Source organism: Emticicia sp. CRIBPO, assembly GCF_009905725.1.
Taxonomy (GTDB): domain Bacteria; phylum Bacteroidota; class Bacteroidia; order Cytophagales; family Spirosomataceae; genus Leadbetterella.
This window is the reverse complement of record NZ_JAAAKV010000017.1, coordinates 1-97,325: the sequence shown is the minus strand read 5'-3', so window position 1 is coordinate 97,325 and position 97,325 is coordinate 1. Positions and strand designations below refer to the sequence as shown.

Here is a 97,325-nt window from a genome sequence, read left to right as displayed (position 1 = left end):
TTTGATGTTGCAAAGTTGGCTGTTTTTGTTGTCCGGTTTCAATACTAACTAGTTTGTATTTTCATTTTTCTGTTTTCAAAGCCTTCTGTTTTGATGTTGCAAAGATGGCGGATCAGACGGCCCCGGTTCAATACCAACTAGTTTGTATTTTTGTTTTTATATCTCTATTTTTGAGGAATACTCGGCCAAACCCATGAAAATTAAGCTTTTGATGCTGTTCCTACTGGCAGCTTGTCACCTGACGAGCGGGCAGGATATTCTTCACACAGACAGCCGGGACGAGCAGCCGCTGAGAAAATACATTTATCAGTATGAAGACACGAAAGGAACGCTGGATATCATTCAGGCCATTAAACTGCTGAAAAACGGGAGTTTCAAAAAATCAAAGAGTGCGACTGTCCGCCAGGATTTCGGGTATAATGAGTCTTCGCAGTACTGGTTGTTTTTTGAGCTTCAGTCGGCAGAAAAACGAGAGCTCATGCTTGAGATCGAATATGCCAATATTGACCACCTCGAGCTTTTTGAAGTAAGGGATGAGCATATCCGTTCGATGGGTTTTACAGGCGATATATATCATTACAGCCAGCGACCGCATTATAACAACAATTACACGTTCCTGATCCGGCTCACGCCAGGGCAGAAGACCGGGTACTTTCTGCATGTCAATCAGCCCAACGCCATCCTTTCCTTTGCGATGAGGTTGTGGGACTATAACTATTTCAAGGCCTCGGACAGGAACGAATATGTATTGTGGGGCATTTTTATCGGCATTATCGTCATCCTGATGGTGGTTAACCTGGTGATGCTGATTTCTATCAGGGACTGGATTTATTTCTGGTACATGATTTACCTGCATTGCATTACCATGCACCTTTTTTCGGATGCGGGTTTAGGTTACCAGTATCTGTGGCCCGATCATCCCGAAATCAACGTTTTTGACCCGGTCTATCTTTATGTGTGGGGCGGGATGATTGCCCAGCTGACTTTTATGCAGTATTTTATTCATCAGAACCGGCGTAACAGCAGGGTATTTAAGTGGATCATCGGTTTCAAAATCCTGATCGGGCTGGCCCTGGGAGCTGCGATAGGCATTCATGCCTGGGCTCCGGCGGGTAAAGAGCTTTATATGTACAAATATGTTTCCACGGCCACTTCGCTGTTCGTGCTGGTGATGGTGCTGCTCACCATTGTCAGTTTATATGAAAAGAGGCACGAAAAAGAGAAGCTGGTGAGGTATTATTCCTATGCCCTCACTTTCCAGTTCCTGGCTTATGTAGTGGTTACTTTGCTGAATGTCAGTCAGTCCAGGGGATGGCAGCTGCCGTTTGATGTAGAAACTTACGTGATCCTGGCCTTTGCGGTAGTATTTGATATTATTTTCTTCTCTTACGGGCTCGTTTACCGTTTTGAAAACTACCGGAAAAACAACATCAGCCTGGAGCTGAGCATCCTGAATACCCGTCAGGAAAGCCAGAAGAGGATCATAGACAGCCTCGAAGAAGAACGTAGACGCATCGCCCAGGATTTACATGATGACATCGGGGCTACACTCTCTACGGCCAAAGGCTATCTTTCGGTGCTGGGACGGGATAAGAAGTCGGTCCATTTGCAGAAATCCCAGGGTTTTCTGGACAAGGCCGCTGAAGAACTCAGGGCGATCTCCCATACACTGATGCCTAAAAACTTCAATAAAATAGGCCTTTCAAAGACCATCAGGGAGAGTATCAGGAAAATGGACAATGAGAAAATGAGGATTGACTTTATCAGCCTGGGCAATGAAAGAAAACTTGATGATGAGAGTGAAATGCTGATTTTCAGGATGTTTACGGAACTGATCAGGAATATCGAAAAGCATTCGGGAGCAACAGAAGTGACCATTCAACTGATTTATCATGAAGAATTTCTGAACCTGATAGCTGAAGACAACGGCCGTGGATTTGATCATAACAGCCCGGAAGGAAGAGGTCTGACGAATCTTTATGCCAGGGCCGATTACCTGAAAGGAGAAATCCTGATTGACTCAAGCGAACACGGAACGTCCGTGATCCTGACTGTGCCTACCCAAGACCTCATGAGCGTATGACCCGGAACCTGGTATTTTTGTTGCTTGTGGTGGTGCTCGCTATTTCCGGATTGGCCTGGTATCATTTTGATTCGGTTAAAACGATAAAGTCCCTGCCGTTGAACCTTGAGCATCTCGAAGCCGGGGATTTGCCACCGGAAGTAATTCTGAAAAGCAGCGGTTTTAAAGCAGTGGTCAAACAGCAACTCAATTACGGATACACCGAAAATATCCACTGGTTTAGGTTTGAACTGGAAGCCGGGCTGGTGCCCAGGGAACTGTCTCTTGAAATCACCAATCATGTGATCAACAACCTGGAGCTTTTCGAAATGAAAAGGGATACGATGAGTTCTTTAGGGAAAACCGGCGACTGGTACCCGTTTCGTCACAGGCCTTCGCCGACCAAGAATTTTGTGTATCCCATCTACCTCGATTCTTATGAAAAGGCCGTGTATCTGCTTAAAATTGACAAAAGATATGAAAACCTGACCACGGGAATCAACCTGTGGAACACCAACGATTTTGAAAACAGCGACCAGCGGGCTTATTTGCTCTGGGGTATTTTTATCGGGGTCGTCTTCCTGATTACTGTACTCAATGTGATCTTCGGCTGGATCACCAGTGACAGAATTTACATCTGGTTTACGTTTTACATCATTACGCTTTCGCTGAGGCAGCTGGCTGATTCCGGACTGGCGTTTCAGTACATCTGGCCTGAATGGCCGGCCATGAACCGGCCAAACCAGCTGCTTGAAATGGTGTGGCTGTTCCTGGTGGCCATGCTCAAGTTTCAGCAGTATTTTTTTGATCTGAAAAACAAACATAAAGTCCTTTACTACCTGGCTCAGGGGTTTAAGTATTTCTTCATTACCGGTTTGCTGGCGTTGCTGGTTTTACAGATCAGCGGATTTACTTCCCGCGTTAATATTGAAAGTTATCTGATCAGGATTCATACGGTCGCCTCTACTTTGTGTACTGTTCTTTTCTTCTTTATTGCCGCGGTGGGGCTGAGGTCTGCGGATATATTGCAACGTTTCTTTGCAGTGGCTTTTTTCATTCAGCTGATTGGTTTTGTGTTTGTGATTGTTCAGAATCTGCTGAATTATCAGTCAAAAGGACTGTTTTTTATAGAAGCCCATATTGTTTACCTGCTGATTTTCCTGATTGATATGATCTTTTTTGTCTATATCCTTTCTGTCAGGTACAGGAATTCCCATCAACGCAACCAGCAGCTGCAGATCGGCCTGATCCAGGCCCAGCAGGATGTCAACCAGAGGGTGATAGAATCACTGGGTTCGGAAAGAGGACAGATCAACGAAATGCTGGCGAAAGGGGTGGGGGACCTGCTTCTGGAAGCACAGAATGAACTGAAGGATGTGAGTAAATCAGCGATGCTTACGGATGCCGTCAGGCTGATAGACAAAGCCGGGCAGGACCTGAAACAGATATCACTGAACCTGATTCCCATAGAATTTGCCGAAAAAGGACTGGTAAAGGCTTTGAATGATATGATCACCGGACTGAATAAGACACAAAAGATAAATTTTGCATTTACAGTACTAGGTCAGGAAATCAAACTGACGACAGCCAAGGAAGTACAGGTATTCAGAATAGCCAGTGAAATGATCAACAATATTCTGAAGCATTCTGAAGCCACAAAGGCTGAAATAAAGCTGGATTACAAAGATAAACTACTCGTTTTGTCTGCCTCAGACAACGGGAAAGGGTTTGATTTACAGGAGCTTGAGCATACATCGGGTGGCATAGGCCTGAAGAATTTTTATTCGAGGGCCAGTTATCTCAAAGCCGAAATCAATTTGTCATCCGGTTCAGACGGAACACTGGTAGTACTATCCATACCGGTGTAGAAAAATACAAACTAGTTTGTATTTTTTAAAAATGAGTATGGACATATCTTGCAGAAATTAAGATCAGGATTAATGTTGAGAAAGCTGTTTTTATTCCTCCTGGTGAGTTTTGTTATCGGAGGAATGGCCGGGGCCCGGGCACAGGAGAAAGAATTGATCATCAAGGATAAACAGGATTTAGACCTTTCGGGATACCTGTATCATTTTGAGGATAAGACAGTTAGTGAAAGCATTTCATCGGTGAGGTTCAAAAAGTTCACACCTGTCAAAGATGAAATCCTGAATGCAGGGTATTCTGCTTCTAATCACTGGGTACATTTTTCCGTCAGAAATGAAGAGGGAAAAGACGGCTATTTTTTTGTGGAGGTCACCAATCCCCGCCTCAATTTTGTGAGTTTTTATGAATTCAGAAGAGATTCGCTGATCAACCAGGTCAAGACCGGTGACCACCTGCCTTTCGAAAGCCGTATTTTTCCCAATAAGAATTTTCTTTATCCTTTCCACCTGAAAGTAGGCGAAGAGGCTGATTTTTATATCATGGCTGAGAAGAAATACGAGGTCATGGTTTTTAAAACATACCTCTGGCGGGCACAGGATTTTGAAAAAGAAGACCGGAGCAGTTATACTTTATGGGGTATTCTGGCCGGGATAACCCTCTTTATTTTCCTGGTGACCATGATCCTGGGTTATGCCTCGCGTGACAGTATTTATTTCTGGTACATCCTTTTTCTTGCTACCGTCTTTGTGCATATTGCCACCCAGTCGGGCCTCGCATTCCAGTTTTTTTATCCTGATTTTCCTTATTTGAACCACTTTGACCTGCAGGTGACTTTCACCTGGATGCTGATGGTGACCAACCTGCATTTTATGCAGAAGTTTATCCGGCAAACCAGGTCAAACAGCCGGATTTATGTCTATTTACAAGCATATAAGCTTTTTGTACTCCTGGCTTTTGTTCTGAATATTACTTTTAAGATACTCAATTTCAAGACACTGGAACCGCTTTTCTTTAAGCTTACGTTTAACATGACCCTGCTCTTTACCCTCATAAGTGTGGTTTTTGCTTTTGCAAGCTTGTTTGAAAGGATCCGGAAAAGAGAGAAGGAAGTTTTGTTTTTTACCTTCACTTTTTCGGTACAACTGCTGGGGTATATTACAGTCTTTGCCGTCAACCTTGCCTATACCAAAGCCGGCGACCCGCTGGTGAAAATAGACAGCTACTACATCATGGTGGGCACTTTCCTGATCGACCTGATCTTGTTGAGTCTCGGGCTGGCTTATTTCAGGTATGACGATTACCGGAAACAAAATGAGAGCCTGCTGATTGCATTACATAAAAACATCGAAGAGCAATCTAAAAAGACGATCGAAGCCCTGGAAATTGAAAGAAACAGGATTGCCGAAGATTTGTATGATGATGTGGGAGCGATGCTGTCCACGGCCATTAATTACATAGCCAGTGTCGTCAGGATCGGTGAAATCAGGGAGAAATACCCGGTATTGATGGAAGCCAGGTCATTGCTCAACACCGCCATTGAAAACCTCAGGAAGGTATCCCATAACCTGATGCCGAAGAATTTTGCCCAGCTGGGTCTGGCCAAATCGCTGGAAGAAACGGTGAATAAACTCTCCGGATCAGGCATTCAGTTCAGCTTTATCCAGGCCGGAAAAGAGAAACGGCTGGACGCTTCAACCGAAATCCAGATTTTCAGGATAGCTACAGAGTTGATCAACGATGTGCTGAAACATTCTGAAGCGACAGAGGCCAGTCTTCAGATCAGTTTTTTGCCGGATTCGCTCAATATGATGCTGGAAGACAACGGCTTGGGACAAAACCGGCATGAAATGAATAATCTGACCTCGAAAGTCGCATTTGTCAACGGAAATATCGAAATTGATAAAAATATACACGGTAGTACAGTAATCGTAGAAATTCCTTATGAGCCAGCTTAAAGAAAATGTGAAAGTGCTGATCGCAGATGATCACCAGATGTTTAACGACGGTATGAAAATGATGCTGTCTCCCGAGCCTTCCATCGAAGTGGTGGGACAGGTATTCAGCGGAAAAGACGTCATGGACGCGATTCACAGGTTAAATCCGAAAGTGATCCTGCTGGATATCAATATGCCGCACATGAATGGCCTGGATGCAGCTGCACAGATCGTTAAGGACTACAAGGAAGTGAAGGTGATCATGCTGACAATGTATAACGACAAGAAGTTCATTGAAGATTGTCAGAAAATGGGGGTACATGGCTATGTGCTCAAAAACTCCGGCATTGATGAGGTGATGGAAGCCATTGTGCAGGTAGTGGAAGGTAAAAAATATTATGATCCGAAGCTGACGAAACCGACCCTTGAAAACCGCCATGGCGATGATTTCTTTATGAAGCAATTTCAACTCACCAAACGCGAAATTGAGATCATCGGATTAGTGGGTAAAAGCATGACGAACGAAGAAATCGCAGAAAAGCTGTTTCTGAGCATCGCCACGGTAAAGACCCACAGGAACAACATCAACCTGAAACTCAGCATCAATAAACCCGCAGACCTGGTCAAATTTGCGATCGAGCATGGGCTGTAGCCTTGATTTTGATATTATAAATTTCCGGACAATGCTGATCTGCTTCGAAATGAACTGATAAAAAGCTATATTTAAGGTCAGATACCCAACCTTAAAAAATATCCGGTCATGAAACGTATGTGTAAGTTAGCCAAAGGAGCTTTTCCGATGGTTTTTATCTGTTTTTTGTTTGCTTTTTCACAGGCTGTTGCCCAGAAAAAGAAACCTTCCTTCAAAGTAATTGCTTTTTATACCGCTAAAAATGACAAAGCCCACATCAGTTTTGTAGGAGAGGCTCATAAATGGTTTCCCAAAGCAGCGGCTGAAAACGGTTTTACTTACGATTCAACCAATAACTGGTCAAATCTTAACTCCGGATTTCTCTCACATTATCAGGTGGTCGTTTTCCTGGATACCCGTCCGGAAACCCCGGAACAGCGGGAGTCCTTTGAAAAATACATGAAAAACGGGGGAGCCTGGATGGGATTTCATTTTGCGGGGTTTGCCCTGACACCCTCGCAGTTTCCGCAAAACTGGGACTGGTATCACAATGAATTCCTTGGCTCGGGACAATACAAAAGCAACACCTGGAGACCTACCTCAGCGATTCTGAAAGTGGAGGACAGGAAGCATCCGATCTTTAAAAACATACCTGAAACATTTAAAACCTCACCCAGCGAATGGTACAGATGGGAAAAGGACCTCAGGGTCAATCCTGATATTAAAGTGCTGTTGTCTGTTGACCCATCGAGTTTCCCGCTGGGCACTGGCCCCAAGCTCCATGAAATATGGCACAGCGGCGATTATCCGATTGGCTGGACCAACAAAAAGTACAAAATGGTCTATTTTAATTTCGGCCACAATGATATTGATTATGAGAACAAGACCAACAAAGAGCTCTCCTTTACCTTTGCCAATGAGACTCAGAACGGGTTGATATTGAATAGCTTATTGTGGTTAGGGAAGGGCGGGAAATAACATTTGTCACCGACATTATTCTGCTTCCGGCCGGAGATACATGAGACAGTTCCCGGACGATGTCTTCAGCCACTTCTCTATTTGAAAAGTGCTGTTTGTCGACATAAATAACGAGGATGTCTCTGCTATCCCTCAATTGAAAAACCAAATTTGGAATGTGGTTTTTGGTTATATATCTTTATGGAATATTCATATTTTAATACTTAACCGTGATAATAAAAATTTGTAGACTATGTTTAATTTTACTTGTCTGTCATAATGCCTATGCCCAATCTTCAGCCGGAAATTTTAAGAGTTTTGAAAAAAACGGTTCAACTTTAACCCTTAAAGGAACCGGTGGCGACCTCATCGTGGAGGCCTATGCCCGCAATATTTTCAGGATTCAGCTTTTGCGATCAGGTAGTTTGGTCTGGAATGATTCTTACGCTACCGTTTTAAAGCCTTCGGGTACTATCGGAACAGTAAAAGAAACGGCCTCAGAACTGAGCATCTCGTTTGAGGATTGTGACCTGGTGATCAGTAAAAACCCGCTGAAGGTGACCCTGAGGGCAGGAGGCAAAGTGAAGATCAGTGAATCTGAAGGAATGCGGCAAACCGCAGATTCTGTTCATTTCTCATTTGATATCCGGCCTGACAATGTCTTCCACGGGGCAGGCGGCCGACCTTTTGGTCTCAATCTCAACAGGAAAGTTTTTGATTTTTATAACAGTTATGAAGGTGGTTACTATGAAGAAGCCACCAGGCTGTCACAGTCGGCCAGTTTACCCTTCCTGGTTTGTTCAAATCAATACGGTTTGCTGCTCGACAGCGACATGCCCGGCAACTTAAGGTTTGATGTCGGTGGTTTTGATTCCACAAAATTAAATGCCGATGGTTTAAGCACCGGGAAATGGGCCTATTTTCTGATCAACGGAAAGTCTAACGACGAAATACTGCAGAATTACGGACTATTGACCGGGTATCAGCCCTTACCCCCGAGATGGGCTTTCGGCTATATCCAGTCCAAGGCAGGCTTTAAATCTGAACAGGAAGTTCAGACGCTGGTTAACGAACTCAGAACAAAAGGCTTCCCGCTTGATGCCATCGGCTACGACCATGCCTGGTATAAACTGCAGGGTAGTTTTGACTGGGATAAGTCAAAGTTCCCGAATCCCGAGCAGATGGTTAAAGATTTTGCTGCCAAAGGGATAAAAACCATCCTGGGAATTGATCCCTACGCTTCTACGGCGTCCCCGCTTTATTCCGACCTTCTGACCGGAGGTCTGCTTACGGCTTCTTCGTCAGGGCAGCCCGGTTTACAGATCAACACCCCGGCCGGTCCGGTGGGTTTACTGGACATATTCAATACCAAAACACAGATTTTCCTGGGAAATAAACTCAGAAATTTAAATGAAAGTGGCTTAAAAGGCTGGTATTCAGACAGAAATGAGCCGGAGCTGCATCCTAAAGAAATGGTGCATGTCAATGGTAAGGCCGAAATGGTTAATAATCTGTATTCCCACGTCTGGCTGAAAGCCGTTTATGAAAACTTCAGGAAGGACTTTCCGCAGAAACGTCTTTTTCATTTAACAAGATCCGCTTATGTGGGTTCTCAGCGATATGGGGCACTGACCTGGAGTGCCCACCCTGTGAGGTTCTGGGCAGGGCTGAAACTGCAGATTCCGATCATGATCCATGCAGGAATGAGCGGCCTGGCTTATATGCATTCGAGTGTCGGAGGGTATATAACAGGTGATGGTAAAAAAGAAAAAGATGAAGAGCTGGACCTTCGCTGGCTTCAGTTTTCGTGTTTTACACCCATTGTCAGAACCGACGGCGAAAGAGACATCACCGACCCCTCCGGTCTGACAGAGCCGTTCTTCAGCAACTCGAAAAGTGCCCTTAACCTGAGGTACAAAATGCTGCCCTATATTTATTCGCTAGCGTATCTGAATACCACCTCGGCAAGGCCCATTTGTTTGCCTATGGATTATTTTGAGAGCAATACAGATTTATCCACCCTTGCAGACCAGTATTTTTTTGGTGAAAACCTGCTGGTAGCCCCGGTTTTACTTCACGGGATGCTCACCCGCAAGGTGGTGCTGCCGTCCGGAAAATGGTTTAACTTCTGGACCGGTGCCGAGGCCGGAACCAATACTGCTGTTTTTGAAAAACTGACTTTAGACAATATCCCGGTGTATGCCAAAGCCGGAGCCATCATTCCTCTGGCTAATTCTAATTTCAGATCTACAGATAACTACCTGTCAGACAGTCTGACCATCAGATATTTCCATGATATTTCTGCTCCGGCTTCGTCATTCGCTTTTTATCATGACGACGGAAGCGATCCGGAGGCGTTGACCAGGAAGAATTATGAGTTGCTTGAAATGAAAGGCAATGTGTGGCAGGACAGTGTGCAGTTTAACATCACCCGGGTGCAGACTTTCGCCGGAGCCCCGAAAAGCAGGCAGATAGAGTTGGAAGTCGAAAACCTTCAGTCGATTCCCAAATCTGTAAAACTGGGAAGCAGAAACCTCATCCTGGTTTTTTCGAAAGCTGAATTCAAGACCGAAAGTCAGGCTTTTTACAACACAGATACCCGGCAGCTGACCGTCAGATTTAAATGGGAACCCGGAGTCAATTCCAGGCTGGTGATTTACAGGGAAGGCTTGTCGGTATTGACACCTAATGAACCCCTGGTGGAAAGCGGGCGGATGTCGGTTTATCCTAATCCGATTGCCTCACATCAGGTCATCACCATTGAATCTGATGCTGTGTCCGGCGATTATGAACTGGATATCTTCAATACTGCCGGTACCCGTATTTATCATCATCAGCTGGGCAAATACTCAGGCGGCCAGCGGATAAAACACCAGTGGAATTCAGGAGCCAACAAAGGGGCTTTCATGGTCAGGATATGGAATAAAGAAGGCGATATGGTCACCAAAAAACTGGTTATCGAATGAAAAAGCAAACGAAAATCACCCGGATCATTTCCTTCTTTCTGCTGAGCAGCTTTATGTTTTTTGCCTGTGTGGATACATTCCAGGTGGATATATCCACTTCAAAAGGATACCTGATCGTTGACGGCACCATCACAGACCTGAATGAACCCCAGCTGGTTTACATCGGCCGCATCAAACCGGACGTTGATTTTAAAAGCTCTGATTATACCTCTGTCATCAGAACCAACAGTGAGATTTCCCTGCCGGAGTCGAGGGTGGAGGCCAATGTCATTGTCAACGGCACCAAATCTTACAGACTTACGGAAACCGAACCGGGCTATTACCGTCTCCCACCTGATTTTAAAGCTAAAGCCGGTGATGACTACCAGTTGAAGTTTAAAACCTATGACGGGATCAGCTATGAGTCTACCGCTGAAAAAATGATGCCTGTGCCGGCGATCAAAAACCTGCGGGAGGAGTTTAATCCTGTGGGCATTAAGAAAGTCTCCGCCTATGGAAACAACTTTCCTACCAACGATTTTTATCTTGACTTTGAGGACCCGTCAGGAGATAAGAACTTTTACCGCTGGAAATGGACCAGCTGGGAAGTCCAGAAAATATGTGCCTCATGTCCGAGAGGAAAATACTACCTCTATGAAGGGGAGGAGGGTGTTACAGGCGACTGTTTCAGAGATCTGACGATCAACAGCAACATTACCTATGATTACAACTGCGGCAGCGATTGCTGGGATATTTTCACCGGTTCTGACATCAACATCATGTCCGATATTTATTCAAACGGGCAGGAGCAAAAGAACAAACTGGCCGCCCAGGTGCCTTTATACCAGTATAATCCGGCTTTGGTGAGTGTGCAGCAGACTTCGCTGACGGCTAACGCCTACCGGTATTTTAAGCTGATCCAGGACCAGGCCGTCAATACCGGAACACTCGCAGACACCCCTCCGGCTCCGATTAAAAGTAATGTGACGAATATAGCGAGAGAAAGCGAGCTGGTGCTGGGCTTTTTTTCCGCCTCTTCCGTGTCTGAAGTCAGGGTTATGCTGAGCCGGACCAATACAAAAGGATCGGAATTAAACAGCTTGTTCAGGATTGTGACCAACCGGGACGCCAACATAGAGCAGGTGTCGCAGGAACGCCCTTATATTCCGCTGGCGGTTTGTAAAAACAGTCGCCTTAGAACCCCTTTTGTGCCTGCGGGCTGGAGATATGGACGAGATTAATAACAGTACAAAGAAAACGGATCACCGGAAAATGAAAATAGTCAGATATGTCTTTCTTCTTATATTTTTGGCAAACCTTCTGCCCGCCGGGGCACAGGTGGTCAAGGTATACGGGGTAGTGAAAGATTCATTGACCGGAACCCCGCTGGAAGGAGCCTCGGTGGTCCTTGATTTCAGAAAGACCAATGTCGGGGCCAAATCTGATAAAAACGGCCATTTCGTTGTCGGGGTTTATGGCAAAGACCACATCCTGAACATCAGGTACCTGGGTTATGTGCCTTATTCTTACGTGGTGCCGATGGGCAAGGACAGCCTTTTCCTGGAAGTACTGTTGCCTAAGGTTTCCAATCTGCTGGAACAGGTGGTGGTGACCAGCAAAGGATTTGACAAGACCGTCAGGAAACCAATTCTGGGGGCCAACCAGATCAATATCAAGACATTGCAGAAAATACCCGCCGTATTCGGAGAGGTGGATCTGCTCCGGGGCATTCAGATGCTGCCGGGCGTGTCAAGTGTGGGAGAAGCCTCTAACGGGGTCAACATCAGGGGAGGTACCACAGACCAAAACCTTATTTTATTGGATGATACCCCGATATTTAACCCGACTCACATGTTTGGCTTGTTTTCGGTAGTGCCGCCCGATGCGGTGAGTAACCTGGACCTGTACAAAGGCAATGTGCCCGGAAGATTCGGTGGCCGGGCTGCATCGGTAATGGACATCTCACTTAAAAATCCCAACCTGGAAAAATTCAGGATGAACGGCGGTATAAGCCTGGTTTCTAACCGCCTGATGATGGATGTACCGCTGGTAAAAGAAAAACTGGGCATTTATGTGGCCGGGAGAGGAGCTTTTAACGATTTTTTACTTCCAATTGCTTCTGAACGGCTGGACGGGATCAAAACCAAGTTTGCCGAATTTGTATCCAAAGGTTTCTGGAGAATCAATCAGAAGAATACTTTTACGGCCATGGGCTATCACAGTTATGATTATTTCAGAACAGGGCTTCTGACCAATCTGCCCAATGTAGTAGGTACGTCGACTTTCTTTAAACACCAGACCACCAACCTGATGGGACGCTGGCTGCATGTCATTAACTCAAAAATGGATATCCAGACGACGGTGATGACGGCTCATTACAATCCTACGATCGCCACCGTGGAAGCCGAAACCAACAACAATGTGGAGCTGAAGTCGAACCTGGTACAAAACCAGGTTAAATCCAATCTGAATTATCAGCTGAAAGACCATAAACTCGAATCAGGAATCATCCTGACCCAATATCTGATCAGACCCGGTACGCTCGAGCCTAACAGCAGTCCCAGCGTCAATTATATCACCACGCCCTCCGAAAGAGCCAATGAACTGGCCTGGTATGCTGACGATGAAATCAATATCTCCAAAACCGTGGCTTTGTCGCTTGGGCTGAGATATTCCTATTTTATGTCCCTGGGACCTTCTGATGTCAGGGTGTATGAACCCGGACAGCCGAGGGACGATTTCTCGGTAATGGATACGCTTCACTATAAAAAAGGGGCCGTGACGGGCACTTACGGAGGTCTGGAGCCCAGGATAGGCTTCAGGTATGCCTTTACCCCCGATATTTCGGTCAAATTTGGCTATAACCTGATGCGACAGTACATCCAGGTGGTTTCCAATACCACCACACCCATACCGACATCAAGATGGAAAACAAGCGACAGGCACATAAAACCCCAGATCAGTAACCTCGTGACAGCGGGTTATTATCAGAGCATCAAAGACAATATTTACGAGTTCTCACTTGAAGGTTACTACAGGTTTACCCAAAACATGATGGATTATAAGCCGGGGGCAGATTTCCTGCTGCAGCAATATCCCGAAACCCAGCTGATCCAGGGCATTAGCAAAGCCTACGGCGTGGAGTTTATGGCTTCCAAAAAGAAAGGGACCCTGACCGGCTGGGCCAATTATACTTATTCAAGAACCCTCAACAGGGTGAACGGCGATTTGCCGGCAATAGAACTGGTAAACGGAGGTGATTGGTATTCAGCTAATTATGACAAGCCTCACACGGTTAACGCCTCAATAGACATCAGCGTCGACAAGCATAATTCTTTCGGGTTTAATTTTGTGTACAGCACCGGGCGGCCTTATACCCAGCCTGTGGGTTTTGTCAATTATCAGAACAACGTGTATCCGTTTTATGACAAAAGAAACAATGCTAGAATCCCTGATTATCACAGGCTTGATTTCTCATGGAATATCTTTAATCCCAGAATGAAAGACAAGAGATGGAAAGGCAACTGGGCTTTTACCGTCTATAACGCTTATGCCAGAAAGAACGTGTATTCTGTTTTCTTCAAATCCGAACAGGAATCGACCAAGGCTTACAACCTTAAAATATTTGCCTCTGCCATTGTTACAATAGCCTATAATTTTACCTTTGAGTAAAACGAAAAAGACCGGGTGACCGGTCTTTTCGTGATTCTCATATCCAAATTCAAAAAAAAATTACTTATCTCCCGAAAACTGGTATTTACCTGAACCTACTTTAAACACAGTATATCCTTTTTCTTTACCGGAGGCTTTGACTTCTCCGGTACTTTCTATGACACTTTCCTGCTTTTCTGAGGGGAAGTATATTGTCGCGGTAGTATTGGCCGGAATCTCGACATCCAGTTTAATGGCCTTGCCTTCTGTTTTCCAATGGGCTGAAACAGTTCCGTAATAAGTTTCAAATGAGCCTTTGGCATACGTCAGGCCATCGCCCGGGTGGGGTTTGATGATGATTTCCTTGTATCCGACCGCGTTTTCGTCTGTGTCTATGCCCACCACGTCACGGTAAAGCCAGTCACCCACCGCTCCGTAGGCATAATGGTTAAAGGACGTCATGCTCGGGCTGGCAAAAGAGCTGTCGGGTTTCATCGAATCCCATCTTTCCCAGATCGTTGTCGCCCCCATTTTGACCGGATATAACCATGAAGGATAAGTTTCCTGCAGCAGGAGACGGTAGGCTACATCGTTTTTGCCGAACCTGGTCAGGACAGAGGTCAGAAACGGCGTACCTAAAAATCCCGTGGTCAGGTGATAATTGTAGCTTTTGATGTTGTTTTCCAGTCTTTCAACGGCATACGGACGAACACTCTCCGGCATCATGTCAAAGGAAAGGGCCAGAAGGTAGGCCGTTTGTGTTTCTGAGATCAGCCTTCCGTTGCTGCTCATGTATTCTTTCTGGAATGCCGTCCTGACACGCCCCAGCAAGGCTTCAAAGTCCTTCACATCATCTGTTTTACCCAAAGCCCTGGCGGTCTTGATCATCAGGTCCACGTTATAGGCATAAAAACACTGGGCTACCAGATAGTTATCCGTTACCGCCGATTTCTGACCTATCATCCCCTGTGAATCATCCACACGGTAAGACAACCAGTCGCCAAACTGGAATCCGGTGTTCCAGAGGTCGTTTTTAGCGGCTTTCCTGACATGCTCCAGGTAGGCTTTCATGCTCGGGTACTGGGTTTCTATCAGTCTTTTATCTCCATACACCACATACAGGTTCCAGGGGATAATGATACCGGCATCAGACCATCCGGCTGCACCGCTCGGCATATTGAAAAAGGTTCCTTTCAGCGTATTAGGCACCACAAAGGGAATTGATCCGTTGGCATTTTGTTCGAAAGCCACGTCTTTCAGCCATTTGGCGAAGAAACTGTTGACATTAAAATTATATGCCGCTGTTCTCGAAAATACTTCAGCGTCGCCTGTCCAGCCCAACCGCTCATCTCTTTGCGGGCAATCGGTCGGCACATCCAGGAAGTTGCCTTTTTGTCCCCACTGGATGTTCTTCTGTAATTGATTCACCAGGGCACTGGAGCTTTCGAAACTGCCCAAGGGTTTCATGTCTGAATAAAGGGCTACAGCTTCAAAATCATCGGGATTTAATGCCCCTGATAATCCTTCAACCCTGATATACCTGAAGCCATGAAAGGTGAAATGCGGTTCAAAAGTCTCACCACCGCCGCCTTTCAGGATATAGTGGTCCTGGGCTTTGGCAAGCCTGAGGTTTTCAAAATACAGTTCGCCTTTTTTGTCCATCACTTCCACATGTGAGACCGTTATCTTGTCGCCTGATTTGCCGGATACTTTCAGTTTGACCCAGCCCACCAGATTTTGGCCGAAGTCTAAAACTTTGTCTCCTTTCGGTGTCGTGATGACTTTGACGGGTTTGAAAACCTCGTGTTTTTTAATAGGTTCATTATAATTGGCTGACAGATTACTTTTTGAATGCTCTCTGACGATTACCTTTTGCCAGGCCGCATCATTGTAATCAGGGCTGCTCCAACCGTTTTTAGCGAGACGGGCGTCTATGGTTTCGCCGTTGTATAAGTCTGCATAGGTGATTTCGGCAGTAGAGGCTTTCCATGAGCCGTCAGACACCACAAGCTCAGTGCTTCCGTCCGAATACACGATGTTCATCTGGAACAACAGGGCAATGTCTTTCCCGTAAGTGTTTTTCTTCATTTCCCAGCCCAGATGGCCCCTGTACCAGCCGCTGGCCAACGTTACACCGACAGCATTTTTCCCTTTTCTGACCAAAGCCGTCACATCATAAGTCTGGTATTGCAGGTGTTTGTCATAGACTGTCCAGCCCGGCGATAAATAGGCATCGCCCACCCTTTGTCCGTTTATCTGTGCTTCATATAAGCCATGAGCGGTGATGTAAGCTGTAGCTGAAACGATTTTTTTGGCAGCTGAAAACTGTTTTCTCAGCACAGGGCTCGCGGTGATGTTGGTATCCAATCCGAACTCAGGCTCAATCCACGAAGCTTTCCATTCGCTGATGTCCATCAGGGCTGTCTGAAAAACTGCCGGGGCACTCCACTCACTGGTTTGTCCCTGGTTGTCCCAGACTTTCACCTGCCATTGGTACTTTTGTCCCGATTTCAATGCTTTTCCTGCATAAATTAGGTGAGCAGATTGCTCGGAACTGGTTTTGCCGGTATTCCAGACCACTTCTTTTCCGGCGGTTACCTTAAGCTCATACGCCGTTTGTTTCACATTCCGTTTACCGGATTGCAGAGCCCAGCTGAACCGGGGTTGTCTGATGTCAAGCCCTACGGGATTGACCTGGTTTTCCAGCAGCAGGTTTTTAACCGCCAGCTGGGCCCTGGCTGCCCCAAACGACAGCAACAGGGTGATGAACAGGACTGATTTTTTCATTGATCAAGGTTTTTATGGTTAATTCGGTTTGCCGGAATGTATTTTTCTTTGAAAATATTAAACAATTCTGACAATTTTCCGAAAATAAGCACCTTTGAATCCTTAAACTCTCCTGTACCATCCTATTGTACCAAAAAGAGACAATAAATTTTTATGCAACCGATTTAAGAATGACAGGCAGCCGGGCTTTTCAGGAAAGGCCCGGTTTATCATTCAATGACACCTTTTTTCAGGGTTTAAAATACCGTTAAATTTAAAAATTTGTTAAAGAGGGAAGTTTTTATGATATATTTTATGAGAAACAGTATATTTGGTGAAATATTTCTGACGTTATTCATAGCGTTACGGAAGAGTACATCTTAAAATTTTTATTCTAATTTATCAACACTTAATTAGCATTATGAAAACAAATCAAATGAGAAAGGGTTTAATGTTACTTGTTGCAGGTTTATTTATTTCTGTGGCGGGATTTGCACAACAAAGCCCTAAAGCCGAAGCCAAAGGCAAAATTGGTGGTGCCAATGTGACCATCAAATACAGCAGCCCTTTTGTAAAAGGTCGTAAGATCTGGGGTGAACTGGTGCCTTACGGTAAAGTATGGAGAGCTGGTGCCGACAATGCCACGACTTTTGAAACAGACAAAGCCATTACTGTAGAAGGTAAAACACTGGCTGCCGGAAAATACGGTTTCTTCGTGATCCCGGCTGAAGGTGAGTGGACTGTGATCTTTAACAGTGTACCTGATCAGTGGGGTGCTTTTAAATACGACCAGTCTAAAGACGTTCTGAGGGTTAATGTAAAACCTAAGAAAGCAGCTTCCTCAGCTGAAAGCCTTGCATACCATGTGAGTGATAAAGGATTTGACCTGGCCTGGGAAAATGTAGTTGTTCCTGTATCGGTCAAATAAACTTTGAAAGATATGAAGGCCCGGTTCCTGTTTAAGGAGCCGGGCTTTTTTTATTAATACAAATGACGTACTTCGGCTTACTTCGGTTTGGCTCTTTCGTATTGTGAAGGCCATTGAATGTCTTCTCCGAGTTCACGGGCAGCGTGCATCGGGAAATAAGGGTCCCTGAGCATTTGCCTGGCCATCAGGATAAGGTCGGCTTCTCCGTTGCTCAGAATGTCTTCTGCCTGCTGAGCTGTATTGATCAGACCCACAGCTCCGGTCATGATGCCCGCTTCCTGTTTTATCCTGGCCGCAAAAGGCACCTGGTAGCCGGGCGTCAGGGAGATTTTAACCCCGGTAATATTGCCTCCTGTGGAGGTATCGATGAGGTCAACGCCGTTTTCTCTCAGGTGGGCGGCGAGTTTTACAGATTCCTCAATGTTCCATCCGCCTTCTTTCCAGTCGGTGGCAGAAATCCTGACAAACAAAGGAAGGTCCGGAGGCCACACCTCTTTTACCCCGTCGAGAATCTCTGTTAAAAACCTGATCCGGTTTTCAAAGCTTCCTCCGTATTCATCCGTCCTCTGATTGCTGAAAGGCGACAGAAACTGGTGTACCAGGTATCCGTGGGCCGCATGGATCTCGACTACCTTATACCCGGCTTTTAAAGCACGCAATACCGCAGATTTAAAATCTGAAACCACTCCCTTTATCTCTTCTGTGCTCAGTTCATGGGGCACCGTTTCTCCATCCGTAAAAACGACAGCAGAAGCAGAAACCGTCGGCCAGCTTTGAGGCCCTTCCATGATCTGTGCTCCGCCTTTCCACGGAATCTCATGGCTCGCCTTACGCCCGGCATGGGCCAGCTGAATGCCTGCCACAGACCCGTTCTGATGGATGAAAGCAGTGATTTGCTTTAGTTTTTCGATGTGCTCATCTTTCCAGATGCCCAGATCACCGTAACTGATCCTGCCTTCAGGCGACACAGCCGTAGCTTCCTGGATCACCAGGGCTGCCCCGCCCACCGCACGGCTTCCGAGGTGTACAAGATGCCAGTCGTTGGCAAACCCGTCCTCAGCTGAATACTGACACATAGGAGAGACCACCAGGCGGTTTTTCAGGCTTATAATTTTGATGGTCAGCGGCGAGAATAATCTGCTCATATTAATTCAGCTTCTTTAGGACTTTCAGACATAATTCTTTTGCGATGGTTTTCTCCCCATTTCATCATTTCGTCAATAATGTCCTGCAGGGTTTTGCCGTATTCGGTCAGCTGGTATTCTACCGTGACGGGTTTGGTGTCCAGCACGGTCCTTTTTACCAGGTCATTTATTTCAAGTTCTCTGAGTTCTTTCGACAACATTTTGGCCCCGATGCCTTCCACTTCCCGCTGCAATTCCATGAACCTCCTGGTTCCGAAACCAAGAGAACCGATGATGGCAATTTTCCATTTCCCGCTGAGAATATCCAGTGTGTCATGGATGGCCCTTATTTTTCCTTTACATTCTGTATGTACTTTTTCCATTTTGTTTACCCTGGTTTTAATGGTATCCTAAAGGAAACCACTTTCGATGAGAAAAGTAGTTTCTAAAAGAAACTATTGTTTTCCTGAATTTGTATTCATTAAATAAAATAAACTAAACATGTCTGAAAAAACAAAAAAAGTATTGGCTCTTATTTTCACTATTTTACCTTCTTTGATGGTAGTTATGAGTGGTGTGATGAAACTTTCCGGTAGCGAACAGGTGGTTACAGGACTTTCAAAAATCGGTTTTGGTTCCCTTATCTCTGTTTTAGGGGCCGTTGAGCTGATTTCTGTAGCTTTGTTCCTGTATCCCAAAACCTACAAAATCGGGTTTTACCTGCTTTTATCCTATCTGGGTGGAGCAGCGGCTATTGAAATTTCTACAGGTCAGAATCCGGTTGCTTTGGCCCTGATCGCCTTAGCCTGGATCGGTGTTTTTCTGAAAGGACAGGATAATTTTCTTCCTGCTACTTCTAAATAACACGCCTGACAACGATAAGTTCCGGTTGGAACTTAAACTATACCGGGGCTTATCGTCAACTTTTTAATTCTTTAAATGGATTTTTTCTTCATTTCCGGTGTTTTAACGATATGGAAAATAAATATGTTGTTCCTGCAGAAACCCGCATCGGGCATGTGCATCTGAAAGTTTCCAACCTGGACAGGTCACTTGTTTTTTACCATGACCTGCTGGGTTTTGAAATCATGAGCAGGTATGGTGATTCTGCCGTTTTTATATCGGCCGGAGGTTACCATCACCACATTGCCCTGAACACCTGGCACAGCAAAGATGCACCGCCTGCACCGAGAAACGGGGTAGGCTTGTATCATACGGCCATTGTTTACCCTACCCGTAAAGACCTGGCCGTTATTTATGACCGTCTGATCAAAGCGGGCTTTTACGGTATCAAGGCCATTGACCATGGGGTGTCTGAAGCACTGTACCTCAATGATCCGGATAATAACGGCATTGAGCTCTATTGGGACAAACCGAAAGACTTATGGGAATTTGATGAGGACGGATCGCTGATGATGGTCAGCAGGGCCCTGGACCTGCAGCATTTCCTGGATGAATTGGAAAAATAAACAGTAATCTTAATGGTTGAAAAACCAGAATTTATATATCAATGAACACAAATCAAAGTATGAAAGTAGAAATATGGTCGGACGTTATGTGTCCGTTCTGCTATATCGGGAAAAGAAAGTTTGAAAGTGCCATGAAAGAGTTTTCTGACGCCGGGAACATCGAACTGGAATGGCACAGTTTCCAGCTGGACCCGGAAATCGTTGCGGATCCAGACAAAAATATTTACGAATACCTGTCTGAAAGAAAAGGCATGTCTTATGAACAATCTGTTCAGATGCATGACCACGTGGTCAAAATGGCCGCTGAGTCAGGACTGACCTATAATTTTGATAAGGCAGTGGTAGCCAATTCTTTTGATGCACACCGTCTTATTCAGTTGGCCAAGACCAAAGGCCTGGGTGATGAGATCGAAGAACAATTGTTTAAGGCTTACTTCACAGAAGGTAAAGATTTCGGGAACCATCAGGTATTGGCCCAGCTGGGTAAAGAAATCGGGCTGGATGAAAACGAAGTAAGTGAAGTGCTCGGCAATCGTGATAAATTCGCTGCAGAAGTCAAAAAAGATACCCAGGAAGCTGCCAGAATCGGCGTGAGAGGGGTTCCTTTCTTTGTTTTTGACAGGAAATTTGCCGTTTCAGGAGCACAGCCCTCAGAAGTATTCCTGAATACCCTTCAGAAATCTTTCGGTGAGTGGCGTGAAGCCAACCCGGTATTTAAACTGGAAGTGGCTGATGGCACCGCCTGTACGCCCGACGGAGAATGCAATTAAAAAGAAAAGCCCTTTACTGATCACAGCAAAGGGCTTTTTTTTAATCTTTCCAGATCAGTCCAGACCACCTTTTCTTGTCGGTGATTTTGGAGTCGGCCAGGTACCCGGCTCTCCCTTGGCGTTCAATGGCAACACCACTTTATCCCTTGAGGTTTTATTCGGGTCTTCGCTCGCTTCATACGCAAGAACTGCCGCAATAATCGCGTTGTTTCTCACATCATCAAAAACGATTTTATCATAAGTATCACGGTTGGTATGCCAGGTATAAGTGCCATATGACCAGTTCAGTGAGCTTAATGAAAAAGCAGGAGCTCCTGCTGCCACAAAGGAAGCAAAGTCTGATCCGCCGGTTCCGGGAGTGCCCGGAAATCTTGTTTCTACATGCTGACTTACTTCTTTAGGGACTTTGCTAAGCCATCTGCCCAGGTAGTCATAAGAATTAAGGAAACCCTGTCCGGCAAGGTTGATCACCCTTCCCGTACCGTTATCCTGGTTGAATACCACCTGGATGCCTTTCACGATTTCAGGATGATCTTCCACAAAGGCCCTTGAGCCGTTTAGTCCCTGCTCTTCGCTGCCCCAGTGTCCTACCAGGATGGTTCTTTTCGGATTAGGATACAGTTTTTTAAGGATACGCATGGCTTCCATCATCACGATAGTCCCTGTACCGTTGTCTGTAGCCCCTGTTCCGCCGTCCCATGAGTCGAAGTGGGCAGAAAGGATCACATACTCGTCCGGTTTTTCAGTGCCTTTGATTTCAGCGATGGTATTGAATGCCGGTACCACGCCGTTTTCTTTGGCATCTGTCATGATGCTCAGCTTAGGTTTGATACCCGCTTCGGTCAGTCTGTACAGCGTTCCGTAGTCTTCTACAGAGATGTCAATGGTAGGGATGGTTTTGGCCACCGCTCCGAATATCTTGTTGGCTCCGAATCCTTTTGACCAGTAACACATCACGATACCCGCCGCCCCTGCTTTTTCAAGAGCCACCGGAAGTGTTTTTGTGCCATACCCTGTTTTAGAGATTCTTTTGGTCCAGGCATCGGTTTGAACCGTCCTGTCAGCCTTCATTTTTTCAAATGATTCTTTGGTCGCGAATTCCTGCCAGTTGTAATCCGGTCTTCCGGTCGGCTGGTTCATCGAAATCATCACCAGTTTGCCTTTGACAGAGGGTAGCCAGGCCTGGAAAGCGATAGAGTCCTGCAGATCAGGAATAATGACGGTTTCTGCAATGATGGTTTTGCCTTTTGTGCCCGGGCTCCAGGCCAGCTGCATGCCTTCAAGTGATTTTACCCTCGGATAAACCATGTCGATGTGGGAAACGCCTCTTTCCCATCCTCTCCATTCGCCCCATTTCTCTGTTCTGGCTGCAATTCCCCAGTCTTTGTACTTGTTCACTGCCCAGTCGCCCGCCTGTTTCATTTGCGGCGAGCCCACCAGTCTCGGCCCGATGACATCCATCAGTTCGAAAGCCAGTTTTTCAAGCTGAGAGTTCTCGGTGGCCTCTTTGGTGATTTTTTCGGACATGGTCTGACCGAAAACCATGGTGCCGGAAAGCATCAGGGCAGCAAAAAATGTTGTTGTTGTTTTCTTCATTAAATCATTAAGGTTTGATGATGTTTTAATCGGGGTACAAATTAATAAATTGTAATTAAAATAAAGCTTTTTAGAGCTTAAGTTGATGAGAAACAAGCAGATTAGTCTGGTTTTCAGACCTTCTGATGAGCAAAGATTTTGCTATTGGTACATTACCAAGAATTATTGGTACACAGGCAATGATTTCGTTTTATACCGCATCTTTTATTTTGGTCGTTTGTTATATTAGCATAGGCAGCGAAAAGTATATCCGGTACGTAATTTACTTATTGGCAGCTTGTTTTTTAGAGGGGGCGGAGGTGAAGAAATTTCAGACCGGGGCCCATTTGAAAAGACGCTTAACTTTATCAACTTAGAATGAAAAAGAATTACTTATTTGTTTTTTTACTCTTACTAAATTCTTTTTTAGGCTACCGGTCATATGCTCAGAATACCACGATAGTTAAGGGAAATATCCAGGATAAACTCACCAAAGAACCCGTTCCTTTTGCCTCTGTCATGTTTGTGGGCAGCACCATCGGCACCAACAGCGGATTTGAGGGTGATTATCAGATCAGCTCTGATAATGTTTCATTAAAGCAGCTTAAAATTTCATTTGTAGGATACAAAACCCTCGTGCTGGATATTACCCCGGGCACCACCCAGACCCTTGACGTTCAGCTGGAACAGGAAGCCAAGCAATTGCAGGAAGTGAGTGTCAAAGCGGACCGCCTCAGGTACAGGAACAAGAACAATCCTGCGGTAGACCTGATCAACCTGGTCATTGATAACAAGCCCAAAAATAAATCCGACAACTATGATTTCTACGAACACGAGAAATATGAGAAGATACAGTTTGCCCTGAGTAATGTCAGCGAAAAATTCAAGAACAGGGCGGTGTTTAAAAACTTCAAATTCATATTTGAAGGCATGGATTCGACCAAGCTGGCCGGAGGAAAGCCTGTTTTGCCGATGTATATCAAGGAAACCATCTCGGATGTCTATTTCAGAAAGAACCCGAAAAAAGAGAAGCAGATCATTAAAGGTGATAAAATGATCAGTTTTGAAGGGTATGTGGATGACAACGGCATCGACAATTACCTGAAAAACATGTACCAGCACATCGATATTTATGAAAATGATATCACGATGCTGACCAACCAGTTTCTCAGTCCCATAGCTAAAAGCTCCCCGCTTTTCTATAAGTTTTTTATCCTGGACACCGTGGTGGTAGATCAGCAGAAGCTTATCAACCTGGCTTTTATGCCCAGGAATCCGAATGATTTCCTGTTTCAGGGCAATCTTTACATTACGCTCGACAGTGCGTATGCCGTCAGGAAACTCGACATGTCGGTCAACAGCCGTATTAACCTCAACTGGGTCAAAGAGCTGAAAATAAAGCAGGAATTCGAAAAAGACGATGCCGGATATTACAGCTTGACCAAGGATGATTTTATGGCTGATTTCGGACTGGGGAAAGGCTCTATGGGTATTTTCGGACAAAAGACTGTTTCGTATAAAAACATCAAAATTAACCAGCCCCGTTATCTGACCGACTATGAAGGGGCAGAGGTGGAAGTCAGGGAGAAAGCGACAGAACAGGACGATTCTTTCTGGCAGGAAAACCGGCACGGGGCTTTGTCCGCTTCAGAAGAGGGCATTTATACCAAAATAGACAGTGTCAAGAAAGTGCCGGCCTTTACTCGGAGTATGGACCTGGCAACTTTGCTGCTGATCAGTTTTAAAAGCTTCGGTCCGGTGGAAATGGGCCCTGTCAACACTTTTTACAGCTTTAATCCGGTGGAAGGCTTCAGGCTCAGGTTCGGGGGAAGAACCACCCCTCAGTTTAGCAAAAAGATCGTTCTGGATGCCTACACTGCCTATGGTTTTAAAGACCAGCAATGGAAATATTATGTAGGTGCCACCTATTCATTTACTGATAAGACCATCTATGATTTCCCGGTCAGGTCCCTGAAAATCAGTTATCAGAAAGATACCAAGATTCCGGGTCAGAGCCTCCAGTTTGTACAGGAAGATAATTTCCTCCTGTCGTTTAAAAGAGGGGTGAACGATAAATGGTCTTACAACGATATCGTGCAGGCCGAGTATCTTCATGAGTATAAAAACCATTTTTCTTTCCTGCTGGGCTATAAATACTGGATACAATATCCTGGCGGAAGCCTGAATTTCAATTTTACAGACTATAACGACAATACCAGTGAACCAGGCCACCTGACGACCTCTGAATTCAGCCTTAACCTGCGATGGGCTCCGAAGGAGAAATTCTACCAGAGTAAGCTGTACAGAAGCCCGATTTATAATAAGTATCCCATCTTTAGTCTGAGGTACGCCATTGGTTTGAGAGACGTATTTAACGGCGAATTCAATTACCAGAGTGTTACTTTCAGTGCTTTTAAAAGGGTCTACCTGTCACAGGTGGGCTATACCAATATTTTGCTGGAAGGCGGGCAGCTGATTGGGAAAGTGCCGTTTCCTTTGCTGAATATCCACAGGGCCAACCAGTCCTATGATTTCCAGTTCAGGTCTTACAACCTCATGAATTTCCTGGAGTTTGTCAGCGACAGGTATGCAGGGCTTAATATCGACCATTATTTTAACGGCTTCTTTTTCAACAAAGTACCACTGATGAAAAGGTTGAAATGGAGAGAAGTGGCGACATTTAAACTGCTTTACGGTGACCTGAGAAAGGAAAATAATCCTGCTTACACAGACGATATCCTGAGGTTTCCTGAAGCGGAAGACGGAACACCGATTACCCATACTTTCGCCAATAAACCTTATATGGAAGGCAGTATTGGTGTGGCCAATATTTTTAAGTTCCTGAGAGTAGACCTGGTCAAACGCTTTAATTATCTCAGCAATCCGCATGTATCCGGATTGGGGGTGAGGGCCAGTTTTAAATTTGATTTTTAATTTTTGTACGTCCGTGCCTCGAGGCACGGACCGACGATTACCCGATATACATTTCCATCTGCAACCTGGTCTCCTCCAGGTCCAGTTCCCTTTCTATTTTCCTGAGGATTTCCTCGCTGGCTTTGCCTTTTTTATGAAGTTCTTCGAGCATGGTCCGCTCCACATTGATGAGGTCAATCTGAAGCTGGGAAAACTCGTTAAATACATTGCCCGCCAGGGTTTCTCCGTTGCCGAAGTAGTTGGCCGGAAGATCGGTTTTCTGAAGCCTGTTAAATTTGACTTCGTATTTGCTTTTGATATTGTTAAGCAATTCATCCTGCACCAGGCCGAAATTTTCTTCTATGTGCGTAATCGTATGACTGACCACATGCGACCTGATCTCAAATTCTTCCGAAGCAATGGAATGAGGAGGTAACTTCAGCATCTTAATGACCCACGGCAGGGTAAGCCCGAGTAAAACGAGTGTCGACAAAATGACGCAAAAGGTAATATAGATGATCAGGTTTCTGTGCGGGAAAATGGTTCCGTCAGCCAGGGTCAGCGGAATAGCCAGGGCTGCTGCCATGGATACGACTCCCCGCATACCGGCCCAGCCGAAGACCACCAGGTTTCGCGGATCAAAAGACTCGGTGGTCCTGATTTTACGGCTCAGCATTCTCGGCAGCATGGTAGCTGGAACCACCCAGACAAACCTGACGATGATCACCACCACACTGATCACAACGCCGTACAGAGCCAGCTCACTCATAGAATAGTCCCCGATACCCTGGATAACGCTTCTCAGTTGCAGACCGATCAGGATAAATATGAGGCTGTTCAGGATATATATGACCACATCCCAGACCGCGTAAGTCATGATCCGGCTTTGATGGCTAAATATCTCTCCTGATCGGAAAGACAGGTATAATCCCGTGGAAACCACGGCCAGGACACCCGAAACATGGAAATGTTCTGCCAGCAGATAAGAGGCAAAAGGAGTTAAAAAAGTAAGTGTAACTTCAATGATGGGGTCGCAGATGAATTTCTTGTGAATCAGGTACATGATGTATCCGATGGCCAGCCCGATGGCTATTCCGGCTGCGGAAATCAGGAGGAAGTTGAGGCCCGCCTGCCAGAAGATAAAGTTACCGGCTGCTGCTGCGGCCAGGGCATATTTGTAAGCCACCAGGCCACTGGCGTCGTTTACCAGGCTTTCCCCTTCCAGGATAGTAATAAGCCGCGGCTGGAGTTTCAGTCCCTTGGTCACGGAGGTAGCTGCCACCGCATCAGGCGGGGAAACAATAGCCCCGATCAGAAAAGCAAGCGGCCAGCTCAGATCAGGTATCAGTAAATGAGCCACCACAGCCACCAGCAATGTCGTAAAGAGTACCAGCCCGACCGCCGCGTACGTGATGGGCCTGATGGCTGCCTTGAAATCATGCCAGCTGGTGTTCCATGCCGCACTGTAAAGCAGCGGAGGCAGGAAAATGATGAAAACAATTTCGGGATTAAGTGAAACGATCGGTAGTCCGGGAGCGAGGCTGATGACAACACCGCAAAGTACGAGTGCGATCGGAAAAGGAAATTTATATTTATTGCTCAGCACACCCAGGAAAGTGATACCAAACAACAGCATGATAATGACGGTGATGTTTTCCACAAAAGAATGATTTAAGGGGCTTTTGGTTTACAGGTTAACAGCAAAAATAGGGTTCTGAATTCCCGTATTGATTTTAAAAACAAATAAAATACTTTTTAAGACCAAATCCCAGTACGCATTTGTTGAAAACAAAGAAGACGGCCTGAGAGCCGCCTTCCGTTTTTTTAATCAGCAATGTTCTCCACCACTTTTCCCTTTATGTCGAAAGTTACCTTTCGGTCGTCTTTTTTCTTTTCCAGGTCAACCTGGTATGTGACTACCCCTTTTTGCTCAATTCTGACGGCGTCGCTTGAGGCATAGCCCGGAAATTGCTGTCTGATGCTTTTCCTGACCAGTGCAGGAAGGTCGCTTTTGGCGATGTCCTGTGCATGCATGATCACCTTGCCGGCCTTGTCGATGTGCATTTTATGGTCTTTTGAAGGGATTCCTGTTTCGAATTCCACTTCAAAAATTTCTCCTTTTTTCTCCCATTCCACGTCTGCCGCCTTTGAATATTTCTGCTGAAATGCATTGACCACCACGGCCGGAACCTGGCTTTGAGGAATGTCCTGGGCAAAAGAGAAGGAAGTAACGGCTGATAATAACACTACTAGATTTTTCATCGTATTTATTGATTTTGTTAAGCGAAATAAAGAACAGATTCAGGAAACATTTGGGAAAGGAGTTACTTCTTACGGCCCGGCTCATAAATGAGACGGGTCAGGAAACTCAGGCTCTGGGTTTTCACATTCACCGGAATTCCTGTAGCAAATCCTATAGCAAGGCCTGAGGCTATTTTAACTTTGATTTGCGGATGAATGACCGTTATTTTCTGTTTTCCGGAGGTTTCATGGTTGAGCTCAACCCCTATAAAATTGGAAGAGGGCAGAACATAATGCATGCTCAGGTTGACCTGGTAATTGAATTCGCGTACCTCAGAGTTAAACTGTTGATAATAAGATGGACCTGTATAAAGAAGTGTATTGACAGCTCCCCATTTTTTAGCGACAATCAGGAAAGGATTGAAGGTATTCCCTTTTACCAGCGAGCGGGTTTTTCGAAAAGTGGCATAAGAATGCAGGTTGATTTCATAAATAGAGCCCAAAGCAGCCGAAAGCTGATTTTTCGGGGATACCAGGAAAGTATATTGTGCCGCCATTTTTACACCTTCCACCTTGTCCTTCGGAATGACCTCGTCTGTATGATCCGGTCTTATGGTATGCGAAAACCGGAACGGTACTTCAACTTCAAGACCCAGACGGTTGACGGGGGAAAACTCAAATTCTGCAAACCCGCTCTGAGTAATAAATGTATTCTGGTCTTCCATGATCCAGCCCACGTTGATTTCTTTTTCTCCTTTCCGGGCCCCGAGGTCACGGATCAGGTCGATGTATAAAGGCTCGGCATGACTGATTTTGACAGGTTTGTTGTCGCTTTGTGCGAAAGCACCGGAAGATGCCAGAAAAAGCAGGAAGTAAGTAAGGTATTGTTTCATTGCTGTCGTTTTTTGATACAATGTTAGACAGGCAATTAGGAAACAATTGGGATGATCAGGCCCTCCTGGAAATTATTTACTTCCTGATGATAAAATGATGCAATCCGTCGAACTCGTACTGCACTTTCAGATGGAACAATTCAGAAATGGCCTTCACGATGGCAAGCCCGAGTCCGGTGGACGACTTTTGTTCGTGGGTTTTATAAAACCGCCCGAAAATCTTATCCTTATCCAGACTCCGCTCACTGCCGGTATTTGAAAAACTGATCTGATTTTCAGTGATTTGAATATCAATCCGACCGCCCTTATGATTATGGATAATGGCGTTTTTGAGCAGGTTGGTGACCAGCATATCTGCCAGGTCGCGGTTAAAGTTTTGTGTAAAAATGCCGTTTGAAGTTACGTCCAGTTCGATCGCTTTGTAGTCGAGAAGTTCGGCAAAGTTTTCTTTTTGTTTACTGATGAGTTCATTGAAATTGACCGGATCCTCCTCTGTAAACTGTTTGTTTTCAATTTTAGTCAGCAGCAAAAGTGATTTATTTAACCGCGTCAGCCTTTCCAGGTTTTCGATGACTCCGGCAACTGTACCTGCCTGGTCTTCCTGCAAAGGTTGCTCCAGCATCAGTTCGAGTTTGTTGATGCTGATGGCCAGCGGGGTCTGCAGTTCGTGGGCTGCATTTTCGATAAACTGTTTCTGGCTGTTGTAGGCTTCCAGGTTATTCTGCAGCAAGGCCAGTATCGTTTCGTTGAGGTCTTTGAATTCCGCGACCTTGGTTTCCGGAGCTGTAAAAACCTTTTCGTTTCTTAGTCTGAAGTTCCTGAGCTGGTCGATCAGCAGATAAAAAGGCTGCCAGATTTTCTTAAGGATCACATTGTTAATGAGGATCACCGAGACAATAATGGCAATATACAGCCATACCAAAGCATAAAAAAGGTCTTCGATCAGGTCGTCTTCTTCCACCATCGACGAAATGATTTTAAGTTCGTAGCATCCTTTCCCCTCTAAACAAAATGCGGTGGTTAATAACCTGACAGGTTCGTAATCCTCTTCATTCTGCATGTACATAAGGGTATCCACATAAGTTTCTTTGATATGAGCAGCTTCCTGAGATGGAATAGGCCTGATGGCATAATTGCTTTCGTCAAAAATGTTTTTGTGCAGGATGGTGCTGTCTGTATGGGCTTTCTGGATCACCAGTATTTTATAATTTTCCAGACCGTCATCAATGCTGTCATGCACCTCGTCAAGCATATTGACATAGAATATCCCCGCCCAGATGGTAATGATGACCAGCAGTGAGCCTGAAAGATATAATAAAGTATGATTGAGGAGTTTCATTGTATTAATGGTGAATGAGTGATTTTTGAATGATTGAATGCATGTCCGGCCTGGGCTTTGCCTGGCGGGAGTGCGTAAGAGAAGTAATAGAATGGAAGATTTACAGGATTCATTCCGGTAGAGAAGTTGCTTATAGCGTCTGCTTAGCTGATTGCTAAAGGCTAACCGCTAAAAGCTGATAACCAACAGCTACTGCCGCATCAATCCCCCGTTAACAGTTTATATCCTATCCCGTACACCGCCTGAATCTCAATTTCTGCATTGCTCTCCTTCAGTTTTTTTCTCAGGTTTTTGATTTGTGAATAAATAAAATCCAGGTTGTCGGCCTCGTCGGTCTGGTCGCCCCACACGTGTTCGGCCAGGGCGGTTTTGGTGATCAGCCTGTTTTTGTTGCTGATAAAATAGATCAGCGTGTCATATTCTTTGCGGTTGAGGATTAAAGGAACACCGTCAATTTCAACCGTCCTGTTGTCATAATTGATGTCCAGGTTCTTTAATGAAACCGTGTTTTGTCCGTCAAAAGTCTTTCTCCTGAGCACTGCGTTGATTCTCGCATTCAGTTCAGCCAGGTGAAAAGGCTTCGTAAGGTAATCATCTGCCCCGAAAGTCAGGCCGGTGAGTTTATCGTCCAGCGAGTCTTTGGCCGATATAATGATCACACCATCGGTTTTTTTTAGTTTTTTGATTTCCTGCAGCACGTCCATGCCGCTGCCGCCGGGCAGGTTGATGTCCAGCAAAATGCAGCTGTAATCGTACATCGATATTTTATCCATCGCAGAAAGGAAAGTATCGGCGGTTTCGACCAGGAATTTTTCTTTTTGGAGAGACTGCACCATATTGTCGAGCAAATCCGGTTCGTCTTCGATAATCAGAATTTTCATAGGCTAAATTTACAGCCCAATTTGGGAAAGTTTTAGGAATTTGAAGAATAATACATCCCGGAAGTCACGTATTTGTTGAATTAACGGGCCTGTAAAAGCACTTTAAATAGAAAGAATTGGATCGAAATCAGGGTAAAAAACAGGTCGTAATAATATTCCTGAAATTGTGTTTTCCGGGGAACAAGCGGCCCACGGATAAGTGTTCTAAATATAAGAATTAGACGGTTTTAATGCAGATGCCTTAAATGTCTTCTTCTGATTTTACAGATACTTCCATGAATAATAACCGTTTTGATTTTCATCTGTCTGCTGCTACTTTTCTATATGTTTTAAGATGTCTGACCGGGGTAGTGGTATGTTATGTTCTTTATCGTCAGTTTCCTCAGTATCCGTTTCACTGGAGCCTCGTTTCGGTGGTGGTCGCCACCTCACCCGAAAGCAGCAATCACCTGGCTTATGACCGTATGAAAGCCAATCTATTGGGCGGAGCGGTTGGTTTGGTTCTTTATTTTATGGATTTTCCTACTTTATTGTTACTTTGTGCGGGGATTGTAGCCACGATTCTGATCGGTACTTTGATTCGGTTGAATAACGCCACCCGGGCGGCCATGGCTGCCCTGATCATCGTTTTGCTGCAGGAAGAACAGGTGAAAGACTGGAGCCTGGTGTTGCAGCGTGTGGCTTGTGTTTTTGTGGGCTGTATTGTCGCCTTACTGATCACACTGATGTTTAATATGCTTTTAAAACACTTTAATATCAATAAATTATGGAATATAGACAACTTGGGGCATCAGGACTAAGGGTTCCCGTTTTAAGTTTCGGTACGGCTACTTTTGGTGGTGGCAACGACTTTTTCAAAGCCTGGGGTTCAACACAGGTAGACGAAGCCACCCGCCTGGTCAACCTTTGCCTTGACGCGGGCGTCAACCTTTTTGATACCGCCAATGTGTATTCAAAAGGCATTTCAGAAGAAATACTCGGTAAGGCCATTGTCGGATTGAGAAACAAAGTATTGATTTCGACCAAAGCCACTTTCCCGATGAGCGATGAGACCAACGACTTCGGTTCTTCCAGAATTAACCTGGTGAAATCAGCAGAAGAAAGTCTTAAGAGAATGAATGTAGACCACATCGACATTTACCACATGCATGGTTTTGATGCCAATACCCCTGTAGAAGAGACCTTAAAAGCTCTGGATAACCTGGTCCAAAGTGGTAAAGTAAGGTACATTGCCTGTTCCAATTTTTCCGGATGGCACCTGATGAAATCGCTGTCTGTTTCGGAAAGATACGGTTGGTCTAGATACATCGCCCACCAGGCTTATTATTCACTTCTGAACCGTGATTTTGAATGGGAACTTATGCCGCTGGGTATTGACCAGAATGTCGGTACGATAGTGTGGAGTCCTTTGTCTGCAGGTCGCCTTGGCGGAAAATACAAAAGAAACCAGCCGCTGCCGGCCAATGCGAGGGTAACCCAGGGAGGCAGCCCTGTGCCGGGAGAAGTGTTTTCGGACGAAGTGTTCTATAATGTACTGGATGTGCTGGACGAGATCGCTGCCGAGACAGGTAAAAGTGTGGCACAGGTGTCGCTCAACTGGCTGCTGCAACGCCCGACCATCTCTAATATCATTATCGGAGCCAGAAACGAGGAGCAACTGAAACAAAACCTCGGAGCGGTAGGCTGGAACCTGACTTTAAAGCAGGTCAAGAGGCTCGACGCCGTCAGTGAAGTGCCGCCGATCTATCCTTACTGGCACCAAAGACAGTTCCCGATGCTCAATGCAGCACCGAAATTATATTAAAATGAATGCCGGGTTTCCGGCATTTGTTGTTTTTATCAGAAACCATTCCATAAAAAATATAAGGCCGGGGCTGGTTTTTCGTTGTTTTTAAAGTCATGAAATAGTATTTTTAAAGAAATCTGATTAACCACCATGAAAGTTTTCATTACCAGGGCCATTTTTGAGAGTGGTCTCCAAAAACTGCGTGAAGCGGGCATTGAGTATACCCAATGGACCGAAAAACGCGATCTCACCCAGCAGGAACTCATAGAACATGCCAAAGCCCACGATGCTTTACTTTTTCTCGGAGCCAACAAACTTGATAAAGATTTTCTGAACGCCTGCAGTCACCTGAAAGTCATTTCTTTACACTCAGTAGGGTATGATAAAGTGGACATAGGAGAAGCTGCCAGGCTGAATATTCCGGTGGGAAATACCCCCGGCGTACTGAGCAAAGCCACGGCGGATACTGCTTTTCTGCTGATGCTTGCCACATCAAGGAAGGCCTTCTACATGCACAAGACCATCGAAAAGGGCGAGTGGGGTTTTTCTGATCCTACGGCTAACCTGGGCAAAGAACTGTATGGCAAAACACTCGGCGTGTTCGGTCTGGGTAAAATCGGTTTCGAGATGGCCCGTCTATGCAAGAGTGCTTATGGCATGGACATTATTTATTATAACCGGAGCAATAACCCCGAAGCTGAACAAGATCTGAACGCCCGTAAAGTGAGCTTTGACGAATTGCTGGCCAACAGCGATGTCCTGACGGTTCACACCGCCCTTACGGATGAAACCAGGGGGATGTTTAACAAGGAAGTCTTCAGCAAAATGAAACCAGACGCTATTTTTATCAATACCGCCAGGGGAGCGATTCACAATGAAGAAGACCTGGCTGAGGCCCTTGAAAAAGGAATCATCTGGGGAGCAGGTCTGGACGTAACCAACCCGGAACCGATGAAAGCCGGGAATCCTTTGCTCGATATGCCGAATGTCTGTATATTGCCGCATATTGGTTCGGCTACGCTCGAAACCCGGCTGGAAATGACAAGACTCGCGGTAGAAAACGTCATCGCCGGCTTAAAGGGGGAGGCTCTTCCGAACCGTGTACTACCGTAACGTCGTACCGTAATATCGTGCCTCGAGGCACGATTCTACTATGATACTAAAAAGCTTACATCACATCGCCATCATCTGCTCGGACTACGAACGGTCCAAGGCGTTTTATACGCAGATACTCGGATTTGAAGTCCAGCAGGAAGTTTACCGTGAAGCCCGGCAATCCTATAAACTGGACTTGTCGCTGAACGGGGACTATCTCATAGAACTGTTTTCATTCCCGGATCCACCTGCCAGGGTTTCCAGGCCCGAAGCTCTTGGTTTGCGTCACGTCGCTTTCAAAGTAGAAGATGTGGAAGCCGCCAAAAAATACCTGGAAGAAAAAGGAGTCGCTTGTGAGCCTGTCCGTGTGGATGAGTTTACGGGTAAAAAATTCACCTTTTTTGAAGATCCCGATCATCTGCCGATGGAGTTCTACGAAATTTGAGCTGATACTTCCGAAAAATCTTTTCCACTTATCCTTCCCCTGAGGCGGGTTAAATAATTCTGTAATTGCTTTTCAGGAGATGAGAAGTAAATTATATTTATAGGATTGTTCAACCGAAAAACTCAGAATATGCCTCCTGAAACTCAGAACCTGCCGCAGGGCTCCATTTTTTTGGAACCTGGTGAAGGAAGAAAATACGACATGGGCAGTATGAAAGCTGTCTTTAAAGCCGACGAAGAAGAAACCCAAAGCCGCTACAGCATTTCAGAATGGTGGCTCGAACCCCACTCCACAGGTCCCGGAGCTCATTTTCATGAAGCCAATGACGAAGTTTTTTATGTGCTGGAAGGCAGACCTTCTCTTCTGATAGGAGAGCAATGGATTGAAGCCGGGAGAGGAGCTTTTTTCATGATCCCTGCCGGCACCATGCACGATTTTGAGAACCGATCTGATGAAAAGGCCGGGCTGCTTAATTTCTTTATCCCCGGCGGTTTTGAAAGAAATATGCCCGCCATTGTTCAGTGGTTTGAAGAAAACCCTCAAACGAAAGACGAATAATTCAACCACGGGTACAACAATGAAAAACAACAGAAGAGATTTTATAAAAACATCCGGAATGCTTACTGCCGGGCTGATGGCTTTGAAATACCCGGATTTCGGACAGGTTTTTTTGTCTGAAGAAGGCAAGGGACTCAAAGAGCGGGGCACAGTGACCACCTATCTGAAAAGTAAAAATGAACTTCAATACATAGGTATGCCCGTCGGCGGGATTGCCTGCGGCTGTGTTTATCTCGGTGGCGACGGGCGGCTCTGGCTTTGGGACATATTCAATAAAAATCAGACCGGGGTAATTTATAAGGATATCCCGTGGCATGAAAAAATCCAGGGGAATATGGCCGTTTTAAGGCCTTTTGACGGGGCCAATTATGTAGAACCTGTCAAGGATGTCCGTCCGTTGGATCAGGGTTTTGCCATTAAAGCTGAATGGGAAGGGAAAACGGTCATCAAACGTCTTCTGGCGGAAGATTGGGATGAAATAGCTTTTGACGCCACCTATCCTATGCCCACGATCCGGTATACCTCTTCAGAATTTCCGGTGGAGGTGTCCCTGAAAGTCTATTCCCCTTTTATCCCGCTGGATGAAGTAAACTCCGGGCTTCCGGCCACGGTCTACACCTTTCATCTGAAAAACAAAACCAAAGCCGGTGTAAATGTTTCATTAACAGGCTGGCTTGAAAATAAGGCGGCGATTTATACCGCTGCTGATGACCAGTACACCCGTGTCAATCAGCCTCTTAAAAATGGGGTGACGATGAGTGTCAGAAACAAAAACTGGGCTGACGACGCCTATTATCATAAATCTGATTATGGTAACCTCAGCATTTTCTCGCTTAATCAGGATACTATGGTCAACACAGGTGCAGACCTTAAGAATGAAACCCTGTTTAATAAGGAGAATAAAGCTCAGAGCACCGGCAATTTTAATGAGAAACTGACCGGTTCTGTAAACAATACCTTTATGCTTGCGGCGGGGGAATCTAAAGACCTGCACTATGCTTTTACCTGGTATTTTCCGAACCTGTCATTTTATTCCATTAAAAACGAGGATAAAAGATTTTATGCAAAGCAATTCAAATCTTCGGCTGAAGTAGGAGAATATGTCATGAAGAATTTTGCCATGCTGTCTTCTCAGACGCAGGCCTGGTGTGATACCTGGTATCAGCAAAGTACCTTGCCCTGGTGGTTTCTGGAGCGTACCTTTCTGAATACTTCAACGCTGGCCACCACTACCGCACACCGTTTTTCTTCCGGCCGGTTTTATGCCTGGGAAGGGGTGGGCTCGTGTGCCGGAACCTGTACCCACGTCTGGCAATATGCCCAGGCCATGGCCCGGATTTTTCCGGCCCTGGAAAGAGACACCCGCGAGCGGGTGGACCTCGGCGTTGGTTTTCACGAAGACGGACACATCGGCTTCAGGGCAGAATACGATCAGCAACCCGCCATTGACGGGCAGGCGGGACGGGTTTTAGGAATTTACCGCGAGCACCAGATGAGTAAGGATGACGCCTTTTTAAGAAGAAACTGGCTCAAAACCAGGCTGGCGATTGAATTTATACTGAAACAGGACCGGAACGGCGACGGGATGGTAGACTCACAGCTTGAAAATACCCTCGACGCCAAGTGGCCCGGAGCAATAGCCTGGCTGGTAGGTTTGTGTGTAGCCGCCGCTAAAGCAGGAGAACTGATGGCTGAAGAGATGGGAGATCATGAGTTTGCCCGGACCTGTAAGGCATTTGCTGAAAAAGGGAAATCAGCTATGGAAAAGGAATTGTTTAACGGAGAATATTTCATTCATCAGCCCGATCCGAAAATCGGTAAAACGGTGTTGGGCTCCTATGATACCTGCCACATCGACCAGGTATACGGCCAGGCCTGGGCCTACCAGGTGGGCATAAAAGAAAGGATCATTGATAAAGAAAAAACAATGTCGGCTTTGAAAGCCTTGTGGAAATATAATTTTCTCACCGACGTAGGGCCTTATCTCCAAACGCACCATGGCGGGCGGCCTTATGCTTTGCCCGGAGAAGGCGGCCTGCTGATGAATACCAATCCCAAAAATGACCCGGAACCTTTCGGCGTAAAAGATGCCTGGCAGGTGACCTATTTTCATGAATGCATGAGCGGGTTTGAACACCAGGTGGCTGCACACATGATCGCCGAGGGCATGACTGACGAAGGCTTGCTGCTGATCAAAACCATCCACGACCGATATCATGCGAAGAAAAGAAACCCTTTCAATGAGGTGGAATGCAGCGATCATTACGCCAGGGCGATGGCCAGTTACGGAGCCTTCATCACTGCTTCAGGTTTTGAGTATCACGGCCCGAAAGGCTATCTTAAACTTGCTCCGAAAATAAAGCCTGAGCACTTCAGGTCGGCATTTACGGCAGCAGAAGGGTGGGGTACTTACGGTCAGAAAAAGACAGAAAGCAAGCAGAATCACAGTCTGGAGGTTAAATACGGGACCCTGAAACTAAAGAATTTGTGCCTGGAGAAAATCGGAGCGGGCAAATTAAAAAACGTGATGGTGCTTCTTGATAACAAACATGTGAAAACGGCCGTGAAGATGAACGGACGGGAGTTCTCACTGGAATTTGAGGAAGAAATAACAATCCCGGCAAACTCGACACTCATGGTGGAGATATACTGATGAATATTGATTTTATGTATATTTGGAGCCAGTAATCTAAAGTAAAGATGGAGCAGATCACCGATACCTGGGATATTAACAACAGGATAAACTTATATCTTCTTGAAGCCATCGAAGAGGCTCATTTTCCGGATATTTCTGCTTCCAGGGGCAGGACAGTGGGAGAGCAGCTGGCTCATATCCATAATGTAAGGCTGATGTGGTTAAAAGCATCGGCCCCTGATCTGCTGGACGGACTTATCAAAATTGAGAAAGATAACATTACCAAAGACATCCTGCGGAAAGAACTGATTAAAAGCGGGGAAGCCATTTCAAAGATGATTGACAGAGGCCTGGAAGAAGGCAGGATCAAAGGCTTCAAACCGCACCCGGTAGGTTTCCTGGGTTATATTATTTCACACGAATCGCATCACCGCGGGCAAATTGTACTTTCTTTGAAACAATCCGGACATCCTCTGGATAAAAAAGTATTGTTTGGTTTGTGGGAATGGGGCACAAGATAAATCAGGGTTTATGGCTTTTTATGATTTGAGCAAGGAAGAGCGGGTGGAGCTGGTGGCTCAGATGACCGGGCAGATAGAGAAGGACGTAACATCAGGAAATCTGACCGGAACACTGGCCTATTTTTCAGATGAGGATACTTACATCCGTAAAACGGCCTATCTGGCGGTTGGCAGGTTGTACCTGCTTCGTCCGGAACTGCAACCGGCATTTTTGGCTCTGTTACGACAATTTTTCAAAGAACCTGACTTCAAAGTAAGGCAGACCGTAGTCAATGCCGCCGGAGAAATCGGGAAAAAGGATTTTGAGATTGTCCGGAAATTCTTTGATGAGGGGCTTTTTGATGAACACCACTCGGTCAGAAATGCCGTGATCGGTTCCATGAAAAAGATGGGAGAGGTAAACCCTGAACCGCTGTTAAGCTGGGCAAGGCTGTATCTCCATCATCAGGACAAGGAGATCAGAAGAGAGATTTGTCACGGGATAGAACTAAGGGGCAGAACACATCCCCAGGATATTTTACCCTTGCTGAAAGAGCTGCAATGGGACAAACCGGCCAGGGTTTATAAAACACTGGTGCATGTCATCGGGCAGATTGCCTATAAAAAGGGATGTCTTGAAACCGTAGTGGCCGACCTCAAAAACTGGGAAAACCAGAAGCTGGCAACAGAAGCCCTCGAAGAAATCATCGATGTGCATCATCGTTACCGTAATTTTTCTTTTTATACACAGGAAGAGGCGAGGGCTTATATAGCAGAACATTTTTAAACACAGACCGTCAATCATTATATTGAAAATATCATGGAAAAGAACATCAGAATAAGTTTCCGTCACTGGGTTTTTGTTGATGATGTCAAGTTTTTCGGTCCCGGCAGGCTCGAATTGCTGGAAGGCATACAGGAAACAGGCTCTATCGTAAAAGCGGCGAAGCAAATGGGTATGTCGTACAAAAAAGCCTGGGCTATGGTGATGGCTATGAATACTATAGGGAAAAATCCCTTTGTCACCACCCAGAAAGGCGGTCAGAATGGGGGAGGTGCCGAAATCACCGAAACCGGAAAGCAGGTCATTGCAGCCTATAAGAGCCTGGAAAACAAGCTTAAAGCCGTAGCAGAAGCCGAAAAAGACCTGCTCAACCTTATCTGACACTTTTAACAAACAATCAGGACGATTCCATAACTTCCGGCCTGCTTCCTCCGTTTTCCATTTCTCCTTTTTTCCCCCGAGTTTCTTCTCTATATTTGCGATATATCTTTAAATACATATCGATAAATGATGAAAAAACGACTACTGATTTTCGGTCTTGTCTCTACTCAGGCCTTTGCACAGAGTCAGCCTTCGGAAACCCCCGACAGGAGTGAAGTCAAAATTACCGGAGACTCGGTGAAAGACAGCCACCAGAGCCTCTCTTCCCAATGCATCGAAAAATTTAACCGTACTGATTTATCCAATACCTGGCCGGGAAGCGGTTTCGTGTTGGAAATCTACCGTGAAGCCCCAGGTAAATTCTTTAATAGTTTGTTACATAATCATTTTTAACATGAAAAGGAGTGCTCAAATCAGGACCGGGCCGGTTCACCGAGGTCATAAATTTTTGAATGTGCGTTGGCTGATTTTGAGCATTTTTGTTGTGTGTTTTCTTATCAGCGGCCTCCGTTTTGCTGATAATAAAGCAGAACCCTATCCGCTTGTATACCCCGCCAATTTTGGTGGCAGGATAAATGTGCCCTCAAACAATCCTACTACCAGGGAGGGGGTTGCCCTGGGAAGAAAGTTGTTTTATGAAAAGAAGTTATCTGCTGATAATTCGATGTCCTGCGGTACCTGTCATCGGCAGAAACTGGCTTTTACAGATGGCCTCGCTTTCAGTGTGGGGGTGGATAAGTCGCTCACCAGCAGAAATTCCATGTCACTGGTCAACCTGCTTTGGGTACGTAATTTCTTCTGGGACGGCCGTTCGGCCAGCCTGGAGGACCAGGCGGTTTTCCCGATGACCAACGAACATGAGATGGGGCAGTCGCTTGAAACTTCTGTCAGAAAACTTCAGCAAACGCCCGGTTACAGGGAAATGTTCAGGAAAGCTTTCGGAGAAGGCGATATCGACGCAGATAAAATCAGGAAGGCCTTGGCTCAGTTTGAACGGACACTCATTTCTGCCGATTCTCCTTACGACCGTTACCTGGCCGGAACCTACCAGCCGACACCACAGGAGTTGAGGGGAATGAACCTCTTTATGGACGCCCCTGCTCCCGAAAGACAGGTCAGGGGAGCCAATTGCGGACATTGCCACGGCGGGCCGAAAACATTCAAAGAGCTTTTTCATAACAACGGACTGGATGCTGAACCTGCGGATTCCGGCCGGGAAGTTGTCAGCCGTCAGGCTGAAGACAAAGGACGCTTCAGGGTGCCGACTTTAAGAAATATCGCCCTGACAGCCCCTTATATGCATGACGGCAGGTTCGGAACTTTGGACGAGGTACTTGATCATTACAACGAACACATCCGGGACAGTCCGACACTCAGCAGTTTTCTGAAAGGCGTTTCCAATGAAAAAGGAGGCAGGACATTGATGCTGACTTCCGGAGAAAAGGCGGATATCCTGGCTTTTTTAAACATGCTCACCGATACGACATTTATTAATAACCCGGCATTCTCAGATCCGGATTAATCTTTAAAACAATGATAAAATTCAAAAACATTTCCTTACTTATTTTACTATGCTGCAGCCCTTTGTTTGTTCTGGCCCAGAACGCAGCGGTGGTTACCGTCAGCGGTGAAGTGCTGACCCCGCTTGAACTTAAAAGGGAAGACCTGACTGCTTTTAAACCGTTGAGTCACAAAGTAAAAGACAGAGAGGGTAAGGAACACGAATTTAAAGGAGTAGCCCTTATTGAAGTACTTGAAAAGGCAGGGGTAACCACCGGGGCCAAACTGAGAGGAGAAAACCTGGCCAAGCTGGTGCTGATCCAGGCGGCAGATGGCTACGAAGTGGTTTATTCTTTGCCTGAAATTGATCCTGAATTTACTTCCAATGTTGTTCTGCTGGTGACTGAAAAAGACGGAGCCCCGCTTCCGGCAGGCGAAGGTCCGTTTCGGATCATTGCCCCGCAGGACAAGAAACAAGCCCGATGGATCAGGGAAGTTCGTTCAATAAAAGTGTTATTTGCGAAAGATTAAATAAGAGAGGTTAAGGAGTAATCTTCAGCCTCTTTGCTTTTTCGATGGCTTGTGTCCTGCTTTTAACTTCCATTTTGAGGAACACATTCGAGGCGTGGGTCTTGATGGTGCTTAATGAAACGAATAGTCTTTCCGCAATTTCGGCATTGCTCAGACCCTGGGTAATCAGTTGAAGAACATCCCATTCCCTGGGACTTAACCCCAACCGGGAAAGTTCTTCTTCATTCAGGACAAAACTTATCGGATGCTGAACATACACTTCTTTTTCGATGATGGTGACTTTGGGCCTGGTCATCTGCTGAGCCACCCAGATGCCGAGGAGGGTAAAGAAGACGGCGATCAGCCCCACATAAATATCAACGGAGTTTTCAATGATCATGAATTTCCATTGCAGCCATTTGAGAGCGAAAAGTAACAAAGACAAACTGAGGCCATAGAGAAGTAACTGGCTGTGTTTGATAAAAAAACGCTTCAGATAAATCATTTTAAAGGATTAATGATCATCAAAAATACTAAAAAAGGTCGATAAGAAGATGTGAAAAGGAAAAGGAGAGTTCATCAGAATTCTCCTTTTTTAAATCTTACAATCCCGCCTCTACGTGCTTCTTGAAGTTATTCAGAATGGCCTGCCAGCCGTATTGCTGTAATTCCACAGAATTCTGACTCTCTGCTTCAAAAGACTCGGTCACGTGGGTAATGTCGCCTTCTGTTTCAAAAACGATCTTCACTTTTCTGCCGTCGCCAAGGGTATACTCGATGAGTTCATTCGTGATTACCTGGTCATAAACCGCCCCGAAATCGAAGCCCATACTTCCGTCTTTGGCTTCCATTCTGGACAACAGAGTGCCGCCCGGTCTCAGGTCGTTTTCGGCTTTTGTGGTGTGCCAGTCGTCAGAAGCAGCATTCCATTGGATAATATCTGCCGGGGTATTCCATTTTTCCCAGACTTTGGCCACAGGGGCTTCGATGCTGGTCTGAATTGTAATTACTGTTGGTTGTTCCATAGGTTATTATTGATTTTGAGCAAAATTAAACATCCAGTTGATTCCGTATTTGTCTGTGCAACTGCCATAATAGGCACCCCAGAACATATCCTGCAGCTCCATGGTCACGACTCCGCCTTCCGAAAGAGCGTCAAACAGCTGCTTCGTTTCTTCTCTTGAGTCCGGCTCAAGGTTAATGTAAACATTGTTGCCTTTGATCACCTGGAAACCCATAGTTTCCGGGGCATCGGTGGCCATCAGTTTGTGGCCGCCGAGAATGGTCAGCTCAACGTGCATCACGAGGTTTTTGTCTTCTTCAGCCATTGGGGGCATGTCATCTGAAGGCGGGATGTCTCCGAAACGGGAGATGCCGTCTCCGCCGAACTCTCCTCCGAAAACCGATTTGTAAAAATTGAATACCTCCTCCGTATTGCGGGGGAAATTAAGGTAGGTACTTACACTTGCCATTTTGTTGTCGATTGGTTTTAAATTGATAATTGTTATTTTAAATAGCTTTTTCACATGCCTCAACGGCCTGAAATCCAAAAGTAAATAAAATATTTTTATTTAAAATCAAATGATAAAATGCTTAGCAAAATATAATATTGCTTGCATTTATTGGCAGTTTAGTTAGACGTCTGCCCGCAGATATGCAAGGGCGTGTGCATCTGTAGGCAGACTATAAAAGAAGATTTTCGGTCGGTTTTCAGATGGCAGTAATACAATCCAGTTCGGTTTTCAGTACACTGAATCCTTCCTCAATATCATAATCATCCTGAAGACTTAGCCAGAATTTTGCGGTGGTTCCGAAGTATTTGGATAATCTAAGTGCGGTATCAGCAGTTATCCTTCTGTTTCCCCTCAGAATTTCACTTATCCTGGTTTGGGGGATGAAAATATCTTTGGCTAATCTCGAAGCTTTAATATTTAAAGGACTCAGGAATTCATTTTTCAGTACTTCTCCCGGGTGTATATTATTTAATCTTTTCATTGTGTTTTGAATTAAGATGTGGTGAAAATATTTTTTATAACACTCCGGGTTTAATTATAATTCCAAAGTATAAACCCAGTACCTTTTACCAAATCTTGGCTGAAGTTCTTTCAAGACCTTGAAACCGAGATGCTCATAAATGTGTCTGGCAGCATCCATGAAATCGGAGGTGTGCAGAGCAATGGTCTTTTCATTCGTTTTGCGGGCTTGTTCAATGCACAGCTCAGTCAGTTTTTTGCCTATGCCTTTGCCTGCATGTGCCGGGTGAACCCCTACCAGTCTGAGATAGCACCAGTCTTCCTGGAAAATGGGAGTGGGATTACCTTGCGGGATAAAATAAGCCATGCCGGTGATCTCCCCGTTTTCTTCACAGACAAAACAGGTGCCTTTAGCCAGAAAAGTCGAATAGGTATCGGCGTTTGATACATTGTCAGAGATGATCTGCCAATGTTCTTCGCTGAGGAGGTGTTTCAGCTGACCATAAGCACTCAGGCCGAGGGTCCTGAGTTGTTCAATGTCTTCGGCTGTTCCGGTCCGGAAGGTAGGGGGCATGGTTATTTTAAAAAATGATCCCCGTAAATACGATATTTACAGGGATCAGAATAAAGAGGTCAGTTACTTATAAATCACATATTTCTTCCGCATCGTCTTATATTGGGAAAGGCCCGGTTCCCATGAAGCCTGAATTTCAGCAACGGATTTGCCGGCTTCAATCTGTTTTTTGAAGTCGTAAACCCCCGCAAGAAAATCAATGTTCCCGATCTGTGTGCTGTACGACCTGTCGAAAAACTTATCTTTCTGAGGATAAGCCTCATACATGTCTTTCATCCACTGGATATTGATCCTTTTCGATTTTCTCAGTTTACTGATGTCGTAATTTCTGAAATCAATGCCGTAACAAGCCTGGTTCATGTGAAGCGGGGTTTCGCTCATTCCTTTCAGACTCACAGGGGTAAATGTAAACTCATATTTACCTTTCAATGCCGGGGCTCCCAACACCGTGAAAGGGAAATAGGTACCGCGTCCCTGGCTGAGGATCGTGCCTTCAAACAAACACATGGCAGGGTAGAGCATAATACTCTGCTGGGTATTGAGATTGGGTGACGGAGCCACAGGAAGGGTGTACTCCATGTCATGGGTATAATTTTTAACCGGGATGATCTTTAGTTTACAGGTTACTTTACCCGGCATCCAGCCTTCACCGTTGATCATCTGTGCAAATTCCGCGATGGTCATACCGTGTGCGATCGGAATAGGGTATTTACCTATGCCTGAAACCAGTTTCATGTCTAAAATCGGGCCGTCAACCAGGTAGCCGTTAGGGTTTGGTCTGTCGAGTATCAGCAGCTCCTTATTGAATTCAGCACAGGACTCCATCACGTCTCTCAGTACATTGATATAGGTGTAAAACCTGCAGCCTACATCCTGGATGTCAAATATCATAATGTCCACATCGGCCAGGTCTTCTTTGGAAGGCTTGCGTTTTTTTCCGTACAATGAAATGATCTGGATACCTGTGGCAGGGTCTTTTTCGTCATTGACCACCGCACCGTTGCTGGCATTGCCTCTGAAACCATGTTCCGGGCCGAATACCTTGACAATATTGATGCCGGCTGCTACGAGGCTGTCTACCAGGTGTTTTTTGCCGATGATGGTCGTTCTGTTGGCCAGGATACCCACCCTCTTGCCTTTCAGATAAGGAAGGTATTTTTCAGTTTGTTCTGCCCCGGTGATGATGGCTTTGGCAGGCAGGTTCGTGTCTTCCTGCTGAATGTTCTGATTTTTCAGCACAAATGAAGCACTTACAAAGGCCACACAAATAAGGATAAAAAAGGATTTCATCATTTAAATTTTGTTGTTAATAACGTGATTTGGATTAGTAAGCAATATAGCGTTTAATATTTATTTGCACAAAATCCGTGATTGTTCCATCTCATTAATTAGTCCGTTGGAAATTCTGCGTAGTAATAACCCGAATCAATAATTTAATAATCAGCCCCTTAAAAAAATAATCCCTTTTTGAAAACCTGTTGCACTTGTTTTTCATTTACATTTGCCGCTGTGAAATTATTATCTGTCATATTGTCCATGTACGTGCTTTTGCTCACATGTCTGCCCTGCGGAGATGCGAAGGATTGTACAGAGACGGTCAAAACGGACGTCGCACAGACTGACCATGACGATCATGAGGATACCGAATCCTGTTCACCTTTTTGTGTATGTGCCTGTTGCGGTACCAACATGAGTTTTGATTTTAATTATGGCGTGGCCGTTTCTGATCTCCTGCAGCCTGTCCTGACCCAGAAGGTGAAAAACAACCTGTACAACAACAACTTCGTTTCCGGCTTCTACGGAAACATCTGGCAACCGCCCAGGGCCTGATTATTGATTTTTTGCTGTTCATCATTTCGCCGGTATTTTAAAATGCCGGGAGAAAAACCGTATAGGCAGCACACTTAATTATTTCAGGCATAAATCCTTTACAAATGCTAGACAGAATCATTCAGTTTTCAATACAGAATAAGTTCATCATAGGCTTATTCACCGCGGCACTGATCCTCACCGGGATATACTCTCTGACCAGGCTGCCGGTAGATGCCCTGCCCGATATCACCAATAACCAGGTGCAGGTCATCACAACAGCTCCTACGCTGGCCACCCAGGAAGTGGAGCAATTTATTACCTATCCGATCGAGCAGGCAGTAAAAACCATCCCGAAGATCGTCGAGATGCGTTCTTTCAGCCGCTTTGGTCTGAGCGTCATCACCCTCGTTTTTGAAGAAAATGTAGACATTTACTGGGCCCGGCAGCAGATCGGTGAAAAGCTGAAAGATGCTGAGCGGCAGATTCCCAAAGGTGTGGGGGTGCCCGAACTGGCCCCCATCAGCACAGGTCTGGGCGAGATTTACCAGTACGTCATTTTTGCCAAAAAAGGTTATGAAAACCAGTACGATGCTTCAAAACTGAGGAGTATCCAGGACTGGGTCGTTAAACCGCAACTGCTCGGCACCAGCGGCATTGCTGAAGTGACCACTTTAGGCGGTAATCTGAAACAATATGAGATAGCGGTGGAGCCCTCGAGGCTGAAAAGCATGAACACCACCATCACCGAGATATTTGAAGCCCTCGAAAAAAACAATGAAAACACCGGGGGAGCATACATCGACAAACAGCCTTACGTTTATTTTATCCGGGCATTGGGTATGGTTAAGTCTATCCCCGACATCGAAAAAATAGTCGTTAAAAATAACAACGGCATCCCCATCCTGATCCGGGACGTGGCTACTGTGCGTGAAGGGTCCGCCCTGCGATACGGAGCAGTAACCAAAGACGGTAAGGGCGAAGTGGTAGGGGGAATGGTGCTGATGCTCAAAGGTGAAAACTCTTCGGCCGTTGTCAAAAGGACCAAAGAGAAAGTCGAACAAATCAAGAAATCATTGCCGGAAGGTGTGGAGATAGAACCCTTCATTGATCGCACAAAACTCGTCGACAGGGCCATTGGTACAGTGGAAACCAACCTCATTGAAGGGGCTCTGATCGTCATTTTTGTGTTGGTTTTGCTGCTGGGCAACTGGCGTGCAGGTTTGGTGGTGGCTTCTGTTATTCCTTTATCCCTGCTTTTTGCGGTCATTATGATGAACCTGTTCGGTGTCAGCGGCAACCTCATGAGTCTCGGGGCCATTGACTTTGGTCTGATCGTTGATGGGGCGGTCATCATCGTGGAAGCGGTCATTCACCGGCTTCATCAGAACAAAGAAGGCAGGCTGACCGCTCGGCAGATGGATGAGGAGGTCATGCAGGCATCCGTCAAAATCCGGAGCAGTGCTGCTTTTGGGGAGATCATCATCCTGATCGTTTATTTGCCGATCCTCGCTTTAGTGGGCACAGAAGGCAAGATGTTCAAGCCCATGGCCCAGACGGTTTCTTTTGCTATCCTGGGAGCATTTATTTTGTCATTGACTTACATCCCGATGGCTTCGGCTTTGTTCCTCAGCAAAAACATCAGTCATAAAAAGAACATTTCCGATAAGATCATTGACGCAGTTTACCGCATTTACAATCCGCTCCTGGTTAAGGCTTTACGTATAAAATCCATGGTGGTAGGCATTGCCGTTGTGATGTTCCTGGCCGCTTTGCTCGTATTCAGCCGTCTGGGCGGAGAATTTATCCCTACCCTGGAAGAAGGCGACTACGCCATCAACTTCAGAAATGCCGGGGGAAGTTCCCTTAACATGAGTATTGAAACCTCGACCAAACTGGAAAAAATACTCAAAAACAAGTTTCCGGAAGTGGTTGAAGTGGTATCTAAAATTGGTTCGGCGGAAATACCCACAGACCCGATGCCTATTGAGACCGGTGATCTGATTGTGATTCTGAAAGACAAAAAAGAATGGAAAACCAGCAAAGATTTCTACAAACTGGCCGACCTGATGAAAGAAGAAATGGAACAGATTCCCGGTGTCAGCTTTGAAATATCCCAGCCTATCCAGATGCGGTTTAACGAACTCATGACCGGGGTAAGGAGCGATGTAGCCATCAAGATTTTTGGGGAAGATCTTGAAAAACTGGCTGCTACGGCCACTACCACCATCGGTCTGATCGGGAATATTGAAGGCGTGGCCGATGTGAAAGCCGAGCAGATCACCGGGATGCCCCAGATTACCGTCCGGTATAATCCCGACAAACTGGCCCTTTACGGCTTAAACGTGGGTGACCTGAACAAGGTCGTCAGGACCGGTTTTGCTGGGGAAGCCACCGGTATTGTATATGAAGGAGAGAAACGATACGACCTCGTCGTACGTTTGGATAAGGATTTCAGACAGGACATTTCCGACGTTAAAAATATTTTCGTCAGTCTGCCGGAAGGTAACCAGATTCCGCTGGAACAAATCGCCGACATCAGTTTTGAGCAGGGCCCTGCTCAGATCAGCCGTGAAGAAGGCAGAAGAAGGATCGTAATCGGGCTGAATGTCCGCGGGCGTGATGTCAAGAGTGTGGTGAACGACATTCAGAAAAGGCTGGACACAAAACTTAAACTTCCGGAAGGCTATTATGTCACCTATGGCGGTCAGTTTGAAAACCTGGTTGAAGCCAATAAAAGATTGTCTGTGGCCGTGCCGATCGCCCTGGCCCTTATTTTCGTACTCCTTTATTTTACCTTTCATTCCGTCAGCCAGTCTTTGCTGATTTTTTCGGCCATTCCGCTTTCGGCCATTGGCGGCGTGTTTGCCCTTTGGCTGCGGGGCATGCCTTTCAGTATTTCGGCAGGCATCGGGTTCATTGCCTTGTTTGGTGTGGCGGTTTTAAACGGGATTGTCCTCATCGGGTATTTCAACCAGCTGAAGTCTGAAGGCTGGGATAATATTACAGAAAGGATCAGAGAAGGCACGAAAGTCCGCCTGCGGCCCGTGATTATGACGGCGGCGGTGGCCTCACTGGGCTTCCTGCCCATGGCCCTCAGCAACGGAGCCGGTGCCGAGGTGCAGAAACCCCTCGCCACTGTGGTCATCGGCGGGTTGATCTCCGCCACTTTGCTGACCCTGTTCCTTTTACCCATCCTGTACTTATTGATTGAAAAAGGCATTAAAATAAATAAAAAGGGAAGTGTGGCAACTGTTATGCTTATCGTTGCTTTGTTTTCAGGTGGCTCAGCCCATGCACAAACCACGACCTTGAATCTTCAGCAGGCCATTGACCTCGGCATCAGGAACAACAGCCTTGTAAAAGCAGAAGAATTGGCGGTTAAAATGCAGAACCAACTGAAACCGACGGCTTTTGAGTTGCCTAAAACCAATATCGAAGTCATGCTCGGGCAATACAACACCCGGAGTTTCGATCAGAATTACGGCATCTCCCAGAGTTTCAGTCCCTTCACTTTTCAGGCTAAAAAGGAGCTGATCAGGGAGAATATCAAAAACAGCGAGCTGAAACTGATGGCTACCCGGCATGACATTGACCTGCAGATCAGGCAGTCCTGGAATACATTGCTCTATCTGACTGCGGTCAACCACTTACTCCGGGAGCAGGATGACCTTCTGACGGAGTTTGTAAGGGCTGCCGGTTTAAAATTCAAAACAGGAGAAACCAACCTGCTGGAAAAAACCACCGCAGAAACCAAACAGCAAACACTTATCCAGGTGAGGAAGCAGAATGAAGGTTTTATCTTAAATGAAAAGACCAAACTGAAGACAATACTCAACCTGGCCGGGGATTTTGCTATTGCAGAGAATGAGTTTACTGCACTGAAATCCGTCATGGCCGACACCGCGTTTATCACAGAGAACCCAATGCTGCAACTATCCCTGCAGCATGTCAATGTAGCTGCTGCCTTTAAAAAGGCAGAGCAGGCACAAAGAAAGCCTGATTTTTCACTGGGTTATTTTGTGCAATCGCTCAGGGGAGTGCAGGAAGTAGGCGACCGTTCGATTTACTATAACGGAGCACCCAGGTTTCAGGGCATTACCGGGGGCATCAGCATCCCTGTTTTTGGAGGGGCCGGAAAAGCGAAGGTCAACGCAGCCGCTACGGACATCCTGGTACAACAGGAAAGGGCTGAATATCTCAGGAATCAGCTCAAAAGCGAACTGACCCGGCAGGTGCAGGACCAGCTGACCCACCAGTCGATGATAGATTATTATCTTAAAACGGCCCTGCCCAATGCGGAGGTCATTTCCAGAACAGCTACCGAAGCCTATCATAAAGGAGAGGCAGGCTATGTGGAGTACATGCAGGGGCTGGAAACGGTTCTGGATATCAGGAAGAACTATCTTCTGTCCATTTATAATTTTAATCAGAATGTCAACAATATCCGGTATTTGTTGAACACTAAATAACAGAACAATGAAAATCAAATTGATAGCAATAAAATTCAGGCTGGTAAAATATGTGGTGCTTCTGTTGACAGCGGGAGCCCTGCTGGCTTCGTGCAATAAAAAAAGTGAAGAAACCAAAGAAGAAGAACACCATGATCCTGAGGGTGTGGTAGAACTGACTGCCACCCAGGTGGAGGCTACTCAGATCATGTTCGGAAACTTTGAAAGAAAAAACCTGAGTGAGGTCATCACCGCCAACGGCTACACCAAGTCTCCCCCTCAGAACCAGGCCGATGTTTCGGTTTTTATGAGTGGAATCGTCAGGACGATCAGCGTCATTGAAGGGCAGTATGTCAAAAAGGGCCAGAGCATTGCCACTTTTCAGAGCCTGGAATTCAATAATATAAGACTGGAGAAAGCCAAACTGACGGAAGAACTTCTCTCAGAAAAAGCGAACCAGGATTTTCTTGAACTTGAATTTGCCCGTCAGAAAGAACTCAGTGAGCAGAATGTAACAGCCAGAAAAGGGTTTCAGAAAGTAAGTTCAGAACTTCAGGCGGTCACCGATAAGATCAAAATCACAAAGGAACAAATTGATATCCTGGACCAGAACCTCAGGATGGGAGGGAACGCCAACACCTCCGTCCTGGCCATTACAGCCCCTATTTCAGGCTATATCACCGATGTGAAAGTGAAGATAGGCAGCAGTATTTCTGCCAATTCGGTCCTGTTTTCCATTGTAGACAATTCCAAAATACACGTCGATCTGCTGGTGTATGAAAAAGACCTTTTCAAAATAAAGGAAGGGCAGAATGTGAGGTTTATCCTGACCAACCAGAGCAACCAGGAAATTCTCGGCAAGATTTTCAGTGTGGGGAAAGCTTTCCAGAATGAAACCAAGTCCGTTGCCGTACACGCCGACATCAATAACAAAAACTCAGGTCTGATTCCGGGTATGTATGTAAACGCCCTGATTGACATCGGGAAAAACGACGTAAACACCCTTCCTGTCGAAGCAGTCGTAAAATCCGGCGGAAAAGAATTTATTTTTGTCAGTTTTGAAGATGAACATGAGAAAGAAAAGGGTAACTTTCACTTCAAAAGGATAGAAGTCAAAACCGGCACTACCCAGCTTGGTTTTGTGCAGGTCACCCCACTTGAAGAATTGCCTGAAGGAACGAAAATCGTTATCAAAGGAACATTCTATCTGCAGTCGACGATGGACAGTGCAGCAGGAGGAGAAGAGCATTCACATTGATCAACGGGAAAACAGAAAAAGATAAAACAAATTACAAAATGTCAGATAGTTGTTGTTCTACAGAAGAGGCAGGGCATAAGGAGCATGATCACGACCACGACCATGATCACGATCATGGGGCTGAAGCAAAAGAAGGTCCTTTTAAGATATTTGTACCCGCCGTTATTAGTTTTGTCTTATTGTTGTCGGGTATCTTGCTCGATTATTATATTCAGCCTCAGTGGTTTACCGGATATGTCAGGCTGCTTTGGTTTGCTGTGGCTTATCTTCCGGTCGGTCTGCCTGTTTTAAAGGAGGCGGCGGAGGCCATCGGTAAAGGAGATGTTTTTACCGAGTTTTTCCTGATGGGCATTGCCACCATCGGGGCTTTTGCCATTGGTGAATACCCGGAAGGTGTGGCAGTGATGCTGTTCTATGCCGTCGGGGAGATTTTCCAGTCGCTGGCGGTAAGAAAAGCCAAGGGCAACATCAAAGCCCTGCTGGACCAGCGGCCCGATACCGTCACCATCATGGAAGGCAATGAGACCAAAACCATCAAAGCAGAAGCCACCAAAATCGGCAGTGTTGTGCAGTTGAAACCGGGTGAAAAACTCGCCCTTGACGGAGAACTGATTTCAGATACCGCCTCCTTCAACACCGCCGCCCTGACAGGGGAAAGTGTTCCCGATACCAAAAAAGCCGGCGACAAAGTGCTGGCCGGGATGATCAATCTCAATACTGTGAGCCTGGTAAAAGTCTCGACGGCCTACGCCGACAGCAAGCTGAGTAAGATACTGGAAATGGTGCAGAATGCTACCGCTCAAAAAGCCCCTACGGAACTGTTTATCCGGAAATTTGCCCGGATTTATACCCCCATTGTGGCTTTGCTGGCGGTTTTGATTTGTTTTCTGCCTTATTTCTTTGCGGAAGGCTATGTGTTCCGCGACTGGCTTTACCGCTCACTGATATTCCTGGTGATCTCCTGTCCCTGTGCACTCGTCATCAGCATTCCGCTGGGTTATTTCGGCGGGATAGGGGCCGCCAGCAAGCACGGTATCCTGTTTAAAGGCAGCAATTTTCTAGACATCATGGCGAACATTAAGAATGTGGTCATGGACAAAACCGGCACATTGACAGAGGGTGTCTTTAAAGTGCAGGAAGTGTTCATTAAACCCGGATTCGATAAAGACCAGGTCCTTCAATGGGTCAATGCCCTCGAAAGCAACAGCACCCACCCCGTGGCCTCGGCCATCAGGGAACACGTCGGGGAAGTGGACAGGGACATTGCCCTCGAGAAAATAGAAGAAATTGCCGGACACGGATTAAAAGCCGAAATAGAAGGCAAGTCCCTGCTGGTCGGCAATTTCAAACTCCTCGATAGATTTAAGGTGGATTACGATACGGATCACAATGCCATTGTTTACACGGTCATTGCCATTGCCCACGACGGTAAATTTGCCGGCTACCTGACCATTGCCGACAGCATCAAAACAGACGCCAAAGAAGCCATCCGCAGGCTGCACGCCATGGGTGTGAAAACCACCATGCTGAGCGGAGATAAAACCAACGTAGTCAGGTTTGTGGCAGAGCAGTTAGGCATTGATAAGGCCTTTGGAGATCTTTTACCTGAGGATAAAGTCAGTAAGGTCAAAGAAATCAAGAACAGTAACGAGTCAGTTGCTTTTGTAGGAGACGGTGTCAATGATGCCCCGGTGGTGGCTCTGAGTAATGCGGGCATCGCGATGGGCGGGCTCGGCAGCGATGCTACTATTGAAACCGCCGATGTCGTGATCCAGGACGATAAGCCGTCTAAAATCCCGGTAGCCATCGAAATCGGTAAAGAAACCAAAAAGATTGTCTGGCAGAACATCACCCTGGCCTTCACCGTGAAAGCCGCCGTGCTGATTCTCGGAGCCGGAGGCCTAGCCAACATGTGGGAAGCCGTCTTTGCTGATGTAGGCGTAGCCCTGCTTGCTATCCTGAATGCTGTCAGGATACAAAGAATGAAGTTTTCATAACTTGAAATTCAGCTCACCAATTGTTGTCTGCTAGTTTACGTTGAAGTAATGTAATTCTGCATTGGGCTAACGTAAAGATACGTTGGAGTGGTGTAAGTTTACGTTGGAGCGGTGTAAGTTTACTTTGGAGCGGTGTAAGTTTACGTTGGAGCGGTGTAAGTTTACGTTGGAGCGGTGTAAGTTTACGTTGGAACGATGTAGTTTTACATTGGAGCGGTGTAAGTTTACGTTGGAGCAATGTAAGTTTACGTTGGAGCGATGTAAGTTTACGTTGGAGCGATGTAAGTTTACGTTGGGGCGATGTAAGTTTACGTTGGAGCGGTGTAAGTTTACGTTGGGGCGATGTAAGTTTACGTTGGAGCGATGTAAGTTTACGTTGGAGCGGTGTAGTTTTACGTTGGAGCGGTGTAGTTTTACGTTGGAGCGGTGTAGTTTTACGTTGGAGCGGTGTAGTTTTACGTTGGAGCGGTGTAAGTTTACGTTGGAGCGATGTAAGTTTACGTTGAAGCGGTGTAGTTTTACGTTGGAGCAATGTAACTGGCAGTAATTGATCGTTTATGGCTGATGGTAATAAGGCTTTAGTAAATATCACATATCGTTTTTTAATGTTGTTCAGCCCGTGTCTGAAAGCCTGACCGCAGTCGAACAAAAGGCAAAATCCTGCATTTATTTGATTTTTTGATAAAATAGCTTCTTTTGGAATATAATAAAATAATCCGACCCTTTCCGGGGCTGTTTGCCGCTTTATTGGTTTGATAGCCAATAATTTAACGGATACCGTTTAATAAAAATGGAGATTTAAATTTGGAATAGTATAGATATAGGTCTAGTTTCAACTCCTGTTAATCAGAACCGGATCAATGAGGGGGCTGATTGTGTAATTTCTTTTCTCTGCTTTCAAATAGCCATTTATATTTTTTACAGAAACAATCTTTGTTTTTTAGAATTCGCTGAATTCCGGTTTCCTTAACTTTAAACTGAGTATGATCATGAAAACAAAACATCTTGCAATCTGCCTCTCGTTGTGTCTATGTGTTTTTATAGGGCAAATGTGTACATTCAACAAAAAACCAGTCTATGAAAGCGACCCTATAGTGGCATCCGGACACGGGGCACTGATAGGGCCGGATGGAAAAGAAGTAGTTTTGGAAGAATCTCAGATCGAAGCTGCACAGGAATATTTTATTGACAAACTGCTTAAGTCGGAATGGAAAAAAGACAGGAGAACAGAAGATTTGATCAAAAACAGCAAGAGGGATATTTACGACCTGGTGGATGATAAAATATTGGCCAATGCATTGTTTCTGGATGAATTGATTGATAAAATAAAGCCTGCAAGTGCGAATTTGTTATTGTCCATAAGTAATGGACTCAAAAGAAGATATGTCAATGATATCAGAAAAGAGAACAATGTCCTTAATAATACAACCCGGTGGTATGGAGGGATTAAGCCGGAAATTATCAAAAAACTGAACGACAGGGGAATAACGGTAAAGATGATCACTGTCAAAAGCGGTGAAGAGTATTGCAGGGAGTGTATTGCCGCAGGGGTACCGATCCCGAAAAATATGTATGGCCCCGAATGGCGTAATTTAGGAGAGATATCCGAAGAGTTTATTTCAGAATCATCAAGGGCAGAGTTGTTAATATATGAAAGTACAAATCCCAAAGGTGTTTGCCTGGCTTTGCCACGGTACGCGGCAGGGACTGATAATGCGACACTTTTTGGCGTGATCTGCCTTGGGACTGAAACCGGGAAAGTTTGCTTTTTTGATAACAATAATTTGAAAAAAGATGAAGTGGTTGATTTCAAACGGTGGCGGGGAGGGGCTAGTCTGGTTGGAGGCGATGTCTGCACCGACTGTCATGCCGGAGAGAATCCTTACGTTGTTCATCCTGAAAAAAGTGCATTTGCAGGAATTCTGGGAAGAATAAAATCTCCGGTATGGTATGACCCGATTGTGGCCGCAAGCTGGCCGCAGAATCCCGGTCCATCCAATATCCTGGATGGAGTCCCGTCGCCAGGGCGATGCAATACCTGTCATGTGGCAGGCAGTGCGGGTCGCTTTCCTGATGTTTCGGTGCAGCTGAGCGGATATTGCAGTGCAGTCCTTAAAAATGCTATCGGAGAACCGAATGCCTACAAAAGGACCATGCCGATGGGTGGGGGAAGTCTCAGTGCGTACCTAGCCCATATCGACGCTCTTAAAAATGCCTGCGGTGGTCCGCCTACCGGAGGCGGGGTGATTGTCGATAATACAACCCAAAAAGATCCTTCATTTATTTCTCCGCCCATTGTTATTGATCCTCTTTATCAATGTGCCACAGCTGTTTCTGTCAGGGGAGTGATTTTGGGGGCCACGGTAAAACTGTTTGTAAATAATGTTCCGGTAGGGATAGTTACTAACGCAAGAAATCCTGTTAAAACAGATTTTACAGGTCTTAACCCTCTGAGTGTAGGTGATGCTGTGACAGCCACCCAGGAGGTGGGAGGGGTGGTTTCAAGCCCTTCTGCAATGGTGAAAGTCCGTGATTATAAAGTGGATTTTCCTGCCGGATTGCCTCCCCCTGTTATAGATCCGGCTCTTGTATATGAATGTGCAGAGGTAATTTCCGTCAGGCATGTGCCGGGAGCAACCGTTACAGTGTTTACGAACGGAGGTTTTCCGGTCTCATTTGTCGGTAGTACTGATTGGACACTCATCCGGCCTGGTAAGGCACCATTCAATGTTGGGGATAAATTTACAGCACAGATTTCTTTGTGTACTGATAAAAGCCCTGTTTCAGGAGCCGCTGTGGCAGTTTCGGCACCGGCAACTTTACCCACACCTGTTTTTAACCCTGTTTTTACTTATAAAGATCAGGAGTTGGTTTCCTTAAGTTCCCTGGCCAACGGAGCTTTGACGACTGTAACGGTATCCGGAACGGCCAATGTTAAATTTACGACTTCCGTTTCGTGGTATTCAAATTTGGACATAGCCACTAAAATAGGCAGGAAACTGCAGGCAGGAGATGCCCTGACCGCGGTGCAGAAGTTATGTAATATCAAAAGCGGACCGGGAGGTACCCGTCCTACCCAGGATTGTGCTTCATTACCGGCTCCGGTGATTCAGCATCCATTGGTCGGGAATGATTTCGTGGTGGTAAGCAGTGCTGTACCGGGTGCAAGAATAATGGTTTATGATGCCAGTGGCAAAGAGATCGGAGACGGAAGCGGAACAATTGTTAAGTTAAGCAGGAAAATTACAGGAAACGATGTCATTACTGTCGTTCAGCAGGTCGGGGAATGCACGAGCAGCAAGGGATACAGAGTAAGTGTAAGAAATAATGGGGTCAATACATTAGCAAAGAAATGATAACTGTTCCTGGATCATTTTAAATCAGGAACAAGAAAAAAACCATGAAGCCGGACATTTCTGTCCGGCTTTTCACAGCTTTCAGCTTTGCGGATAAAGCATTTCTGTTAACAAATCAACCCTTTGATCGTATCTTTAATTATGGATGCCTGTCATGCCGGACAGGCTTTGTCCCGTCCGATCTGACCATCATGCCGGACGGTCCTTCTCCCCGTCCGACCTGACGGTCACGCCGGGCGGGCTTTTTCCTTATCATGGCTTAAAAAACACCCCTCCGTCTTTTCTGATCTGCCATGCTGTAATGGGATTCATGTGATAGCCGCCCATTTCACTGCCACGGGCTTCCACCAGCTGCTTTAAGGTAGGCTGGGTATAACCCGTTTCGTCACTCACCCTGCTCAGGATTTCCGTTTCTTCACCTTTCCATTGCCACAGATGCCTGAACCGCACATGGGCTTTGTCTAGCACCGGGTCCTGGAGTTCGGCCAGGTGCCAGTTTTTACCGGCGTCTGTGCTCACTTCTACTTTTACTACCTTGCCTCTTCCTGACCACGCCAGTCCTTTGATCTCTATCCATCCTTTTTCAACCCTCTGAGGATAAGAAGGATAAGTGATGATTGACCGGGCATCCATGTCATAGCTGAACATCCTTATTTTGCCGTCTTTAATGCCTTCAGTATACTTGGAGGTCTCTTCGCGGGTCATGTAGGGTTCGTCTGAAAGTTCTATTCTTCTCAGCCACTTCACGCTCGTGTTACCTTCCCAGCCGGGCAGAAACAACCTGACTGGATATCCCTGTTCCGGGCGAAGCGGTTCACCGTTCTGGGCATAAGCCAGTATGGCATCATCCCATCCTTTTTTGACGGGAATGCTGCGGGTCATCACAGCTGCATCGCTGCCTTCTGCCAGAAACCAGGTGGCATTGGGTTTGACACCCACTTCCCTGAAAATAGTGGACAGTTTAACCCCTGTCCATTCACTCTGGCTCGTCAGACCGCAGATTTCCTGCGGAGTCAGTGTATCTTTTCCCGACCTGAAATTGCCGGAGCATTCGAGGAAAGCAATCCTGGAAACCGACGGGAAACGCTTTAGGTCGGACAACTTAAATATCAGGGGTTTGTCTACCAGGCCATGGATCAGCAGTTCATGTTTTTCAGGGTCAATGGCCGGAACACCCGCATGATGCCTCTCAAAATGAAGGTCTGAGGGGGTGATCATCCCGTAAAAATCCTGCAGCGGTGATCTGGAAGAGATGTCCGAAAACTTCTTGACCGATTTCACAAAAGGCGACCTGGTCCCGACCTCTCCGGCGGCTGTCCCGAAACTTTTGGTGGGATCTTCCACAGCTTTCTGTATGATCTGTCCTTTGGCCGTTTGGGCAATAACAACAGCTGCGGCTCCGCTCAGCAAGCCGCGTCTTGAGATCTTCTGAGGTATTTTCTGAATGACTTCGAGTATTTTGTCCATGCTTATTTTATTTCTGGTCCTCCTTTTCTGTCATCGGGAACAAATAAATGATGAGCAGGCATCACCACCTTTGGCAATGTCCTGGCATTGATCACCGTTTTTTCTTCAATAATCTGATTGGCGGCCAGCAGGTAGGCCGTCAGGTGATATACTTCCTCATTGCTGAGTGAGCCCGGTGCATTAAAAGGCATCGCCCGGCGGATGTAATCAAACACCGTGGTGGCATAAGGCCAGTAGTTACCGATCGTTTTTTCTTTCCTTTTTCCTTCCTGGGCTTTGGTTGTCACCAGCGAGCCGTTTGGTCCGCCGATTCCTCCCTGTCCATGGCAGGCCGCACATTTGTTTTCAAAGATGAGTTTCCCTCTGGCTGCTAATCCGTTGCCTGCCGGCAATCCTTTCCCGTCCGGTCTGACGTCGATGTCCACACTGTCTATTTCAGCCTGTGTGGCTATCCTGCCCAGTCCGAAGCTTTTGGGAATAGTATCATAGTTTTCAGCCATAACTGTATCAGAAATGACCACTGCGTCTGATTGGGCAAAAGCCGAGATCAGCAACCAGGACAAGCCGGCCAAAGGGAGAATCAGTTTATTCTTCATTTTTAAAATTGATCAGTGATCCCCATGGTATTTTTCGCCCGATCTGATCGCTACTGCCAGCTTGTTTTCCTTAGTCGGAAGCGGGCAGGTGGCAAACGGTGTGAACGCACACGGAGGGTTATAAGCTTTATTAAAATCAAGATAGGTGAAGCCTTCTGCATCAGGACCTTTGGCGTCCAGGAACCTTCCGCCGCCATAAGTGTCATGCTTATTGGTCAGGTCACCGAAAACAAAATGCAGGCGTTCTTTGGAACCTACCGCTTCAAGGCTGTATTCTTTGCCATCGATTTTGAACTCCAGTTTACCCGGCGACTCCTGTTCGTAAGTACGGCCGGTGATGTCCGTGATGTTCAGTTTTTTGCCTGGGGTAGGGACAAACTTCGCCTTCACTTTCCAGTTCTGATCCAGCGGAAAGCTTTCAATACCTTTGAATTCTTTGAGATAAGGCCCTTCAAGATCTCTCAGGCGGATAGCGTATTTGTCGCCCCGCTGGATAATGAACCATCTCAGCGTTTTGTGTTTCAGGACCACCGGTTTACCGGTATAAGGAAACACCTCTGCCTGGCTTACCTTTTCATCGCCTTTCAGCACTTCAGAGCTTTTGGAAGATTCAAAACTAACCTTGCCGTTTTTCAGGATGACTTTGCCCAGAAACGCGTCACTGTGGTCCGCAGGAAAAACGATGCTGTTTTTCTTGTCGCCACCAATGGTGTTTTCGCCCTCTTCAAGCCAGAACAACCCGGCCAGGTTAAGCCAGCCTTCTTCGCTTTTCAGGCTTTCAATTCTCTGATTTTTCCAGTTTTTGATTTCCTCTTCATACGTATCAACCGTAAAAGCAGTAAAAAACAAAGAAATCACTAATAAAGACATGATGGTTTTCATGATGTAAAATGTTTAAATGAATAATATTTTATAGTGGGTACAGCGACTTGTCACCGTATTGGGTTATGGTATTCAGCTGATCTTTGAGGGCATGTGCTTTGTGCCCGTCGCCTTTGGCTTTGTAAACTTTGTACAGCCCCCAGACCGCATTGGCGGAGTTGGGATGCCTTTTCAGCAGTTCTTCATAAGCTTTAATCGCCTCCTCAAATTTGCCGGCTTTAAGATGTGTTTCACCCAGGCTGATCAGTACAGGTCTGGCATAGGACGGAGGCTCGCTATAACCCAGGTCATCTTCTTTCTGTTTTGCTTTTTTGAGCAGCTTAATGGCTTCATCATACTTGTTTTCAACACTTTTGATGAGTCCCTGCAATTCAAGAGAGGCCACATTGAGGTCGTTCAGCCTTTTGGTGGTAATCACGTCTTTGGCATTTTCCTGGTTGCTGTTTCTCCAGAGCAGAGCGTCCAGGGTGTAGGCATATTGCCGGGCTTCACTGATCTTGTTGTTTTTTACGGCTTCCATGCCCAGTGCGAAATAGTACAGACCTTCTTTGTAGGCGATGGCCTTGGCAGAAAACAGGCTGTCATTGTCAAGTTTGATCGCAGCCAGGCGGTCGGCCGCTTTCTGATAAAATCCGAAACACAATTCCATTTTAGCCGGGGCAATCACCCCCTGGTAAAAGAAACGGCCCTCATATTTCCTTTTACGTTCTTTCGAAGCTTCCATGTCCTGAAGCTTTTCAGCGTAATACAATGCTGTGGCATATCTTCCGTCCTCTGCACAATTAGACAGCAGATAATTGATGTTATGAATGTAGTTCCAGGTATCCACTTCCGGAATACGCTGTTGTTTCATATATAAAGAATCAGACTTCAAAGCAGCTGAAAACGCATCATAAGCCTTTTTGTATTCACCCAGCTTATAATACACATGACCGGGCATGTGCAGCAGATGGCCTGAACCTGTCGCAATTTTAGGCAGGAATTCGGCACTCTCCAGGGCTTCTTCCGGGCAGCAGTTTTCTTTCAGGTGTATCCAGTAGTGATGCACCCCGGCGTTTTGTGGGTGGGTGCGGAGGAGGTCTTTCAAAAGGTATTCTGCGTAGATCTGTCCGTCTCTCGGGTTCATTTTAGCATCATAGCCACCCATTTTGCTTAAGGCCAGGAACAATTTGGCGTCTACATCCTGTGGGTATTTGTGGACAATCAGTTCCAGTTTTTTCTGATAGGCTGCTTTTCCGCCTTCTTCGTCGGAGTCCCTGGCCAGGATAGCATCGGCGTAGAGTTTTTCTCTTTCTGTGGCGTCTTTCCAGAGTTGTTTCAGCTTGCGTACGGCCAGTTTCTGATCGCTTTTAAACTCATCTCCTTCAATCGCCCCGATGGCACTGTACAGTCCGTAATAAGGCATAATCGCTGCAGAATCATTCCTGATGGCTTCTTTAAAAGCCCTGTAGGCTTCAAAGTCCCAGAAACCATGCAGCAAGGCTATGCCCTGGTTAAAAAAGGTCTGGGTCTTTACCGACCGGGTGGTGATCTTAAAGTCGGCTTCACCGATACCTTTCAATATCTGCGGAGCAGGCAGGTTCGGGACATAAGGGGTTTCCTTGCGGTAATCCAGGATATGATTCAGGTGGTTGTGGGAGTCGTGACTGAAACCGTCATGGGCCTCCTGGTTTTGCTCTGTACTGTGCTGGTGTTCGCCTTGTCTTACCCTCTGGGCATACAGCCCGAAAGAAATCAGTAAAATGAAAAGGGTTTTGATTTTCATCAGATTTAAATTTTTTAAGCCACGGGAGGTCTCCTCCTGTGGCGGGACTTGATTATTCCAGCAATGATTTATTACTTGTGATTTCCGTGTTCGGTAAAGGGAAAATGTAATTCGGATCAGCAGGATTCACCGCAGGAGCCGACAAAGCGTTGCTTGATTTGGCCGGTAAAGGCAGAAGGTTACGCAGCAGGTCGTTGGACCTGAATCCTTCTCCAAGCAATTCGATTCTCCTTTCTTTCAGGATTGTATTGACCAAAGCCGTTTGCGTCGACACATCTTTATCCGGGAATACATAAGATGCATCCGAACGGTTTCTGACGGCTTTCAGCAGGTCTGCAGATTTGCTCAGGTCTCCCGTGCGGGCAGCAGCTTCAGCATAATTCAGCAACACTTCTGAGTACCTGATGATCGGCATATAGTCAAGGAACGGCGACGGCTTGTTGTATTTGGTCAGGAACTGTACACCAGAGGCTGTTCTTGAGAAAGTTCTCCTCAGGTCGGTACTCTTCCATTCCGTATCTCCCCAGATGCCCGCCGGGTTCAGGTTGTATTCCGCATTGGCGTTGAACACATAAGGGAAAGAAGTTTGTCCCGTTACATTGTCCAGCTCCGTCATCGGGGCCGACAGGATCGATTCTGTGCTGGTGTAATTGGTCGTGAATATTTCAATGATATTCTGCAGTTTATGATTTACCCCTGTCGATGCTGCATACGGAGCCTGGGTTGAAACAATCTTCTTCGCTTCTTCGATCACCTTGGCGTAGTTGCCTGAGTTCAGGTAAACCCTGGTTTTCAGGGCAATCGCAGAATTGCGGTGAGCCCTGGTCGTATTGAGCAAAGCAGTCGCATGGTTCAGCGGAAGGTCGGCTTCAGCCTCATCCAGGTCTTTGATGATCTGGGCATAAATTTCGGCTACAGAACTGCGTTTCAGGGCGTTGTTGGCAGTGCCGGTTTCAGCCAGCAGTCTCAAAGGTAATCCGGGAGAAGTACCTTTATTTTCGTTATAAGGGCGTGCATACAAGGTCACCAGGCTGAAATAACTCAGAGCACGGGCAAACTTGGCTTCGGCTATGTACTGTTTGGTCAGTGCCGGACTTACCACATTCGGGTTGTCCGTCAGTCCTTTGATCAGGATGTTGGCATTGTTGATGGTCGCATAGCCTGCGGCCCAGAAACCTGCGACAAAGTTCGATCCGGAATTTAACGTCTGGCTCCACGCTTCAAAAGCCGTGAAAGTATTGCTGGTCCGGTTGATGAATTCCTCTCCGCGGGCTTCGGTGTAGGTGTAGTAATTGCCACCATAAAAGTTGCCGTTTTTCAATGACCTGTATATCCCGTTCACAAGCCCCAGGATTCTTTCCGGACTGGCCGTTACATTGGCTCCGCTGATGGAAGTTTCCGGGGTAGGGTTCAGGTATTTGGCTTCGTTGCAGGCGGTAGTTCCAATAAGAAAAAGACCCAGAAATCCGCTGAGCTTTAAAATCGATTTATGTTTGATTGTTCGTTTCATTTCCTTTGATGTTTTATTTTTTGAAGCTTTGGACGGATGGTTTAGAAACCGAGGTTGAGACCCAGCGTGAATGTTCTTGCCTGTCCCACCGAGTTTTTCTCCACACCCGGCGTGGTATTGGAATTACCATTCACAGACGATTCAGGATCAGTACCTGTGTATTTGGTCAGCAACAGTAAGTTGGAACCCTGCAGATAGACCCTCGCAGAAGCAATGCCGATCCTGGTAAACAGCGACTTGGGCAACTGATATCCGAATGAGGCATTCTGAAGTCTCAGGAAATCACCTTTTTCGGCATTGGTAGATACCGGAAACGATGAACCGCTTGAAAGCTGGTCATTATAAACCAGGCGTGGAATATCCGTGATATCACCCGGCTTTTGCCAGCGGTTCAGGATTTCGGTCGAATTATTGTAAGCCCTCTGATCCAGTAAGGTGGCCCTTGTCCCGTTCATGACCACATTACCGCCTGAGAACGTGAAGTTGACACCCAGGTCAAAATCCCGGTACTTGAAATTGTTCGCAAATCCGCCATACCAGGTTGGCAGGGCATTTCCTATCAGGTAATAATCCGATCCTGTAATGGCCGGGGCTTTGGTGCCGTCGAGGTAAGTCCACTGGCTTTCTCCGGGAGCTACCACCTGGCTGAACTGCACTTTCTTACCTTGTCCGTTGATGAATATCCTGCGGCCGTTGTCCGGGTTCACACCGTCTGTCTTAGCACCGTAGATACTTCCTACAGAATAGCCGACACGGGTGATGTTCGTGGTTTCGTAAGCCACGTGGGTGGTGCCGATAATGTCCGTGTTACCCTCAGCCAGGGCAGTGACTTTGTTATTAAGCCTGGTGATGTTGAAAGAGGTTTTCCAGGAGAAATCACCTTTGCGGAGCACGGTCGCATTGATACCTAATTCAATACCCCTGTTGTACATGGAACCGACGTTTCCTAAAATGGCATTACCCGGGATACCTTTTGAAACTGCCTGCGGGGCACTCAGGATCAGACCGTCCACGTTGTTGTCAAAATACGTAAACTCCAGCTGTATCCTGTCGTTGAGCAGTCCCAGGTCAGCCCCGATGTTGGTCTGATTACTGGTTTCCCAGCCCAGGTTCGGGTTTCCTGCCTGCGAAATAGACCAGGTGGGCACACTGCCATACAATGAACCGCTGTAAAGTTCCAGAGAACTGAAGGCATCGCTCAGGTTACCATTGCCTACACGACCCCAGCTGGCACGCAGCTTCACGTTATTCAACACTGGATACAGAGCCGATGTCTTATAGAATTCTTCCTCAGACAGAGACCATCCGCCGGATATCCCTCCAAAATTCCCGAATTTTTTACCCGCACCCAGGGCCGAGTTACCGTCTCTTCTGAAGTTGAGCGTCAGGAAGTATTTCTTGTCCCAGTCATAGCTCAGACGCGAGAAGAAAGACAGGAACGACCTTTCCCCGATTTCGTTGCCGGTCGCTGAAATAGCCCCCCAGTTACCCTGGTAGTTTTCGAAGAAAGCGTCAGCTCCCTGGGTTCTTGAAGCTCCCCATGAAGAAAAGTCAAACTTCTGAAAGTCATAGCCCACCAAAGCAGAAACGGAGCTTTTGTCTTTAATGATCGTATTGTAAGATAAAGTATTGGTCCAGTTCCAGTTGTCTCTCAGAGCGGCAATGTTCGTGGCATTACCCCGGCTTGAGAAGCCGTTGCCCTGGATGGCACTGTCAAAACTGTAAGTGTCGGTATCCAGGCGGTCTACAGCATAAGTAGACGTGAAATCAAGGTTTTTATACAGGTTGATAACCGCTGCAAAACTACCGATGATACGGCTGTTTTGTGAAGTATAGCGGTTTTCTCTCAGTAAGGCCACCGGGTTACCCCAGTTGCTGATCACCTGGTTGTTGCCTATACCGATCGTATTTAAACTGGCCGGATTGATATTGTAAGATCCATCGGCATTGAAGGCCGGGACATTGGGCGACAGGGCAGTAGCCAGACGGGCCGCACCTACCAGGAAGAAATTGGAGTTCGGTAAAGAACCGGCATAAGGCGACTGGTTAAAGCTCGAGTTGTAAGAAACGCTTCCTTTCAGTTTCAGCCATTTGTTCACTTCCTGGTCAATGTTAAACCTGACCGATTTACGGTTAAATTCATTGGAAACCAGGAAACCGTTTTGTTTGGTGAAGTTGGCCGAGAAATAATAATTGGTAGCGGCTGTTCCGCCAGATACACTCAGGTTATGGTTCTGGGAAGTTCCGGTCTGGTAAATGTAATCATACCAGCGGGTATCGATCGGCTTATTCCGGGCATCGAAATTAGGGAAAAACAAAGCAGAGGCTACTTTGTCGTTGTTGACATTGCCTCCGAGGATTTTGGCGTTCAGCACCGCTTCATTTTTAATGGCGATGTACTGTTCGGCGTTCAGCAATTCCGGTAAACGCACCACTTCAGAAACGCCCGTCCAGGCCTCATAGTTGATTCTCGGCTTACCCGATTGTCCCCTTTTGGTCGTGATGAGCAAAACCCCCGCTGCGGCCCTCGAGCCGTAAATAGAGGTCGAAGCCGCGTCTTTCAGTACATCAATAGATTCAATGTCGGCCGGATTGATGTCCCCAAGCGGGTTGTTCGGCACAGCTGTGCTGGTTGATACGTTTCCGGTGTTGATCGGAATCCCGTCTACCACCACCAGCGGATAAGAACTCAGTGAAATGGAGTTGACCCCCCTGATCCTGATCACCGGCGGGTTGTTCAGTACGCCGTTGGGCTGGGCGATATTCACCCCGGCAGCACGACCTGACAAAGCCTGGTCGAAACTCTGGATAGGCCGTTCTTTGATGATATCTCCGGATACCCGCACCGCAGAACCCGTAAATTCAGCTTTGGTCTGAGTGCCATAACCCACCACCCTGACTTCGGAAAGTTGTTTCGCGTCTGATATTAACTCTATAGATAATATAGATTTATTGCTTATTTTTTTTTCAACCGGTAAATACCCGACAAAAGAGAAGATTAAAGTGGCATTTTCAGCAGAATTGAGTTTAAAATTGCCCTGTGAATCGGTGGTCGTTCCGATATTGGTCCCTTTCACGATAACGGAAACGCCGGGCAGGGCTTCACCGGATTCCTTGTCTTTGACACTGCCGGAGACAGCATTGGACTGCGAAAATCCCGGCAGGGGGAGATTCAGCAAAAGGAGAATCAGCAACAGTAAATTTCTTTTTTTCATAATGGTCTTTGTTTTCTTTGGTTTAATTGTATCCATGTAAAGTTTACCCTTCAGGCATTTACAGAAGGGTAAACAGTTTCTTTATTCGTACTTACCCGCTTCCAGTGTGCTTCTGGAAAGGGCATATTTTTTGGTATATCTGTCGAGGACGACATTAATGGAATCCTTGTTTTCATTAATGCCTGACAGAAGGACCCTGTTACCGCCATCAATGACGGTATATTTCAGGATCATCCTGTTGCGTTTTGAAGGACGGCTTTCAGACTCAATGCCTTTGGTACGGCGTCCTGAGCGGGCAATCGGATCAATTTTCGGGTCTTCAGGTCCAATGATCGCCAGGGCTTCTTTCGGAATCCAGTTATCCTGCTTTTCGTCCTTTTTCTGGCCTTCCGGACGGTTTCTTTCACCACGGCCGCCACCGTTGGCTGCCTGGTTACGGTTACCCTGGAACTCCCGGTTTTCCTGGTTCCTGGCTCCGCGATTTTTATCCTGGAGATAAAGCACCTGGTTAACCGTATCGGCTTCATAATAAAACACCCTTTGTCCGCCCGCTACCCCGGTGAGTTCAAACGTCCGCCCGATATCACGCATAGGAGCCCCGCCACCGTTGGAAAGGTCCAGTTCCACCGGCTTGTTGGTTTTAAAAGTCAGCGTAGTCCATTTTTCAAACGTAGCCTGCTGCCATCTGACGGTGTCCAGCGGCGAATAAGGGATGACCTGGTTATTGATCCTGAATTCGCTCACTTCATAATTACCCCGCAGGGCTTTTATGCCTTTCTGGGCCGGTTGTTTATAAGGGTCATACAGAAAGTTGATGATCGCCAGGTAAAGAAAAACCGGAAGGAAAAGCACAATGGTCACTGTTTTTAAAGTGATTCTTGTGATTCTTTGCCATGCTTTGTCAAAAACCGGGTAATAAGTAAAAGGAATCGTGAAGCGTTCTTTGATCAGCAGACTGTAAATTTTAGGTACGTAATCAATCAGTAAGAAAGCCGAGAACAGGACAAAATAAGAGCTGTAAACATGCACTCCGCCGTCATAGGCAAAGTTGACATAAACGATATCTGCCAGTGCTCCGAACAACAACACCGAGCCCCAGAAAGTGGTGGCTCTGAAAAACAGTAAAGCACCTGCGGCTACCTCAACCACCCCCGTAAATACTTCATACCACGGCACGATCCCGATAGAAAGCCAGTAGATTTTCTGTAAGGTCAGGTCTCCGAAATCAGTGTTCAGGATCCCCCACGACGGGTATGGCAGCTGGGTAGGGGTGAGTTTCGTAAAACCAAAACCGATGATCCCGATCCCGGCCCTGTAACGGACGATCACTTTGAGCCAGTAATACAGAAGGTTATATTCCCTGCGTTCTTTTTTGATAAAATAGGCAACGGCCGTCCAGATCAGCCCTACTGCAATGGCAAACACGAACGTGATCACCCATATGGCATAACCATTCAGCGGACTGCCGAAGAAGCGGTTGCCGAAGAAATCAAGTCCCGAACCAAAGCGGGCGATATCGTACAAGTCCCTGTAATGCAGATGCAGCCAGTCGAATGCGAAAATATCGGTGTACCAGTCCGGATTATTGGGCAGCGTCATGGCGATAAAAAAGACGAAGGCAATCCTGAAGAGAATCTTCTGCCACTCCGGCCACGGACCGGCTCCGACTACCTTCGGGTCGTTTTCTGAGGAGGTTTCAGGTAATTCCGCACCTAAATCCTCACGTTCTGCTTTTAAGTTTAAATCTGACATAATGATTGAATTTTTGATTAAGAATTACAAGGTTAAACCCCCTCTGCGGCCCGATTTCTTGGCTTCGTAGATCAGGTATTTTTTGTTGATTTTATTCAATACGGCGTAAACCGAGTCTTTTCCGGCTGTCACACCCTGAAGCACAATGGTAGAGTCATTCAGCCTGTTGAACGAAAGCGTCAGCTGGTCACCCGCATGGTTTTTGTTCCTGTTCTGAAGCAAAAGACCTGAATTAAGGCTGTCGACCCGGTATGAATAATAATGACGCCCCTGAGAACCGGCCAGTTCATAAATCCGGGATGAGTCATCCTTGAACAGTTCCTCGGTCGGCAGATTTTCGGGAACGACCGGCTTGTTAGACTGGATACTCAATGTGTTCCACTTTTCGAAAACCACGTTCTGCCATCTGACAGAATCGGTTTTTGAGTACGGAATGGACTGATTGTTCCATTTGAACTCACTGACATTGTACAAACCCTCTGTCCCGGCCAGCCCTTTTTCTGCCGGAAACTGGTATCCTCCCTTTTTATACCCTGCGTAGGTTTTGAAACCATAAAAAATGACAAAGAATAAAATGAATACCGATTTCAAAGCCAGGCGGTATTTGGCCCATTCTCCTGCAAAAACAGGCTTGAAGCGATTCGGGGCTGTCGGGATTTCCAGGGAAACCAGTTTGAAAAGACGGATGCCGTCAAAAGCAAAAAGATAAAGAGCCAGCGAGATCAGGTAAAAAGCATACACATATTCACCACCTTCATACGCAATGTTTGAAAAAGCCACATTACCGGTAAACGGAAGAATGATGAGTGTACCTATGGTGGTCGTTTTACGGTTCAGTAAAAGCAAGCCCCCGGCAATTTCGACCAATCCTAAAAACGACTGATAGCCAGGCACCACGCCTAAACCCAGCGAAAACAGTTTCCATGAGGTAAAGTCTCCGTAATCCGTGTTGAGATTGCTCAGAGAAGGTACCGGGGCCTGGATAGGGAAGAACTTCAGAAAACCGTAGGCGATCACCCCGATCGCCAGACGGTACCTCACCAGCACCCTGACCCAGTAATTAAGCTGGTCGTAATTGACCTCTTTTTTGTAGATTTTATCCCACAACAAAGTTCCTGCCGCAGCCAGAACGGCGATGATCAGCCAGTTAATGAAACTGTCATCCCCGGTAAATGACGGAGAATAGCGGGCCAGGTAAAAAATACCCTGGTAGTCGAACCAGTTGAAACTGAAAAGGTGCTTGAAGAACCTCAGGTCCAGGGGTAACACCTGCAGGAGGAAGTAAATACCGAAGAACCTGAAAAGGTTTTTTTCGGTATTACTCCACACTGCTTCAGGATCGCGTTGAATAGTTTGAGCCATAGTTATAAATGGTTAAGGTTTAATATCCGGGGTTTTGAACCAATGCCTTGTCGATCAGTAATTCACCTGAAGGAATAGGGAGCACCAGCCTGTTCGGGTCAGTTACGTTGAACACCTGTGCCGCACGGCCTGTCCTGACGATGTCGTACCAACGGTGTGGTTCCAGGGCAAATTCAAGCCTTCTTTCATTTTCAATATCCAGGAGGACCGCATCTTTTGAGGCAGCAGTACTCGGGCTGATGCCGGCACGGCTGCGGATCACATTCAGGTCTGTAAGGGCGTCGGCCAGTTTATCCTGCTGTGCACGTACCTCAGCCCTGATCAGGTAAAGCTCAGCGATACGGATCACATAAGTAGGGTCAGTAGCCGGAGTACGGTAATACAGGTTGCCATACCAGCGGTTCTGGTTGTCTTTGGCTACCAGGGTGCTGCGGTTGCCGCCTTTGGTGGCATCATTCAGCAAGGCCACCAGGGCGTCATTCGGTGCCCACTGACGGGTGCCTCCGTTGGTTTGTGGCTGCCATTGTCCTCTGTGGGTGTTGGTTTCATTGGCTGAGTAGAAGATCTCAAATACAGATTCCTGGGTGCCGCGGGCATCATTGGCGAAGAACGCACTGTAAGGTTTTACGGCCTGGAAAGTATTGTCAGACAATAGTTTGGCTGCATACTCTTCCGCTTTGGCCCATTCCTTCTGGTAAAGGTGATAACGGGAACGTAAGGCCCACACCGTCTTGCGGGTAGCTCTGAAACGGTCGGTCGTGGAAGGCAGCAGAGGTTCGGCCGTCTCCAGGTCTTTCAACACCTGGGCGTAGGTCTGGGCGGTGGTACTTCTGGCTATTCCCCTGTTCTGGGTAGGATTAGAAGTCGGTGTAACGATAAGCGGCACACCGCCCCAGGTACGGGCCAGGTCAAAGTAAGCCAGGGCACGGACAAAATATGCTTCCCCTACAATCTGGTTTTTCAGGGCTTCGGTCAGTAACGGATCTGTTACGCCCGGTACTTTGGCGATCACGTTGTTCGCCCGGTTGATGGTCCTGTAAATGGCGGTCCAGGCTCCGGAAATGGTGGCGTTTTCAGCATTCACCTTTTTATTGATGAATTCCTGTACCTGCGATTGTGAACCTGTCCATTGAATATTGTCGCCTGACAGATAGCCGATAGACTGGAAAGTAGTTCCGTAATAGTTGCTGTTGCTCAACGCTGAGTAAACCCCTCTGATGGCTGTTTCGGCAGAAGATTTATCAAAGATTGTCTGCGTATCTGAAATAGACTCAAGCGGTTGAACGTCCAGGTATTTGTCACAGCCGGTGGCTGAGGTGAGCAATACGATGTATAAAAGGTATTTAAATTTTTTCATTTTTCGATTATTTAAGATCTGAGATTAAAGCGTCACACTGATACCCACCTGGTAGCTGCGGGGCTGCGGAGGCGTTCCTAAGTCTATCCCCTGTGCATTTTGCTCACTGCTGGCACTTGACTCCGGATCAAGACCGGTGTATTTGGTCAGAAGAAAAAGGTTGGTTCCGTTGACATACACTTTCAGGCCGTCTGCCCTGAGTTTTCTGGCGATTTCTTTCGGAAGGTTATAAGACAGGTTCAGGGAGCGAAGTCTCAGGAATGAACCGTCTTCCAGCCAGCGGCTGCCGCCGTCACGGTAATTGTTCACGTTCACACCGTCAGGTCTTGGCACATCGGTGATGTCGCCCGGCTTTTGCCATCTGGCATTGTTACTCGCAAAGATGATCCTCGCCGCGTCTCTCGCACCACCACCTTCGCCGAAGAACTTGTTGTGGTTATAGATCTTGTTGCCATACTGGAATGACAGGAAAGCAGACAACTCAAAGTTTTTGTAAGATACATTGTTGGTAAGCCCGCCAAAGAATTTCGGCCAGATACTGCCCACAATCTGACGGTCAGCAACCGTGATCTGTCCGTCTTTGTTCACATCTTCATAGACGACGTTGCCGGTTTGCGGATCAACAGAAAGTTGTTTATAAACCCAGAACGAGTATAACGGTGTTCCCTGTTGCTGCAGGATAAGCTCGCGGCTTCCGTAACGGAGGGGGTTTTCCAGTTTTTCAATGTTGTTGACGTTACGGGCAATGTTGAAGCTCGTTGTCCAGGTCAGTCCGCCACGATCGTAGTTGACAGAGTTGATGTTCAGCTCAAATCCTTTGTTGCTGATTTCCGCGGCATTGCTCCAGTAGTTGGCAAAACCGGTGGTGCTCGGCAAAGCGAGCTGCAAAAGGCCGTCGCGGGTGTATTTATTGTAGTAATTAAGTTCGAAAGAAAGTTTTCCTTCCAGCACGGCCGCATCGATACCGATGTTGAACTGGTTGGTTTTTTCCCATCTTAAGTCCGGGTTGGCCAGTTGCTGCGGAGCAATACCCGGGTTACCCTGATACGGTGCACCGCCGGTCCACAGACCCTGAGCTGCAAAGTTCCCGATGCCATTCTGGTTACCCACGATACCATAGCTTGCCCTCAGTTTCAGGTCGGAAATGAATTTAACATCCTTAAGGAAGTCTTCCTGCTTGATTCTCCAGGCACCACCTACGGCAGGGAAATAACCCCATTTCCTGTCAGCTCCGAATCTCGACGATCCGTCGGCCCTCAGGCTGAAATCAACCAGGTATTTGCTGTTGAAAACATAGTCTGCTTTGGCAAAAAAGGACGCCAGGTTGCTTTTGCTCCAGCTTTGTGTACTGGTGGTGGTAGCGGCAGAAGAAATGATTTTGAAGGAGTTGTTGGCAAAACCACGGCCTTCCGCATAGGTCCTCGTCAGCACATCGCTCTGTAGGGTATTACCCACGATCAGACCAAATGAATGTTTGGTGCCGAATTTCTTGCGGTATGTCAAAGTTTGTTCATTCAGAAGAGAAGAGAACTGGCTGATGGACGAAGTCGCCAGACCACCCTGGGCTCCGAGTAAAAGGAAAGTATTCCAGTATTCCGACTCGTTGTAATTGTTGTAATCTACCCCCCAGCTTGTGCGGAGTTTCAGATTAGACAATAGTTCGGCTTCGGCATAAAGGTTTCCGATGTATCTTAAACTGGTAGAATTAACGTCATAGTTTTCAAGCAATAAAGTGAGGTTGTCAAAACCCGCTCTTCCGACCAGTACCCCTTGTTCATTGTAAGGCGACAGGTAAGTAGGGGTGTGCAGAGCTGCCTGAAGCAGACCTCCCTGCGGACCATCCCCGGCCCTGGCCTGGTTACGGTAGGTTCTGGTAAAGGTGTTGCTGACACCCACCTGAACCCTCTCATTGATTTTCTGGTCAAGGTTGACCTTGAAACTGGCCCTGTTGAAGGTAATCGGTTTGAGGATCGCCTCCTGGTCGTTGTATCCGCCACCGATGTAGTATTTCGTGGTTTTGGTACCTCCGGTAACCGAAAGGTCGTAGTTCTGCAAAGTAGCGGTTCTGAAAGCTTCGCCCAGACGGTCGTAAGTCTGCTGTTCTTCCGGCAATCCTCTTCCGCCTTCCGAAACCGGTCTGAAGGGACGGTTGGCTTCGGTTCTGTTCAGAGACGGGGTATCTTTACCCGTATTGATCCACCATTCGTTCACCAGCTGGGCGTGTTCCGGGCCGGTGGTAAGCTCCCATAGTTTGACGGCTTTGGCCTGACCGTAACTGGCGTTGAAATTGACTTTCGGGGCCTGGTCAAAATTACCTCTTTTGGTGGTGATCAGGATCACGCCGTTAGCTCCCCTTGAACCGTACAAGGCTGTGGCTTCAGCATCTTTCAGTACTTCAATACTCTGGATGTCAGAAGGATTGATGTCGGTGATCGGTGAGGAGGACTTTCCTCCTGTGCTGATGGTCTGTAAGCTGTTGCTGTTGACAAAAACGCCGTCAACCACATACAAAGGGTCATTGTCGGCGTTGATTGAAGTCGCTCCACGTACCCTCACATTGACAGTTTCGCCCGGCACACCGGTAGGAGAGGAGATCTGCACTCCTGAGACTTTCCCCTGTAGCTGTGCATCAAAACTCCCGACGGGAATGGCACTTACTTCAGAAGGATCGACTTTGGAAACTGACCCGATCAGGTTTTTTCTTTCCTGGGTTCCGTAGCCCACCACCACAATTTCGCTCAATTGTTTGGCATTGGCCAGAAGCCTTATTTCTATGGTATTGGTGTTTACCAAAACCTCTCTGGTGTCATATCCTATATAATTAACTATCAGGGTAAAAGGCAGTTTCTGGCCTGTCTTAAGGTAGAATTTTCCATCTGCATTGGTGATGGCCCCGTTGGTTGTGCCTTTGATCTGGATAGATGCCCCGATCAGGGGTTCTCTTGTTTTTTCATCCGAAACGATGCCTGAAAGCGTAGCATTAATGGTGGCTTCAGGGCTTTGTGCTGCTATTCCTAACGGAATCAATAAAATGCTGACCCATAATTGTAGTAAGAATTTTTTTTTCATTTACTTTGTATTGGTTAAATTAAAAATAAAGGGTGGGAGTATTGCCTTGCAATACCCCTTGAATCATTCCCCAATGAACCTTTTTTTAAGACCGGCCACTCTTGTTACAGCAGGAGTGGCGTTTTTTTTACGTACTATGTATATTCTTTCCTTTGGTTTTAGTCATACCTTTTTTTAAATTATTTACTGTGATTTTATGATAGATGCAGGCTATTCGTTGAGATGCTGATTACAGTCAGAAACCCGGAATTCTTTAGTCTATTAAAATGGTAGATTATGTAGACAAAAGTAGTTTTGTATTTTTTCAATTGCAAACAATTTTTGCTAAAATCTTTTTATCAGCAGAAAAACCGGATTAAATGTTACATTATAAGGATTTTATGGGATAAAACTTTGAGATGTGCACGCGGAGGTCGTTGTTCGTTTAAAAATATAAGTTACACATTACCAAGATGGCGATGGCTGAAATAAAACTTTATCAAGATAGAAATCCCGGATTTCTTATGCTGTTTATAGAACCGGGTTTCTTTCGCAGGTCATTTATCTTGTTATTCATTCTTTAAAACCAAGCCCTTTTTCTTCCAGAGCTTCTCTCAGTTTGGGGATAGAACCCGGACCCATGCCGTGCAGTTTCAGGATATCAGCCACACTCACTTCAGAAAGTTTTGACAAGGAAATAAGCCCTGCACCCTCCAGAGCCCGGCGGGCTGGTGCTGAGATGCGTTTAAGAAAAAGACTTTCAGGCTCCCGTTCCTTTTCACAGACCGGACAAACCGGGCAGGAACTGGTTTTATAGTACTGATGCCCATTCGGGCAGGTTCTCAGGTTTTTTTTGGACTTATCCATGGTACACAGTGGTTGAGATTGCTTTCAAATGTAGTGAATTTTTTGATGATGTGATATGACGTCTCTTTCATCTCAATACCCTGTCCCGCAGCCTCATAAAAGGTTTCTCCACCACCAGGTGTAAAATCCAGGCTCCAAGCACACAAAATACAGTACACAATAACAGCATCAGGTTACCAGTCTTCTCAACTCCCAGATCCAGGAAAATAACCTGGGTCATGTGAATAATGCCTTTGTGGGTCAGGTAAATGGCATAGGAGAGGGTCGCTATGAAAGTAGTGATCCCTGATTTCCATTGAAACAAAAAACTGGAAGGACTTACAGACCCGGCCACTAAAATCCCGTAACCAATGGCTACAAAAGTAAAACCTACGATTACGGTTGTTCGGGACTGGCTGTCATAAGTGATATGATAAGCTGCCGTCAGTGTCAGCAATCCTGCAAGCATCAGGAGATTGCCGTATTTTGATACCTTAGTCCACAAGTCCGGCAGAAACCGGTAAATAGCTGCCATCGAAACGCCTGCCAGAAGTCCGTCGAGACGGTTATAAGTAGGATAGTAAAGATAACGATACCAGTAAAGCCAGCTGTCTTCTTCCTCCATATGCGGGGCATAGAGATACTCCCAACTGTAGATTCTCACCGCAAAACCTCCCAGGAAGAGAAGGATCAGCAGCCAATAGGATTTTTTGAAACGACCGGAAGTTTGCAATACCATCAGGATCAAAGGCAGAAACAGGTAAAAATGCTCTTCCACACAAAGCGACCAGGCGTGGGAAAAGGTACCGGAGTCGCGTATGTTCATACTCAGGTTCTGGGTAAAAGTCAGGAACTTCCAGAGTGGAGGCAGAGCTTCTCTTTCCCTGAAAAACGGAAAGCAAAAGTAGAGAAGCAAAGTCACCCAAAAAGCCGGAAGTATCCTGAAAACGCGTTTCAGAAAGAAAATTCTGAACGAAATGGCTTGCCTTTCCCTGATCTGTGCAAACAACTGGGAAGAAATCAGGAAGCCGCTTAAGACAAAAAAGAGGTCCACACCCGTCCATCCGAACTGAACGAAGAAACCCATCCATTCCGGTCGTCCCGGTGTCATAATGGCATAGTGAAAAAGAAAGACCAGGAATATGGCCAATGCACGCAGATGATCAAGCCCGTGCAGCTTGTTTTGATGGCCCGGGGCCGGATTTAAGGATGTCATTTTTTATTTTGAGGTAAGCACGTTGGTTGCCGGAAAATTCCTGTTAGCTCCTTTTTTGAGGGAGAAAAACAGACGCTTTTCAGCTCTGCGAAAGTAGTATTTTTTTGTGAAAAACAGGGTGCGTTTAAGAAGGTTTTTTTCTAAGAAAAAAGACCTCAGAAAGTTATAATCAGTAGGAGGGAAATCCAGGCAATTAAAGTGGGGATAAATTTTCCGCTGTTTGTTTTTTTGGGAATAATTATAATTACTTTTTTAATGCAATGCTTGGAAAAGTCTCTTGTTTTCGGACAAAGTAACCAAGTTTAAGATTTAAGACCTGTCAGTAGTGACAGGTCTTATTTTTTGCCCTGTTCATCATTCCTCTATCCCCTCCGACACCCTGATATAATACCCGTTAATATCAAAGAAAGCAAATTCCCGCATGCCATAGTCGTAGCTTTCCAGGGGACTTATGATTTTAATACCTCTTTTCTGGTATTCGGTATAGATAGCTTCAATATCTTCTACAAACCAGATCAGGTTCAGACAGTTTTTGTCATTATTAAAAGTATCAACATATGCCGCGTCTTCTCCAAACAATAACCGCATCTCATCTCTTCTCAGGCCGCCGTCGACGGGTCCGAAAGTCCATTCCTCATAAAAGCCCAGCTGATCACGGTAATAATCCAGCGTTTCTCTCAGGTTACGGACAGGAAGGTGAACACCGGCTTTATGGAATTTTTTGGTTTTCATGATTTTAGTATTCCGGTAACAAGATCACCATTCGACAGGGATAAATCTGTTGTCTATTTTTTGAAAGCACTTTCAATGGTCTCGAGTTTTACACCCAGAACGGCTTCAGCTACTTTATTTAAAGCCTCTTTGTTTCCTTCAAAATGAAAGGTCCTGTGATGATGCACCATGCTTTCGCCTTTCTTTAATGTCCGGGTAGGAGAGTTGGATTCCAGCTCATAAAAGGGGCCCATTTGTGTGCCGTCTGCCACCGGGCCGTCATTATAGGCATTCATGGCATCACCTTTGAATGGCTCTTTGTGTATCTCCCAGGTTGATTTCAGGTAATCTGCCTTAGGGTCAAGGTCAAATTGTATAATTGTCAGAATACCTTTTTTTGCTTCGTAGCTACCTGCAACCGGGTGAGCAGAAGACGGTGAAATGCCTATTTTACTTCTGAATTTCCCGTCAGCCCTGAAAAAAATAAGACTGTCGCTCACCTTAAGCCGGTCAGCTGGGATGTTACCGAAGTAATTGCTTGTCAATCCTTCTTTGGCATGCTGTGCCGGAATCACCATTGTCGTTTCGTCGGACGGATTAAACATGCCCAGTATCCAGATGCCCAAGGTCCCGTCGGCTTTGTTCCAGTCGCTGCCTGTATTTTTGACAATGTTCTCTGTTTCAAAAGCTACGACAGAAAGACCTTTGAAGACTTCTGTCCGGAGTAATTTACTGATGTCTGCCTGACTCAGCACGGATATTTTACGGGTAATATCCAGGTCAAACGAATGTCCTGAGTAATTCTGGATTTTCGCTGCTTTGTGATAGGTGGCTGAAGAAACAGCCGAACTGACCAGGTCGAATTTATCTGTGTCTATCAGGGCAGGTGTTTGCCAGTGCTCAAAGTCGAAGGGATCCCCTTTCCTAAAATAAACCGAAAACTGTCCGCCTTCAGGTGAAAGCCAGAATCGTTCTTCTCCGCCGAAAGCATTGATGTGCGGATTGGTTTTACCACTTTCTATCAGGGCATAATTGATCCACCCGTAACTGTTTCCTGTGCTTCCTCCGGCGGTGCTGGTCATTACCCTTCCCTGGTAATCGCCGATGACGGCTATCCTGGCCGAATCATTGTCCGGGGCCTTGAGTACTAATACTTCTTTATATTTTTGGAGAAAGTCAAGGTCATGGCCAAAAGTGCCTCTGGCCGGGTTTTGTTCATTTTTACTGGTCTGGCAGGAACATAGGACAACAGCAAGGCAAAGGAATTTAAGCCGTTTCATAGGGTATAACTTTAAGGTAAAGCAATTTAACCAGATTATTTTAACAATTTATCTTAATAAAAGTAATTCTGTAAAAATGCTTTTATTAAGCCTCACGGCCCTCTTTTTTATTTGGTTTATTAGTATTATGTTTGGCCCATAATATCGCACAACATCTTAATATGGATCAATTAATACAACTCTTCAGAAAGCTTAATCTTTCAGAACCTCTGATAACAGACATACAGTCCAGGATAAAAATGTTAAGCGTAGCGAAAAAGACAAGGTTGCTATCTCCCGGCCAGTTGCAGGAAAACTTCTACTTTGTTTCTGAGGGCATAGTAAGGTCTTGGGTGACTTCAGGAGAAAGAGAGTGGACCAAAGCATTTTATTCGCCAGGTAGTTTCCTGGTTTCGTATGCGTCTGTTTTACTTCTTAACAAAATTTGATTTACAATATAAATCCGGTGAATTAAAATGAAAAAAATAATAAAATATCTGCTTTTCGGAATTATAAGCATTCTTCTAAAATCTTGTTTTTTGCATATTGATCCCGATGTTAGCACTGTTTACATGAAAGGAGGAGATTCTAAATCTCAAAGAAGCGACGCTATTTCAAGGCTGTATGAACATTACATTAAGAGTAAAAAGAACAGGGCGTATTATGAAATAGTGGCAAAAAAGGAAGACAGATTTATCTTAAACTATTATCCTGAAAAAAAATTGCTGACCTTGTGTACCGATCCCGGCAGCGGTTGGTCAGGTCAGTTTAAGAATGTGGACGAGGCTAAGTTAAAAGAACTGGTAGATTTAAAACTCACTTTTGACCAGATTAACAACGAAGAAGGGCCATTAGAAAAAAATGGCAAATGGGTTATCGTAAAAACGAACGGTACCCCTTCCTGAATAATAAAATACCAGTTTTCAAAGCGGAATTCATCATTGAATTCCGCTTTTTTTGTGCATAAAATCATCCTCGTCAGCATGCTTTCTAAGGATGAAGCCCTCAATGTGAAAAATAAATTTGCATATCTACTAGTAGGTAGGTAACTTTGTGAAAAAATAGTTTCTATGAACACAAAAGAGACCATTATAGAACTGGCAGACGAGCTGGTCAGGAAAAAAGGGTTCAACGCCTTCAGTTTTCATGATATCTCAAAAACGGTGGGTATCAAAACAGCCTCTGTACACTATCATTTTCCTACAAAAACCGACCTGGGCGTGGCGGTGATCCGAGATCATACAGCGAAACTGGAGACATTAAAGTCAAAACTTGAAAACCGGGATCCTTTGACGAAACTGAAAGGATTTCTTTCAATTTACGACCGGGCCAGTCATGAAAACAAGGTTTGTTTGGTAGGTTCCCTTGCGACTGATTTCAATACTGTGGATGAACGGATCAGGGAAGAACTCGTCCTTTTTTCGCTGTCTGTACTGGGCTGGGTCACCTCTATTCTGGAAGAGGGACAAGCTTCCGGAGCATTTCATTTCACGATACCCGCCCGTACCAAAGCCCTGATGATTATTTCAAACATGCTGGCCATTGTACAGTTGTCAAGACTGACAGGCCACGAAGATTTTATTACCGTCCGCGATACCATAATTGATGAATTGACAAAATGAACAAAGTATTAGCATTTTTAAAAGAACAGGTGGGCAAGGATGCCTACGCTTCGCCGTCTCCTTTGATGAGGTGGCTCAATCCGGTGATGCTTTCGGCAGAAGAAGGCTCCCTTTCATTTGAATATACCGTCAGGCCCGAAATGATGAATCCTGCCGGAACTTTACATGGAGGCATTACAGCAGCCATTGTAGACGATGCCATCGGTGCGACGATGTTCTCATTCGGAGAGCCGGTTTTTTATACTACCATCAATAATGTGATTGATTATTTCGCTCCCGCCCGTGAAAATGATAAAGTGATTGCTGTAACCTCGATACTAAAGAAAGGGAAACAGATTGTGAACGCCCAGTGCGAAGTGTGGAATGCGGACAAAAGCCGCATGCTGGCCAAAGGATATACCAATCTTATGAAAACTGAAATCAGAAAATGATGAAAAGAGTCGTAATTACCGGTCTGGGAGCCCTTACTCCCATCGGAAATAATGTAGAGGAGTACTGGAACTCGCTGATGGCCGGCGTGAGCGGAGCAGGTCCGATCACAAAGTTTGACGCGGAAAAATTCAAGACCAGGTTTGCCTGTGAAGTGAAAAATTTTGATCCTCTTATCGTATTGGAGAGATCAGATGTAAGAAAATATGACCTTTTTACCCAATATGCCCTTACCGTTGTTCAGGAAGCGGTGCAGCAGGCCGGCATTGATTTCGAAAAGCTCAACCGCGACAGGATAGGCGTCATCTGGGGAGCGGGTGACGGGGGTGTTTCTACTTTTGAAGAACAGCTCAGGGAGTACCATCTGGGAGAAGGTACCCCGAGGTTTAATCCCTTCTTTATTCCTAAAAGGATCATCAACATCGCTTCCGGTGTGATTTCCATCAAATATGGTCTCAGAGGGGTCAATTTTACTACGGCAGCAGCTTGTTCTGCCAGTAATACCTCCATTATTGAGGCCTTCAATTACATCAGATGGGGCAAAGCCGACATGATGATTACCGGAGGTTCTGAAGCTTCCATCACACCAAGTTCTATTGGCGGATTTAATGCTTCCAGGGCTTTGTCAACACTCAATGAAAATCCTGCTGCTGCCTCAAGACCTTTCGATACGCAGCGTGACGGATTTGTGCTGGGTGAAGGGGCCGGAGCCGTTATCCTGGAAAGCTATGAACATGCCATTGCCAGAAATGCCACAATACTGGCGGAAGTGGTGGGAGGCGGGCTTGCTGCCGATGCTTATCATTTAACAGGTACTCATCCGGAAGGTGATGGAGCTGTTCTGGGGATGACGCTCGCCCTGCAGGAAGCAGGCATTGAAGCTTCGGCCGTTGATTACATCAACGCTCATGCCACCTCAACGCCCACCGGGGATATCAGTGAACTGAAGGCAATGGCGAGGATTTTCGGACCTTCTGCTTCTGTTAGTGCTACCAAGTCCATGACAGGGCATTTGCTGGGAGGGGCCGGGGCCATTGAAGCGGTAGCAACGATCAAGGCAATTCTGGAAAACAGGGTTCCTCCGACCATCAATACTTCCGAGCCTGAGCCAGAATTTGTCGGAAAACTTGATCTGGTATTACAGAAACCAAAAGACAAAACTGTAAATTATGCCATGAGCAACACTTTTGGTTTCGGAGGGCATATAGCGACTTCTGTTTTTAAGAAATTTGAGGTGTAACGTTAACTTCTTCCGGATTTTTCCGCCTGAATCTTGTCAGACCAGCTTCTGAACGGATTCAGGCGGAAAATACACAAAAGAATCTCCGTAAATACTTCAGACGTAAAGAAATCCTTAACAAAAAGAACCGGCTGGTGCTTGTTTTGCGTTACCGGCCCGGGTAAAAAATAAAAAACTTTTTAAGCAGGGTCAAACGGCCTTTAGATGCACTCCTCCCATAAAAAAAGTCCGGATATCTACTGGTCAGCTATAGTAAATAGCTTCTGATTCTCTTGTTTTCTATAGTTAAGTGGCTCATTATTTGGATATTCTGCAAAAATAGATTAAGTTTGGTTACAATTGTATTTGTCAATATGACAATTATATAAAAGCCAAAACCCTTAACTATTTATAATGGTAAATTGTGATAACTGCCCGGATCTCTTCTGCCGGGAAATACCTTGGTGATTACAGCCGGGAAAATGACACAGGCAAGGATCTGGAAGCCCCATTCTGTTATAGGACAGGCATTCTGTGTTCCTGTTCATTTTGAAAAATCATTCCTGCGGATAGCCAGTTTATTGATCTCAAGCCGGGCCGTTTGCCTGCTGATTATTGTGAAGGTATCCGGTAATCATTTCCACAGAGTTTAATATTTTCAGGATTACGGCGTTATACATGCTGTTGCAGATTTTATTGACGTCTTTTTACAGGAAGACCGGAATAAGTAAGATGATCATCGTTTTTTATTGGTTTCTTAATCTTACTTGTTTATTTGTTAATAATTCCTGCAGAACGCTTTTAAACAGGGGCGGGTACTGACCCTGATGAAGGCTTTGCTGTGTTCTTTTCAGTGTTTCGGTTTTTGACCTGAAGAGTCGGCCTTTTTGAGATTTCGTTCTTTTTTGTTTAACTTTTCGAATTGACGTATAGCTAAATTGTTTAACAAAGAGGGCTGTAAAGCTCATTTTTTTTCGAATGAATTCTTCGCTTTTTTCTAAGAAAATGGTTAAGAAAAATGGAAAAGCAATTGTATTTTTTTTATTTGTATACGTTTTTCCCTGAAGTAGCATACGAGGGCAGTTTGGAAGTTTTTGTGATAAAATTGAAGGTATGGTGCTTAAAGTTGAAGGGCTAAATTTGATTTTTTCAAAAAAAAGCGATATTTTTGAATACTTTTGTACAACTAAGAGCCTGAAAATTGATTTTGTCTTAATAAAAATAACCCGATTACCCTACTGTCAGGGGATAACCTAATTTAAACTATACCGTGATTTGGTCTTACACTAAATTTTTTGAAATTTTTGAATCTATCGATGACTCTCTGAAAAAAGGAAGGGTCATTCCGGCATTGATGCTCACCTATTCCAGCATGAGCAGTTTTAGCCTTCTTACGGAGTCTGAGGACTTGCCCAGGAAAGATACATTTGAGAACTGGGTAAAAAAATGGATGCTTGAAAAGTATCCGCTTCCATGCACAGCCTCTGAAATCTATGTTTCCATGTGCCGATTATTGCATCAGCCTGAAACGGAATCTTCTCAGTCCAAAAAGGAACCCATAAGAGAGATTCTGTACAGTTGGGATGATAAGAGATCAAACGCAGGAGATGTCGATTTGAGCAGTCATGACAAGAATACCATCTTTGTCAAAGCCGAAGATATTGTCAATGCCTACCGGAATGGTATGATTGATTGTATTGAGGAATTGGAAAATGATGAAAAACTGGCTAAAAATTTTAGAAAGAAATCCATGAAACTTTTTAGCTCCATTAACTATTCTGCCTGATTGACTTGTCTCACAGCGGTTCTCTTGCTGTATTGTTTCTGATTTTCAGAACTCCGTTTTTTGTTGCTTAATTATTTGTTGCAGATATGTGACCGAATACTGCTTTATTAGTCTAAATGAATATAAGGAGTGATTTGGTTAAATTCTAATTGAAATCTGCAATGCACATAAACTTTCCCAACTACATTGATCTGGAATTTGAGGCAAGATCTTTTCCGTTTAGTAAATCTAACAGGATTGATTTTGAGTTTTCAGATTCGATATTCCCGGTTTTTAAACCCCTGCCGTATTTAGGTACAGCTTTGATTGATGCTGTTTTTCTGCATCAACGGATCAGCGAGGATCTCTATTGTTTTTATGCCATTAAGCACAGTACCGGCTATGAAATTGTTCACCACGGACATCTTGAAACCTGGGGAGTGAGAAAGAACGACTTGTTCAGGATCGCCATGGATAATATGCGGAAACAGATCGTCGGTAATCTTGAGATCCATGGAGACGCCGAGGGGATGATGTTTACCATGAACGGCGAGTTTGAAGCAGGCCTGCTGATGATTGATGAGATCTGGGAGCAACTTGAAGAGCAGACTGGTGACCAGCTGGTGATTTCTGTACCCAGCCGCGGCGTACTGGTGGCTTGCGGAAAATCAAATTTTAAAGCTTCCAACCCCTTGCAGATGGTTGTAAAAAGCATTTTCAGAGAAAGTGACGCCCCCTTATCAGATAAATGGTTTATCAGGTCTGAGGGCCAGTGGAGTGTTTTTAAGGCATGATTACACTTTTCTGATAATTTTTGAGGGCGGTGCTGCGAATCCGGTAAATAAGTGCGTTATTTTTATTAAAAGTAAGTTATATCAATATGATAACAGAAACCAACGTTTTTGAGATTCAGGCCTCTGATCATGTGCCCGTTTCGGTTACCCGCTTTGGCCCGGAAAAAGACAATGGACGCATATTGCTTATTTGTTCAGCTACCGGAGTAAAACAGTCATTTTATGCCGCTTTTGCTACCTATGCAGCAGAATCAGGGTATACGGTTTATACCTTCGACTACCGGGGCATCGGTCTTTCTGCCCCTGCAGATCTCAACGGCTTTGAGGCCACTATGAGGGACTGGGCACAAAAAGACTGGAAAACGGTCACCCGCTACCTGACGGTCAAACATCCAGGCAGTAAAAAATTTCTGATCGGACATAGCATAGGAGGGAGTTTTATCGGCCTTTCAGATGCACACGAGGCTTTTGATGCTTTTGTTACAGTGGGCTCCCAATTGGGCTACTGGCGGTATTTTGATGCCTCTTCCAAACCTAAGGTACTCTGGTTTTTTCATGTGGCTATTCCGTTACTCAGTGTGATCAAAGGGTATTTTCCTTCTGCCGTGAAGAAATTGGGTGAACCTCTTCCCTATGGTGTGGCTTTTGACTGGAAAACCCTGATTATCCATCCGAAGTCTATTCTGGCCCTGGCCGGGAAATCTGAAAATCATTATGAAAAAATCAGGCAGCCGATGCTCATGCTCAGCATAGAAGACGACTGGATGGCCACCAGGCTGGCGGTGGATAAACTGGCCGGTGAGGTGTTTGTGAATGCCCGCGTTGAAAGAAGGCACATCGAAGTGGCTGAAGGCGGGAGTTCTTCCATCGGGCATATGAACCTGTTCCGGTCCGGATTCAAATATACCCTTTGGCATATTCCCCTCGGATGGCTGGCTAAACAATAATTTCAGGTTTGTTTTCGTATATATTTCCATCATAATACTACAATTGAGGTATTGTACTTCAGCTTAATTTCCGGGTACTTTGTTACCGGATGATTAACCTGATTTAAGATGGATTCCCGGGCGGTTTTATGGCAGAAATTAAAGCTTTTACTTCAGGATTACAATTTTGTAGTGGAGGCTGACCTTCCTGCTCCGGCGGGCATGGAGGAGTTCCTGGTTTGTCTCGAAATGCTGATTCTGCTGGGGAAAGTACATGTAAAACGAAAATTAAGCAGCAGGATTTACCTGGCAATGCTCCATCATAGAAATAAGAAAGCGGTTCCGCTGATTCAACCTGAAAGCTGGAAACTCAGGTTTTTGATTTTGTCAGGCAGGTTGCTGGGATTCAGGGTCTGAAGACCGGGTTTTGAGCCATTGCTCAGAGGTCATGGCGTAAACATAGTGATCGACAAACCCGCTGCTGTGTTCTGCTGCCTGGAATTTTATACCTTCCTGTACAAAATTCAGGCGGGCCGGGATGGCCTGGCTTTTAAAATTACCTGTTGCACATTCAATTTCTATTTTTTGAAGCCCGAGTACATTAAAACTGTAATCGAGGATGGCTTTACAGGCCAGTGTCATCAAACCCTTTCCCTGGGTGTCTTCAGATTGCCAGTAACCTATGGCTGTTTTTTGGTTGGGGTAGTCAATTTTATGCAGACCTATCAACCCGGTGATTTTTCCCTGGTTTTTAATGGCAAAGTTGAAACTCTCCTTTTTTTCTGCTTGCTCCATCGAAAACCTGATAAAGGCAAGGGTGTCTTCAATATCCCGGGTGTCTTCTACCCAAGGCAGCCATTCACTTAAATAATCATAATTGTCTTCTATCAGTTCGAAAATTTCCCGGGCGAAATCTTCTTTTACCAGTTCAAGTTCAAGGTGGTCATTGATGTGTAGCAGCATTTTCTTTTCGGGATTTTACATCAAACCGCCAGATGATTTTTTCATCTTCTTTGTTGATTTCCTTGAAGTTGTTTTTAGCCAGTACCCTGATAGAAGCAATATTCTGAGGTTTTGTTTCTGCCACAATACTTCTGATTTCTTTTTGTTCCCTGGCCCATTTGATGGCCCCCGAGAGGGTTTCGGTCATATAACCTTTGTTCTCAAAACCTGCTTCGCTGCCATATCCGATTTCTACCTGGCCGAATTTGTTAGGTTCTCCCTTAAAAAGAAAACTGGATACGATAGACTTCTGGTCTCTTTCTACAGCGATCCACAAGGCATGATAAGGAAGCTTTTTTGTGGTACTTCCGAGCTTGGGCAAGATACCGTCTGCCACTGCTTCATACAGATCCTCAGCTACTTGCCTCTTATGACATTGCAAACCCAGTTCGTTTTCCAGCGTACTGTTGTTATTGATGTATTTGATGGTCTGTTCGTAGGTTAAAGGGAAAATATTAAGTCTCTCGGTTTGAATCAGCATTTCTAAAAATAGTTTTGGCTTTCAGTTGCTGCAAATTAAGTGTTTTCCTGTTTAATTTCATATTGAATTTGTGGTTTTTAGCTTTAGGATTTAGGTATTGGCTTTTAGCAATTGGCTTTTCGCTTTTTTTGCAGAAACGTTGCATGCAACGTCTGTTCCGCAGCGAGTCCGGTAGATACACACGACCCTATGTATCTACCGGACTCGCTGGTGTTATGCCCCGATTTATCGGGGGCATAACACCAGCGGCTACTTCACGCCAGAGGCAATTTGAAGAAAAACGTGCTTCCCATCCCAATTTCACTTTCAACCCCGATTTTTCCGCCCTGGGCCAGGATAAAATCTTTGCTGATAGCCAGGCCTAATCCGGTTCCCGTCTTATTACTCCCCGGAATCTGGAAATAGCGGTCAAAAACCTTGTCTTTGTACCGTGGTTCAATGCCTTTGCCCTGGTCGTTGACCGAAAAGACAAGAAATTCATCTTCCTGCCTGATTTCGAGTTTCACTTTACTCTGTTCCGGCGAGTACCTGATCGCATTGGTCAGAAAATTGGTCAGTACCCAGGCCGTTTTTTCTACATCAGCCTTGAGATCCGGAAGATTCGCAGACTGATCAACACTTAATTCTATCTGCTTTTGATCAGCCTGATTTTTAACGGCATTTATGGCAAATTCAAGAATGTGCTCCGGACGGCTTTGTTGTATATTGAGCTGAATATTACCGGTTTCCACCTGCGACATGTTGAGCAATTCTCCTGTAATCTTCAACAAACGGTTGCTGTCGTCTTTCAGGCTCTCTACGAGTTGGGTCTGTTCTTCATTCAATGTTCCGACCTGTTTGTTTTCAAGAAGCTGCAAACTCATTTTCATAGATGAGATCGGTGTTTTCAACTCATGTGAAACAATGGCGATGAAGTTGGTTTTGGCAAAGTCAAGCTCTTTGAATGGCGTGATGTTTTTCAGAATAAGCACATGGCCGATCAATTGCTCTTCAGACTCGCCCGTAGGAGTGATGTTGATTTTGACCAGTTCTTTTTCGAAATAGCTTTCCTTCTGATCTGCGTAGATTTTGATGGGCTGAGTTTCGGCGTCAACATTTCCCATGTCCTGGATCAGCGATCGCATGAGGTCATTGGAAACAGAAACTTCAGCTGCCGGGTAGCCGATGAGATTTTCTCCCTGCATGTTGAGCAGCCTCAGGGCCTCGTCATTGACAAACAGGATTTTTTTGTTTTCATCGAGCCCGATAACTGCATCGTGCATATTGTCAATCAGGGTTTCAATCCGTTTTTTTTCAAAGAGCAGTTTGGAAAGGCTGCTGTTGTTATATTCTTCCAGTTTTTTAGCCATCGTATTGAACGATTTCGCCAGTTCCCCGAACTCATCATGGGATTCAAAATGTACCCTCTGGTTATATTTCTTATTGGCTATCTGCCTGATACTCTCTGTAAGTTCTTTGATCGGGTTAGCGATGCTGTTGGGAAGGTTGATCAGCAGGGTAAAGGCAATCAGGAAACAGATGGTTCCTGTGAAAGTAACCCAGATCGTTGCTGATTCGGCGGTTTCTTTGGCGATATTACTTTTTCGCTGAATGGCCTCCATGTTCAGCCGCATGATCTCTGAAATGTCTTCCCTGATCATGAAGTGGACGGCGGTATCGGACGGACTGGCTTTGAGCCGTTTGATGTGCTCATCCAGCTTTTCTGTGGATTCTTTCTCACCGATTTCAGTCACATTTTTTCTTTGCTTCCTGAGGTTGTGTTCAATTTTAGCAAAAGCCTCTTTTTGATGAAAGGTTTCGTCAAGGGCTATAAGGATGTTCCTGGAGTATTCCAGTGTGTTGTAATTGGCCTTCAGGATGTTTTCAGTATCGTTTTTGAGGGCGTTGATATACCTTGCCCCGACGAAGGTCAGGAGGGTGATCAGGATAAAAAGCAACCCGACACCAAGGGTGAGTTTGGTTCTTATTTTCATTATGAGAGGATGACTATATCAATTTTAACGGAAGATAGCTTTTTAAGGAGTTCGTTGAATACGTTGGTCGATAGAATTACATTAAAAAGATTAATATGAGGCTTGCCGATGCATATGGTCGTAATCTGTCTTTGCTCGGCAATGTCAATAATGGCTTTTGAAATGCTGCTGTGTTCTGTCCTGATGATTTCTGCTCCTGACTGGGTAGCCAGCTTGAAATTATTGATCAGGTGCCTTTGCTTGTCGAGGGCAATTTTGTCCGGGCTTTCCTTGGGTGTCTGCACATAAAGTACCATCCATTTACTGTTATAATAACTGGCCAGCCGGGCAGTTTTACGGATCACATTCCGGGCAGTCTTTTCATTGCTGCTGATACAGGCCATGAATTTCTCATGCCTAGGTATTTCTTTTTTGGGTACTTCAGAATCCACTTTTCTTTCTACCTGGCTGGCTACTTCCTTCAGGGCCAGTTCACGCAGCTGAAGGATGTGCTCGGCTTTGAAAAAGTTGTTCAGGGCCATCTGTATTTTCTCAGGCTTATAAATTTTGCCTTCTTTAAGCCGGATGATCAGTTCGTCGGCAGTGAGGTCAATGTTAACCACTTCATCGGCCATCTTGAGTACAATATCAGGGATTCTTTCTTTGACTTCGACTCCGGTAATTTCCTTGATTTCTTCATTGAGGCTTTCAATATGCTGGATGTTGACGGCACTGATGACATTGATGCCTGCTTCCAGGATTTCGGCCACATCCTGCCAGCGTTTCTCGTTTTTGCTGCCTTCAATATTGGTGTGGGCCAGTTCGTCGATGATGACGACCTCGGGACGAAGGTTAATAACAGCCTGAAGGTCCAGTTCTTCGAGTTCTTTGCCCTTATAAAAGAGCTTTCTTCTCGGCACTAACGGCAGACCTTCCAGCAGTTCCTCGGTTTCTTTGCGTTGGTGGGTCTCAATATAGCCTATTTTGACATCTATGCCGTTTCTGAGCAGGGAATGGGCTTCCTGCAGCATGCGGTAGCTTTTGCCCACGCCGGCACTCATGCCGATGTAAATTTTGAATTTACCCAGCCGCGATTTTTTGATCAGATCGAGGAAGTGCTGTACATTTTCTTCTTTTTCAGACATAGATATTTTAGGTTTGGGCAATACCCCGATAAAATACCTGATAAATTTCGAGAAAGTCAGGGAATATATTCCGGAAATCAGGCAGGCATTTTATACATGGGTGTTGAGATTTTAAAAACTAATGGCCAGCGAAGTCGTCAGACTCAGGTTATGATTTGATGCCTTGTCATTCATCGTAAAAATGGCGTCTCTGTTGTTAAAACCCCTGATTTCGGATCTCCATAAAACATTAGGCACAAAGGCGTAATCAAAATTCAAAGAGTAACCGAAAGTTTTGAATCCGTTGGCAGTGCCGGTTGAGATAATCACGCCTCTCGGGTCTGCATAGTATTCGGTACGCAGGGCAATGGCTGATTTTTCAGAGGTTTTCACTTTGACGATCAGCACCGGGCTGTACCAGGAATGGTATTTTTTACTTTTATAAGACTGCTGTTCGGCACCGTAATCAAAACCCAATGTCGTACCGACTTTCGGACTGAGCTGGGCAATCATATAAAAATTATGGAAATACCGCATTTGTCTGACACTGTCAGGTTTGTCATTGCCGATGAACGAACTGCTGTTCAAGGTGATGCTTCCATTCGGTTTGTAGGTCAGTTGGTGACCAAAAGCGGGAGTATTGTTGCCATCCGGTCTTTTGATCCTTTGCCATCCGTTCAGCATCATTCCTGATACATACCATTTTTCATTGGCCGAGGTGTACCCGATTTTTACCCCAGTTTCATAATAGGGCGAGTTTTCGGCCAGCAGGCTTCGGCTCAGGTTCCAGCAGTCTTTGCCTACGGCACTTTCAAAACCAATGTGAGAGGGCATGAGACCTGCATCGATCCACAGGTTGTGGTTTTTCGCCACTTTGATACCGGCATTGGCTTCAAAAACATGTTTCATAAGCCCCTGCTCCGCAGATAAATTGTACTGGGCATAAGTACCCGCCATCAGAGCCAGGTTGCCTCTGACTTTGTCTGTCGCATAGTTGGCTTTGATGAAACCCAGGTTGAGGTTTACCTCGTTATGTCTGTTGAAATTATACAGAAAGGCCGGTTTTTCATGCGAGCCAGGGTTTTGAAAATCATAACTGTAATAAGTTTCAAGATACCCTGAGAAAGTTAAGGGAGACTCGTCAACCTGGGCTTTCAATCCTGAGAAGACCAGGAGCAATACGACGGTAAATAATGTTTTCATTTTCTTTGGTTTGTTGTACATGTTTGAAATGGACATTGAAGGTTTTATCCTTCAATGTCATAAAAATTATTGAATCTGATCAAGGGCTGCATTAAGTTCCAGGACATTAATGACCGATGGTCCGAAAAGCCCCAGTAAGGGTTTCTGAATGCTCTTTTCTACCAAAGCCGCGACCTGCGTTTCTGAGATATTCCGGGCTGTGGCCACTCTTTTGATCTGTACCATAGCAGCTTCAGGCGAAATGTCCGGATCAAGTCCGCTGCCTGAGGCGGTCACCATTTCAGAAGGGATTTCTTTTTTGGTGAGATAAGGATGATGCACCTGGAAACTGTCGATCCTGGTTTCCACTTCTTTGAGATAAGCCGGGTTAGACGGTCCTTTGTTGCTGCCCGCACTACCCGCTGCATTGTAGGATACTGCTGAGGGCCTGCCCCAGAAATACTTTTCTGCCGTGAACGATTGTCCGAGTTTTTTATAACCCAGCACTTTCTGGTTGACACTTACGGTTTCGCCTTTGCCGGCTCCGGGAGCAAGTCCGGCGATACCTGTAATAGCGAGTGGGTAAAGCACCCCGAACAACACCAAAGTGAACAGGGTAAGGATGATGACTGAAAATAAGCTTTTCATGATCTTAATGTTTTTAGATGAATAATGAGACGCCGAGGTCAATGATTTTGATACCGATGAATGGGATAATAATACCTCCGAGACCATAGATGAGCAGGTTCCTTCTCAGGATGGCACTTGCTCCGATGGGTTTGTAGGATACCCCTTTCAAAGCCAGTGGAATGAGCAACGGAATAATGATGGCATTGAAAATGACCGCCGACAAAATCGCACTTTCCGGACTGTGGAGGTTCATGATGTTCAGCCCCTGCAAGGCAGGAATCGAAGCAATGAAAAGGGCCGGAACGATCGCGAAATATTTGGCTACGTCATTGGCAATAGAGAAAGTCGTCAGTGTGCCCCTTGTCATGAGCAATTGTTTGCCGATTTCCACGATCTCAATCAGTTTGGTCGGGTCATTGTCCAGGTCCACCATGTTTCCGGCTTCTTTCGCAGCCTGGGTGCCGTTGTTCATCGCTACTCCCACATCTGCCTGGGCCAGGGCCGGGGCATCGTTGGTTCCGTCTCCCATCATCGCCACCAGTTTACCCTGTGCCTGCTCCGCTTTGATGTAGTTCATTTTGTCTTCAGGTTTCGCTTCGGCAATGAAATCATCCACGCCCACTTTGTCGGCTATGAATTTGGCGGTCAGAGGGTTGTCACCTGTGATCATCACGGTTTTTACACCCATTTTTCTCAGCCTTTCAAACCGCTCCTGGATACCGGTTTTGATGATGTCCTGCAGTTCTATAACCCCGATCACTTTTTCGTTTTCACAAACCACGAGCGGTGTACCTCCGTTGGTCGATATGGCGGTTACTTTATCCGCCACATCTTTCGGGAATGGATTTCCGGCTTTCTCGGTCAGGTTTCTGATCGAGTCAAAGGCTCCTTTCCTGATGCGGGTTTGTTCAAAATCAATGCCTGAACTCTTCGTTTCTGCGGTAAACCTGATAAAAACCGGTGCTTTGACATTATAGCTTAGAGGATTAACCCCGGCCAGTTCCACGATCGATTTTCCCTCGGGTGTTTCATCTGCCATGGAGCTGAGTGTGGCACATTGGATAAAATGCTTCTGATCAACCCCTACGGCAGGATAAAAATGGGTGGCTTTCCGGTTACCGATGGTGATAGTTCCGGTTTTGTCCAGCAGCAAGACATCAATGTCCCCGGCAGTTTCCACGGCTTTACCACTTTTAGTGATCACATTGGCCCTCAGGGCCCTGTCCATACCTGCAATCCCGATGGCGGAAAGCAAACCTCCGATGGTGGTAGGGATCAGACAAACAAAAAGAGCGATAAATGCCGCAATGGTAATTGGTGTATGGGCGTAATCTGCAAAAGGCTTCAAAGTTACACACACGATGATAAAGATCAGTGTAAATGCCGCCAGGAGTATGGTCAGTGCAATTTCGTTAGGCGTTTTCTGCCTGCTGGCCCCTTCTACCAGGGCAATCATTTTGTCCAGGAAGCTTTCGCCTGGCTGGGTGGTCACCCTCACCTTGATTTTGTCAGATAATACCTTGGTACCTCCGGTTACGCTGCTTTTATCACCACCTGCTTCACGGATCACCGGGGCAGATTCTCCTGTGATAGCACTTTCGTCGATGGTGGCAATACCTTCTATGATTTCACCGTCCATCGGAATGGTATCTCCTTCTTCGCAGATAAAAAGGTCGCCTTTATTGAGGGTGGATGAAGGCACCACTTTGACCTCATTCAGGTACATATCACCGATGACGAAGATCTTTTTGGCAGGCGTTTCCTCCCTGGTTTTGCGGAGGCTATTGGCCTGGGCCTTTCCCCTGGCTTCGGCCAGGGCCTCTGCAAAATTGGCAAATAATAAAGTAAGTAACAGGATAAGAAAAACGGTGAGGTTGTAGCCGAAGCTTCCCTCATGGGTCTCGCCGAATAATATAGTGATACAAACCACAAGCATGATCAATGTGCCGATTTCAACCGTAAACATAACGGGGTTACGGAACATTAGTTTCGGGTTCAGTTTAACGAAAGACTGCACAAAAGCCTCTTTCATCAGCTGACCATCGAATAAGGAAGTTTGATTATTTCTGTTCATTTTAATAAATGATTAAAACATGGTGAAATATTCTGCGAATGGTCCGAGGGCCAGGGCAGGGAAAAATGAAAGGGCGGTAATGATGAAGATCACAGCAAACACCATAATGGAGAAGGTGGAAGAGTCGGTTTTCAGCGTACCTGCACTTTCGGGAATGTATTTTTTATCAGCCAGCAAACCTGCGATGGCCAGAGGCCCGATGATCGGTAAATACCTGCTCAGCAGAAGGACAATCCCCGTAGTGATGTTCCAGAAAGGATTATTGTCGCCCAATCCCTCAAAACCGCTGCCGTTGTTAGCTGAAGAAGAGGTGTATTCATATAACATTTCTGAGAATCCGTGATAGCCGGGGTTGTTAAGCCACCCGGTAGCGTTGCCGTTAAACCACCAGCCCATGGGGGTGTCACCGGCAGCAAAATAAGAGGCCAGGGCAGTTCCTGCCAGAATCAGCAGTGGGTGAAGAATGGCAATCACCGCGGCGATTTTCACTTCCCGTGCTTCTACTTTTTTGCCCAGGAATTCCGGTGTCCGGCCGACCATCAGTCCTGAAATAAACACTGCCAGGATGATAAAGACATAATAATTGAGAATACCGACGCCACAACCACCGTAAAAGGCATTGATCATCATGGCGAGCAGTTGCATGGCCCCTGATATCGGCATACTGCTATCGTGCATGCTGTTGACAGAACCTGTGGAGATTACCGTCGTTGCAATGCTCCAGTAGCCCGAAGCTGCGGCCCCGAACCTGGTTTCCTTACCTTCCATGCTGCCGGCGTGCTGAGCGATGCCCATTTTTTCGATGGCCGGGTTGCCGTTCATTTCAAAAATAACCGTCGGGACAGCCAGTAATAAGAATCCTGCGGTCATAACTCCGAAGATGGCCCATGCCATTTTCTTTCTTCTCAGGAAATAACCCAGGGCAAAGATCATCGCAAAAGGAATGATCATCTGGGCGATCATCTCAGCCATATTGGTGGAATAATCCGGGTTTTCAAGTGGGTGGGCAGAGTTGGCTCCGAAAAAGCCGCCACCGTTGGTGCCCAGGTGCTTGATGGCTACAAATGCCGCTGCAGGCCCTCTTGATACCTTCACGGTGTCACCTTGCAGGGTAGTGATGGTATCTTTTCCTTCGAAAGTCATCGGAACACCTTTAAAAGCGAGGAAGGTAGCCAGTACGATGGAAAGCGGCAGGAGAATCCTGGTGCAGCTTTTCAGGAAATAATTATAGAAGTTTCCGAGCTGGCTGGTCTGACGCTCCCGCATCGCATTGAACAGGACCGCACAGGCAGCCATACCCGTAGCTGCAGACACAAAATGCAGGTACATCAGCCCGATCAGCTGACCCAGGTAAGACACGCCCGTTTCGCCGGAATAGTGTTGTAAATTACAGTTGACGATAAATGAGATGGCTGTGTTGAAAGCCAGGTCAGGCGACATGGAAGGGTTTCCGTCGGGATTGAGTGGTAACCAGCCCTGATTGGTCAGGATAAAGAACGACAGGAAAAACCACACAAAATTGATAGAAAGAAGAGCATAAAGATGCTGTTTCCAGTTCATTTCTCTGGTCACATCTATGCGGCTGGCTTTAAAGAAGAATTTTTCAACCGGGTTAAACACCGGGTCAAGGAAGGTTTTTTCGCCACCGAAAACCCTGGCGATGTATTTTCCCAAAGGAATGGCCAGGAGGAGGGTGATGACAAACATGGCTATTATGCCTGCAATTTCAGTGTTCATGTTTTTGATGATTTAGAATTTTTCCGGTTTCAGCAGTACATACACGAGGTAGGCGAAAACCAGGATCGATAAAATGAGTAATGCTGTCATGATGTTAAATTTTTTCGAAGAATTGAACCGATTTGTAAAGCAGACCGTAAAGGGCCGTGAAAACGAGGAGAAGAATAATGGTAATCATTTTGATAAATATTTAATTATGATCACCCTGTGCCAAATATTGGTCCGGTCTGGATTTTAAAGTTGTAAGTGATTGTGGATTAGTTTATTAAAAATATTTCCGGATTTCAGGCCATAAAAAAAGCCTATCAAAATGATAGGCTCCTTATCAAAACGAAACGGTTAATGCTTTAAATGCCGAACTCCTCCAGCTTGCGGTAAAGGGTCGCGATGCCGATTTCCAGGAGACGGGCTGTCTCTGCTTTATTGCCCCGGGTATAATTCATTACCTTCTGGATGTGCAGTTTTTCTACGCTGGCCATCGAAAATGCCGAAAGGGTGCTGCCGGGTTCCTGGGCAGGTTGCTGTATATCAAAGGGCAATAGCCCCACGGTAAGTATTTCTTCGTCTGCCAGGATCACTGCCCGCTCAATGATATTTTTCAGTTCACGGATATTGCCTGTCCAGTGGTATTTCTCCAGTTTTTCGAGAAATTCAGGGCTCACTCCTTTGACTTTCTTGTTGGTTTTATCAGCAAACTGCCTGACAAAATATTCGGTCAGCGGCTCAATGTCTTTTATCCGCTCTCTGAGCGGAGGAAGGTGTATTTCGAAGACATTCAGCCTGAAATAAAGGTCCGAGCGAAAATGGTTTTCTTCGTATTCTTTTTTCAGGTCCCGGTTGGTGGCGGCTATCAGCCTGAAATTCACTTTTGTAGGTTTGGTATCCCCCAGTTTGATGAACTCGCTGGTTTCCAGTACCCTGAGCAGCTTGGCCTGTAATTCCAGGGGCATTTCACCAATTTCGTCAAGCAGCAAAGTGCCGCCGTTGGCCTCTTCGAGCAAACCTTTTTTATCTTTGTGTGCCCCGGTAAAAGCCCCCTGTTTGTAACCGAAAAGTTCGCTTTCGAGCATGTCTTTTGTGAAAGAACTGCAGTTGAGGCTCACAAATGACTTACCTGAACGGTTGCTGCCCTGGTGGATCCCCTGGGCAAAAACCTCTTTTCCCGTGCCGGTTTCTCCGGTCAGTAACACATTGGTGTCTATCGGGGCTACTTTCTTAGCCAGGTCTTTGGCCTGCTGAATGGCTTTGGATTTGCCTATGATGGCTTCAAAAGAAAATTTTTCATTGACTCTTTTTTCCAGGTCGCTGACTTTCTTTTTGAGCTGCACCTTTTCCAGGGCCCTGTAGAGCAGCGGAATTATTTTTTCGTTGTCATCTCCTTTTACGATGTAATCAAACGCCCCGTTTTTCATGGCCTGAACGCCGTCGGCGATGTTCCCGTAGGCCGTCAGCAAAATGATTTCGAGGTCAGGATGAAGGGTTTTGATTTTTCCTGCCAGCTCAACGCCGTTGCCATCAGGCAGTTTGACGTCAGAAAGCACCACTTGAACTTCGTGGTTTTCCAATACTTTTAACCCTGATTTACAATTTCCGGCCTGCAGCACATCAAATCCTTCGGATTCCAGTATCCTGCCCAGAAGCGTCCTGAGCTTCTCTTCGTCATCGATGATCAGTATTGTTTTCAAAAGAAGTCTTGATTATTTGGCCGTAAATGTAAGTTATTTGTGATTTAGTGAGAGAGTGAATGATGATTAATTTTCCATCCCCGGCTCAGACTTACCTGCAAAAATTAAGCCTAGCCCTTTTTCCCGCAATCAGGCCATCACCGCCAGCATGTCCAATATCCTGCTTCCTCTCGGATCACCTTCTATACCGGTTTGCTTTTCGGCTTCGGCCCGTGAAATGCCTTTGGTGAATATTCGCCAGGCGATTTCTCCTTTGATATTGACTTTGCTGATGATGTTTTCAGAATTTCCGGTCAATGCCCATGCCTGCCCGTTATGACTTAAAAACCAATCGCCGCCACCTTCTGTGCTGATGCTGAATTGAATGGTTTCTCCTGCTTTGCCTTCCACATTCCGGTAGTGATGAGGCAAGGCCCTCATCGATGTTTCCAGGTGAGGATGATATAATTCCCTGGTATACAATTCATGATCCAGGTCCACAGCCAGTCGGATCTGTTGCTGATGGTGCCATTTTTCGGTGTATTCTCTGGCGATGTGAAACCAGTTTTGAGAAACATCTTCCCCGGCCCAGGCTACCGAAAAAGCGGCATCTGCAAAGGGATTGAGCGTTGTAAGAAACTGATGGTATTCTTTTCCTGTGGCCTCCAGCATGTCTGTCAGGATAGCCGGACTTACCCTCTTCATGGCTTTTACCCATTCTGCATTGAGCCTGTTCAGGTAGCTGAGCAGATCCTGGTAAGACGAAATTTCTCCGGGACTATCGCCGAAATAACCGTCTTTGAGCATCGACAAGGTCCTGATATTTCCGTCCAGCAGATGGGCGGCAACATCCTTCACTTTCCATAAAGGGGCAATGGTTTGTCGTTCCCAATCTTCCTTTGAAAGAGACCGTAGCACTTCTATGAGCTTTTCATCCAGCTTTGGAAAGAGGTCATTGAGGAAAATGGGAGAGGACATAAGATAATTTTCAATGATTGAATGATAGAGTGATGAATGATAGAATGCCTGAATGATAGAATGAGGGTAATGATTTATCGGAAATTGTATAGCGGTTGAAATGCACAGCCGTGCATTTCAACCGCTAACCGCTAACCGCTAACCGCTAACCGCTAACCGCTAACCGCTAACCGCTAACCGCTAACCGCTAACCGCTAACCGCT

The 97,325-nt window shown here is 45.9% G+C and carries 79 protein-coding genes; 39 read left to right on the top strand and 40 right to left on the bottom strand.

Translation table 11 applies throughout. From position 1 onward, the window contains the following. The first annotated feature begins 193 nt into the window (after window positions 1-193). From GVN16_RS24970 to GVN16_RS24935, 8 genes are all read left to right on the top strand, one after another. A complete protein-coding gene (locus tag GVN16_RS24970; RefSeq protein WP_166566701.1) occupies window positions 194-2,083 on the top strand; it encodes a 7TM diverse intracellular signaling domain-containing protein in 1,890 nt (629 codons plus the stop codon). Further along, the gene (locus tag GVN16_RS24965) at window positions 2,080-3,930 is read left to right on the top strand and encodes a 7TM diverse intracellular signaling domain-containing protein (RefSeq protein WP_166566700.1); all 1,851 of its coding nucleotides are present in this window, start codon (window positions 2,080-2,082) and stop codon (window positions 3,928-3,930) included. Before GVN16_RS24970 ends, GVN16_RS24965 begins: the two co-directional genes overlap by 4 nt. 72 nt (window positions 3,931-4,002) lie before the next feature. After that, a complete protein-coding gene (locus tag GVN16_RS24960) occupies window positions 4,003-5,883 on the top strand; it encodes a 7TM-DISM domain-containing protein (RefSeq protein WP_166566699.1) in 1,881 nt (626 codons plus the stop codon). Beyond that, on the top strand, window positions 5,870-6,514 hold the full coding sequence (locus GVN16_RS24955; protein WP_166566698.1) for a response regulator transcription factor: 645 nt from the start codon (window positions 5,870-5,872) through the stop codon (window positions 6,512-6,514). Before GVN16_RS24960 ends, GVN16_RS24955 begins: the two co-directional genes overlap by 14 nt. Before the next feature lie 117 nt (window positions 6,515-6,631). Next, the gene (locus tag GVN16_RS24950; protein ID WP_205748990.1) at window positions 6,632-7,471 is read left to right on the top strand and encodes a ThuA domain-containing protein; all 840 of its coding nucleotides are present in this window, start codon (window positions 6,632-6,634) and stop codon (window positions 7,469-7,471) included. A 209-nt stretch (window positions 7,472-7,680) separates the two neighbouring features. Beyond that, window positions 7,681-10,416: a TIM-barrel domain-containing protein gene (locus GVN16_RS24945; protein ID WP_166566697.1), complete on the top strand. Its 2,736-nt coding sequence runs from the start codon at window positions 7,681-7,683 to the stop codon at window positions 10,414-10,416. Continuing rightward, entirely contained in the window at window positions 10,413-11,636 is a 1,224-nt protein-coding gene (locus tag GVN16_RS24940) for a DUF4249 domain-containing protein (protein WP_166566696.1), read from the top strand. The genes GVN16_RS24945 and GVN16_RS24940 overlap by 4 nt, the downstream gene beginning before the upstream one ends. A gap of 31 nt (window positions 11,637-11,667) precedes the next feature. Next, the gene (locus GVN16_RS24935; protein WP_166566695.1) at window positions 11,668-14,067 is read left to right on the top strand and encodes a TonB-dependent receptor domain-containing protein; all 2,400 of its coding nucleotides are present in this window, start codon (window positions 11,668-11,670) and stop codon (window positions 14,065-14,067) included. 60 nt (window positions 14,068-14,127) lie between these two features. Here the strand turns inward: GVN16_RS24935 and GVN16_RS24930 are convergent, their stop codons facing one another. Further along, window positions 14,128-16,833, bottom strand: a complete 2,706-nt coding sequence (locus tag GVN16_RS24930; RefSeq protein ID WP_166566694.1) for an alpha-L-rhamnosidase — start codon at window positions 16,831-16,833, stop codon at window positions 14,128-14,130. Window positions 16,834-17,263: 430 nt separating this feature from the next. Between GVN16_RS24930 and GVN16_RS24925 the strand changes: the two genes are divergently transcribed. Next, window positions 17,264-17,740, top strand: a complete 477-nt coding sequence (locus GVN16_RS24925; protein WP_229244351.1) for a DUF2911 domain-containing protein — start codon at window positions 17,264-17,266, stop codon at window positions 17,738-17,740. Between the two features lie 77 nt (window positions 17,741-17,817). Here the strand turns inward: GVN16_RS24925 and namA are convergent, their stop codons facing one another. Further along, window positions 17,818-18,885, bottom strand: coding sequence for an NADPH dehydrogenase NamA (gene namA / locus GVN16_RS24920; protein ID WP_166566692.1), 1,068 nt, complete (start codon window positions 18,883-18,885; stop codon window positions 17,818-17,820). Next, window positions 18,882-19,247, bottom strand: coding sequence for a helix-turn-helix domain-containing protein (locus tag GVN16_RS24915; RefSeq protein WP_166566691.1), 366 nt, complete (start codon window positions 19,245-19,247; stop codon window positions 18,882-18,884). Before GVN16_RS24915 ends, namA begins: the two co-directional genes overlap by 4 nt. A 118-nt stretch (window positions 19,248-19,365) precedes the next feature. Here GVN16_RS24915 and GVN16_RS24910 point away from each other — a divergent pair, with 118 nt between their 5' ends. The 3 genes from GVN16_RS24910 (at window position 19,366) to GVN16_RS24900 (ending at window position 21,103) form a co-directional block, all read left to right on the top strand. Next, window positions 19,366-19,728, top strand: a complete 363-nt coding sequence (locus tag GVN16_RS24910; protein WP_166566690.1) for a DoxX family protein — start codon at window positions 19,366-19,368, stop codon at window positions 19,726-19,728. 110 nt (window positions 19,729-19,838) lie between these two features. Continuing rightward, complete coding sequence (locus GVN16_RS24905; protein WP_166566689.1) at window positions 19,839-20,333, top strand: VOC family protein; 495 nt, start codon at window positions 19,839-19,841, stop codon at window positions 20,331-20,333. Between the two features lie 59 nt (window positions 20,334-20,392). Next, the gene (locus GVN16_RS24900) at window positions 20,393-21,103 is read left to right on the top strand and encodes a DsbA family protein (protein WP_166566688.1); all 711 of its coding nucleotides are present in this window, start codon (window positions 20,393-20,395) and stop codon (window positions 21,101-21,103) included. Between the two features lie 54 nt (window positions 21,104-21,157). Here the strand turns inward: GVN16_RS24900 and GVN16_RS24895 are convergent, their stop codons facing one another. Further along, entirely contained in the window at window positions 21,158-22,699 is a 1,542-nt protein-coding gene (locus GVN16_RS24895) for a M20/M25/M40 family metallo-hydrolase (protein WP_166566687.1), read from the bottom strand. Between the two features lie 357 nt (window positions 22,700-23,056). Here GVN16_RS24895 and GVN16_RS24890 point away from each other — a divergent pair, with 357 nt between their 5' ends. After that, window positions 23,057-25,612, top strand: coding sequence for a DUF5686 and carboxypeptidase-like regulatory domain-containing protein (locus GVN16_RS24890; protein ID WP_166566686.1), 2,556 nt, complete (start codon window positions 23,057-23,059; stop codon window positions 25,610-25,612). 37 nt (window positions 25,613-25,649) lie between these two features. Here the strand turns inward: GVN16_RS24890 and GVN16_RS24885 are convergent, their stop codons facing one another. The 5 genes from GVN16_RS24885 to GVN16_RS24865 all read right to left on the bottom strand — a co-directional run bounded on the left by GVN16_RS24885 (window position 25,650) and on the right by GVN16_RS24865 (window position 30,945). Next, window positions 25,650-27,251, bottom strand: coding sequence for a Na+/H+ antiporter (locus GVN16_RS24885; RefSeq protein WP_166566685.1), 1,602 nt, complete (start codon window positions 27,249-27,251; stop codon window positions 25,650-25,652). Window positions 27,252-27,415: 164 nt separating this feature from the next. Continuing rightward, window positions 27,416-27,853 (bottom strand): PepSY-like domain-containing protein, encoded by a 438-nt coding sequence (locus GVN16_RS24880; RefSeq protein ID WP_166566684.1) that lies wholly within the window; start codon window positions 27,851-27,853, stop codon window positions 27,416-27,418. 62 nt (window positions 27,854-27,915) lie between these two features. After that, window positions 27,916-28,725: an HAEPLYID family protein gene (locus tag GVN16_RS24875; protein ID WP_166566683.1), complete on the bottom strand. Its 810-nt coding sequence runs from the start codon at window positions 28,723-28,725 to the stop codon at window positions 27,916-27,918. A gap of 76 nt (window positions 28,726-28,801) precedes the next feature. Beyond that, window positions 28,802-30,064, bottom strand: coding sequence for a HAMP domain-containing sensor histidine kinase (locus GVN16_RS24870; RefSeq protein WP_166566682.1), 1,263 nt, complete (start codon window positions 30,062-30,064; stop codon window positions 28,802-28,804). Between the two features lie 200 nt (window positions 30,065-30,264). After that, window positions 30,265-30,945 carry a response regulator transcription factor gene (locus GVN16_RS24865; protein ID WP_166566681.1) on the bottom strand — a complete coding sequence of 227 codons (681 nt, stop codon included), beginning with the start codon at window positions 30,943-30,945 and terminating at the stop codon, window positions 30,265-30,267. Between the two features lie 245 nt (window positions 30,946-31,190). Between GVN16_RS24865 and GVN16_RS24860 the strand changes: the two genes are divergently transcribed. The 12 genes from GVN16_RS24860 (at window position 31,191) to GVN16_RS24805 (ending at window position 41,160) form a co-directional block, all read left to right on the top strand. Next, window positions 31,191-31,745, top strand: a complete 555-nt coding sequence (locus GVN16_RS24860; protein WP_166566680.1) for an aromatic acid exporter family protein — start codon at window positions 31,191-31,193, stop codon at window positions 31,743-31,745. Next, window positions 31,712-32,749: an aldo/keto reductase gene (locus GVN16_RS24855; RefSeq protein ID WP_166566679.1), complete on the top strand. Its 1,038-nt coding sequence runs from the start codon at window positions 31,712-31,714 to the stop codon at window positions 32,747-32,749. Before GVN16_RS24860 ends, GVN16_RS24855 begins: the two co-directional genes overlap by 34 nt. Window positions 32,750-32,881: 132 nt before the next feature. Further along, entirely contained in the window at window positions 32,882-33,844 is a 963-nt protein-coding gene (locus GVN16_RS24850; RefSeq protein ID WP_166566678.1) for a D-glycerate dehydrogenase, read from the top strand. 40 nt (window positions 33,845-33,884) lie between these two features. Then, window positions 33,885-34,271, top strand: a complete 387-nt coding sequence (locus GVN16_RS24845; RefSeq protein WP_166566677.1) for a VOC family protein — start codon at window positions 33,885-33,887, stop codon at window positions 34,269-34,271. A 129-nt stretch (window positions 34,272-34,400) separates the two neighbouring features. After that, entirely contained in the window at window positions 34,401-34,829 is a 429-nt protein-coding gene (locus tag GVN16_RS24840; RefSeq protein ID WP_166566676.1) for a cupin domain-containing protein, read from the top strand. A 19-nt stretch (window positions 34,830-34,848) separates the two neighbouring features. Next, complete coding sequence (locus GVN16_RS24835) at window positions 34,849-37,482, top strand: GH116 family glycosyl-hydrolase (protein WP_166566675.1); 2,634 nt, start codon at window positions 34,849-34,851, stop codon at window positions 37,480-37,482. A 47-nt stretch (window positions 37,483-37,529) separates the two neighbouring features. Further along, entirely contained in the window at window positions 37,530-37,985 is a 456-nt protein-coding gene (locus tag GVN16_RS24830; RefSeq protein ID WP_166566674.1) for a DinB family protein, read from the top strand. 10 nt (window positions 37,986-37,995) lie between these two features. Beyond that, window positions 37,996-38,751 carry a HEAT repeat domain-containing protein gene (locus GVN16_RS24825; RefSeq protein WP_166566673.1) on the top strand — a complete coding sequence of 252 codons (756 nt, stop codon included), beginning with the start codon at window positions 37,996-37,998 and terminating at the stop codon, window positions 38,749-38,751. Between the two features lie 33 nt (window positions 38,752-38,784). Continuing rightward, on the top strand, window positions 38,785-39,129 hold the full coding sequence (locus GVN16_RS24820; protein WP_166566672.1) for a winged helix-turn-helix domain-containing protein: 345 nt from the start codon (window positions 38,785-38,787) through the stop codon (window positions 39,127-39,129). Window positions 39,130-39,255: 126 nt separating this feature from the next. Continuing rightward, the gene (locus GVN16_RS24815) at window positions 39,256-39,522 is read left to right on the top strand and encodes a hypothetical protein (protein ID WP_166566671.1); all 267 of its coding nucleotides are present in this window, start codon (window positions 39,256-39,258) and stop codon (window positions 39,520-39,522) included. Between the two features lie 61 nt (window positions 39,523-39,583). Continuing rightward, window positions 39,584-40,651: a cytochrome c peroxidase gene (locus GVN16_RS24810; RefSeq protein WP_310587469.1), complete on the top strand. Its 1,068-nt coding sequence runs from the start codon at window positions 39,584-39,586 to the stop codon at window positions 40,649-40,651. An 11-nt stretch (window positions 40,652-40,662) separates the two neighbouring features. Beyond that, window positions 40,663-41,160: a molybdopterin-dependent oxidoreductase gene (locus GVN16_RS24805; protein WP_166566669.1), complete on the top strand. Its 498-nt coding sequence runs from the start codon at window positions 40,663-40,665 to the stop codon at window positions 41,158-41,160. Window positions 41,161-41,170: 10 nt separating this feature from the next. Here GVN16_RS24805 and GVN16_RS24800 read toward each other — a convergent pair whose 3' ends face one another. The 6 genes from GVN16_RS24800 to GVN16_RS24775 form a co-directional block, all read right to left on the bottom strand. Then, window positions 41,171-41,644, bottom strand: a complete 474-nt coding sequence (locus GVN16_RS24800; RefSeq protein WP_166566668.1) for a response regulator transcription factor — start codon at window positions 41,642-41,644, stop codon at window positions 41,171-41,173. A gap of 97 nt (window positions 41,645-41,741) precedes the next feature. After that, window positions 41,742-42,164 (bottom strand): SRPBCC family protein, encoded by a 423-nt coding sequence (locus tag GVN16_RS24795; RefSeq protein WP_166566667.1) that lies wholly within the window; start codon window positions 42,162-42,164, stop codon window positions 41,742-41,744. 6 nt (window positions 42,165-42,170) lie between these two features. Further along, window positions 42,171-42,611 carry a VOC family protein gene (locus tag GVN16_RS24790; protein ID WP_166566666.1) on the bottom strand — a complete coding sequence of 147 codons (441 nt, stop codon included), beginning with the start codon at window positions 42,609-42,611 and terminating at the stop codon, window positions 42,171-42,173. A 238-nt stretch (window positions 42,612-42,849) separates the two neighbouring features. Then, window positions 42,850-43,134 carry a HigA family addiction module antitoxin gene (locus GVN16_RS24785; RefSeq protein WP_166566665.1) on the bottom strand — a complete coding sequence of 95 codons (285 nt, stop codon included), beginning with the start codon at window positions 43,132-43,134 and terminating at the stop codon, window positions 42,850-42,852. Window positions 43,135-43,188: 54 nt separating this feature from the next. Then, window positions 43,189-43,686: a GNAT family N-acetyltransferase gene (locus GVN16_RS24780; RefSeq protein WP_166566664.1), complete on the bottom strand. Its 498-nt coding sequence runs from the start codon at window positions 43,684-43,686 to the stop codon at window positions 43,189-43,191. A gap of 63 nt (window positions 43,687-43,749) precedes the next feature. Then, window positions 43,750-44,979 carry an exo-beta-N-acetylmuramidase NamZ domain-containing protein gene (locus GVN16_RS24775; protein WP_166566663.1) on the bottom strand — a complete coding sequence of 410 codons (1,230 nt, stop codon included), beginning with the start codon at window positions 44,977-44,979 and terminating at the stop codon, window positions 43,750-43,752. Window positions 44,980-45,195: 216 nt separating this feature from the next. Here GVN16_RS24775 and GVN16_RS24770 point away from each other — a divergent pair, with 216 nt between their 5' ends. The 5 genes from GVN16_RS24770 (at window position 45,196) to GVN16_RS24750 (ending at window position 56,557) form a co-directional block, all read left to right on the top strand. Further along, window positions 45,196-45,516, top strand: coding sequence for a DUF6660 family protein (locus GVN16_RS24770; RefSeq protein WP_166566662.1), 321 nt, complete (start codon window positions 45,196-45,198; stop codon window positions 45,514-45,516). Between the two features lie 104 nt (window positions 45,517-45,620). Continuing rightward, window positions 45,621-49,967, top strand: coding sequence for a CusA/CzcA family heavy metal efflux RND transporter (locus GVN16_RS24765; RefSeq protein ID WP_166566661.1), 4,347 nt, complete (start codon window positions 45,621-45,623; stop codon window positions 49,965-49,967). A 7-nt stretch (window positions 49,968-49,974) separates the two neighbouring features. Then, on the top strand, window positions 49,975-51,204 hold the full coding sequence (locus GVN16_RS24760) for an efflux RND transporter periplasmic adaptor subunit (protein WP_205748988.1): 1,230 nt from the start codon (window positions 49,975-49,977) through the stop codon (window positions 51,202-51,204). 38 nt (window positions 51,205-51,242) lie between these two features. Next, window positions 51,243-53,201: a heavy metal translocating P-type ATPase gene (locus tag GVN16_RS24755; RefSeq protein ID WP_166566660.1), complete on the top strand. Its 1,959-nt coding sequence runs from the start codon at window positions 51,243-51,245 to the stop codon at window positions 53,199-53,201. 989 nt (window positions 53,202-54,190) lie between these two features. Further along, the gene (locus GVN16_RS24750) at window positions 54,191-56,557 is read left to right on the top strand and encodes a hypothetical protein (protein WP_166566659.1); all 2,367 of its coding nucleotides are present in this window, start codon (window positions 54,191-54,193) and stop codon (window positions 56,555-56,557) included. Between the two features lie 252 nt (window positions 56,558-56,809). Here GVN16_RS24750 and soxC read toward each other — a convergent pair whose 3' ends face one another. The 14 genes from soxC to GVN16_RS24680 all read right to left on the bottom strand — a co-directional run bounded on the left by soxC (window position 56,810) and on the right by GVN16_RS24680 (window position 77,564). Next, window positions 56,810-58,024, bottom strand: a complete 1,215-nt coding sequence (soxC, locus tag GVN16_RS24745) for a sulfite dehydrogenase (RefSeq protein ID WP_166566658.1) — start codon at window positions 58,022-58,024, stop codon at window positions 56,810-56,812. 2 nt (window positions 58,025-58,026) lie between these two features. Then, window positions 58,027-58,524 (bottom strand): c-type cytochrome, encoded by a 498-nt coding sequence (locus GVN16_RS24740; protein WP_229244353.1) that lies wholly within the window; start codon window positions 58,522-58,524, stop codon window positions 58,027-58,029. A 108-nt stretch (window positions 58,525-58,632) separates the two neighbouring features. Further along, window positions 58,633-59,502 (bottom strand): DUF1684 domain-containing protein, encoded by an 870-nt coding sequence (locus GVN16_RS24735; protein WP_166566656.1) that lies wholly within the window; start codon window positions 59,500-59,502, stop codon window positions 58,633-58,635. Window positions 59,503-59,530: 28 nt separating this feature from the next. Continuing rightward, window positions 59,531-61,267 (bottom strand): tetratricopeptide repeat protein, encoded by a 1,737-nt coding sequence (locus GVN16_RS24730; RefSeq protein ID WP_166566655.1) that lies wholly within the window; start codon window positions 61,265-61,267, stop codon window positions 59,531-59,533. 52 nt (window positions 61,268-61,319) lie between these two features. Further along, a complete protein-coding gene (locus GVN16_RS24725; RefSeq protein WP_166566654.1) occupies window positions 61,320-62,777 on the bottom strand; it encodes a RagB/SusD family nutrient uptake outer membrane protein in 1,458 nt (485 codons plus the stop codon). Window positions 62,778-62,818: 41 nt separating this feature from the next. After that, the gene (locus GVN16_RS24720; RefSeq protein ID WP_205748987.1) at window positions 62,819-65,992 is read right to left on the bottom strand and encodes a TonB-dependent receptor; all 3,174 of its coding nucleotides are present in this window, start codon (window positions 65,990-65,992) and stop codon (window positions 62,819-62,821) included. An 81-nt stretch (window positions 65,993-66,073) separates the two neighbouring features. Continuing rightward, complete coding sequence (locus GVN16_RS24715; protein ID WP_166566652.1) at window positions 66,074-67,744, bottom strand: hypothetical protein; 1,671 nt, start codon at window positions 67,742-67,744, stop codon at window positions 66,074-66,076. 24 nt (window positions 67,745-67,768) lie between these two features. Continuing rightward, window positions 67,769-69,106: a DoxX family protein gene (locus tag GVN16_RS24710; protein ID WP_166566651.1), complete on the bottom strand. Its 1,338-nt coding sequence runs from the start codon at window positions 69,104-69,106 to the stop codon at window positions 67,769-67,771. Between the two features lie 19 nt (window positions 69,107-69,125). Next, window positions 69,126-70,463 carry a RagB/SusD family nutrient uptake outer membrane protein gene (locus tag GVN16_RS24705; RefSeq protein ID WP_166566650.1) on the bottom strand — a complete coding sequence of 446 codons (1,338 nt, stop codon included), beginning with the start codon at window positions 70,461-70,463 and terminating at the stop codon, window positions 69,126-69,128. A 24-nt stretch (window positions 70,464-70,487) separates the two neighbouring features. Next, complete coding sequence (locus GVN16_RS24700; RefSeq protein ID WP_166566649.1) at window positions 70,488-73,532, bottom strand: TonB-dependent receptor; 3,045 nt, start codon at window positions 73,530-73,532, stop codon at window positions 70,488-70,490. A gap of 552 nt (window positions 73,533-74,084) precedes the next feature. Further along, window positions 74,085-74,378, bottom strand: coding sequence for a hypothetical protein (locus tag GVN16_RS24695; RefSeq protein WP_166566648.1), 294 nt, complete (start codon window positions 74,376-74,378; stop codon window positions 74,085-74,087). A gap of 67 nt (window positions 74,379-74,445) precedes the next feature. Beyond that, window positions 74,446-75,573, bottom strand: a complete 1,128-nt coding sequence (locus tag GVN16_RS24690) for an acyltransferase (RefSeq protein ID WP_166566647.1) — start codon at window positions 75,571-75,573, stop codon at window positions 74,446-74,448. 354 nt (window positions 75,574-75,927) lie between these two features. Continuing rightward, window positions 75,928-76,305, bottom strand: a complete 378-nt coding sequence (locus GVN16_RS24685; protein WP_166566646.1) for a VOC family protein — start codon at window positions 76,303-76,305, stop codon at window positions 75,928-75,930. 53 nt (window positions 76,306-76,358) lie between these two features. Then, on the bottom strand, window positions 76,359-77,564 hold the full coding sequence (locus tag GVN16_RS24680; protein WP_166566645.1) for a DUF6786 family protein: 1,206 nt from the start codon (window positions 77,562-77,564) through the stop codon (window positions 76,359-76,361). A gap of 161 nt (window positions 77,565-77,725) precedes the next feature. On the opposite strand from GVN16_RS24680, the gene GVN16_RS24675 reads away from it, so the two are divergent. The 9 genes from GVN16_RS24675 to GVN16_RS24635 all read left to right on the top strand — a co-directional run bounded on the left by GVN16_RS24675 (window position 77,726) and on the right by GVN16_RS24635 (window position 84,715). After that, on the top strand, window positions 77,726-77,992 hold the full coding sequence (locus GVN16_RS24675) for a hypothetical protein (RefSeq protein WP_166566644.1): 267 nt from the start codon (window positions 77,726-77,728) through the stop codon (window positions 77,990-77,992). A 123-nt stretch (window positions 77,993-78,115) separates the two neighbouring features. Further along, window positions 78,116-78,448, top strand: coding sequence for a hypothetical protein (locus tag GVN16_RS24670; protein WP_166566643.1), 333 nt, complete (start codon window positions 78,116-78,118; stop codon window positions 78,446-78,448). A 165-nt stretch (window positions 78,449-78,613) separates the two neighbouring features. After that, window positions 78,614-79,165: a TetR/AcrR family transcriptional regulator gene (locus tag GVN16_RS24665; protein WP_166566642.1), complete on the top strand. Its 552-nt coding sequence runs from the start codon at window positions 78,614-78,616 to the stop codon at window positions 79,163-79,165. Then, window positions 79,162-79,596, top strand: a complete 435-nt coding sequence (locus GVN16_RS24660) for a PaaI family thioesterase (RefSeq protein WP_205748986.1) — start codon at window positions 79,162-79,164, stop codon at window positions 79,594-79,596. Before GVN16_RS24665 ends, GVN16_RS24660 begins: the two co-directional genes overlap by 4 nt. Next, window positions 79,593-80,834, top strand: a complete 1,242-nt coding sequence (gene fabF, locus GVN16_RS24655; protein ID WP_166566641.1) for a beta-ketoacyl-ACP synthase II — start codon at window positions 79,593-79,595, stop codon at window positions 80,832-80,834. Before GVN16_RS24660 ends, fabF begins: the two co-directional genes overlap by 4 nt. 1,249 nt (window positions 80,835-82,083) lie before the next feature. After that, window positions 82,084-82,599 (top strand): hypothetical protein, encoded by a 516-nt coding sequence (locus GVN16_RS24650; protein ID WP_166566640.1) that lies wholly within the window; start codon window positions 82,084-82,086, stop codon window positions 82,597-82,599. A 161-nt stretch (window positions 82,600-82,760) separates the two neighbouring features. Continuing rightward, complete coding sequence (locus tag GVN16_RS24645; RefSeq protein ID WP_166566639.1) at window positions 82,761-83,372, top strand: DUF1444 family protein; 612 nt, start codon at window positions 82,761-82,763, stop codon at window positions 83,370-83,372. A gap of 86 nt (window positions 83,373-83,458) precedes the next feature. After that, window positions 83,459-84,319, top strand: a complete 861-nt coding sequence (locus GVN16_RS24640) for an alpha/beta fold hydrolase (RefSeq protein ID WP_166566638.1) — start codon at window positions 83,459-83,461, stop codon at window positions 84,317-84,319. Window positions 84,320-84,427: 108 nt separating this feature from the next. Beyond that, window positions 84,428-84,715, top strand: a complete 288-nt coding sequence (locus tag GVN16_RS24635) for a hypothetical protein (protein WP_166566637.1) — start codon at window positions 84,428-84,430, stop codon at window positions 84,713-84,715. Here GVN16_RS24635 and GVN16_RS24630 read toward each other — a convergent pair. The 11 genes from GVN16_RS24630 to GVN16_RS24580 all read right to left on the bottom strand — a co-directional run bounded on the left by GVN16_RS24630 (window position 84,686) and on the right by GVN16_RS24580 (window position 97,122). Further along, entirely contained in the window at window positions 84,686-85,261 is a 576-nt protein-coding gene (locus GVN16_RS24630) for a GNAT family N-acetyltransferase (protein ID WP_166566636.1), read from the bottom strand. The genes GVN16_RS24635 and GVN16_RS24630 overlap by 30 nt on opposite strands. Then, on the bottom strand, window positions 85,242-85,781 hold the full coding sequence (locus GVN16_RS24625) for a GNAT family N-acetyltransferase (RefSeq protein ID WP_166566635.1): 540 nt from the start codon (window positions 85,779-85,781) through the stop codon (window positions 85,242-85,244). Before GVN16_RS24625 ends, GVN16_RS24630 begins: the two co-directional genes overlap by 20 nt. Window positions 85,782-86,035: 254 nt before the next feature. Then, window positions 86,036-87,754: an ATP-binding protein gene (locus GVN16_RS24620; protein ID WP_166566634.1), complete on the bottom strand. Its 1,719-nt coding sequence runs from the start codon at window positions 87,752-87,754 to the stop codon at window positions 86,036-86,038. Next, entirely contained in the window at window positions 87,754-88,878 is a 1,125-nt protein-coding gene (locus tag GVN16_RS24615) for a sensor protein KdpD (protein ID WP_166566633.1), read from the bottom strand. The genes GVN16_RS24620 and GVN16_RS24615 overlap by 1 nt, the downstream gene beginning before the upstream one ends. A 111-nt stretch (window positions 88,879-88,989) precedes the next feature. Next, window positions 88,990-90,060, bottom strand: coding sequence for a porin (locus GVN16_RS24610; protein WP_166566632.1), 1,071 nt, complete (start codon window positions 90,058-90,060; stop codon window positions 88,990-88,992). Window positions 90,061-90,126: 66 nt separating this feature from the next. Beyond that, complete coding sequence (locus GVN16_RS24605; RefSeq protein ID WP_166566631.1) at window positions 90,127-90,687, bottom strand: K(+)-transporting ATPase subunit C; 561 nt, start codon at window positions 90,685-90,687, stop codon at window positions 90,127-90,129. 13 nt (window positions 90,688-90,700) lie between these two features. Further along, a complete protein-coding gene (gene kdpB, locus GVN16_RS24600; RefSeq protein WP_166566630.1) occupies window positions 90,701-92,743 on the bottom strand; it encodes a potassium-transporting ATPase subunit KdpB in 2,043 nt (680 codons plus the stop codon). A 12-nt stretch (window positions 92,744-92,755) separates the two neighbouring features. Continuing rightward, a complete protein-coding gene (gene kdpA / locus GVN16_RS24595; protein WP_166566629.1) occupies window positions 92,756-94,480 on the bottom strand; it encodes a potassium-transporting ATPase subunit KdpA in 1,725 nt (574 codons plus the stop codon). A 12-nt stretch (window positions 94,481-94,492) separates the two neighbouring features. Further along, window positions 94,493-94,570: a K(+)-transporting ATPase subunit F gene (gene kdpF / locus GVN16_RS26365; RefSeq protein ID WP_205748989.1), complete on the bottom strand. Its 78-nt coding sequence runs from the start codon at window positions 94,568-94,570 to the stop codon at window positions 94,493-94,495. Between the two features lie 257 nt (window positions 94,571-94,827). Then, entirely contained in the window at window positions 94,828-96,165 is a 1,338-nt protein-coding gene (locus GVN16_RS24585; protein ID WP_166566628.1) for a sigma-54 dependent transcriptional regulator, read from the bottom strand. A 129-nt stretch (window positions 96,166-96,294) separates the two neighbouring features. Then, a complete protein-coding gene (locus GVN16_RS24580) occupies window positions 96,295-97,122 on the bottom strand; it encodes a maleylpyruvate isomerase N-terminal domain-containing protein (protein WP_166566627.1) in 828 nt (275 codons plus the stop codon). Window positions 97,123-97,325 lie beyond the last annotated feature (203 nt).

Excerpts from the sequence above, each read along its gene's own strand:
- GVN16_RS24970 (WP_166566701.1), top strand. The coding sequence starts at position 194 with ATGAAAATTAAGCTTTTGATGCTGTTCCTACTGGCAGCTTGTCACCTG.
- GVN16_RS24965 (WP_166566700.1), top strand. The coding sequence starts at position 2,080 with ATGACCCGGAACCTGGTATTTTTGTTGCTTGTGGTGGTGCTCGCTATT.
- GVN16_RS24960 (WP_166566699.1), top strand. The coding sequence starts at position 4,003 with ATGTTGAGAAAGCTGTTTTTATTCCTCCTGGTGAGTTTTGTTATCGGA.
- GVN16_RS24955 (WP_166566698.1), top strand. The coding sequence starts at position 5,870 with ATGAGCCAGCTTAAAGAAAATGTGAAAGTGCTGATCGCAGATGATCAC.
- GVN16_RS24950 (WP_205748990.1), top strand. The coding sequence starts at position 6,632 with ATGTGTAAGTTAGCCAAAGGAGCTTTTCCGATGGTTTTTATCTGTTTT.
- GVN16_RS24940 (WP_166566696.1), top strand. The coding sequence starts at position 10,413 with ATGAAAAAGCAAACGAAAATCACCCGGATCATTTCCTTCTTTCTGCTG.
- GVN16_RS24935 (WP_166566695.1), top strand. The coding sequence starts at position 11,668 with ATGAAAATAGTCAGATATGTCTTTCTTCTTATATTTTTGGCAAACCTT.
- GVN16_RS24930 (WP_166566694.1), bottom strand. The coding sequence starts at position 16,833 with ATGAAAAAATCAGTCCTGTTCATCACCCTGTTGCTGTCGTTTGGGGCA.
- GVN16_RS24925 (WP_229244351.1), top strand. The coding sequence starts at position 17,264 with ATGTTACTTGTTGCAGGTTTATTTATTTCTGTGGCGGGATTTGCACAA.
- namA (WP_166566692.1), bottom strand. The coding sequence starts at position 18,885 with ATGAGCAGATTATTCTCGCCGCTGACCATCAAAATTATAAGCCTGAAA.
- GVN16_RS24915 (WP_166566691.1), bottom strand. The coding sequence starts at position 19,247 with ATGGAAAAAGTACATACAGAATGTAAAGGAAAAATAAGGGCCATCCAT.
- GVN16_RS24910 (WP_166566690.1), top strand. The coding sequence starts at position 19,366 with ATGTCTGAAAAAACAAAAAAAGTATTGGCTCTTATTTTCACTATTTTA.
- GVN16_RS24905 (WP_166566689.1), top strand. The coding sequence starts at position 19,839 with ATGGAAAATAAATATGTTGTTCCTGCAGAAACCCGCATCGGGCATGTG.
- GVN16_RS24900 (WP_166566688.1), top strand. The coding sequence starts at position 20,393 with ATGAAAGTAGAAATATGGTCGGACGTTATGTGTCCGTTCTGCTATATC.
- GVN16_RS24895 (WP_166566687.1), bottom strand. The coding sequence starts at position 22,699 with ATGAAGAAAACAACAACAACATTTTTTGCTGCCCTGATGCTTTCCGGC.
- GVN16_RS24890 (WP_166566686.1), top strand. The coding sequence starts at position 23,057 with ATGAAAAAGAATTACTTATTTGTTTTTTTACTCTTACTAAATTCTTTT.
- GVN16_RS24880 (WP_166566684.1), bottom strand. The coding sequence starts at position 27,853 with ATGAAAAATCTAGTAGTGTTATTATCAGCCGTTACTTCCTTCTCTTTT.
- GVN16_RS24875 (WP_166566683.1), bottom strand. The coding sequence starts at position 28,725 with ATGAAACAATACCTTACTTACTTCCTGCTTTTTCTGGCATCTTCCGGT.
- GVN16_RS24870 (WP_166566682.1), bottom strand. The coding sequence starts at position 30,064 with ATGAAACTCCTCAATCATACTTTATTATATCTTTCAGGCTCACTGCTG.
- GVN16_RS24865 (WP_166566681.1), bottom strand. The coding sequence starts at position 30,945 with ATGAAAATTCTGATTATCGAAGACGAACCGGATTTGCTCGACAATATG.
- GVN16_RS24860 (WP_166566680.1), top strand. The coding sequence starts at position 31,191 with ATGTCTTCTTCTGATTTTACAGATACTTCCATGAATAATAACCGTTTT.
- GVN16_RS24855 (WP_166566679.1), top strand. The coding sequence starts at position 31,712 with ATGGAATATAGACAACTTGGGGCATCAGGACTAAGGGTTCCCGTTTTA.
- GVN16_RS24850 (WP_166566678.1), top strand. The coding sequence starts at position 32,882 with ATGAAAGTTTTCATTACCAGGGCCATTTTTGAGAGTGGTCTCCAAAAA.
- GVN16_RS24845 (WP_166566677.1), top strand. The coding sequence starts at position 33,885 with ATGATACTAAAAAGCTTACATCACATCGCCATCATCTGCTCGGACTAC.
- GVN16_RS24840 (WP_166566676.1), top strand. The coding sequence starts at position 34,401 with ATGCCTCCTGAAACTCAGAACCTGCCGCAGGGCTCCATTTTTTTGGAA.
- GVN16_RS24835 (WP_166566675.1), top strand. The coding sequence starts at position 34,849 with ATGAAAAACAACAGAAGAGATTTTATAAAAACATCCGGAATGCTTACT.
- GVN16_RS24830 (WP_166566674.1), top strand. The coding sequence starts at position 37,530 with ATGGAGCAGATCACCGATACCTGGGATATTAACAACAGGATAAACTTA.
- GVN16_RS24825 (WP_166566673.1), top strand. The coding sequence starts at position 37,996 with ATGGCTTTTTATGATTTGAGCAAGGAAGAGCGGGTGGAGCTGGTGGCT.
- GVN16_RS24820 (WP_166566672.1), top strand. The coding sequence starts at position 38,785 with ATGGAAAAGAACATCAGAATAAGTTTCCGTCACTGGGTTTTTGTTGAT.
- GVN16_RS24815 (WP_166566671.1), top strand. The coding sequence starts at position 39,256 with ATGATGAAAAAACGACTACTGATTTTCGGTCTTGTCTCTACTCAGGCC.
- GVN16_RS24805 (WP_166566669.1), top strand. The coding sequence starts at position 40,663 with ATGATAAAATTCAAAAACATTTCCTTACTTATTTTACTATGCTGCAGC.
- GVN16_RS24800 (WP_166566668.1), bottom strand. The coding sequence starts at position 41,644 with ATGATTTATCTGAAGCGTTTTTTTATCAAACACAGCCAGTTACTTCTC.
- GVN16_RS24795 (WP_166566667.1), bottom strand. The coding sequence starts at position 42,164 with ATGGAACAACCAACAGTAATTACAATTCAGACCAGCATCGAAGCCCCT.
- GVN16_RS24790 (WP_166566666.1), bottom strand. The coding sequence starts at position 42,611 with ATGGCAAGTGTAAGTACCTACCTTAATTTCCCCCGCAATACGGAGGAG.
- GVN16_RS24785 (WP_166566665.1), bottom strand. The coding sequence starts at position 43,134 with ATGAAAAGATTAAATAATATACACCCGGGAGAAGTACTGAAAAATGAA.
- GVN16_RS24780 (WP_166566664.1), bottom strand. The coding sequence starts at position 43,686 with ATGCCCCCTACCTTCCGGACCGGAACAGCCGAAGACATTGAACAACTC.
- GVN16_RS24775 (WP_166566663.1), bottom strand. The coding sequence starts at position 44,979 with ATGATGAAATCCTTTTTTATCCTTATTTGTGTGGCCTTTGTAAGTGCT.
- GVN16_RS24765 (WP_166566661.1), top strand. The coding sequence starts at position 45,621 with ATGCTAGACAGAATCATTCAGTTTTCAATACAGAATAAGTTCATCATA.
- GVN16_RS24760 (WP_205748988.1), top strand. The coding sequence starts at position 49,975 with ATGAAAATCAAATTGATAGCAATAAAATTCAGGCTGGTAAAATATGTG.
- GVN16_RS24755 (WP_166566660.1), top strand. The coding sequence starts at position 51,243 with ATGTCAGATAGTTGTTGTTCTACAGAAGAGGCAGGGCATAAGGAGCAT.
- GVN16_RS24750 (WP_166566659.1), top strand. The coding sequence starts at position 54,191 with ATGAAAACAAAACATCTTGCAATCTGCCTCTCGTTGTGTCTATGTGTT.
- soxC (WP_166566658.1), bottom strand. The coding sequence starts at position 58,024 with ATGGACAAAATACTCGAAGTCATTCAGAAAATACCTCAGAAGATCTCA.
- GVN16_RS24740 (WP_229244353.1), bottom strand. The coding sequence starts at position 58,524 with ATGGCTGAAAACTATGATACTATTCCCAAAAGCTTCGGACTGGGCAGG.
- GVN16_RS24735 (WP_166566656.1), bottom strand. The coding sequence starts at position 59,502 with ATGAAAACCATCATGTCTTTATTAGTGATTTCTTTGTTTTTTACTGCT.
- GVN16_RS24730 (WP_166566655.1), bottom strand. The coding sequence starts at position 61,267 with ATGAAAATCAAAACCCTTTTCATTTTACTGATTTCTTTCGGGCTGTAT.
- GVN16_RS24725 (WP_166566654.1), bottom strand. The coding sequence starts at position 62,777 with ATGAAACGAACAATCAAACATAAATCGATTTTAAAGCTCAGCGGATTT.
- GVN16_RS24720 (WP_205748987.1), bottom strand. The coding sequence starts at position 65,992 with ATGAAAAAAAGAAATTTACTGTTGCTGATTCTCCTTTTGCTGAATCTC.
- GVN16_RS24715 (WP_166566652.1), bottom strand. The coding sequence starts at position 67,744 with ATGTCAGATTTAAACTTAAAAGCAGAACGTGAGGATTTAGGTGCGGAA.
- GVN16_RS24710 (WP_166566651.1), bottom strand. The coding sequence starts at position 69,106 with ATGGCTCAAACTATTCAACGCGATCCTGAAGCAGTGTGGAGTAATACC.
- GVN16_RS24705 (WP_166566650.1), bottom strand. The coding sequence starts at position 70,463 with ATGAAAAAATTTAAATACCTTTTATACATCGTATTGCTCACCTCAGCC.
- GVN16_RS24700 (WP_166566649.1), bottom strand. The coding sequence starts at position 73,532 with ATGAAAAAAAAATTCTTACTACAATTATGGGTCAGCATTTTATTGATT.
- GVN16_RS24695 (WP_166566648.1), bottom strand. The coding sequence starts at position 74,378 with ATGGATAAGTCCAAAAAAAACCTGAGAACCTGCCCGAATGGGCATCAG.
- GVN16_RS24690 (WP_166566647.1), bottom strand. The coding sequence starts at position 75,573 with ATGACATCCTTAAATCCGGCCCCGGGCCATCAAAACAAGCTGCACGGG.
- GVN16_RS24685 (WP_166566646.1), bottom strand. The coding sequence starts at position 76,305 with ATGAAAACCAAAAAATTCCATAAAGCCGGTGTTCACCTTCCTGTCCGT.
- GVN16_RS24680 (WP_166566645.1), bottom strand. The coding sequence starts at position 77,564 with ATGAAACGGCTTAAATTCCTTTGCCTTGCTGTTGTCCTATGTTCCTGC.
- GVN16_RS24675 (WP_166566644.1), top strand. The coding sequence starts at position 77,726 with ATGGATCAATTAATACAACTCTTCAGAAAGCTTAATCTTTCAGAACCT.
- GVN16_RS24670 (WP_166566643.1), top strand. The coding sequence starts at position 78,116 with ATGAAAGGAGGAGATTCTAAATCTCAAAGAAGCGACGCTATTTCAAGG.
- GVN16_RS24665 (WP_166566642.1), top strand. The coding sequence starts at position 78,614 with ATGAACACAAAAGAGACCATTATAGAACTGGCAGACGAGCTGGTCAGG.
- GVN16_RS24660 (WP_205748986.1), top strand. The coding sequence starts at position 79,162 with ATGAACAAAGTATTAGCATTTTTAAAAGAACAGGTGGGCAAGGATGCC.
- fabF (WP_166566641.1), top strand. The coding sequence starts at position 79,593 with ATGATGAAAAGAGTCGTAATTACCGGTCTGGGAGCCCTTACTCCCATC.
- GVN16_RS24645 (WP_166566639.1), top strand. The coding sequence starts at position 82,761 with ATGCACATAAACTTTCCCAACTACATTGATCTGGAATTTGAGGCAAGA.
- GVN16_RS24640 (WP_166566638.1), top strand. The coding sequence starts at position 83,459 with ATGATAACAGAAACCAACGTTTTTGAGATTCAGGCCTCTGATCATGTG.
- GVN16_RS24635 (WP_166566637.1), top strand. The coding sequence starts at position 84,428 with ATGGATTCCCGGGCGGTTTTATGGCAGAAATTAAAGCTTTTACTTCAG.
- GVN16_RS24630 (WP_166566636.1), bottom strand. The coding sequence starts at position 85,261 with ATGCTGCTACACATCAATGACCACCTTGAACTTGAACTGGTAAAAGAA.
- GVN16_RS24625 (WP_166566635.1), bottom strand. The coding sequence starts at position 85,781 with ATGCTGATTCAAACCGAGAGACTTAATATTTTCCCTTTAACCTACGAA.
- GVN16_RS24620 (WP_166566634.1), bottom strand. The coding sequence starts at position 87,754 with ATGAAAATAAGAACCAAACTCACCCTTGGTGTCGGGTTGCTTTTTATC.
- GVN16_RS24615 (WP_166566633.1), bottom strand. The coding sequence starts at position 88,878 with ATGTCTGAAAAAGAAGAAAATGTACAGCACTTCCTCGATCTGATCAAA.
- GVN16_RS24610 (WP_166566632.1), bottom strand. The coding sequence starts at position 90,060 with ATGAAAACATTATTTACCGTCGTATTGCTCCTGGTCTTCTCAGGATTG.
- GVN16_RS24605 (WP_166566631.1), bottom strand. The coding sequence starts at position 90,687 with ATGAAAAGCTTATTTTCAGTCATCATCCTTACCCTGTTCACTTTGGTG.
- kdpB (WP_166566630.1), bottom strand. The coding sequence starts at position 92,743 with ATGAACAGAAATAATCAAACTTCCTTATTCGATGGTCAGCTGATGAAA.
- kdpA (WP_166566629.1), bottom strand. The coding sequence starts at position 94,480 with ATGAACACTGAAATTGCAGGCATAATAGCCATGTTTGTCATCACCCTC.
- kdpF (WP_205748989.1), bottom strand. The coding sequence starts at position 94,570 with ATGACAGCATTACTCATTTTATCGATCCTGGTTTTCGCCTACCTCGTG.
- GVN16_RS24580 (WP_166566627.1), bottom strand. The coding sequence starts at position 97,122 with ATGTCCTCTCCCATTTTCCTCAATGACCTCTTTCCAAAGCTGGATGAA.